A 115,343-nucleotide genomic window follows, 5' to 3' on the forward strand; every position below is an offset into this window, starting at 1 on the left:
TGTTTTTATTGTTAGTTATTGAATTGGTTTATTTTTAGATTATTTGTTTGTGACGCTATTTTTAAATTTTTTTAGAATAGTTTGTTTTTTTATTTGGCTATGGTTTTTTATTTTTATATGTTAGTTTAGTTATTTTATTTTAGATGTTTTTGTTTTTATTTGTTTTATGGGTTCTATTTTTAAATTTTATGGTTTTTTTAATTTATTCTTTATTTAGTTATTTAGTCAGCTTGGTTGTTAACTGTAGGTGATTTTTTAATTTCTAGTTTTTGGTTGTTTGTTTGTGAAAATTTTTAATTAATTCGTGTTGATTAGATAGGGTATTTATTGTTATTTTTTATTATTTTATAAAATTTTAGTTTTATATGTTGTTTAGTTATTTATTGGCTTAATCCTTAGATTAGTTTGTTTTTTTATTTTTTATTGGTTTTATTTTTAAATTTTTATGGTTTTTTATGGTTAGATAGAATATTTATCAAGAATGAAATATTTGGTTTTTTAGCTGTTTATTATGGCTTTCTGTGTTGTTGGTTATTGAATTGTTTTAATGGTTTATTTGATGGGTTGAGTTTGGAGATTTAGTCGTTTTAGCTTTAAAATGTTTATGGTGAGTTTGATAAATTTGGGTTTTAGTTTTTGGTTGTTATGTACGAGTTTAATTTATAATAAAATTTATGATGACATACGGGTTTAAAAATATAGCTTTCTTAGAAGAAATTATCTTCTAAGAAAGAGAATGTTTATTCAGCGCCTTTTGGAGCTGTAAATGCTGTTATTTCAGGTGGTATTCCTTTGTATTTTTCTATATTTACCAAGCTTGTATGAGAAATATTTCCGTTTGCTAATTCAGAAGTTGGCATATCAATAGTTAAGACATTTACGTTTCCGTATTTGCACATTCCTTCATGATTTGGGTCATACCATCCACCTTCGCATAATCTTACAGCATTTGGCATAATATCTTTAGTTACTACAGCACCCGCGAGAACTTGACCTCTTTTATTGAAAACTCTTACAATATCGCCATTTCTGATTCCAAGTTTTTTAGCATCAATAGGATTGATTAAGATAGGCTCTCTATCATTTACCGCATACTTTTCATGCAGTGAAGTATGGCACATTTGTGAGTGGAGTCTATTTGTTGGGTGATTGGTTAGTAGATGAAAAGGTGTTTCCTTAGTAGCATTTCCTAGCCATTCTATTGGCTCCATCCACATTGGATGTGCTTTGCAGTCTTTATAGTTATATTTTTCAATAGTTTTTGAGTAAATTTCTATCAAACCTGATTCAGTGCCTAGAGCATTTAAGATAGGATCTTCGATAAATTCAGAAAATCTAACCCATTCCATACTTTCTATAGTTGGAGAAAAAGTTATAGGCTCGTTTTTCGCCCAAAATTCTTCAAAACTTGGCATTTTTGGTTCAAATACATCCCCATAAGCTTGAGTTTGTTTTAAAGCGCTATTGTAGTATTCTTTGATAAAATCTTTTGCATTTTTACCATTTTCAGTATAAGCATTAAATACATCATCTCCATACACTTTACAAATATCAGCAAAAATTTCATAGTCATCTTTGCTCTCGCCTATTGGTAATACCGCTTGCTTCATTGGAACTATATTCATATTAGAATAATCACCACTCATGGTAATATCATCTCGTTCATAAGAACTTGTGGTAGGCATTACAATATCTGCCATTTTGGCAGTTGGAGTCCAATAAATTTCATTTACAACTATAGTTCTTGGTTTTTGCCATGCTTTTACATTATTGTTTGTATCTTGATGATGAACTATAGGATTTCCACCCGCCCAATAAATAAAGTCAATATCAGGATAGGTTATCTTAGAACCATTATTGTCTATAACTTTTCCAGGATTTAACAAAGCATCAGCTATTCTAGCTACTGGAAAAGAATAACTAGCAGCATTTTGTAGCCATTCGGCACCACCTTGACTAACTCCTGCTTTTGGTAGCCCCTTAAATTTTCCATTTTCCCAAATTCCCACAGTTCCTGCTGTAATACCTCCTATAACACCACCTTTGCATGATGGAACCCCACCATTGCTATAGTGATAGCTTAAGCCAAAGCCACCTCCTTTAGTACCAATTTGTCCGATCATTGAAGCTAGGGTTATTAACATCCAATGAGGTTGTTCACCATGATGAGCTCTTTGCATACCCCAACCACTCATGAGCATAGTAGGGTTATCATAAAAGCTTTCAGCTAGTGTTTTAATGGTTTTTTCATCAATCCCGCAAATTTTGCTTGCCCATTTTACATCTTTTTTAATACCATCATTCTTGCCATCTAAATAAGCTTTAAATTTATCAAAACCACTTGTATAATTTTCTAAAAATTCATAATTGACTTTATTTTTTTCGATCAGATGACTAGCCATACCTATCATCATAGCAACATCTGTATTTGGTCTTGGGGAGATCCATTGTGCATTTAAAAATTTAGCAGTTTCAGTTTTTATAGGATCTATACAAATAACCTTGATCTTGCTATTTTTTAATTTTTCAAAATACTGCAAACCTCTTTGGTCGTTTGAAGTCCAAGCTATTCTTAAAGTGGCGATAGGATTAGCACCCCAAATAACTACTATTTTAGAATGTTCTAAAATATTTTCCCATGAAGTTTGCTGTTCATATACTTCAATGGAGCCTACAACATAAGGCATGATCACTTGAGAAGCTCCGGTTGAGTAATCTCCAGTAGTCCCTACAAACCCACCTGTGACATTTAAAAATCTATGAAGTAATATTCTACAATTTTGCATATTTCCGCTAGATTTCCACCCATAACTTCCACCAAATATAGCTTGGGTTCCTTTTTGCTCTCTTGTTTTTTTAAGTTCTTTTGCTATAAGTTTTATAGCCTCATCATAACTTACACGCACAAATTCATCTTTTCCTCTAAGCTCAGGCTTTGGATTGTCAGGATTTTCAAGATAACTTTTTCTTACATAAGGATATTTCACACGTGATTTATAGATCATATCTGCTGTATAGTGTTGTAAGGGATTGTCAATTTGTGTTACTTTTTCCCATGGCTCACTTTTGATCACAATGCCATCTTTAATGGTAAGCTTTAAAATTCCCCAATGTGCTGCTGTTATCACGCTTCCATTTTTTACTAAACCTGAATTTATAGTTGAAGCTTCAACGCTTTTTCCCATAACCAAACTAGGAACCAGAGGTAATACACTTAAACCAGCACCAATTTTTAAAAATTTTCTTCTATCAAGCCCCATTTTATTTTACCTCCTTAAAATCTTTTGCATTTTTTTGTAAATACTGTATCACTAACCAATGATCTTTTTTATCAATTCCTGTTCTATTTACCATTGATCTAAAAGTAGCAGGCCAACCATTAGCGCTAAATTCGCTTTCTTTATGAATACTATGACAAATTCCGCAGTTGTTCATATAAAGTTCTTTTGCTTTTATAAACATTTCTTTATTGCTTTTTGTAAAATCTTTCTTATCAGTCCAAACTTCTATGGTAGTTTTATCCCATTTGCCATTTTTGCTTTTTGTGTAAGTTTTAAAATCAAGTTTTGTATTTTTAGAAAATGCAGCAACTATGATTCTTTGACTATCGTTGTAATAAAGTACAGAAGGCGAAGCAGGATTAACATAGCCTGTGATCTTGACTAAAACTTTATCTCCATCAGTTTTTAATATTTCAAAAGGATTTGTAGGTAGCAATCTACCAACAGCTTTTGTGTCATTTTTGCTTAAGTAAAGTGAGCTTACTTCACTTGTAAAAAATTCATTTTTAGCACAAACAAAAGAAACAAGTGCTAAGCAGATAACCAAAATTTTTCCCATTTTGCCTCCTTGACATTTTTTTGATATAAACTTATTGTATATCAATAAAATTAAAAATTTCTTAGCACAAAAATCATAAAATTAAATATTATTTAATAATTTTTTATTAATTAGCAATTTATTTGTTTTTATATTTTCACAAAGTCTTTTCAATCCTTTAAAGTAAATTTTAGTAAAATACAAAATATTCTTTATAAAGGTTAAAAATGCACTTTACTTTGCTAAATGAAAAAGATTTTTTCAACCCTTACTACCGCAAAAAGCAAATCACACAAAATGAATTTGACACTTTTAGCAAGGCTTTAACGCAGTATCTAGAAAGGCTTGAAAGCTCACAAAGTGAAAATGAAGACTATCTTGTAGCTAATGCGCTTAGTCCATTTTTAACCATGTTAAATTTCAAAACCCACATCAAAACCAAACAAAAAGGCAAAAGCGAGATTGATTTAGCCATCGCTAAAGATGAGCTTAGCAAAGACTTAGAAGTTCTTATCGAAGCTAAAAAGCCTAACTCAAAAGAATTCATCACCCATACAAAGCCAAATTCCAAAGCCTTGCATGAAGCCATTTTGTATTATTTTAGAAACAGAGAGTATAGCTTTAGTTTGAAATTTATCATCATCACAGACTTTTATAAATTCTACATTTTCAAAGCTAGTGAGTTTGAAGAACTTTTTTATAAAAACACAAGCTTTAAAAAGCTTTTTGAAGAATTTCAAAGCCCAAATTCACTTTTTAAAGGCAATACTGATGAATTTTACAAAGAAGCAGGCAAGCTCATAGAAAATTCTAAAGAAAGCTTAAAAGGCTTTTTCATCGATTTAGCCTTTTTAAAAGACAAGCAAAAGTCAAATTTCAAAAACCTAGCAAGCATTTTCAAAACCTTCCACAAAGACTTTTTGCTCAATGAATTTAGCCCAAATGACGCAAACTCATTAAACAACGCATTCTATAAAGAGCTTTTATACATCCTAGGTTTAAGCGAGAGTAAGCAGCTTTCTAAATTCATCATCACGCAAAGTGAGCAAAGTAAACAAGCCCAAGGCACACTTTATCATCTCATAGCGAGCAAGCTTCCAAAGCATGATTTTGAAGAGGTGTTAAAATTCATCATACTTTGGTTAAATCGTATTTTATTTTTAAAGCTTATCGAGTCAAATTTAGTTAGATTTAATGATGATAAAACCCTTAAATTTCTAAACTATGAAAAAATTCCAAATTTTACTACCCTTTCACATCTTTTCTTTGATATCTTAGCTAAAGAAAAGCACACAAGGACGCAGAGTAAATTTAGCTATTTGCCTTATTTAAATTCATCACTTTTTGAAAAACAAGCCATCGAAAAAACCACACTAGAAATCGCTACTTTAGAAAATGACGCTTTGCTAGAGTATCACCCGCACACGCAGTTAAAAGATGACAAGGGAAAAAGTAAAAAAGACAAAGTAGGTTTGCTTGAGTATTTGTTTGAGTTTTTAGACAGCTTTGACTTTGGAGCAGATGAGCAAAGCGAAGAACTCATCAAGCAAAAAGAACTCATCAACTCAAGCGTTTTGGGAAATGTCTTTGAAAAGCTAAATGGCTATAAAGAAGGTAGTTTTTATACCCCAAGTTTTATCACTTCATATATGTGTAAAGCAAGCATAGAAAAAGTCGTGCTAGATAAGTTTAACCATACTTTTAAGCTAAATGCCACCAAGCTAAACGAGCTAAGAATCCAGCTACGTCAAGAAAAAATCCCTCAAGAACAAAAACTAGCCTTGCTAAGTTCCATACGCATTTGCGATCCTGCGGTGGGAAGTGGGCATTTTTTAGTTTCAGCTTTAAATGCCATGCTTATGGTGCATTATGAGCTTGGCTTGTTTGAAGAGGACTTTTACCTAAGCGTGCAAAATGATGAAATTTTAGTGCAAAATCACAAAGGCCAGTTTTTAGAGTATAAACGCCCTGATTTTGACAAAGACAAAACCCACCTTTGCCAAAAAGAACTTTTCGAGCGTAAAAAAGACATCATAGAAAACAACCTTTTTGGAGTAGATATCAACCCAAACTCATGTGAGATCACTAAACTAAGGCTTTGGATAGAGCTTTTAAAACACAGCTTTTATGAAAGCTTTGATGATACAAACTATCATGATCTTAAAACCCTACCAAACATCGATATCAACATAAAATGCGGGAATTCGCTTATAAGTTATTTTGAAATTCACAAAAGCCTTTCTCACTATCCCAACATCAAAGAACGCATGGATAAATACAAACGCATAGTCAAAGACTATAAAGAAGGCTTTTACACCGATAAAACTCTCATCGCAAAAGAGATCAAAAACCTCAAAGAATCTTTTAAAAATTTCTGTTTAAAAGACAAATTTGCCAAAGAGATCAAGCAACTTACCAACGGCGCTAATGAATACTCTAAAAAATACGGCGATTTTTTAGCACAAGATGAAAAAGATGAGAATTTTAGAGCATTTTTCTCTAAAAATATGTTTGAATTTGACTTTGATGAAAGTGCGGCTAAGAAAGAATTTAAAAAGCTTAAAAAGCTTTATGAGAGTATATTTGACTTAGAAAGTGCAAATCCTTTTGAATGGCGTTTTGAATTTAGCGAAGTGCTTGATGAGGGCGGGAATTTTAAAGGGTTTGATCTCATCATCGGTAACCCACCTTATATAAGAATACAAGGGTTAGATAAAAATTTATCGCAGTATTATAAAAAACATTTTAAAGTGGCAAGTAAAAATTATGATATATACATTTTGTTTGTAGAGCAATGTTTTAAGCTTATAAAAAATAAAGGAACAATTGCTTTTATAATGCCTCATAAATGGATTAATGCTGATTTTGGGTTAAATTTAAGAGAATTTGTAAAAGATAAGATTAGCAAGATTATATCTTTTGGGGAATTTCAGGTTTTTGATGCTTCAACATATACGGCTTTGCAATGGTTTGAGAATAATTCTTCGCATTTGAAATTTATTCAAACGGATAAAAATATCAACTCAAAAGAAGAAATGTCAAATTTTATTTTTAATTTACAAGAAGAAGATTTTAAAATTATAGACAATAAAAAACTATCTTCATCATTTTGGAGTTTTGAAGAAAATTTAAATCAAGAAATTTTCTCAAAAATTAATCAACATATAATGGTGAAAAATATTTTTTCTAAAATTTTTCAAGGTTTAGCTACAAGTAAAGATAGTGTTTATTTTTTAAAAGATTGCAAAGAAAATAAAAATCTAGTTAAAGGATATTCTAAAGAGCTTAATAAGGAAGTGGAGATAGAAAAAGAAATTTTAAAACCACTTTTAATGGGTGATAATTTTCATAGATATGAAAAACCTGTTTCAAATTCAATGGTTTTGTTTCCTTATTATAAACAAGATGATGTAAATACTAAAGCAAAAATGTCTCTTTATGATGAAAAGGAATTAAAAGCTAAATTTCCAAAAGCTTGGAGTTATTTAAAAGAGTGTGAAAATGTTTTAAGAGCAAGAGAAAACGGAAGATTATCTAATGATGATTTATGGTGGAGATATATTTATCCAAAAAATCAAACATTATTCGATAAAGAAAAATTACTTTGTCCAGATATTTGTAATAATACTCATTTTGCTTTTGATGATCTTGGAAAATTTTATTTCACTACAACTATTTATGGTTATGTTAAAAATGAAGAATATAAAAATTTAGATTATAAGTATTTAATAGCTATTTTAAATTCATCATTAACTTGGTGGTTTTTGCAAAAAACTAGCGTTGTGATGAGAGGTGGATTTTATAGGATTAAACCTGCTTATATAGAAAAATTTTGTATACCAAAAATAAATTCTAAAAATGAAAAACTAGCAAACAAGCTTATAAGCTTAGTCGATGAGATTTTAAAAGCTAAAGAACAAGACAAAAAAGCAGACACCAAAACCCAAGAAGATAAAATAAACTCTATCGTTTATAAACTTTACAACCTAAACGAAGAAGAAATAAAAATAATCGAAGGCAAGTGATGGGAGAAATATTAGAAGTAAAAGTAGGTAAATTGATTTCTATTCAAGAAGAAATAGGACTAGAAAGAGTTGCATTAAAAATTATATGTAATTATAAAAATAAATCATGTAAAAAATATTTATATGCAGATAAATATAATCATTTTTCAACACATTTTATATATGAAACAATAAAAAATCATGAATATTTAAAAGAAATAATATGTAAGCACATAATTAATAATATTATATTTTATAAAGTTTTAGTTCCTATAAAAATCTTAGGAAGTAATGAATATTTAACTCCTGATGATTTTAATGAATTTGAAAAACAATACAATACTAAAATAAATGATTTAAACAAAATTATGACAAATAAAAAATTTGTAGGTGTTGAGAAAAAATTCTACACACATGGCACTGCAGATAATAATTTAAAGTTTAAAACTATTTTTATGAACAATTTTTCAATTTTTGGATTTTTTGATGGTGAAATTGATATTAGTGAAAGTGTTTTTTGTAAATCATGTTCTTATGATGGATTTTTAGAAAGTAATAGTAGTTTTATTGCTGAAAATTGTACTTTTATAGATAATGCAGATTTTAGAATTTTATTAAAAAACAAGCATTTAAATAATGTTTCATTTAAAAATTCTATTTTTACAAAGAAATTATTTTTTTCAAAAATAAAATTTTTAGAAAATACAAATTTTTCTAATTGTCATTTTAAAGATTATGCCGATTTTCATGAGTGCGAATTTGAAAAGACAGCTAGTTTTTATGGAGCTACATTTGATAAAGCTCCGAATTTTTCTCAAGCGATTTTTAAAGGAAGTTTAAATGCTGTCAATACAAATTTAAATTTTACTTTTGATAATTTGCAAGAAAAAATCAAACAAGAATATGAGGATTTTAATAAAAATGAGAGAGATAAAAAACCTTTAGATAAATTTGCAAATGATTTTAGAGATTCTTTTAGGGTTTTTAAAAATGCATTGATAAAAGATAATAATCTTTTAGACGCTTCAAATTTTCATAAATACGAGCTTTATTGTAAAGAGTTAGAACTAAAAAATAAAAAAGATAAAACCTTTAAAGATGTGGTGGATAAATATCAGCTTTTCTTTTATCGCAAACTTTGTGATCATCATACAGACTTGCTAAAGGTGTTTCATAATCTACTTATAATCATCATGCTTTTTAGCGTTTTTTCTTTTGCACTTGATAAATTTAAACAACCTAGCATAGAAAATAATGCAAAATATCATATCGTTCAAGTAGATACTAACGAAAGTTATATCTTTAAAGAATACAATAAAACGACTTATAATATCTTTGGTTTAAATATAAACAAAGAAAGTGGCAAGCTAGATGAATTTATAAAAAGCAATTTTGTTTATGTATTGATTTTATTATTTATAGTTTTACCGATACTTTCTTTCAATATTTTTACTAATTTATATATTTTTGTTAGCTTTTTTTATGTGATTTTTAATTTTTTAGATTTTGTAGCTTTGTATACACATATTGCTATTATAAGTCTTTTTGTATTTTTTGTATTGAAATTTATTTTACTTGATGATAAGCAAGAAATTATAAGAAAAATCATCATTGGTATTTCTTATATAGTTTGTATTTTTGCACTACTTGCAAAACCTAGTTTAATGCTTCCTGTGTTTGGAAGCTTTTTAGAAAAAGACAGCAACGCTACTTATCCTTTACTGCTTAGTTTATCGGTAGTGTATTTTATACTTGTAGCTTTAGTGATATTCTCACTCCAAAAAACCGCACGCAAAAACTCCATAGTGCCAAGCTAAAGCTTGGCTTTTTTTATTTTGTGTTATTGTAAAAATTTAGCTTAAAAGATATATAATTAAAATCAAAGAATAAATCTAGCATTAAATCAATTTTTCTTAGGAATTTAAATGATTAAAACTATAAAAATTACAAATTTTAGAGGTTTGAAAGATTTAGAAATCAAAGATTTTAAGCGTTTTAATATTTTTGTCGGAGAAAATAGTTGTGGTAAAACGAGTATCTTAGAAGCTATTTTTATGTGTTATAGTCAAGAAGAAGCAAATTCTTTGATAAGAATTCAAAATTTTCGTCGCACTATGGTAATACCTGCTAATCTTTCTAGTATTTTTTATAATTTTGATTTTTTAACACCAGTTAAAATACACTCAAACTATGATGAAAAAAACATCCAAGTTCAAATTCAACCAAAAACTGAAAGTGAAAGCATTTCTCAAGAAAAATTTAAACAAAGTTCTATGCTAGAGCAAAATATCAATGGTTTAAATTTCACAAGAATACACGAAAAAAAAGAATTTAACTCTCATTTTAGTGTTCAATTTAATGGCGATATACAAGATTCCACCAAAAGCGACGAGCAACTTCCACTTTTAGCTTTATACCTTCCAAGTGATATAGAGCAGTGGGGTTTGAAGTATTTTATTGATATTGTAAGAAAAGAGAAAAAAAGAGATGAGCTTTTGGGGTATTTAAGACTTTTTGATGAGAGAATTATCGATATAGAAACACAAGCAAATAGTGTTTTGGTTAATCTTAAAAACATAGAAAAGTTGATTGATATTAATTTTTTAGGTGAAGGGTTTAAAAAATACACTTGCATACTTGCTTTAATGCTAGCAGCAAATCAATGGCATACGCGTTTTTGCGTTTGTATAGATGAGATTGAAAATGGTTTGCATTTTTCTAGCACGCAAAAACTTTTAAAAAGTATTTTAAAATTATCAAAAAAATTAGATTTTCAATTCTTTTTTACTACTCATAGTCTTGAATTTTTAGATATAGCAAGAAAAATTTTAAATGATGAGAGTAAAATATTTAAAGTAGCTTTAACAGAAAAAGGCATTAAGACTTATTCGTATTCTCAAAATGGCGAAGCTTATTTCACTCTTGATAGGATAGATCCTAGAGGAGAAAATAATGAAAATTAATATTTTTGTAGAAGGAAAGCATGATAAAGAATTTTTAGAACAATATTTAAATTTTTTAAAACTTCCAAATGCAAATATAATACCATGTGGAAAAAATCATCTTGATGAAGATGCTATATCTAAAATGGAAGAAGCAAAAGATAATAATGAAAAAATTTTACTTATTTTTGATACAGATAAAAATTTTAACTCAACATTAGAAAGGATTAAAAAAGAAAGTAAAGATTTATTACAAGATGAAAATATCTTTCTTTTTCCAAATAATTTTGAAAATGGAGAACTAGAAACCCTTTTATTTGCCATAGCCAAAGAAGCACAAATTTGTCAGTGCTTTGAAAATTATAAAAAATGCATAGAAAAGCTTAATCCACAATATAGTAAAAATATCCATAAAAAATCAGCTAGATTTGCTTATTTTGAAGCATTAGGTTTTTCTCCATCAAATGATGAAAAAGCTAAAAAAGCAAGAAAAAATTCTTATGCTGAAATTTTTGATTTTAATCACATAGCACTTAAGTCTCTGAAAGATTTTCTCATAAAGCATTATAATAGTTATTGTAAATAGGTTTTTTGCTCGTTTTTAGCTTATGGTATAATGAAAATTATCCAAAAAAGGAGTACCATGCTAAAGACAAGTTTTAAAAAATCAGTTTTTATCCCAAGCATTAGCATTATAATCATCTTAAGTCTTAGTTGTATTTTCTTGCCTAAACTTACAAATGATTTTATCAATCATATCAAAAGTGGGATTTTTGCAAATTTTTCATGGTTTTATATACTAAGCGTGAGTTTTTTTTTGTGTTTTATGCTAGCACTTGCTCTTTCAAAATTTGGTGATATCAAGCTCGGCGATGATGATGAAAAACCTCATTTTAAATTCACTTCATGGCTTGCTATGCTTTTTGCTACGGGTATGGGTGTGGGGCTTATGTATTTTGGTGTGGCTGAACCTCTTATACATAAAAAAGCCTTACAAACAAGCGATGAAGAAGCTATGCTACATACTATCTTCCACTGGGGAATTCACCCATGGGCTATTTATGGGGTATGTGCTTTGGCTATGGCGTATTTTGGTTTTAGATATAAAATGCCTCTTAGTTTGCGTAGCGCTTTTTATCCTTTGCTTAAAGATAAAATTTATGGCTTTTGGGGAAATTTAGTCGATATGCTAGCTTTAATTGTTACGGTTTTTGGAATTAGCACTACGCTTGGTTATAGTGCTTCTCAGCTTAATGCTGGCTTTTTAAATTTAGGTATTTTAAACGAACAAAGCTTTTTAGAACAAAGCGTGATTATAATCATCATTATTTCTTTAGCTACGCTTTCATCGATTAGTGGTTTGACAAAGGGCTTAAAAATTTTAAGCGAGGCAAACTTGGTTTTTGCAGTGTGTTTAATGCTTTTTGTGCTTTTTTCAACCAACACCATTCAAATTCTTTCACAATTTAGCTCTAATATTGGAAATTATTTGCAAAATTTAATTTCTTTGAGTTTTAAGACTTATTATTATGAAAAAGAGCATATAGAGTGGTTTAATAACTGGACTATTTATTATTGGGCTTGGTGGCTTAGTTGGGCGCCTTTTGTGGGCTTTTTCATTGCTAAGATTTCTCGCGGTAGAACTATAAGGGAATTTATCTTTGGTGTGCTTGTAGTGCCTACTAGTTTTAATATACTTTGGTTTAGCATTTTTGGCAATAGTGCTTTACATTTCAATGATATCTTAAGTCCTTTTACTTCAGCACCTGAAAGCTTGCTTTTTTATTTTTTACAAAATTTTTCTTTTTCTTATTTTAGTTCTTTGCTTGCGCTTTTGGTTTTAGCTTTGTTTTTTATCACTTCAGCAGATAGTGGGATATTTGTGTTAAATTCTTTAAGCAGTGGTGGGGCTCATGAGCCATACAAATGGCAAAATGTCCTTTGGGGTTTTGTGCTTGCACTTTTGGCTACTTCTTTGCTGTATTCAGGTGGTTTGGGAGCGATTTTAAGTATCACCATGATAGTGGCTTTACCTTTTGCCTTTTTGCTTTGTTTGATGTGTTTTTCACTGCTTAAAGGTTTAATCGTAGATGTAAATTACTCTTTAACTAAGCTTAGTCAAAGTAGTGTGTATTTTTCAGGGGAATTTTGGCAAGAAAGACTAGCTAGAATTTTAAAACAAAGCAAAGAACAAGACATACAAAATTTTTTAAACACCAAAGTCAAAAATGCTATGGAATCACTCAGCCAAAGTCTAAAAAATTACGGCTTAAAAACACAAATTGTTCAAGAAAAATCAAGTATAAGTTTGATTATAAAAAAAGAATTTGCAAAAGATTTTATCTATGGAGTGCAAGTAGTAAAAAAACAAGCAAGCCAAAGCATAATCGATGATAAATTTATGCCAACTTATTCTAAAGAATTTATCTTTGAGCCACAAACTTTCTTTGCTGATTCGCGTAATGGTTATAATATAGAGTATTTAAACGAGCAAGAAATCATCGTAGATATACTAAAGCAATATGAGAGGTATTTGCAACTTTTATTTGATGATAAAAATGAAATTTTTACCAAAGCTTATGATTAAAAAGCGTTATAATTTCACTTTATTTTATAAGAAAGGCCTTTTATGTTGAGATTTTTTATCATGCTTTTTTGTGCTTTAAATCTTTTTGCTGCTACGCCAAAAGATACGATTGTTATAGCAGTGGAAAATGAGCCAGAGCGTATAAATCCACTTTTTAGTGAAGATCATGATGTGGCAATTGCTCTTGTGTTTTCAGGGCTTACACGCTTTGATGAGAATATGAAATTAGCGCCTGATCTTGCTAGTTCTTGGAAAGTTAGCAAGGATGGGCTTGTTTATGAATTTACTTTAAGAGATGATGTGTTATGGCATGATGGGGCTAAATTTAGCGCTAAAGATGTGGAATTTAGTATAAATGCTTTAAAAGATGAGAAGCTAAATTCACCTTCAAAAGTAAATTTTGATGCAGTTAAAGAAGTAAAAATCATCGATGATTATCGTTTGTCCATCACACTCTCAAAGCCTTTTCCTGCATTTTTAGACGCTTTGAGTGTAGGGATTTTACCAAAACACTTACTTGAAAAAGAAAATTTAAATACCACTAAATTTAATCAAATGCCTATAGGAACAGGACCATATAAGCTAAAGCAATGGAAACAAGGTCAATACATGATCTTAGAGGCAAATGAAAATTATCATTTAGCTAAGGTAAAAACACCAAAACTCATACTAAAACACATTAAAGATCCAAGTATAAGTGCTATTGAGCTTAAAAATGGTTCTATTGATGTGGCTTTGGTTGATTTTGCTTTAGCTTCAAATTTTGCAAATGATAAAAACTTTAAAATGCTTATAGAGCCTTCGGCTGATTACCGTGCTTTGATGTTTAATCTTAATCATGAGTTTTTAAAAGATCAAAATGTGCGTTTAGCGCTAAATTATGCCATTGATAAACAAGCCATTATAAATTCACTTTTGCATTCTTTTGGAAAGGTAGCAAATCATCCTTTAGAAAAATCATGGGCAAATCCTAAAGAATTTGCAAGCTATACCTATGATGTAAAAAAAGCAAATGAGCTTTTAGTAAAAGCAGGTTTTGTAAAAAACAAGAATGGAATTTTAGAAAAAAATGGCAAAGAATTTAGTTTTGAAATGTATGCTATGAGTGAAGATCCGCTAAGAGTAGCTTTGGTAAATATCTTACAAAGTGAGTTTTTAAAGCTTGGCATAAAAGCAAAAGCAGTAGCTAAGCCAAGCGGAAGTTTTGATTATACGAAAATTGATAGCTTTTTGGTGGGTTGGGGTAGTCCTTATGATCCTGATTTTCACACTTTTAGAGTTTTTGCAAGCTCTCAAGATAGTGCTTTAAACTCTAGTGGATGGAATTTTGGCCATTATCAAAATGCTAAAGTTGATGAGGCTTTAACAAAGGCTAGAAATTCACTTGATGTAAATGAAAGAAAAAAACACTATAAAGAATTTATTGATGCTTTATATAAAGATCCTGCGTTTTTATTTATAGCTTATATTGATTATCCTTTAGTTTTTGCTAAAAATATCCAAGGTATAAGACCTCATATTTTGGGTCATCATGGGGTAGGTTTTACTTGGAATGCTTATGAGTGGAGCAAAAATTAGTGCTAAAACTCATTTTTAAACGCCTTTTATGGGCGTTTTTCTTGATGATTTTTGCGAGTTTTTTATGTTTTGTGATGATTTATCATGCTAAAGGAAGCGTGGTTTTTGCTAGTGTACCTCAAGGAACTAGCCTTAAAATAAAAGAAGAAATCGAGCATAATTTAAATTTAGACAAGCCCTTGTTAGAGCAGTATGAAAATTGGCTTTTTAATGCCATGAAAGGCGACTTTTCCTACTCTTTAATTAGCGGAGAAAAGGTTAGTGAAATTTTAAAAGAAAAACTTCCCTATACCATCATACTAGGGAGTTTAGCTTTTTTTATACTTTTTGTATTATCTTTGGTTTTAGCACTTTTTTGTGTTCTTTATAAAGATAGTTTTTTGGATAAAATTATTACCTTTTTAACGATGAGTTTTTTTGCATTGCCTGCTTTTTCTTTATCACTAATGCTTATTTTGGTTTTTGCTGTATTTTTTAAGCTTTTTCCAAGTTCTGCTATTGCAGATATTGGCTTTGAAGATGATGTGTTTAATCGTTTGTGGCATTTGTTTTTACCAGTATGTGCTTTAGTGCTTTCACATTTAGCTGTTTTTGTGCGTTTTATAAGGACAAGTTTGATTGATAGTTTAAATCAAAGCTTTATAGAAAGTGCTTTTGCAAGAGGACTTAGCAAAACAAGAATTTATTTGCACTTTGTGTTAAAAGATGCTTTTGGTTCTATACTTGCGTATTTTGGTGCTTCTTTTGTGAGTTTTTTAATGGGAACTTATATAGTAGAAAGTGTGTTTTCTTATGAGGGCGTGGGAAATTTGGTAATTAAAAGCATATTGTTTAAAGACTATCCTGTTGTGCTAGCTGTGGTGATTTTTAGCATTTTAGTGGTGGTGCTTGTAAATTTGATCGTAGAAATAATTTGCAAGATGATTAATCCAAGGTTTGCTAATGCGTAAGTTTTGCGTGATGATGATTTTGTTAAGTTTTGTTTTAGCACTTTTTGCACCTTTAATAAGTTCTTATGATCCTAATTTAGTGGATTTAAGCAAGGCTAAAATAGCCCCAAATTTAAGTCATATTTTTGGCACAGATTTGCTTGGTAGAGATGTTTTTACGCGTATTTTATATGCCTTGCGTGTTTCTTTATTTGTAGGAGTAATGGCAGCATTTTTTAGTGTGCTTTTTGCTTGTGTTTATGTGTTTTTAACAAGATTTTTTGCTTATGCTTTTTTTGCTAGAGTGCTTGATATGCTTTTGGCACTACCTTCTTTGCTTGTGATTATGTTTTTTCAAAGCTTTTTGGCAGGATCTTTGTGGAGTATGATTTTTATTATCGCTTTGGGGCATTTTGCTTTTGTGGCAAAAGTGCTTGATACCCAACTGAATAAATTTCAAAAACTTGAGTTTTATCAAAATGCTATTATTTTAGGTTCTAGCAAGATGAAAGCTTTATTTAGTGAGCTTTTGCCTGCTTGTTGGAATTTGCTTTTTGTGCTTTTTGTTTTAAATATTGCTCATGCTATTACAAGTGAAGCCACTTTGAGTTTTTTTGGCTTGGGTGTAGAGCTTTGGACTCCAAGTTTAGGAAATATGCTAAATGAAGCAAGTAAGGCCGTGTTTTTAGGGTTTTGGTGGATGATAGTTTTTCCAGTAGCCTTTATACTTATGCTTATCTTGCCTTTGCTTGCTTTGGGTAATGATTTACAAGAAGAGATTAAAGCATGATAGAAATTTCAAATCTTAACCTTAGTTTTAAAGATAAAATCTTACTAAAGGATGTAAATCTTAATTTAGAAGATGGCAAAGCTTTGGCTATCATGGGTAAAAGTGGAGCAGGAAAAAGCTTGCTTTTAAAAAGCATGATTAAGCTTTTTGATAAACACTATAAGCTTAATGCACAAAAATTTCAGATAGATCAAAAAGATATTTTAAATTTAAAAGCAAATGAGCTAAATGCCTTAAGAGCTAAGGTAAATTTACTTTTTCAAGATGTTTATGGGAGTTTTTATCCTCTTGTTGATATAGGGAGTTATTTTAATATAGTTTTAAAAACTCATACTAATTTAAGCACAAAAGAGATTAAAGAAAGGGCATTTTATTATTTTGAGTGCTTGGGACTTAAAAATCATGATCTTTTGTGGCATTCTTTTATATATCAGCTAAGTGGTGGTATGGCAAGACGTGTTCAAATAGCTCTAGCTTTATTAAGTGAGGCTAAGTATTTATTGTGTGATGAGATTACAAGCTCACTTGATAGGGCTAATGAAGAAAAAATCATCGCTATTTTAAAAGAGTTAAAAGCACAATTTAAAAATCTTATTTTCATCACGCATGATATAAATTTAGCCAAAGAACTTTGCGATGAGGTAGCTATCATAGAAGATAAAACTTTGCTTTATCAAATGTCTATGAAAGAGTTTTTAAGCAATCCAAAAGGTGTTTTTGCTAAAGAATTGTTGAATTATTTTGAGAATGAAAATGTTTTTAGAAGTTAAAAATTTAAGTAAATCTTATAAAATTAAAAAACACTGGTATTTAAAAGAAGAAGAAATTTTTGTTTTTAAAGATGTGAGTTTTGCTTTAAATCAAAATGAGAATTTATTGCTTTGCGGGGAAAGTGGTAGTGGCAAAAGCACTCTAGCTAAAATTCTTTGTATGCTTGAACGCGCAAATACTGGAGAAGTTTTGTTTGAAAATGAAAATATATTAAATTTAGATTTTAATACTCAAAGAAAATTACGCCAAAAAATTCAATATGTTTTCCAAGATCAAAAGCTAGCCTTAAATCCTTACAAAAGCACTAAAAGACTTTTACTTGATGTATATGAAAATTTTAAACTTAAGCCCGATTTTGAAGAGCTTTTTAAACTTTTTGATGTTTTTGAGCTTGAAAAAGATATTTTAAATTTAAAACCCTCTAAGCTAAGTGGTGGTCAAAGTCAAAGATTAGGTTTGATTAGAGCTTTGCTTTTAAGGCCAAAATTGCTTATTTTAGATGAAATCACAGCAGCGCTTGATGTGGTGACCGCTTATAAAATTTTAAACTACTTGCACGCTTTTCAAAAAACACACGATATTACTTATATATTTATTTCTCATCAAGAAAAAATATTGCAAGATATATGCCATAAAAAAGTGTTTTTATAATAAAGATAAAAATTGTTTCATTTTGAAATATCATAAAATTTATTTTTTTGATAATAAGTTTTTATATAGCTAAGTTAAAGTAAAATAAATTTTAATTATGCTTGAATAAAAGGTTTATTATGACGCACGCAACTATAGAGCATCAATACTTTGGCATCTTTGCAATGCTTGTTATTGCAAGTGTTATATTTTTTACTTTGGTGTATATTTCTTCTAAAATAGGTTCTAAGCTAGCCTCTCATAATAGAAAAAAACTAGGACTAGGAATTTATGAGTGTGGGCCTATGGCTTCTAAGCAAGCAAATAAAATCAATTCTCAATTTTTTGTTTTTGCTTTGATTTTTATTTTGCTTGATATTGAAGTGGTGTTTTTGTTTCCTTGGGCGGTGATTTTTAAAGATTTAACCGCAGAGCTCTCAAAATATGGCTTATCTTTATTTGCCTTAGTGGAAGTATTTGTTTTTATTTTATTGCTTGCAATAGGTTTTTTATACGCTTATAAAAAAGGAGCATTCGCATGGCAGAGTATCAAAAAATGAGCAATGCGCCAGTTGTTTTAACTACGGTTGATAAGTTAGTGCAATGGGGTAGGAGTAATTCTTTATGGGCGCTATCTTATGGGCTTGCCTGTTGTGCTATTGAAATGATGGCAGCAGGTGGTGCAAGATATGATTTTGATAGATTTGGAACGATTTTTAGAGCAAGTCCAAGACAATCTGAAGTAATGATTATAGCGGGTACTTTAAGCAAAAAACATGCTGAATTTACAAGAAGACTTTATGATCAAATGCCTGATCCTAAATGGGTTATTTCTATGGGTTCTTGTGCAAATACCGGCGGTATGTTTAATACCTATTCTACTGTTCAAGGGGTAGATAGAATTATTCCTGTTGATATTTATGTGCCAGGTTGTGCCCCGCGCCCTGAAACTTTTCAATTTGCTTTGATGATTTTGCAAAAAAGAATTCGTAAAGAAAAAGCAAGTAGAAAAATAGCTCCAAAAAGGCTTATATGATGAGAAAATATAGCGATAAGAAAAATGCTCAGCTAAAAAATTATTATGAAGATAGATTTTACCATGCACCTGCAACTAAAAAACTAAGCACAGAGAGTAGTGTTTTTGAAAGTGATCATCAAATTTTAAGCCAAGAATTTGAGTTAAAAAATTCTTTTATAGAGCTTGATTTTTGGGTGATTGAAATAAATAAAGATGATAATGTTGCTATTCTTAGCAAGCTTAAAAATTTAGGTTATAGTTGTTTTACTGACGCAAGTGCGATTGATTTTGTCGCTCAAAAACAAGGTTTTGAAGTATATTATCAACTTTTAAATATGGAGAAAAATTTAAGAGTGAGAATAAAAACTTTCGTTGGTTTAAAAGAAAAACTTCAAAGTGTTATGAGTGTTTTTAAGGGTGCTAATTGGTGTGAGAGAGAAATATATGATATGTTTGGAATTTTCATTATCAATCATCCGAATTTAAAAAGACTTTTAATGCCTGATGATTGGTATGGACATCCTTTTTTAAAAAGCTATCCTTTGCATGGTGATGAATTTGCTAAATGGTATGAGATAGATAAAATTTTTGGAAAAGAATACCGCGAGGTTGTAGGTGAGGAAAATAGAGATCCAGGTTTTGTAGATGAAAAAGACACGCTAAACTTTAGCAGAATTTATCATGAGGTTGGTAAAGGCGAAGCCCCAAGAGAAGATAAATATCTACAAGAATATCAAGAAGAAGGTGGTGTGCCTTTTGTGAAAAAAGCCAAAAGAACGCAAGTAAAAATTTTAGATAAGAGAAGATAAAATGCAAATTTCTACTAAATTAAAACCTTATTATGAAAATATAAGCTTTGAGCGTGAAGATGGTACTATGATAGTAAATCTTGGTCCCCAACATCCAAGTGCTCATGGAAATTTACGCCTTATTTTAGAACTTGATGGAGAAGAAATCACCAAGGCTGCTCCTTGTATAGGCTATATGCATCGTGGTATGGAAAAAATGGCTGAAAATATGATCTATCAAGAGTTTATCCCGACTACTGATAGAATGGATTATATCGCAGCTAGTGCAAATAATTATGCCTATGTAGCTGCTGTAGAAAAACTTTGTGGTTTGGAAATTCCACGCAGAGCAAGTGTGATAAGGATGATTTTGCTTGAGTTAAACCGCATTGCTTCGCATTTGTTATGGCTTGCTACACATGCTCTTGATATTGGTGCGATGACAGTATTTTTATACTGCTTTAGAGAGCGTGAATATGTGCTTGATCTAATAGAAAAATATTGTGGGGCAAGACTTACACATTCATCTATGAGAATAGGTGGGGTAATGCTTGATTTACCCGAAGGTTTTTTAGATGAACTTTTAGCATTTTGCAATAAATTTCCAAATGATATAAAAGATTATGAAGCCTTGCTTGATGATAATAGAATTTGGCGTGCAAGAACTGAAAATGTAGGAGTGGTAAGTAAAGAACAAGCGCTAAGTTGGGGTTGTAGCGGGGTTATGCTAAGAGGAAGTGGGATTGCTTATGATGTTAGAAAAGAAGAGCCTTATTTGCTTTATGATGAGGTAGATTTTGGCGTACCTGTGGCCAAAATGGGTGATTCTTATGCAAGATATAAGGTTTATATGCAAGAATTTAGAGAAAGTTTGAAAATTTTAGTTCAATGTGCTAAGCTTTATCAAGACACTCCGCCTGAAATTTTATGCAATCATCCTGAGTATGTAAGCGCTTCAAAAGAGCAAATCATGACACAAAATTATTCACTTATGCAACATTTTGTCCTAGTAACCCAAGGCTTAAAGCCACCAAAAGGCGAGGTGTATGTGCCAACTGAAAGTCCAAAAGGCGAACTTGGGTTTTTTATTCACTCAGATGGTAGCGGTAGGCCATATAGATTAAGAGCTAGAACCCCAAGTTTTTTTCACTGTGCGTTTTTAGAAGAAATGCTTGTTGGATCATATTTGGCTGATGCGGTGGCGATTTTAGGAAGTATTAATATAGTTTTAGGTGAGATAGACCGATGAGACGCGTGGATTTAAGAAAAAGTCAAGATTTGTTTAAGGATTTAGAGCAAATCATTCAAAATGGCTATATGGGTGAAGTTTTAGTGGTTTTGTTTGAAATAGGAGATTTTTCTAATGTAGAAAAAAGTTTTGCTTTCATAAAAGAGCAAAATTGTGAACTTTTAAATTCTTTAAAATTTAATCAAGTAGATTGGACTATAGTTTTTAAAAAGGTAGGACAATGAAATTAGCAAGATATCAAGAAGGCTTAAATGCTTTGTGTTTTGTGGATTTGCTTTCTTTAAAAAATCCTTCGCTTTGTGCTAAGCTCAACAAAAGTAAAAATTACAATATTTCCTGTTTAGAAGATAAAAATTTAAAAGCAAGCTTTTATAAATGTGAGATTGCAAGTGTACCTTTCGTGCTTGCATTACTTTGTAAGATGAGTTTAGAAGCTGAATTTAACGAGCTTGATGAGGGTTATTTAAGTGCTGAATCTTGCTTTGGCGAAGAAGAGGCTTTAGAGATTTTGGAGTTTTTAAAAGAAGCAAAGTGTATTATTTTTGATGAAAATTTATACCAACATAAAGACTTTGAAAATATTAAGTATTTTTTAGAAAAACTTTGTCATAAATTTAATCTTTTGCTAATTTGCTCTAATGAAAACGAAGAAAATTTATCAATACAAAATTCTTTTAGTGAACTTTTAGAACTTGATAATTTTGATGGAACTATCATCATGCAAGCACCTTTAAGGGATAAAAATTTGCATTGTTCTTCATCTTTTGCTTTGATTGCTAAGGTTAAAGATGAGGATAAAATTAATTTAAAAATAAACACTCAAGAATTTACAACTATAGTAAAAATCAATCATGATTTAAAAGGCACGGTGGCTTTGTTTGATTATGAAAGCGCTGATTTTGCTTTTTCAAAAGCTCAAGTTAAGGTTATAAAATGAAAGTTATCATTAATGGTATAGAATGTGAGGCAAATGAGGGTGAGTATATCTTAAATGTCGCAAGAAAAAATGATATTTTCATTCCTGCAATTTGTTATTTAAATGGTTGTTCTCCAACACTTGCATGTCGTATGTGTATGGTAGAAGCTGATGGTAAAAAGGTTTATTCTTGCAATACTAAAGTTAAAGAAGGTATGGTAGTAGAGAGTGATTTGCCAAATTTATGGGATGAGCGCAATGCTATCATGCAAGCATATTGTATCAACCACCCTTTACAATGTGGGGTATGTGATAAATCTGGCGAATGTGAGCTTCAAAACTTTACACACAAGGCAAGAGTAAATGTGCAAAATTATTGGATTAAAGATACCCATAAAGAGCATAAAAAATGGGGCGAGATTAATTATGATCCAGCTTTATGTATAGTGTGCGAAAGATGTATCACAGTTTGTAAAGATAAAATAGGAGAAAGTGCTTTAAAAACTACTCCAAGAGGAGCAAATGCACCTGATGCAAGTTTTAAAGAAAGTATGAGTAAAGATGCGCTAGCGATTTGGACTAAATTTCAAAAGAGTTTAATTGCGCCAAGTAGCGGTAATATGCTTGATTGTTCTTTTTGTGGAGAATGTACAAGTGTATGCCCAACGGGAGCCTTGGTGGGTTCGGCTTTTCAATATACATCTAATGCTTGGGAATTAAAGAAAATTCCAGCTAGTAATCCCCATTCTAGTGATTGTGAGTTGATGTATTATGATATTAAACAAACTAGTATTAATAATCAAAAAGAAAAAATTTATAGAGTGAGCAATGACTTTGCTTTTGCTACGCTAAATAAAGCTGCAAGATATGGTTTTAATACCCAAAATGAAGTTCAGGGTAAAGACGAAAAAGCTTTTGAAAAATTAGTAAATATGATAAAAAATAATGAAATAAAAAATATTTTATTTAATAGTTTTATTACTAATGAAGAAGCCTTAATCTTGCAAAATTTAAGTAAAAAATTTAATCTTAATCTTATAAACCATGAAGCTAAAAAATTCCAAGATTTCCTAGCTTGTTTTTATCAAAATGCAAATGCAATGTATAACGCAAATACAGATGATATCACTCAAAGTGATTTTTTAATCATCGTAGGTTCATTTTTACGCTATGATGCGCCAACGCTAGGATATAAAGTTAATAACGCTTTAGTGATGAATAAAGGTGCAGGGCTATATTTTCACCCTATAAAAGATAAAGGTGTGGATAAATATTCTAAAAATTTCTTGCAGATTAATCATGATATTAAAGATAATGAAAATATTTTATTATTTATCTTGCAAAAATTTGCCAAAGAGCTTCCACAAGATTTTAAAAATACATTAGAAAGTGCGTATTATCAAGCCACTAAAGAAATAGAAGAAACTATTAATGAAGAAGTTGTTGAAAAGATAGAAAAGCAAAATGAAAATGGTGACACTATTATAGAAGAAGTTAAAAAACTTGTGCCTAAAAAAATTAAAAAAAGCATAGAAGTGCAAAGATCAAATTATGCGAAAAATCTTGGTATAGATGAGGATATTTTAGAAACTTTATTAACTAAAAAGCAAAAATTTACACTTATTATAGGAAGTGATTTTTACTATGATGAGCAAAGCGTAAAGCTAGCAAAACTTTGTGCTTTGGTGCAAAAATATACTGATTTTAAAGTCTTTTTAAATCCAACTTGCACCAATACTTTAGGCGTGAGTTTAATTTGTGATTTAAGTCAAGATTTTCAAGCGGGAAAAACACTAGGTTATAACGAAAAAGGTGATTTTACTTTTTCTTATGATGGGTATTTTGATCTTGCAAGTTCTAGTTTAAATCAACAAGAAGGTAGCTTTGTCAATTATGACAAAAGATTAGTTCCTACAAATGCAGCTTTAGAATTTAAAGGTTATTTTTTAAATGATTTAGCAAATGCTTTAGATTTTGATGAGGAATTTACGATCAACTATACTAAATTTTTACCACAAAATAAAGGCTTTAAGGCAATTGATTTTGATGAGTTAGAAAATCATTATGATAATGGTGGGGTAAATCATAGAGGTTATGAGCTTGATTTTTCCCATTTTGAGTTTGAAAAAACATTAAGCGTTCAAGAAGTTAAAGAACAAAATGAAGGAAATTTGACTTTATATCATGCAAATAGCATTCATCAGTTTTCAAAGCTTAGTAATAGAGCTTTTAATGAGGTTGGAGCTTTATTTTTATCGTCTGATTTAATGCAAAAATTTGATTTAAACCAAGATGATAGTGTTATTTTAAAAAATGAAAAAACTCAAATTGCTATAAGTGTAAAATGCGATGAATCTTTAGAAAATGGCGCGTATTTGGGGGATTATGATAGTAAGATTGATTATAAATCTTTATTTAATAATACTCGATATGCAAAAGTTTGGCTTGAAAAAGCAGGAGCTAAAATATGAGTGATATTACTTTTTTTATTATAGAAACAATTATCAAATGCGTGCTTGTTATAGCTATTTTTGCTACTTTAGCAGGCTTGGCAACTTATCTTGAAAGAAAGGCTTTGGCTTTATTTCATCGTCGTTTAGGGCCTGATATGGTAGGTCCTTTTGGATTGCTTCAAGTAGTTGCTGATATGATTAAGCTTTTTACTAAAGAAGATATAGTGCCAACTTATGCTCAAAAAGTGGTGTTTTTAATCGCTCCATTGATTGCAGCAATTTGTGCTTTTGTAGCAATTGCAGCTATTCCTATTTTTCCTGAATTTACTTTATTTGGTAGAGTGATTCGTCCTATTATCGCTGATATTAATGTGGCCTTGTTATTTGTTATAGGTATGGGTGGGGTTAGTTTTTATGCGATTTTTTTAGGAGGCTTGGCTAGTAATAATAAATGGTCATTACTAGGTGGGGCAAGAGGGCTTGTTTCTATTATCTCTTATGAGAGTGTTGCAGGACTTTCTTTGGTGTGTGTTGTAATGCTTGTTGGCTCTTTATCTTTAGTAGATATTAATAACTATCAAAGCGAAGGCATACTTTCTTGGCTTATTTTTAAACAGCCTTTAGCTTTTATTTTATTTGTAATAGCCATTTTTATAGAAACTAATAGAACTCCACTTTGTTTAAGCGAAAACGAAACTGAACTTGTTTCAGGTTATGGCACTGAATATAGTGGGCTTAGATGGGGTATGTTTTTTATTGGTGAATATACAGCCATGATTACCGGAGCGATTATGATATCGCTTTTATTTTTGGGTGGATTTAATGATTTTTGGATTATACCAGGGGCTATTATGATGCTTTTGAAAGTGTCTTTTGTGTTCTTTTGGTATTTTTGGGCTAGAGGGGCTTTTCCGCAACTGCGTCCTGATCAAGTAATGAGAATGTGTTATTTGATTTTAATTCCTTTAGCGGTTTTAAATTTATTAATTAGTGCTTTAGTACTTGTGATATAGGAAAAACAATGAAAAAAGGTTATTTTAAAGTAGATTTTGAGCGTAAAAATCCTCAAAATGCTTATGAAAAATTCATACAAGTAATCAAGCGTTCTTTAAATACAGAACTTTTTGTAGGTTTATTTGTTGTATTAAGAGAAATGTTTAAAAAGAACAATAGTGCAACGATTAAATATCCTATGGAAAAAGTTGCTTTAGATAATCGCTACCGTGCAGTTCATCGCTTAATGCGTTTTATTGAAAGTGAAAGTGAATGTTGTATTGGTTGTGGCTTGTGCGAAAAAATTTGTATTAGTAATTGCATAAGAATGGAAACAAGTTTAAGCGAAGATGGTCGTAAAAAGGTTGAAAATTATAGTATTAATTTAGGGCGTTGTATTTATTGTGGCTTTTGTGCTGATGTTTGTCCTGAACTTGCCATTGTACATGGTAAAGAGTATGAAAATGCAGCAGAACAAAGATCTTATTTTGGTCAAAAGCAAGATTTTTTAACTCCTATTGATGAGCTTAAAAATCAAGTGGTATTTGAAGGAAGTGGTAGTTTAAGAAAAGATGCTGATGATTTAGTAAAGAAAACTCCAAATTATTATGAGATAGATTTGCAAAGACAGCAAGATACCCCAAAGGAAGAAAATGTTTGAAACGATAGCTTTTTGTCTGTTAAGTGTTTTGGTATTGGGATTTTTTCTAATTAGTGTTTTAAGTACTAGTGTGCTTTATGCTATTAGTTCTTTGGCTGCGGCTATGGTTTTTTTAAGCGGATTTTATTTTTTACTGAATGCTGAATTTATTGGAGCGATTCAAATTATCGTTTATAGTGGGGCTATTTTAGGTCTTTATAGTTTTGCTATGATGTTTTTTGATGCTTCGATAAAAGTAAAGGAAAGTCTAAAAGGTAAAAGAGTATTTATTTTTGCTGTGATTTTTAGCGCGATTTTGTTAATTAGTATTATTATGGGTTATAGTTTTGGTTTAAATGAAGCTAATGAAGTTTATGGTCTTGATTCAACCCAGCAAATAGGTTTTGCCCTATTTACAAAATACATGCTTGCTTTTGAATTTATGGCAATTTTACTTTTAATAGCTTTAATTTGTGCAATAGCACTTACTCAAAAAAATATAAAAAAGGATGAGCAATGATGTTAGAAAAATACTACATTGTGGCTATTTTGATGTTTATCATTGGTCTAATAGGTATTATAAAACGCCAAAATTTAATTATGCTTTTTATTTCAAGTGAAATTTTATTAAATGCTGCTAATTTGGCCTTAGTTACAGCAGGGGCTTCCCATAAAGATATAGAAGGACAAATTTTTGCTTTATTTGTAATGGGGGTTGCAGCTTGTGAAGTAGCTGTTGGGATAGCACTTTGTGTTTTATGGTATAGAAAAACAGGAACATTAGAGCTTGGCTCTTTAGCTGAAAAAGGAGAGTTAAAATGCAAAATTTAGCCTTAATTGCGCTTTTTTCTCCTTTAGTTTCAGCTATTGTTTTAGGTATTTTTGCTTTTAGTGCTAAGAAAATTATTTTAGGTTATTTAGCTTCTTTATTTATAGCTTTTTCAGCACTTGCTTCAATTATTTTATTAAGCAATGGGGTGCATTTTAATTTTGAACTTGGTACTTGGATATCTTTAATAGATGTTAGTTTTGGTTTTAAAATAGACTCCATTACTTTAATTATGATGAATGTAGTAAGTATAGTTGCTACTTTTGTGCATTTATATAGTATATTTTATATGGAGCATGATGAAGGGTTTAATCGCTATTTTAGTTATTTAGGACTTTTTGTTTTTTCTATGATGTTTTTGATTATGAGTGATAATTTCTTAGGACTTTTCATAGGTTGGGAAGGTGTTGGACTTTGCTCATGGCTTTTGATAGGTTTTTGGTATCATAATGAAAAATATACCTTTGCTGCTAATGAAGCATTTATCATGAATAGAATTGCAGATTTGGCTTTGCTTTTAGGAATTTTCTTAATTTATATAGAGTTCAATTCTTTAAAATACGATGAGTTTTTTACCCTTTTATCTTTAGGGCATGAAAATGATATGATTTTGATTTTAATAGCGCTTTTACTTTTTGTGGGTGCTATGGGTAAATCAGCGCAATTTCCTTTCCATACTTGGCTTGCTGATGCTATGGCAGGACCTACACCAGTTTCAGCACTAATCCATGCTGCGACTATGGTTACTGCGGGAGTTTATTTAGTAATTCGCGCAGGAGAGCTTTATTTGCAAGTTCCTGAAGTAGGGTATTTTATCGCTATACTTGGAGCTTTTGTAGCGCTTTTTGCTGCTTCTATGGCTATGGTGGCTAAAGATTTAAAAAGAATTATTGCTTATTCAACACTTTCTCAACTTGGGTATATGTTTGTAGCAGCAGGTCTTGGGGCTTATGCTATAGCTTTATTTCATCTAGCAACCCATGCATTTTTTAAATCTTTATTGTTCTTAGGTGCAGGTAATGTAATGCATGCGATGAATGATAAGCTTGATATTAGTAAGATGGGTGGACTTTATAAAAGTATGCGTTTTAGTGCTATTTTAATGCTTATAGGCTCTTTGGCTTTGGCAGGAATTTATCCTTTTGCAGGATTTTTCTCTAAAGATTTAATTTTAGGATTTTCTTTTATAAGTCATCATCATGGAATTTTCTTGGTGCTTTTAATAGCAGCTTTTATGACGGCTTTTTATAGTTTTAGACTTTTAATGCTTGTATTTTTTACTCCAAAAAGATATGAAGAGCATCCTCATGAAGCTAGTAAAATAGCCTTGCTTGCGATGAGTCCTTTGGCTTTACTTGCTATTATTGCAGGGTTTTTTGAGCATAGTTTTATGGAGTTTGTAAGTCAAAACTTAGCTTTTATTGATGGACAAAATTCTTTAGTTATGGTGCTTGCAAGTGCTGCTGCAGTGCTTGGAGTGCTTTTAGCTATCATAGCTTATTGGAAAAATTGGTTTAAGCCATCACTTTCTAAAACAAGCATTTATAAGCTTTTGTTTAATGAATACTATATACCAAGGTTTTATCATCAATTTATTGTTAGCAAATATGCTTTATTTTGTGAATTTTTAAGAAAAGCTGATAAAGAAATTTTAGATACTTTGGTAGATAGTGTTGCATTTTTCCTTAAAACTTTTGCTAGAACTCTTAGCATAGGTAAGGATTATTCTTTGGTTTTAAGAATTACAGTGTTGGCTTTTGTATGTTTATTTTGTTTAGCGTTGGCGGTGTAGAATGCTTGGTTTATTAATGTTATTTCCATTTTTTGCAGCTTTTATAGCTTTGTTTTTGCAAAAAGAAGATAGCAAGTCTTTTGCTGTTTTAGTTAGCTTTTTGATTTTAGTTTTAAATGTTTTTTTATTATTTAATTATCATGGTGGTATAGCTTATGAGTTTAGTTTAAATTCTTTAATAGTTAATTTTCATATCGGTGTAGATGCTATAGCACTTTATTTGATGTTGCTTTGTTCTATTATGATTTTTTTATCTTTTATATGTTTGGATATTCAAGATAAAAGTGTTGTGGTAAGTATATTTTTATTGCAATTTTGTATTATAGGGCTTTTTGCTTCATTAGATGCTTTATTATTTTATGTATTTTGGGAGTTTTCTCTTATACCGCTTATTTATTTAATAGGCAGATATTCAGATAATTATAAAGCAGGGATTAAATTTTTCATTTATGCATTTTGTGGTTCTATGCTCATGCTTTTAGCGATTATTTATGTAGGGTTTTTGTATTATCAAAGTTTTGGGTATTGGAGTTTTGATTTACTTGCTTGGTATCAGAGTGAATTTTTCATACCTGAAAGTGTGCAAAATTTAATCTTTATAGGATTTTTTATCGCTTTTGCGATTAAAAGTCCTTTATTTCCTTTCCACACTTGGGCACCAAAAGTTTATGCAAAAAGTCCGACTTTAGTATCTGTAATGCTTGTTAGTTTTAAAATGGCTCCTTTTGGATTTTTAAGATTTATCTTGCCTTTAACACCTGATACTTTAAATCATTATTATTCTTTACTTGCTATTTTATGTATAGTTGGAATTTTATATGCAGCTTTAATTGCCTTTAAAACCAAGGATTTAAAAGAATTAATCGCTTATAGTTCAATTTCGCATTTGGGTGTGGTGATTTTAGGTATTGTGACTTTTACTTATAATGGGGTAAGTGGTTCTGTATTTTACATGTTTGCACATGGTATAGTAACAGGTGGTTTGTTTTTGGCTGCTTATATGCTTTATAAAAGATATCATACTTTCGATTTAGACTTTTATAAAAATTTAGCTAAAACAACTCCATTATTTAGCTTTTTCTTTGCAGTGTTATTATTTTCATCTATTTCACTACCTTTGACCATTTCTTTTGTAGGTGAGTTTTTAATTTTACAAGGCATAGCAAGCGTGAATTTATGGTATGCATTGTTTGCAGGTGGTGTGATTATTTTAGGAGCTATTTATATGCTAAATATTTATAGAAATATGTTTTTTGCCACTAACGCAGAAAAAATGGAGAAATTAGTATTAAAAAAAGGCGAAATTTTTGTGTTGAGTATTTTAAGTGCTTTGGTAATTTATTTAGGGATAGCTCCAAGTGCTATGCTTGATCAAATTGCTTTGAATGTAAATAGCATTCTTGAAGTTATGCAAACAAGAAATATTGCAATAGAAAATCAAAAAATCATAGACGATATAAGAGGTTTTTAATGAGTGGCTTTAGTTTAGAAAAATTGAATTTTGTATTATTATTTCCTGTGTTGTCATTGCTTTTTTGGGCTATTGCTTTACTTTTATTGGGTGCATTTAAAAAACTTTCTAGAAATTTTTATATAGGAGCAAGTGTTATAGCTTTGCTTAGCACCTTATGTTTTTTATTGCTTTATAATGGCTTTGTTTTAGATAATTCTCATGCTTTTTTTGGTTTATTTGTAAGCGATAATTATGCAATTTTTGCTCAATTAGTTATTTTAGTTTTTTCTATGCTTTATTTATTGATGGATAAAGATGAGCAAAAGCCAGAGTTTTTTTCTTTATTTTTATTTATGGTTGCATCTTTGATATTAATGGTATCAAGCACTAATTTAATCGTAATTTTCCTAGCATTAGAAGGTTCTTCTTTAGCTCTTTATACTCTTATTGCTTTAAGAGGAACTCATAATGCTATTAGCTCTAGTATAAAGTATTTTACTTTAGCTGCGGTGGGAGCTGGGTTCTTTGTCTTTGCTTGTGCTTTTGTGTATTTAAAAACTAAGTCTTTGGATTTAGATAATTTATTGCATTCTGAATACATTTCAGATCCTATCTTGCTTTGTGCTGGAGTAATGTTTTTAGTTATTGTTGGGGTAAAGCTTTCTATCGCACCTTTTCACTTTTGGTTAAAAGATGTGTATTATGGTGTACATACAAATTTTATAGCATTTATATCTATAGTACCAAAAATAGCTATGATAATAGTAGTTTTAAGAATTTTTTCTGCTTTGGGTGGTGGGGTAAAATTTGAATATATAGTAGCATTGCTAGCGATTTTTTCTATGCTTGCTGTAAGTATAGTAGCTTTAATCCAAAAAGATGTAAAAAAAATGCTTGCATATAGTTCTATTACTCATTCTTCTTTTATATTAGCAGTTATTGTTTCTAGCATGAGTGTAAGTTCTCAAGGAGATGGGACTTCTTATTTGCTTTCAATTTTTGCTTTGTTTGTGTATTGGATTTCTTTTGCTTTCGCAAATTATGGAATTTTTTTGATATTGAGTTTATTTCAAAAAAGTTCATTTGAGAGTTTTTCGGGTTTGTTTGATCAAAGACCGGTATTGTCTATAATGTTAGCTATATTTATTTTATGTATAGCAGGTATTCCACCTTTTGGGATTTTTTGGGGCAAAATTTTAATTTTAGCTTCTATTTTAAACTCAGGCTATTATGTGCTTGTATTTGCCATAGCTTTAAGTTCTATGATTATGCTTTATGCTTATTTGAAAATTTTAATTTATGTTTTTTTCAAAAAAGCTCAAATCATAGAAAGTGCAAACTTAGATATAAAACAAAAGATTATTTTGTGCTTGTGTTTGATTGGAAGTGTTTCTTGCGTGTTTTTGCTTTTGTAAAATAATATTGCTATAATCACGCTTATGATAAGGGTTTTATTTTTATTTTTATTAAGTATAACTTATACATTTTCTTTTGAAATTATTGTTAATAAAGGGGAAGAACACAAGCGCCCCTTTACACTTTTGCATTTAAAAGATAATAAAGATTTTACCTGTAAAAATGTTTTTGAATTTGAAAAGACCCATTTTGAATGTAATGTTTTGGGTGTTAGCAATATGCAATTTCAAAATAAAGAGTTTGATGATTTTACAATTTATTTTGAAAAGCACCAAACCTTTTTGACAATCAAAATCTATCCTAAAATTTTAGCTAAGATGTTTAATTATTCCCAAGATATTTTTAATGCAAAAGAAATTCAAAGTCAAAGTGGAGATACTTCTAAGCATTTTGTATTTATTTTTACTAAAGATTTAAGATATTACAAACCTAGCGATGGGCTCGATTTTGATATTTATTTTGATGATGGATTAATGCCCTTTATTGGAGCTTTAGATTTAAATTCTAACCCTATGGAAACTTCTAAAAGCGCAGATTTTAACGCTTATTTTAGTATAAAACAAGAATATGAAGCAAAAAAATATGATCAAGTATTAAGAGATACTGTTAATGCTATTAAGCGTTATCAAGGTAGTGTATTTATGAATGAATTTGAGCTTTATAAATTAAGAGCGCAAAATAAACTTTATACTTATGAACTTGATAAAGACCAAGTAATTTTAGAGCAAATGTTAGATGATGCTAAAAGATGGGTGAGAACTTATATTAACGATAAAGATTATACAGAAGTGATGTATATTATGATGAGGGTTTATATGGGTTTATCACAAAGATCAAATGTTGAATATATTATAGATACTTTAAATACTGAGCATAAAGGCGATAAATACACTATAATGGCTTTGCTTGATTATGCAGATTATTTATATCATTTGGGTAAAAAAAATACCGCAAATAATATTTATCAAGATGTGTATTATTCTACTCCAAATGCAGATTTAGCCAGTAGGGCAGCTTTATTTTTATCAAAAAATTATTTAGAAACTCAAAATACAAAAGAAGCCAAAGAATTAGCAAATAAAATTTTAGAATCAAATCCTGAATTTTTCATGAGTGATTTGGAAAATTCCTTATTATTAGCTAAAGCTTTTGCTAATAATAGGGTTTATGATTTAAGTTCTAAAATTTATGAGTATATTTTTACGCATTTAACTAAGGTTGATAAAGAATATGAAAAAGTGCTAAAAGATCTTGCTTTGGCTTTATTAAATGCAAATGAGCATACCAAGGCTCAAAAATATTTAGATCTTTATGCAGAAGATTTTCCTTTGGGTGAATATGTAAGTTTAATCAAAGAAGCGCAAGATAAAAACTTTTTATATTTAAAAGATGCTAATGCAAGTTTTTTACATCAAAGATATGAAGAAATTATGAAAAAATACGCTGGAGAGATTTCTAGTAAGGCATTGTTTGATAATGTAAAATTGTATTTTCAAGAAAAAAATTATGAAAAAGTTGTAAGTTATCAAAAAGATATTGAAAAATACTCTAATAAAGAAGTTAAAAATCTTTTAGAGCAAGCTGCTATTTTAGTTTTAGAACAAAAATTAAAAAATGATGAATGTTTAGCTGCTGTGAAAATATATGATGATTTTAAAGCTTATAATGTAGGGGGTAAAATACAAAACAAAAAACAAATGCTTGAGTGTTTTAAACGCACAACGCGCATTGAAGAAGCTAAAAAATACATAGTGGACAATGAAAACGATGATATTATCTTTTATAAGCTTCAAAGTGCTGATTTAGCTCTTAAAGATAAGCGTTATGGCTTTGTTATAAAAACAATTAACGATATTTTAAACACAAGAACGATTATTAGTGATAATGAAAAATTTGAAGCAAATTATATTAAATTTTTTGCTGAGCTTAGATTACAAGATTATAATGCTATGATAAGAACTTTACAAAAATTAGAGCAATTTCCTATGAATTATCGTATGGTGGAATTATATTATGAGTTTTTGCGTTATTGTGAAAAAAATAATTTTCTAACCAGCATTTTAACTTATGCTCCAAAGGCTATTGATTATCAAAATTTAAAAGGGGTGAATCTTTTTAGTCCTGATTTAGAATTTATCTATATTAAAGCTTTAAAACAAAACAATCAAGCCCAACAAGCTTTAACTTTATTTAAAGATTTACTTGCTAATCCCTTAAAAGATGATGAGCGCGCAAGAGCTTTTTATATGCAAAGTAATGTATATGAAGATTTAAAAGATGTGCAAAATCAAAAGCAAAGTTTGCAAAATTGTATAGACATTAACGCAACGAGCAATTGGCAAAATTTATGTAAAGATAAATTAAATGTCTTAAACACTCAGCCTTGATATTTTTTTAAAATATAAGCTTTTAAATTTTCATAAGCGTTTTGAAAATCTAAAATTTCTTTATTGAATTTTTTATTAAAAGTTCTTTGTCTTTTGGCAAGTTGTCTTGTGTGGATGATGATGAGCTCTTCAAGCTCATTTAAATTTATTTTTTTATCTAAAAACTCTTTGCATTCTTTCAAACCTATGGAATTTAGTGCTTTTAAATTATGATCATAATTATCAAATAACATTTTAGCTTCATCTACTAAACCCTCATTTAGCATATTTTTAGTGCGCTTAATAATGCGTTTTTCTAAAAGATCTTTTTGCCAAGAAATTTCAAAAATATCAAGTTTTTTAATCAAAGCTTCTTGTTTGGTTTCTTTTAAAACTTTACTTGGAATTTTATTAGTTTGCTCATAAATTCCAAGCCATTTTTTCAAACGATAAGTATCGTTTTTTTCTATTTTTGCTTGTGGATCAATTTTTATCATTAAATGATAAATTTCATCATTACTTAGTGTACTTTGACTTTCTTTAAAATTTTCACTCAAACCATCCATTAAAGCTTTTAAATAAAAGCTAGTTCCACCTGTGATAATAAGTATTTGATTATTTTTTTGGGCAAAAGCCTTTGCTTTTTTGTATTCTTCAAAAAACAAAGCGATGTTAAAATGCTCATTGACATTTAATAAATTTATGCCAAAATAATCAAGCTCATCTAAGGTTTTTTGCTCTGTTTTGGCTGAAGCGATGTTGATTTGTTTATATACACAAAGACTATCAAGGCTTAAAATACTTGCGTTAAATTCATAAGCTAGTTTATTAGCAAGTTCTGTTTTGCCACTTGCGGTAGTTCCAATGAGTGCAAATTCAAAAAACATCGTAAAAATATCCTAAATTTAAAATTATTTTAGTAAAATCATAACAAAAATATATTATAAAGAGAAAAAATGCCTATATTAAAAGAAAAATTAAAAGATATTTTAGATTTGATTGTTTTTAAGCATTCTATTTTTGCCCTACCCTTTTTATTCACTTCAATGATTGTAGCTTCTGTTATTTTAAATGATAGCACTTGGTTTGGCTTTAAGGCTTTATTTTTGGGTATTATTTGTGCAGTGAGTGCAAGAAATTTTGCAATGGCGATTAATCGTTTGATGGATGAGGATATTGACAAAAATAACCCAAGATGTGCAAATAGACCTAATATCGATGGACGTATAGGTAAAACTAGTATTTTACTTTTTATTATTTTAAATGCTATTATTTTTGTTTTGGCAAGCTATTTTATTAATAAATTAGCCTTTGCTCTTTCTTTGCCGGTATTGTTTATTTTAGCTATTTATTCAGCTTTTAAAAGATTTTCATCCTTAGCGCATTTAGTATTAGGATTTTGCTTAGGACTTGCTCCTATTGCAGGTAGCATTGTAGTTTTGGGAAGTATTGAAATTTATAGTGTGATTTTGTGTTTGGGTGTTACTTTTTGGACAGCTGGATTTGATTTGCTTTATGCTTTGCAAGATATGGAATATGATAAAAAAACAGGCTTACACTCTATACCTGCTAAATTTGGACTTGAAGCAACCTTATTTATCTCAGCATTTTGTCATGTTTTAGCAGTGCTTTTTTGGCTTTTATTTGTTTGGGTGGCTCCAACGGGAAATATTGCTTTTTTAGGTGTGATAATTAGTGCGATTATTTTATTTTTTGAGCACCGCATTGTTAGAAAGAATTTTGCAAAAATTGATAAAGCATTTTTTACTTTAAATGGGTATTTAAGTATAGTGTTTTTTATATTTATTTGGGTTGATCTTTTATGGAGATAAAATTTTTTAAAAGCTCGTTAGAGCTTGAGTTTGAAGAGAGTAAAGAAAGATATGAAGAGTTTTTGCAAGAATATCTTTCAAGTAATAATTATGTCAATTTAAGCAAATGGAAAAAACTTGCTTCAAGAGTGGAATTTAGCGAAGGCGAGCAAATTATTTTTGATTTACTTATGGATATAAAACAAGAATTGTATTTGATAAAAAATGATATCAATAAAACAAAATTATTTACAGATTTAAAATATAAAGCCTTTGTGGTAGGTGTAAATTTTGCACACATTCAATTTAAAGATAAGTGTTTGACTCAAGATGAGGAATATTATGCAAGATTTGAGTTAAATGGTCAAAAAATTAGTATTTTTTTTAAAGCCTTAAATGAAAATGAGGCAAAAATCACACAAATAAAAGCAGAAGATGAGCTTGTGTATGATAATTTTGTAGCAAATATGCAAAGAGCGATGATTAAGATTTTAAAGGAGCAAGAAAATGGGTAGTGATTTATTATTGTGGCTTGTGGTAGCTTTATTAATTTTTGCTATGTTTGCTTATATGATGATAAAAGAAAAAGAAAATATTGCTAAGATTAATGAGCTTGGTAAGATGATAGAAGATTTAAACAAGCAATATCATTATTTAAAAAAAGAAAGTTTAGAGGAACAAGAACAAGAAAAAGAAGAAATAGACACTGAAGCTATTAAAGAAGAGTTAAAAGAAGAACTTTTGCAGGTATTAGAACAAAAAATCAATCAAAATATCATTCCTATTTTAAGCGCTTTAAAAGAAGTAGAAGAGGTGATTGAAGAATTTCAAAGTGAGCAAAAAAATCGCTTGTTGAATTTAGAACAAAAAACCCAAAGTATTACAAAATTAAGCCCAAGTTATGATAATGAAGAGCAAAAGGTAATAGAGCTTTTTAATCAAAAAAAATCTATTGAGCAAATTGCCAAAGATTTGCGTATAGGTATGGGTAGGGTTGAGCTTATTTTAAAATTTAATAAATTATTATAAAGGCCTTTGATGTTAGTAGATAGCTATGGAAGAGTGATTGATTATTTAAGAATTTCAGTAACACAAAGATGTAATTTTCGTTGCCTTTATTGTATGCCAAAAACTCCATTTGAATGGAGTGCTAAGGAAAATCTTTTGTCATTTGAAGAACTTTTTATGTTTGTTAAGGTTTGTATTGATGAAGGAGTTAAAAAAATTCGTATTACAGGTGGTGAGCCTTTAGTAAGAAAAGATTTGCATAAATTTATTGCTATGATTAGTGAGTATAAGCAAGATATAGACTTAGCGCTTACTACTAATGCTTCTTTATTAAAACAACAAGCAAAAGACTTAAAACAAGCAGGCTTAAAAAGAATTAATATTTCTTTAGATACCTTAAAAGAAGAAGTAGCTTTTAAATTAGCCCAAAAAAATATACTTAAAGATGTGTTAAATGGTATTAATGAGGCTTTAGAATTAGGCTTTAATATTAAATTTAACACCGTAGCTCTTAAAGGGATTAATGATAGTGAATTTATTGATCTTTTGGAATTTGCCAAAGCACGTAAAAGTCAAATTCGTTTTATAGAATTTATGGAAAATTACCATGCTTACGGAGATTTAAAAGGCTTAAAATCAGCAGAAATTTTAAATATTATTGCTCAAAAGTATTCTTTTAAGCAAGGACAAAAAAGTCCAAATGCGCCTGCGACTATTTATGAGCTTGAAGATGGATATGAGTTTGGCATTATTGATCCACATAGCCATGATTTTTGCGATAGTTGTAACCGTATAAGGCTTTCAGCCGAAGGGCTTTTAATACCTTGTTTGTATTATGATGAGGCTTTAAGCATTAAAAAGGCTATACGCAATAAAGACATAGTAGGAGCATGTGAAGTTTTAAAAACCGTGATAAAAAACAAATCAGAAAAAAATAGATGGGCAGAAAATGAAGCCAATCAAAGTTCTACAAGAGCCTTTTATCAAACAGGTGGATAATGGAAGTTGTTGAAACTTTTTTAAGCTTGCAAGGTGAGGGAAAATATAGTGGAAATTTAGCTATATTTGTAAGGTTTGCTGGGTGTAATTTTAACTGCGTAGGCTTTGGGGTAAAAAAAGAAAAAGATTCTAAAATACTTTTGGGCTGTGATACTATAAGAGCTGTTTTTACCAAAGAATTTAAAATTTGTTATAAAACATATACTTCAACAAAGCTTTTTGATGAGGTTTTAAAACTAGCAAATTCACATAAAGCTATAGTTGTCATTACCGGCGGTGAGCCTTTATTAAATTATCAAAATAAAGATTTTTTGTGTTTTGTTAATTTACTTTTAGAAAATGGTTTTAAGGTGCATTTTGAAACAAATGCAAGTATTGAAATTGACTTTGAAAAATACCCTTTGTATAAAAAATGCTATTTTGCTTTAGGGGTGAAGCTTAGTAATAGTGGGGTTAAAAAAGAAAAAAGGATTAATGAAAAAGCTTTGAAAGCTTTTAAATGCTATGCTAAGGATAGCTTTTATAAATTTGTTTTAGATAAGGATTTTTTACAAGAAAATAAAGCCTTAGGCGAAATCAATGAAATTTTACAAGTTTGTGAAAATGAGGTGTTTTGTATGCCTATGGGGTCAAATGAAGAAGAAATTTCTAAAAATGCCTTAAGTGTTGCTGAATTTTGTATAAAAAATGGATATAATTACTCTGATAGATTGCATATTAGAATTTGGGGAGATAAAGAAGGCGTATGATTATTAGAAAAATGTTTGAATTTGAAAATGCTCATATTGTTAGATTTTGTAGCTCCAAGCGATGTAAAACAAGCATACATGGCCATTCTTATAAGGTAGAAATTTTACTTGAGAGTAAATACCTTGACAATGCTGGAATGGTGTATGATTTTGGCTTGTTAAAAGATGAGATAAAACAAATTATTGATAGTTTTGATCATGCTATTACGCTTTTTAAAGATGATGATAAAGTTTATTTAGAAGATATGAAAAAACATTCACAAAGATGGGTAAGTTTGCCTGTGAATGTAAGTGCGGAAAATTTTGTACGTATATTTTTTGTACTGATAGATACCTTGCTTTTAAAGACTAAGATGGTCAATGGTGAGCAAGGTGTAAGTTTAAAAAGTATTATTGTGCATGAAACAAGAACAGGTTATGCGCAAGGTTTTAGAGAAGATGCTTATAGTGAGTTTTTACCAAAGATTAATCTAGCAGATATTGAATTTTCACAAGCTATAAGTGACGAATGGAAAGATAAAGATTTTTTTAAAAAACTTCAAGATTCAAATTTTGTTTTTGTCAATCAAAAGGAGGTATGATGAAAAAGGTTTTGTTGATTGTGCCATTATTGCTTTTTATAGCTTGTTCAAGCCAAGAAAATACAACCACAAAAAAAGAAGTACAAACTGAGCAAGTTCAAATTGAGCAAAGTGATTCTAATGTTATTATAGATGATGAAACGCTTCCTATACCCGTAGATGATGATATCAAAGATGAAAATAGTACACAAGGACAGTGATGGATCAAAGTTATGAGTTTTTTTTAGCATTACATGTGTATAGCCTATATGCAAATGGCTTTTTAATGTTGTTTTATTTGTATTTAACTCAAAGTAGTTTTTCGCAAGAGTTTATTTTTATAAAAAGAATTCGCCTATTTTTGCCAATTTATTATTTATTTTTAGCAATTACACTTTTTACAGGAAGTTTGCTTTGGGCTTTAAAGCATTTTGAGCTAAATCTCTATATACTTTCTATGTGGTTTTGTTGGATTTTGATTTTTGCTTTGGCTATTTATCAATTTGTTTTATTTAAAAAAGCAAGATTGTTTAAACGTTATGCTAAATTTAGATTTTTAAGCTTTTTTATTTTGTGTTTGGGAATATTTTTGCTTTTTGTGCCTTATTTGCTTCAAAGGTTTTATTTTTAATGCGATTTTTATATCACCCACAAAGTGGTGTTTTAAATTTAGAGTTAGAAAATGAAGCTTTTTTACACTTAAAAGCTAGAAGAATTAAAGTAGGTGATAAAATCATATTAAAAAATTTAAAAGATTTTTTTGCTTATACTTATGAATGTATAGAGTTTTCTAGACGCTCTTGCGTATTAAATTTACTTGATAAAAAAGAAGAAAAACAAGAATTAAAAACGCATTTGCATTTAGCTTTAGCGGTGATTGATCCAAAGATTATAGAAAAAACCTTGCCTTTTTTAAACGAGCTTGGAGTGGCAAAGCTTTCTTTTGTGTATATGGATTATTCACAAAAAAATTTTAAGTTAGATTTTAAAAGAATGGAAAAAATTCTTATAGAATCATCCCAACAATGCGGTCGTGCTTCTTTAATGGAGCTTGAAAGCTTTGATGATTTTAAAAAATTTCAGCAAGTTTATGAAAATATTGTTTTAATAGACTTTGAAGGTGAAGATTTGACGAGTTTTGAACCTAGTGAGCATGTGTTTTTAATAGGCGCTGAAGGTGGATTTTCGCAAAAAGAAAGAGAAGAGAATGTAAAAAAAGCAAAATTACAAGCTAATTTCATACTCAAAGCGCAAACAGCTTTAATAGGGGTTGCTTCAAAATTCATAATTTAAAAACACGCTTAAATTTAGCTATTTTTTATATAAAAATCTATATAATTACGCCTTAATGTTTTGAAAAAGGATAAACAATGAAAAAAGAAATTCACCCAGAATATGTAGAATGCAAAGTTAGTTGTGCTTGTGGAAATTCTTTTACTACTAAGTCAAATAAACCAGAAATTAAAGTTGATATTTGCTCAAGTTGTCATCCGTTTTTTACAGGTAGTGAAAAAATCGTAGATGCTGCGGGTCGTGTAGAGAAATTTAAGAAAAAATACGCAATGCAATAATGTTATATTTTATTCCTACACCCATAGGAAATTTAAACGATATTTCTTTTCATTCTTTAGAAATTTTACAAAAATGCAAACTCTTTTTATGTGAAGATACGAGAGTTTGCAAATCTTTAGTCCATCTTCTTAATGAAAAATTTAATTTAGAAATAAAACCTGATAAATATCTAGCCTTGCATACTCATAACGAAAAAGATTTTTTAGCAAAAATAGATGGCGATTTTTTTGAACAAGATATTGCATATTTAAGTGATGCGGGTATGCCAGGTATTAGCGATCCGGGGCAGTTTTTAATTGAATATGCCATTAAAAACAATATTGATTATGAAGTCTTGGCAGGGTCAAATGCTGCTTTACTTGCATTAGTTTCAAGCGCGTTTTGTAAAAAAGAATTTATTTTTATGGGTTTTTTGACTAATAAAAATCCCCAAAGACAAAAAGATATTGAAAATTTAATGCTTAATCCTTATCCTAGTATAGTTTATGAAGCACCCACTAGAATACTTAATTTAGTAGAAGAAATTAGTAAAATTGATCCTTTAAGAGAAATTTTTATCATAAAAGAAGCAACAAAGAAATTTGAAACTAAATTTAGAGCAGGAGCCTTAGAGGTTTTAGAAAAATTAAAAACAATGGATTTGCGCGGTGAATGGTGTGTAGTCATAAGTGCTAAAGAAAAGCAATTTCACCAAAATACCTTGTGTGAGCAAGATATTTATGAACTTGATTTGCCTTTAAAAACAAAGGCAAAGCTTCTTTCAAAAATCAATGCAAAATCTCCAAAAGAAAATTATCAAAAACTGCTTTTAAGTTGAATTTGGCTATTATTTAAAAATGATAGTTTATGGTAAGCAAGTGTTTTTTTATATCTTAGAAAAGCACAAAGAAAAAATTAAAGAAATTTATTTGGCAAAAGAATGTGAAAAAGCTGATTTTTCAAAAATAGCAAAAGCTTCAAAAAAAATTAAAAAGCTTGATTTTAAAACCGCACAAAGCTTAGCAAGAGGTGGAAATCATCAAGGTTTTTTAATGGAAATTGATGAGTTTGAATTTAGCTCTTTTGAAAGTTTAAAAGAAAAAGATTTTATAGTTATTTTATATAATATTAGCGATGTTGGAAATATCGGAGCTATCCTGCGTAGTGCTTATGCTTTGGGTGCTGATGGGGTTATTTTGGTAGCTAAAAGTGTAGCTATAGATGGAGTAATCCGTGCAAGTAGTGGGGCAGCTTTAGATATGAAAATAGTTTTAAATGATGATATTTTAAGCATGATAAATGAATTAAAACAAAAAGGTTTTTATATCTATGCTAGTGCAAGCGGAGGTAGTGATATACATACTATCAAGGCCAAAGATAAAAAAGTTTTGATTATGGGAAGTGAAGGTTTTGGTATAGCGCCAAAGGTGCTTAAAAAATGTGATGAGTGCGTAGGTATAAAAATGCATAATGATTTTGATAGTTTAAATGTAAGTGCAGCATTTGCAATACTTTGCGATAGGATGAAAAATGGATAGTTGGAAAAAATTAGAAGATTTAAATTTATTAGAAGTTCAAAAAAGAACACAAATAGAAATAGCTTGTCTTGAATATATCATTAAAAAAGATTTTAAGTCTTTATCTCGCTTTAATGTAAATGGCTTTATTAAAATTTTACAAAGAGAGTATGAGCTTGATTTTTCTAATTTTTTAGAAGAATATCATGCCTATTTAGAGGAAAATGGTATTGAGAAAAAAAATCATGTACATATTTCACCTAGAATGAACTCATATACCAAAGAAAGTTCGAGTGTATGGTATATTGTGATTATAGTAGTAGTGCTTTTGATAGTGGCTTTAGCTTGGGGTGTTTCAAGATTTTTCCAAAGTTCCACACTAGATGAGAATACTACTAACGTATTAAATCAAGAGCAGGTTGTTTTAGAAGAAAAAGTTGATGAAAATGAAACTCCGGTTGTTAATTTTTTTGCTGATGATGTTATAGAAAATAATGAAACAAATACAACTATTTTAGAGCCAACAGATGAGAGTAATAATACTATAGAAGAAACATTAGAGGATAATGCTAGTTTAAATATGCCTGAAGAAAATATGGTTTTGCTTAAAGAAAGTATTATAAAACCAAGTGCAGAGCTTTGGCTTGGTATGGTGGATTTAAAAACTTTTAGAAAAAGTTCTTTAACTATTAAAAACGATTATGTTTTATCTTTGGATAAAGATATGCTTATTACCACAGGTCATGCTGCTTTTAGTTTGAATGATGAAAATAACAATACTTTAGAGTTTAAAAATGGTGTGTCTAAATTTTTAATGATTAAAGATGGTAAAATCAAACAAATTACAAAAGCTGAGTTTATAAAAGAAAATAGAGGAAAATTATGGTAAGAATTTTTATATTTTCCATTTTTTTTACCCTTAATGCTTTTGCGCTAAGTGCTTTAGAAGTTGCTAAGCATATTGTTAATGATAATTCTAAAGATGCAAAATTAGAGCTTTTATTTGCAAGAAATGATTATAAAGATGAGCGTGGAAATGTAGATATTTACACCATTTCTCAAATTTTAAAAACCAATTCTTTAGCAAATTTTATATTAAATGAGCCAAAAACTTTAACTTTTAGTTTTAAAGCCCAAGCTGATTCTGTTTTATTTTTTAAAACGATTAATGATACTTTAAACGAGCTAGGCTATGTGTATTTTATACCAACTGAGTTAATTTTAAGAGAAAATTATATCACTTATAAATTAGCTGTAGATTCTCAATACATGCTTGATCCGGGAGTTTTTTATAAGGCTTTATTAGGAAGCTCTGTTTTTATTAAAGACATTTCCAAAATTTCAGAGCTAAATTATGAATATGAGCTAGATTTTTCAAAAGCAAAACCTAAAGTTAATACTCAAATTCCATTAAATACTATTACTCAATTAAATAAACCTTTAAGAGAATATATTATTGACTTGCAAGGTGCAAAAAGTATGGAGCTTAGTGCACACAATCTTGATTCTTGGTTTTGTAAAATTCAGTTTTTAGATAAAAATTTAAATTTTATTCAAGGTGTAGAAAATACACACAAACAAAATGAAGTAAATGTAAATATACCATTGGGTGCAAAATATGCTATTATAGGGGATATGTTTAGCCTTGATAATATAAAAAGGGGTTTAAAAATTTACTTAAGACGCTAAAAGGATGTACGATGTTTGAAGAAATTCATTTTAATACCATAGAAAGACTTCCAAATTATGTTTTTGCTGAAGTTAATGCGATTAAAATGGCAGCAAGAAGAGCAGGGGAGGATATAATAGATTTTTCTATGGGAAATCCTGATGGCAAAACTCCTCAACATATCATAGACAAGCTTTGCGAAAGTGCAAATAAAGACAAAACTTCAGGGTATTCTGCTTCGAGTGGAATTTATAAACTAAGACTTGCAATTTGTAATTGGTATAAAAGAAAATACGATGTTGATTTAGATCCTGAAAGTGAAGTAGTTGCAACGATGGGTTCTAAAGAAGGCTTTGTAAATTTAGCAAGAGCTGTTATTAATCCAGGAGATGTAGCTATTGTGCCTACACCTGCTTATCCTATACATACTCAAGCTTTTATCATAGCAGGTGGTAATGTAGCAACTATGAATTTTGATTTTAATGAAAATTATGAATTAAACGAAAATACTTTTTTTGAAAATTTACAAAAAACACTACATGAAAGTATTCCGCGTCCAAAATATGTAGTAGTAAATTTTCCGCATAATCCTACAACGGTTACAGTGGAAAAAAGTTTTTATGAGAGATTAGTTGCTATGGCAAAAAAAGAAAGATTTTATATTATTTCTGATATTGCTTATGCAGATTTGACTTTCGGTTCTTATAAAACTCCTTCTATTTTTGAAGTTGAAGGTGCTAAAGATGTAGCAGTGGAAACTTATACACTTTCAAAGTCTTACAACATGGCAGGTTGGCGTGTGGGTTTTGTGGTGGGCAATAAACGCTTAATTGCTGCTTTGAAAAAGATAAAATCTTGGTTTGATTATGGTATGTATACTCCTATACAAGTTGCTGCTACTATAGCTTTAGATGGAGATCAAACTTGTGTTGAAGAGATTAAAGCAACTTACGCAAGAAGATTAGAAGTCTTGCTTGATTCGTTTTTTCAAGCAGGATGGGAGCTAAAAAAACCTAATGCAAGTATGTTTGTTTGGGCAAAACTCCCTCAAAGTAAGGCTCATCTTGGTAGTATGGAATTTTCTAAACAGCTTTTGCAAAAAGCAAATGTAGCAGTAAGCCCTGGAGTTGGCTTTGGTGAAGCGGGCAATGAGTATGTTAGAATAGCTTTAATAGAAAATGAAAACCGTATTCGTCAAGCAGCAAGAAATATAAAAAAATATTTAAGAGAATAAAATGAAAATAGCAATTTTAGGCTATGGCACGGTAGGAAGTGCCGTTGTAGAAACTTTGTTAAAAAATCAAGATTTAATCAAAGCAAGATGTGATGAAGAAATTATTCCAGTGGTTGCTTTAGCAAGAAATCCAAAACCAAATGCATTAATTCCTGTGGTTAATGATATTGATGAAGTTTTAGAGCGTGAAGATATTGATGTATTTGTGGAGTTAATGGGTGGTATTGATTTGCCTTTTGAGATAATTTCAAAGATTTTAAAAAGAAAAAAATCAGTAGTAACTGCTAATAAAGCTTTGCTTGCTTATCATCGTTATGAGCTTGAAAAATTAGCACAAGATACGGCTTTTGGTTATGAAGCAAGTGTGGCAGGTGGAATTCCTATTATTAAAATTTTAAAAGAGGGCTTGAGTGCTAATAATATTGTTTCTATTAAAGGCATTTTAAATGGCACAAGCAATTATATTTTAAGTAAAATGACTGAAGATAATGCTAAATTTCAAGAAGTATTAAAAAAAGCTCAAGATTTAGGATATGCCGAAGCTGATCCTACTTTTGATATAGAAGGATTTGATGCTGCACATAAGCTTTTAATTTTAGCAAATATTGCCTATGGATTAAGAGTAAAACCTGAAGATATCTTGATTGAGGGTGTTAGTAAGGTAAGCGATGAAGATATTTATTTTGCAAAGGAATTTGAATACACCATAAAGCATTTGGGTATTGCTAAAATAAAAGATGAAAAAATAGAACTAAGGGTTCATCCTGCTATGCTTAGTAAAGATAAAATACTAGCAAAGGTTGATGGAGTGATGAATGCTATTAGTGTTGATGGAGATATTTTGGGTGAAAGTTTATATTATGGCCCAGGAGCAGGTGGCAAGGCAACCGCAAGTGCTGTTATAGCTGATTTAATCGATATAGCAAGAAAAGAAAAAAATAGTGCTATTTTTGGATATTTAAATGATACTTCTTATAAGCTTTTAAATAAAGATGAAATTTATACAAGATATTATTTAAGATTAAAAGTATTAGATAAAATAGGGGTATTATCAAAAATCACACAATTAATGAGCGAACATCAAATTTCAATCGATACTTTCTTGCAAAAGCCAAAAAAAGAAAAGCAAGATTATAGTACTTTATTTTTTATCACTCATCAAACTTATGAAAAAAATATACAAATTTTAATTCAAAAACTTAGAGAACAAGAATTTGTAAAAGATGATGTTTTTATGATGAGAATAGAAGATTAATGGCTTTATCGCAGTATCTTTTTGGTAAAAAAGGAGAGGATTTAGCATGCGAGTATTTAAAAACTCAAGGTTTTGAAATTTTAAAAAGGAATTTTCATTCTAAATTTGGAGAAATTGATATCATTGCTATAAAAGATAAAATTATACATTTTGTTGAGGTTAAAAGTACGCAAGGAGATTATGAAGTAGCATATAGATTAGATAATAAAAAATACAATAAAATCATCAAAGCTATAGAGTATTACTTTATGAAACACAAAAGTGATGAGAATTACCAAATAGATTTACTTTGTGTATATAAAGATGATATAAAACTTTTAGAGAACATTGGTTATTAAGAGAATGTTTATTCTATTTTAATAGAATTTGAAAAAATAAAGGAGAAAAAATGGGAAAATATATTGATTTAACTACAGAAAATTTTGCACAAGCAAAAGAAGGTGTAGCTTTAGTGGATTTTTGGGCTCCATGGTGTGGACCTTGTAGAATGCTAGCTCCAGTTATTGATGAGCTTGCAAATGATTTTGATGGTAAGGCTAAAATTTGTAAAGTAAATACAGATGAGCAAGGCGATTTAGCTGCACAATTTGGTGTAAGATCTATTCCAACTATCATTTTCTTTAAAGATGGTGAAGTGGTGGATCAACTAGTTGGCGCTCAATCAAAACAAGCTTTAGCAGACAAACTAAACTCACTTTTATAATCTTAAGCCACTTTTTGTGGCTTTTCTTCATATTTTTTACTATTTAATAATTTTTATTATTTATAATTAAAGAAAAAATTTGTATAATACCTATAAATAAAACTGCAAGGAAAATATTATGTTAGATTTAGCTATTATAGGTGGTGGACCCGCAGGTTTAAGCGCTGGCTTATATGCTACTAGAGGTGGATTAAAAAATGTTGTCATGTTTGAAAAGGGTATGCCTGGTGGGCAGATTACTTCGAGTTCAGAGATAGAAAATTACCCTGGAGTTGCTCAAGTTTTAGATGGAATTTCTTTTATGGCTCCTTGGAATGAACAATGTATGCGTTTTGGTTTAAAACATGAAATGGTAGGTGTTGAGCAAATTAGTAAAAATTCTGATGGAAGTTTTAATATAAAATTAGAAGGTGGTAAAAACGAGCAAGCAAAAGCTGTAATTGTATGCACAGGCTCTACACCGCGTCGTGCTGGTTTTAAAGGTGAAGATGAATTTTTTGGTAAAGGTGTAAGTACTTGTGCAACTTGTGATGGATTTTTTTATAAAAATAAAGAAGTAGCTGTTTTAGGTGGAGGAGATACTGCTTTAGAAGAGGCGTTGTATCTAGCTAATATTTGCTCAAAAGTATATTTAATCCACAGAAGAGATGAGTTTAGAGCAGCGCCTTCAACAGTAGAAAAAGTAAAAAATAATGACAAAATAGAATTAATCACAAATGCAGTGATTGATGAGGTTTGTGGCGATAATATGGGTGTTAATAAAATTAAAATAGCATTTAATGACGGCTCTAAAAGAGAACTTGATGTACCTGGAATATTTACCTTTGTTGGATTAAATGTAAGAAATGAAATCTTAAAACAAGATAATGGTGAGTTTTTATGTGCTATGGAAGAAGGTGGTCAAGTGAGTGTGGATCTTAAAATGCAAACTAATATAGCAGGGTTGTTTGCAGCAGGTGACTTAAGAAAAGATGCACCAAAACAAGTAATATGTGCAGCAGGTGATGGAGCGGTTGCAGCACTTAGTGCTTTAGCTTATATTGAAAGTTTGCATTAATCTTCACATAAATTTCACAAAAACTAATTAAGATTCTCCTATAAAAATTAAGGAGAATCTAAAATGAAAAAAATACTAATTCTAAGCACAACTTTGGTACTAATGGCTAGTGCAAATATTACACAGCAAAATACTAATTCATATCAACAAAATATGCCTCAGCATAATCCTTATACTCAAAATTATTACGGACTTTCTAAACCTATTATGGATAAAATTCAAAGTTCTTTTCCTGGAGCTTTTATTGTGGATGTAGACTGGGAAGAATTTGGATATGAAATTAAACTAAGCAATAATATGGAAATGTTTTTTGATAGAAATGGAAATTTTTTAGGGCAAAAATGGGATGATTAATTAAAAGCGTTATTTGCTTTTAAATAAATAAACGCTACAATTTTCCAAATTCTAAAAAGGCAGATTTTAAAATGATTAATATTGGAATTCATGGAAGTAATGGGCGTATGGGTACTCAAATAAGACTTTGCTTAGAAGATGATGAGCAGGCAAAGGCTAGTGCGTTTTTTGATCAAGGATCAAATTATGAAGATTTTTTTAATAAATGTGATGTGATTATTGATTTTTCTACTCCAAAGGGTTGTGAGGATTTGCTTTTATACGCAAGAAGTAATCCCAAGCCTTTGGTGATAGGTACTACAGGTTTAGATGCTAAGCAAAATGAATTGATGCAAAGTGCGAGCATTACCATGCCTATTCTTTATGCAACTAATATGTCTTTGGGTGTGGCGATTTTAAAAAAACTTTCTTATTTAGCTAGTGAAGCTTTGAGAGATTTTGATATAGAAATACTTGAAATGCACCATAATAAGAAAAAAGATGCTCCAAGTGGTACTGCGATGACTTTAGCACAAAATGTTGCTAAGGCTAGAAATTTAGACTTAGAAAAGGTTAGAGTAAGCGGTAGAGATGGGATTATTGGGCAAAGAAGCAAAGATGAAATTGCAGTGATGAGTTTAAGAGGTGGTGATATAGTAGGTTCTCATAGAGTTGGTTTTTATAATGAAGGTGAATTTATAGAATTAAATCATACCGCAACATCACGAGCTACTTTTGCAAAAGGTGCGATAAAATGTGCAAAATGGCTAGTTTCTCAAGAAAATGGCTTATACGATATAGATGATTGTTTAGGAATTTAAATGTGTGCAGTAGTTGGAGTAATTAATTCAAAAAATGCAAGTACGGTGGCTTATTATGCTTTGTTTGCAATGCAGCACCGTGGACAAGAAGCAAGTGGGATTAGCGTAAGCGATGGTTTAAATATAAAAACCCATAAAGCTAAAGGCGAAGTAGGACAAATTTTTAATACACAAATTCTAGCAGGATTAAAAGGCGAGATAGCTATAGGACATAATCGTTATTCTACCGCAGGAAATTCTTCTTTGCATGATGCACAGCCTGTTGCAGCTACTTGTTCTTTGGGTGATATTTCTTTAGTGCATAATGGAAATTTGATTAATAAAGAAGAAGTTAGAAAAGAGCTAATTGATAATGGTGCTATTTTTCACTCAAATATGGATACAGAAAATGTGGTACATTTAATAGCAAAAAGTAAAAAAGAAACTTTAAAAGATAGATTTATAGAAAGTTTAACTCAAAGCAAGGGAGCGTATTGCTTTATGCTTGCTAGCAAAAATCAACTTTTTGTAGTAAGAGATCCTTATGGGGTTAGACCTTTATCTTTGGGTAGATTAAAAGATGGTGGATATATTGTAGCAAGTGAAACTTGTGCTTTTGATTTGATAGAGGCTGAATTTATCCGCGATGTAAAACCCGGTGAAATGCTAGTTTTTACTCAAGGTAGTGATGAGTTTGAAAGTATTCAAGTTTTTGATAAGATAGATCCAAGAATTTGTGCATTTGAATATATTTATTTTGCTAGACCTGATAGTATTATAGAAGGTAAAAGTGTATATGAAGTGCGTAAAAAAATGGGCGAAGCCTTGGCTAAAAAATTTAAAGAAAAAGTAGATTTTGTAGTGCCAGTTCCAGATAGTGGCGTGAGTGCTGCTATAGGTTTTGCACAGTATTTAAAAATTCCACTTGAAATGGCAATAGTGAGAAATCATTATGTTGGAAGAACTTTTATAGAACCAACTCAAGAAATGAGAAATTTGAAAGTAAAATTAAAACTCAATCCTATGAAAAAAGTTTTAGAAGGCAAAGATATAGTGGTGATTGATGATAGTGTGGTAAGAGGAACAACTTCTAAAAAAATCATCGCGCTTTTAAAACAAGCAGGTGCAAGAAAAATCCATTTGGCTATAGCATGCCCAGAAATTAAATTCCCTGACATTTATGGTATAGATACGCCTACTTTTGAAGAGCTAATCTCAGCTAATAAAAGTGTTGAAGAGGTTAGAGAATATACAGGTGCAGATAGCTTGACTTTTTTGGATATTAATGAATTAGTTTCAAGTATAGGCGATGAAAGAAAATATTCTTTGATTAGTTTTGATGGGGATTATTTTATTAAATAATCCCTATTTGCATTTTAATTGTTTAAATATTTTATAGCTTTGAAAATGAGGTGGCAATCCCACTTCAAATGAAAAATCTTTATAAGTATGCCCTGGCAGGTTTTTTGCGATATTTATATTATATGAAGCATCTCTTTGTTGTTGGTTTGCTCTTTTGATACTATCAAAATTTTGTTGATTAAAAATTTCACCACTAACTTCATGTTTTTTATTATCATCAATTATTCTAAGCTCTAAAAAGCATTCTGAAAGTTTAAAATTAGTATCGTTGGTAATTCTACCTTTTATAATAATGCTTTCTGTTGCCAAACGTCTATAGGTTGAAAAATTACTCAAACTTGCTTTTTTAGTGTATTGATCTATGGTTAATAGTAATGATATGGTTAAAATCAAGGCAAGTATAAAACTTACTATGCAAAAAATAATCATATATTTTTTATTTTGAACTTTTAAGTAAAGTAAAACCCAAGTTAAACTTGTAGAAGCTAGCATAATGAAAATGATTAGAATATGAAAAAAAGTAAAATATCCCATTTAAAAACACTTTGAATGAATTTCGATGTCAAATTTTTGACCTTCTTTAAAATCGGAAAATTTAGTTTTTAAATTAATAGTTTGGTTGGGGTTTATTGTTTTTTCTATAATGGTAGATTTGCTTCTTAGAGGTTTTATAGTGTGTAATAAATTTTTAAAAGTGCTATTATCATCACTTTTCTTAAAGACTTCTACTTTTAATTTGCAGTATCTAAAGCTTTTTTTAGAAGTGTTTGTTAAGCTATAATCAACGCTGAGTGAGCTGTCATATACAAAAAATTGAGCATTATCTAAACTAGCTATTCTTGATCTAACTTTGGTGTCAATTAAAAAATATCCCAAATACGCAATACTAGCTGAACATAAAATTCCTAAAAAAATAACCGTAAAAGCAAAAGCAGGTTTATTTCTAATAATTAAAGCAATAAATAAAGTGATAATGAAAAAAAATATAACCAAAGCCATTAGTAAAAAATCAATCAAGTGCAAATGAGTAGTATAAAAAATCATTTGCTCTCGAATGTGCTGGGCGTTCATTATCACTCTTTAATTTTAGTTTGCTACCGAGCTTGTTCTTTTGCTATCTTTACTATCAACCCAAATATTTGGCACAGCTCCACCAGGTGTTAAGAAAATTTTGGCATCTTTGTTAACCTTAAGTGCTTCGTTAAACTGTTTTTGAGTTTCAATTTGTTTTAAATCAAGCAAAGGATTATTTAAACTTTTTGCTATTTCTCTATTTGAATATGCTTGCGCATCAGCTTCTATTTTAACTGCACTTGCTCTACCTTTAGCACTAATGATGGTTGCATTTGCTTCCCCTTCAGCTAAAGCCGCTTTTTTAAGTGCTTCTTGGTTAGCTCTTTCTACTTCATATTTAGTTCTTTCAGCTTCTTGTTTAGCAATTTGTACTCTTTCAATTTGCTCTTTTACTTTTATAGGCAAGATAATCTCTCTAAGTTGAACTGCTTGAAGCTCAGCAGGCTCATTTGGCTGGCTTTCTATAGTTTTTCTAATACCTTGATCAATTTGCACTGCTATGGTGTTACGATTTGTTGGAAGCTCTTCTGCAGTATATTGACCTACCACATTTCTTACTACATCTCTTACAACCGGATCAATGATTTTATTTTCCCAATTAAGTCCCCATGTTGCGATAGTTTGAGGAACTTGTAAGGGATTTAATCTATATTGAACGGTTACATCAATAGACACAGGCAAACCTCTTGAATCAAGAACAGAGATACTATTTTTATTTACAACTCCTGAACCTATTTGTAAATTTTCATTTACACCTTCAATAGAAGCATAATTAATTTGTCTTACTCTAGTATCTACTATAGTGATTTTTTGTAATACTGGCATAAAAAAATGAAGTCCTGGTTCAAGTGGAGTAGGGCTGTATTTACCCGTGGTAGACTTGATCCCCATTTCTCCTGAATTAACTATTGCAAAAGGTTTAAAAAGTGCAAAAACTAAAATAATTGCAATCGCGCTATAAATTAATGGAGAAAATTTTCCAAAACCTTTGAAGTTAAATTCAGGAGCTTTGAAATTTAAATTTTGCTTATTGTTGTTTTGATTGTTTTTTTTGTTAAAATAATCATTCAAATCAGCTGGCATTTAGTTCCTTTGTTAAATATAAGTTAGCATAGAAGCGTATTTTTCATTGCGTCCATAAACTATATCAAAATACGCATTTTGGAGCTTTGTTGTTAGCTCACCTCTTTTTCCATTTCCTATAATTCTTGCGTCAATATTATTTATCGGAGTTATTTCTGCTGCAGTTCCTGTGAAAAATGCTTCATCGGCCACATAAACTTCATCTCTTGAAATTCTTTGGCGCACTACGCTTATGCCCAAATCATGTGCAATTTTTAAAACAGTATCTTGAGTGATACTTTTTAATGAAAAATCATTTGGTGGTGTGATTAATTTTCCATCTTTAACCATAAAAAAGCACTCGCCTGTTCCTTCTGCTACAAAACCTTCTTCATCAAGCATTAAAGCTTCTTCATATCCTGCTTCTATAGCTTCATATTTAGCCATTTGAGAATTTAAATAATTTGCACTTGCTTTGGCTTTACCTAGGCTAGATTTTACGCTATTTCTAGCAAAAGAAGAAATTTTAACCTTAATACCTTTTTCTAAGCCTTCTTCGCCCAAATAAGCACCCCATTCCCAAGCAGCAATAGCTACTCTAACAGGAGCTTTAGCATGATAAACTCCCATAGTTCCATCGCCCAAAAAGATCAATGGGCGCAAATAAGTGTTATTTTGAAAATCATTTGCTCTTAAAAGTTCAACTTGTGCATTTTCAAGTTCTTCTTGAGAAAAAGGTGAGTTGATTAAAGTGATTTTTGCAGACTCTAAAAGTCTTTTGGTATGTTCTTTTAATCTAAAAATTGCTAAACCATTTTGTGTTTTATAAGCTCTTGTTCCTTCAAAAACTGCATTTGCATAATGTAATGAATGTGTTAAAACATGAATTTTTGCATCATCAAAATCAATGATTTTTCCATCCATCCAAATTTTTTTTGCCCTAATCATGAGTAAGCCTTTATTGAAAATAAAACTAATTTTATCAAAAATATACTAATAATTGCTAGAATATAGTAAAATTCTTTATTTAAAGCAAGGAAAAACAATGCCTATTATTAATATTAAACTTGCTAAACCAGAATTTAGCAAAGCACAAAAAGAAGAGTTAATAGCAGATATTACAGAACTTTTACATACAAAATATAATAAACCAAAGCAAAATATAGTCATAATGTTAGAAGATATTGAACCGTATAATATTGCTTTTGGTGGTGAAAGTGTAGAAAAATTAAGATTGAAAGGTAAAAAATGAAAGAATTACAAATTGGTGATAAAGCCCCGGTTTTTGAACTTTTAAATCAAGATGGAGTTAAAATTTCTCTAAGTGATTTTTTGGGTAAAAAAATTATTTTGTATTTTTATCCAAAAGATAATACTCCAGGTTGCACTACACAAGCTTGTGAATTTAGTCAAAGTTATGATGATTTTTTAGGAAAAAATGCTGTGATTATAGGTATTAGCCCAGATAGTGTGAAATCACATGAAAATTTTATAAAAAAATATGATTTAAAACACACTTTATTAAGTGATAGTGAAAAAGAAATTTGCAAACTTTATGGCGCTTGGGGTTTAAAGAAAAATTATGGAAAAGAGTATGAAGGACTTATAAGATCTACTTTTGTAATTAATGAGGAAGGAAATATCACAAAAATTTATAAAAATGTAAAAGCAAAAGATCATGCTTTTAAGGTGTTAAAAGAATTATGTTAGTTCATATTTGTTGTAGCGTGGATAGTCATTATTTTATACAAGAATTAAGCAAAACCTATCCCAAAGAGAAAATCATTGGGTATTTTTATGATCCAAATATTCATCCATATAGTGAGCATGAACTTAGATTTTTAGATGTTAAACGCAGTTGTGATAAATTAGGCATTAAACTTTATAAGGGTGAATATGAGTATGAAAAATGGCTTGAGAGCGTAAAGGGCTATGAAGATGAGCCTGAAAAAGGTGCAAGATGTCAAATTTGTTTTGATTTTAGAATGCATAAAAGTGTTGAATTTGCCCAAAAAATAGGAGAAAAAAAACTTACAACAACTCTTTTAACATCTCCTAAAAAAGATTTAGAGCAACTAAAATTAGCATTACAAAAAGAATGTGATAAATTTGGCATAGAGTTTTTAGCACCTGATTTTAGAAAAAATGGAGGCACGCAAAGACAATTTGCCCTAGCAAAGCAAGATATGCTTTATCATCAAAATTATTGCGGATGTATTTATGCACTTTCTAAACAAAAGGGTCAAAAAGCTTTTATAGATGAGCTTATGAGTCCTATTAATAAACAAATATTGCCTTCAAGTATAGAAGAAAAAATCAAATTTTATAATCAAGTAAAAAATTTAGAAAAAAAGGGTATTAAATTTGAAATTCAAAGGGAGAAATTTTTAAACTATCGCTTATTAAGAGCTTTGATAAAACAAAACAAACAAGCTATAAAAACTCATGTTTTATTTTACTCACATTTTAAAAATTCTTACACCAAATTTAGTATTTTAGATGAGGGTTTAAAGCATTATAAAAGTGCAAAGGATGAGATTAATTTATGGAGTTTTGATTATTTTAATAGCTTATGTAAAATGCGATTTAAAAATTACGAAGATTTTTTACAAAATCCTTTGAAAATAGAGCAAGAAATCAAAATAAGACAAAAACATTTTGGTGCTTATGATCTTTCACCAGTAATTATTGTTGAAAATATCGTTAAAGGTGCTTATGAATTTATGGCAAAAAGTGAAATTTATTTTGATAGTAAAGAAAAGATTGTGAAGTTATAAAACTTAATTAATTTATTAATATTTTTTTTGTAAAATCTGAATTTTGAATATATTTTAAGGCTAAATTTATGATAGATGTAATGCAAATTCAAAAAATTTTACCGCATAGGTATCCATTTTTACTTGTAGATAAAATCGTAGAATTAAAAAACAAAGAAGTTGTTAGAGGTTATAAAAATATTAGTATAAGCGATCATGTTTTTATGGGGCATTTTCCAGATCATCCAATTTACCCAGGTGTGTTAATTTTAGAAGGTATGGCGCAAACTGGAGGGGTTTTGGCATTTGAAAGTATGGATGATAAAGTAGATCCAAGCACTAAGGTAGTATATTTTACGGGTATTGATAATGCTAAATTTAGAAATCCAGTGCGTCCTGGTGATAGACTTGATTATGAAATGAGTGTAGTGAAAAATCGTGGAAATATGTGGATTTTCCAAGGAAAAGCTTTTGTAGATGGACAATTAGTTGCAGAAGCTGAACTTAAAGCTATGATAGTAGATAAATGATGAGCAAAATTCATCCAAGTGCAGTTATAGAAGATGGAGCTATCATAGCAGATGATGTTGTAGTAGAAGCTTATGCTTATGTTGGTAAAAATGCTAACATAGGCGCAAATACCATCATCAAACAAGGTGCAAGAATTTTACCTAATGTAACTATAGGTGAGAATTCAAAAGTGTTTTCTTATGCTATAGTTGGAGATATCCCGCAAGATATATCTTATAAAGATGAGATAAGCTCAGGTGTTATTATAGGAAAAAACGCGGTTATTAGAGAATTTGTTACTATTAATTCAGGTACAGCTAAAGGCGATGGCTTTACAAGGATAGGTGATAATGCTTTTATCATGGCTTATTCTCATATTGCGCATGATTGTACTTTAGGAGATCACATCATCTTAGCAAATAATGCTACTTTAGCAGGCCATGTAGAACTTGGAGATTATACCGTAGTAGGTGGGCTTACTCCAATACATCAGTTTGTTAGAGTGGGCGAGGGGTGTATGATAGCAGGTGCTAGCGCACTTTCTCAAGATGTGGTGCCATTTTGCTTGGCTGAGGGAAATCGAGCAAGCATTAGAAGTTTAAATTTAGTAGGCATTAGAAGACGCTTTGATAAAGAAGAAGTTGATGTTTTAAGCAAGGCTTTTAAATTTTTATTCAGACAAGGAAATTTAAAAGATAATGCTTTGAATTTATTAGAAAGTACTTCTAGTGAAAATGTTAAAAAAATGTGTAATTTTATCTTAGAAACAAAAAGAGGAATTCCTATATATAAGGAAAAAAACCATGGTTAAAAGATGTAGTTTTTGCAATGAAATAGAAACAAGCGAAAGAAGAATTTTAGTAAATGATTATAACAATGCCTTTATATGTGAGTATTGTGCTGAAAGTGCTTGCAATATTTTCTTTGGAGAGGAAAAAGAGCTAAAAAATAAAGAAGTTGATAAAGAAAATTTTAAAGATATAACCCCTAAAGAATTAAAAGCATATTTAGATAAATATGTCATCGGACAAGATAGAGCTAAAAAAATCTTTAGTGTAGGGGTGTATAATCACTACAAAAGACTTTTTAGATCTGACTTAGAAGATGATGATACAGAATTAGCAAAATCAAATATTTTATTAGTAGGTCCAACAGGAAGTGGAAAAACTTTGTTAGCGCAAACTTTAGCTAGATTTTTAGATGTGCCTATTGCAATTTGTGATGCGACTTCTTTAACTGAGGCAGGTTATGTAGGAGAAGATGTTGAAAATATCCTTACTCGTCTTTTACAAGCTGCTGATGGAGATGTGCAAAGAGCTCAAAAAGGGATTATATTTATTGATGAGATCGATAAAATCGCAAGAATGGGTGAAAATCGCTCCATTACAAGAGATGTAAGTGGTGAGGGTGTGCAACAAGCTTTACTTAAAATCATTGAAGGATCTTTAGTAAATATTCCGCCAAAAGGTGGTAGAAAACACCCAAATCAAGATTTTATACAAATAGATACGACTAATATTTTATTTGTGTGTGGTGGGGCTTTTGATGGTATTAGTGATATCATTAAAAGAAAACTAGGCGATAATGTCATGGGCTTTTTTACTGATGATAAAAAAGATGAAAAAGAAGCCTTGCTTCAAAGATTAGAGCCTGATGATTTAGTGCATTTTGGGCTTATCCCTGAACTTATAGGAAGACTGCATGTGCTTGCTTCTTTAGATGAGCTTGATGAAGAAAGTATGGTGCGTATTTTAACTGAGCCAAAAAATGCTATTATTAAACAATATCAAAAACTTTTTGCTATTGATAATGTGGAATTAAAATTTGAAGATGAGGCACTAAGAGAGATTGCTAAGCTTTCATTAGAGCGTAAAACGGGAGCTAGGGGTTTAAGAAGTATTATTGAAGAGATGATGGTAGATTTGATGTTTGATTTGCCAGAGTATAATGGATATAGCATAGTAATTACTAAAGAAGTGATCAAAGAAGGTGCAAAACCTTTATTTATAAAAAATAAAAAAGTTAAAGGCTGAGAATGATTTTAGATCAAATAATTGGATTTTTTTCAAGTGATATGGGGATTGACTTAGGTACTGCAAATACTTTAGTTTTGGTAAAAGATAAAGGTATAGTGATTGATGAACCTTCGGTTGTTGCAGTAGAGCGTGAAAGATATGGTAGGGTTAAAATTTTAGCTGTTGGAAAAGAAGCTAAGGAAATGGTAGGAAAAACCCCAGGTAATATCGAAGCAATCCGTCCTATGAAAGATGGTGTGATTGCTGATTTTGATATGACTGAAAAAATGATCCGTTATTTTATAGAAAAAACTCATAGAAGAAAATCTTTTTTAAGACCTAGAATTATCATTTCAGTACCTTATGGTTTAACTCAAGTTGAAAGAAAAGCAGTTAGAGAAAGTGCTTTAAGTGCAGGTGCTAGAGAGGTATTTTTGATAGAAGAACCTATGGCAGCAGCTATTGGTGCAAATTTACCTATTAGAGAGCCTCAAGGGAGCTTGGTGGTAGATATTGGTGGTGGTACAACTGAAATTGGTGTTACTTCTTTAGGTGGACTTGTGATTTCAAAATCAATTCGCACAGCCGGCGATAAACTTGATACTAGTATAGTAAATTATGTAAAAGAAAAATACAACCTTGTCATAGGTGAAAGAACGGGTGAGGAGATTAAAATCGCAATAGGCTCAGCAGTTCAGCTTCCAAAAGAGCTTTCTATGGTAGTTAAAGGGCGTGATCAAGTAACAGGCTTGTTAAATAGAATCGAACTAACAAGTGAAGATGTAAGAGAAGCTATGCGCGAACATTTAAAAGAAATCGCTGATGCTTTAAAAATCGTTCTTGAAATGATGCCGCCTGATCTTGCAGCTGATATTGTTGAAAATGGTGTTGTTTTAACAGGAGGCGGAGCTTTAATACGCGGGCTTGATAAATATTTATCTGAAATTGTAAAACTTCCAGTATATGTAGCTGATGAGCCACTTTTAGCAGTTGCAAAAGGTACAGGTAAAGCTTTAGAAGAAATTTCATTATTACACCAGCTAACGAATGAAGAGTAAAATTCTTAGCGTTTTAATATTATCTTTTTTAGTATTTATTTCGTTTTATTATGGAGATGTAATAAAACGAAATGTTTTAGATTTAAATATTGCTATTGTTAATCAATTTTCTCAAAGTATTGATCTTTTAAAAAACAAATTCAACGAACATTTTAATCAAGCTGAAGAAATTAGAACTTTAAGAGAAAGAAATGCCGAGCTTGAAAAAAATAATATCTACATGAAAAACTTTGCTAATGAGCTAAATAATATTTTAAGCGATAAAAACTCAAGTTTTTATTATCCTAATGTGAGTTTAGTTAAGGCAACTTCTTATGCGCAAATTAGTGATTATCATAAGGTTTGGCTTGATGTTGATTATAAAGGAAAAATCAAAGGTTTAATTTATAATGGTTACACAGCAGGCATAGTCATAGAAAAAAATGGTAGAGCTTTGGGGCTTTTGCAAGGTGATGAGGAATGTATTTTTTCTGTTTACATAGGCAAAGAACAAGCACCAGGTATAGCCCATGGAAGAAATGATTATGTTTTAGTTAAGTATATCCCTAAATGGCTTGAGCTTAAAATGGGCGATAAGGTTTATACAAGTGGTTTAGATGAGATTTTCTTTTCAGGAATTCCGGTGGGAGAAATTTTTAAAATAGAAGAAGAGGGTGCTTATCAAAATGCTTATGTTAAACCTTATGCTAAGATGAAAGTACCAAGCTATTTTTATATGGTAGAAAATTTATAGTAAAAAATTATTTATTTTAACTAATATAAATTATTATTTAGAATTAAATATTACAATAGCTTCTAAGTTTAAAACTAGGAGCTTTAATGAAAAAATATATCAGCAGTTGTTTGGCTATTTGTTGTTTAAGTAGTGCTATTTATGCGAATGAAGTAGAATATGATGCACAAAAAATAGCAGATATTTTTTATCAACTTAACGCAGATCCTAAAAATCCAAAAGCAAAAGTTAATCATGCAAAGGGTTTTTGTGCTATGGGAACTTTTGAGCCAGCTTTGTCTATCAATAAAGAAGTTGATGTGCCTTTGTTAACACAAAAAAGCTTACCAATCCAAGTAAGATATTCATTGGGTGGTGCTTTTAAAGATGATAAAAGCAAAACAAGGGGTATGGCTATTAGAATTACTGATCCTAAAGATTCTGCCTCTTGGACTATGGTTATGCTAAATACAGAAATAAATTTTGCAAAAAATCCTAAAGAGTTTGGTCAGTTTTTTGAAATGAGACTTCCTGTAAATGGTAAAGTCGATCAAGAAAAAATAAGCAAGATGATGAAAGAGGTTGATTCTTATAGAAATTTTGCTGCATATACGGATAAAATTGGTATCAGTAAAAGCGTAGCAAATACTCCATTTTTTAGTATCCATACTTTTTATTTTAAACAAGCAAATGGAGAAAATTATCTACCAGCAAGATGGAAATTAGTTCCAAGCGAAGATGTGGCGTATTTAAATGAGGCACAAATGAAAAGTGCAAGTAGTGATTTTTTAAAAGAAGATTTTCAAAATCGTATAAAGACTAATAAGCCAGTTGAGTATAAAATGTATTTAGTATATGCAAATAAAAATGATATTACCAATGATACAACGGCTTTGTGGAGTGGTAAACACAAAGAAAGTTTAGTTGGGACTTTTAAAGTTAATGCTTTGAGCAAGGAAGATTGTAATTTTGATGTGTATTTTCCTTCAGATGTACCTCAAGGGGTTAATCCACCACAAGATCCTTTATTTGATGTAAGAAATGAAGCTTATGCTATAACTTTTGGTAAGCGTCAATAAAATTTAGCTCTTTAAGAGCTAAATTCTTTATTAATTTCAACTTCTAAAAAACTTATATTTGTTATAATTTGACTAAAAATTCAGCTTAGGAAAATACATGCCAAAAAGAACAGATATAAAAAATATATTATTAATAGGCAGTGGGCCTATCGTTATAGGTCAAGCTTGTGAGTTTGATTACTCAGGAACTCAAGCAGCAAAAACCTTAAAAGAGTTAGGTTATAGGGTAGTTTTGATCAATTCTAATCCAGCTACGATTATGACAGATCCTGAATTTGCTGATGCAACTTATATAGAACCAATTACCAAAGAAAGTATTCTAAGTATTATCAAAAAAGAAAAAATCGATGCGATTTTACCTACTATGGGTGGCCAAGTTGCTTTAAATGTTGCTATGGAAGTTTATGAAAGTGGCGAGCTTGCAGATGTAAAATTTTTAGGTGCAAATCCTGAGGCGATAAAAAAAGGTGAAGATAGGCAAGTTTTTAAAGAATGTATGAAAAAAATTGGCATGGATTTACCAAAATCTATGTATGCGTATAATTATGAAGAAGCTTTAAAAGCTGTTGATGAGATTGGTTTTCCTTTGATGATTAGAGCTTCTTTTACCTTAGGTGGTGCAGGAAGTGGCGTGGTGTACAATATGGATGAGTTTGCAGAACTTGCAAATACTGCTTTAGCGCTAAGCCCTATCCATGAAATTTTAATCGAAGAAAGCTTACTTGGTTGGAAAGAATACGAAATGGAAGTCATTAGAGATAAAAATGATAATTGTATTATCGTTTGCTCTATTGAAAATGTTGATCCTATGGGGGTTCATACGGGCGATTCTATCACTATAGCTCCTGCTTTAACTTTGACTGATAAAGAATATCAAGCAATGCGTAATGCTTCTTTTGCTATTTTAAGAGAAATTGGAGTAGATACAGGCGGATCAAATGTGCAATTTGCTATCAATCCAACTAATGGTAGAATGATAGTCATTGAAATGAATCCTAGGGTTTCAAGATCTTCAGCCTTAGCTAGTAAAGCAACGGGTTATCCTATAGCTAAGGTAGCTACGCTTTTAGCAGTTGGATTTAGTTTAGATGAGATTAAAAACGACATCACAGGCACTCCTGCTTCATTTGAACCGGTAATTGATTATATTGTAACTAAAATTCCTCGTTTTACTTTTGAAAAATTCCCAAATGCAAGCACAGAGCTTGGCACTGCTATGAAAAGTGTGGGTGAGGTTATGGCTATAGGGAGAACTTTTAAAGAAAGCATTCAAAAAGCACTTTGCTCACTTGAGAGAAATTTAAGTGGGTTTGATACTATAGAATGTGATAAAAATGAGCTTTTAGCAAAAATTCGCCAAGCTAATGAAAAACGCTTGCTTTATATAGCACAAGCTTTTAGAGAAGGTTTTAGCACACAAGAGCTTTTTGAGCTTTGCAAAATAGATCCTTGGTTTTTAAATCAAATCAAAGAAATAGTGGAATTTGAAAATCAAATTGATATGGATATTTTAAGCAACAAACAACTATTAAGAAAAGCTAAAACCTTAGGTTTTTCAGATAAAAAAATTGCTAGCTTGATTAATCAAAAAGATAATCTTGAGTTAAGCCAAAATGATATTTATTATGCAAGAATTAAACATAAAATCATCGCTCAATATAGTGAAGTAGATACTTGCGCAGGCGAATTTGAAGCATTAACTCCGTATTTATACTCAAGTATCAATGCAAATGAAGCTACACAAGTAAAAGAAAGTAAAGATAAAAAAGATAAAAAAGTGATGATTATAGGTGGTGGGCCAAACCGCATAGGACAAGGCATTGAGTTTGATTATGCTTGTGTGCATGCTTCTTTTGCTCTAAAAGATATGGGCGTAAAAACTATAATGTATAATTGTAATCCAGAAACGGTTTCGACAGATTATGATACAAGTGATATTTTATATTTTGAGCCGATTGATTTTGAGCATTTAAGAGCAGTTATTGATAGAGAAAGACCAGATGGGGTGATAGTGCATTTTGGTGGTCAAACTCCACTTAAATTTGCAAAACGCCTTAGTGCTTTTGGAGCAAAGATCATAGGAACAAGTGCAAGGGTGATAGATTTAGCTGAAGATAGAAAGAAATTTGCTAAATTTATCGAAGATTTAGGCATAAATCAACCTAAAAATGGCACAGCTATAAGCGTTGAAGAAGCGATTATAAAAGCAAATGAGATAGGTTATCCTGTGCTTGTTAGACCAAGCTATGTTTTGGGTGGTCGTGCAATGCGTGTGGTGCATGATGAGAGCGAGCTTAGACTTTATATGCAAGAAGCCGTAGATGTGAGTGATAAATCTCCGGTATTAATCGATCAATTTTTAGACAATGCAACCGAACTTGATGTAGATGCGATAAGTGATGGAAAAGAAGTTTATGTAGCAGGTATTATGGAGCATATTGAAGAAGCAGGAATTCACTCAGGCGATAGTGCTTGCTCTTTACCTGCTGTAAATATTGATGAAGTTATGCTTGAAATGATTGAGCAAAAAACAAAAGATATTGCTTTAAATTTAGGTGTAGTAGGGCTTTTAAATATACAATTTGCTATCCATGATAATAAACTTTATATGATAGAAGTAAACCCAAGAGCTAGTAGAACTGTGCCTTTTGTAAGTAAGGCTACAGGAATTCCTTTAGCTAAGGTTGCAACACGCGTGATGTGGCAAGGAAATTTAAGAGAAAGCTTGAAATTTTATGATACCTTTAAAGTGGTAGAGGAAAAAAATGGAATTTTAAGAGCTAAAAAACCAAAACACATTAGCGTAAAATCAGTGGTATTTCCTTTTGCTAAACTTAGTGGAAGTGACCTTGAACTTGGGCCTGAAATGCGCTCAACCGGCGAGGTTATGGGTGTAAGTAAAGACTTTGAAAACTCTTATGCAAAAAGCCAACTTGCCTCTTCAAATTTCTTACCAGAAAGTGGCAATGTATTTTTATCACTAAGAGAACAAGATAAAAAATACGCAGTAGATTTAGCTAATGAATACATTAAGCTAGGATTTAAAATCATTGCTACAAGTGGAACTTATAAAATTTTACAAGAAGCAGGTTTAGAGTGTGAGTTTGTGCATAAAATTTCTGAAGGACGCCCAAATGTAGAGGATAAGTTAAAAAATTCTCAAATTCAACTTGCTATTAATACAAGCGATGAGCATAGTTTTAAAGGTGATACTAAAAAAATTAGAGCAAATATTTTACGCTTTAAAACCCCATATTTTACCAACCTAAGAGCAGCGTATGCAGGTGCCAAAGCGATTAAAGCTATACAAAATAAATCATGTCTTGAAGTAAAGAGCTTACAAGAATACTTAAAAGCATGATTTATCTTGCTCAAACTGATACAACAGCAGGGTTTTTAAGCAAGGACTTAAAAGCCCTTAATACTTTAAAAAAAAGGCCTTTAAGCCAAGATTGTTTGATTACCACAGCTAAATTTAGCGAGCTTAAAAAACTTACAAGAGTACCAAATCATTTTAAAAATACTATTAGAAAATCCAAAAAAACTACTTTTTTATATTCTAATTCTAAAGCAATACGCGTTGTGAAAGATTGTGCTCATGAGAATTTTTTAAAAGAGTTTGATTGGCTTTATTCTACTTCTGCAAATCTTCATGGAAAAAAATTTGATCTAAATTGGGCTATGCAAAATGCTGATAAAATAGTAGATGAAAAGTTTTTTGAAAGTGGAGCCTCAAAGATTTTTAAACTTCGAGGCGTTAAAAAAGTTAAGTTGCGCTAATTATTTTCCAAGCGGCCAAAATACTTTTGGTTCTTCGCCGATTTTTGCTTGTCCATGATACATTCCAAGTTTATCTTTAGTCCAAGCATAGCCAACTTTTCCGTTTTTATCTATCGATATGATTCCACCAGTACCACCAAGTTTAGCTACTTGTTTGATAGTTTCTTCAGCTGCTTTTTGTACTGAAAGTTTTTTATATTTATATAAAGACGCAACTTCATGAGCTGCAGCTATTCTTATGTAAATATCACCCGTTCCTGTACAAGAAATCGCTACCGAGTCATTATTTGCGTAATTTCCTGCTCCTATGATAGGAGAATCCCCGATGCGTCCTGTCATTTTATTTGTAGTGCCACCTGTGCTTGTACCTGCTGCAAGATTGCCATTTTTATCTAAAGCTATTGCACCTACTGTGCCTAAATATGGCTCAGTACTTACACCAAGATGAGCTTTTGCTTTATCACTATCTAGCAATACTTCTTTGCTTTTTTTAGCTTCTTGAAGTTGTTTATATCTGTGTTCTGTAAAAAAATATTTTTGGCCTACTATTTCTAAACCATGTTTTTTGGCTAATTTATCTGCACCCTCGCCCGCTATTAAAGTGTGGGGTGTTTTTTCCATAACAAGTCTTGCTGCTTCTATAGGATTTTTAATCGTCCTAGCCATAGCAACTGCACCTGCTTTTAAATTTTTTCCATCCATTAATGATGCATCAAGTTCGTTAAATCCATCAGAAGTAAAAACAGCGCCTTTTCCAGCATTAAATTCAGGACTATCTTCCATTACTTTAATGGCAGCTATAACCGCATCAACCGAGCTTCCACCTTTTTCAAGTATGCTTTGACCTGCTTTTAAGGATTCTTTCATTACTTTTTCTCTTTTAGCAAATTCGTCCTTAGTAAGCCCTAAGCCACTTGTGCCACCGTGTATAACGATAATTGGCTCAAAATCTTTTGCAAAAGCATTATTGCTTGTTAAAAATGCTAAACTAGCTAATACTAATAAAGCCTTTTTACTACCTGCTAAAAATTTCATATATTCTCCTTTTTTGTAAGCTGAAAATTTTATAATAATAAAAATTAAATATAAATTAATATTAGAGAAATATTTAAAAATATTTATAAAATACAATAGCTTTTTTATTAAAATTATTTTTTGCTTAAATTTTTATTTTGTAATTTTAGTTATAATTTGCGCTTTTGAAAAAAGGTAGATTATGATAGAAAGAACAAAAATAAGCTCTAATTTTGGTTGGTTTATGGTGATTTTGGGTGGTTTGGTTGAGTGTTTTTGGGTGAGTGGTTTAAAATACTCTACTGAAATTTGGCATTATGCTTTAACAGCTATTGGCGTAAGCATATCTTTTACATGTTTTTTAAAAGCTTGCGAGAGACTTGAAGTAAGTATTGCTTATAGTGTTTTTGTAGGTATTGGCACGGTTGGTGTGGTGCTTAATGAGATGTTTATTTTCAATGAGCCAACTTCCATTACTAAGCTTGCTTTAATAGCCATTTTACTTTTAAGTATCATAGGTCTTAAAATCATTAGCAAGGAAGCTAAATAATGGAATGGTTTTTTTTATTTTTAGCGACTGCTTTTGAAATTTTTGGTGTGATTATCATGAAGCAGCTTGTAAGCACTAAAAATAAGCTTTATCTTTTAGCTTTGATAGTATGTTTTGCTTTTTCATTTGGATTTTTAAGCCTTAGTATGCAAAGCATTGCTATGAGTGTGGCTTATTCTATATGGACAGGAGCTGGAACTGCAGGTGGGGTTATCATAGGGGTGCTTTTTTATAAAGAAAGCAAAAGCTTTTTAAAGCTTTTTTTGATTGCTCTTATCATTGCTTGCACCGTGGGTTTAAAAATACTTTCATAGGTTTAAAATGAAAATATACATTAGTGGTATAGACACAGATGTTGGTAAAACTTATCTAAGTGCTAGACTTTGTAAAGAATTGGGTTTTGATTATTTTAAGCTTATCCAAGCAGGCATGCCAAAAGATAGTGGGGTAGTAGCTGAGTTTAGCCCAAAAACTAAGATTTTTAAAGAAGGTGTGTTTTTAAAAACCCCTGCTTCACCACACAAAGGCAGGATTTTAGAGAATTTAAATTATAAAGCTTTTGATATACAAATTCCACAAAGTGATAAACTCATCATCGAGCTAGCTGGTGGGCTTTTTTCGCCCCTTGATGATGAAAAAACAATGATTGATTATATGAGTGCGTTTAAGCACCCTACGATTTTAGTCGCAAAAGACTATCTAGGAAGTATCAATCACACGCTTTTAAGTATAGAAGCACTAAAACAAAGAGATATTAAAATCCTTGCTTTGATCTTAAAAACCCAAGATACTTTTAGCAAGGATTTTATAAACAATTACGCTAAAATTCCCATCATAGAATTTGATGATAAAGTGTGTGAAAAACTTTCAAAAATCCTTGAAAATCTCTCTTAAAGACTCCACTACATAAGCAATCTCATCTTCATTTATAACATATGGTGGCATGAAATAAATTGTATTTCCAAGTGGTCTTAAAAGCAAGCCTTTTTCTAAGGCTCTTTGAAAGACTTCAAGTCCTGCTCTTTGGTATTTGCTTTTTTGTATGTCAAATGTACTTACCATGCCTAAATTTCTAAAATTTCCTAAAAAGTCAAATTCTTTTAAACTCTCCCATTGAGTTTTTATAAAAGCACTTTTGATTTTATTTTTTGCGATGATATTTTCTTTTTCAAAAATATCCAAAGTCGCATTAGCCGCTGCACAAGCTAAGGCATTACCTGTGTAAGAATGAGAGTGCAAAAAGGCCTTTTGGCTCTCATAACTATCATAAAATTTCTCATAAATTTCATCTTTAGTAAGCACCACCGAAAGTGGTAAATACCCACCCGTGATAGCTTTAGAAAGACATATATAATCAATGCTTTGTGAGCAATAATCAAGCGCAAACATCTCCCCTGTGCGTCCAAAACCTGTGGCTATCTCATCAAATATCACTTGCACATCATAATCTTTAGCAAGTTTAACCGCCTCATCTAAATACCCAAGCTCATACATATGCATATTGCCCGCACATTGAAGCAAAGGCTCAAGTATAAAAGCACAAATTTCATGATGATGATTTTTTAAAATGCTTTCTAAAATTTCAAGTTCTTTTGTATAGTCTTTGCTTGTTGGCACAGGCGTTGTGATACTTTTTAAAAGTAAAGGCTCATAGGTTTTTTTATAAAGTGCTACATCGCCAACGCTTAATGCACCTAGGGTTTCTCCATGATAAGAATTGCTAAGCGATAAAAATTTATCCTTTTTAGAGCCATTGTTTAAGTGGTATTGAAAACTCATTTTTAAAGCCACTTCTATGGCTGAACTACCATTGTCTGCAAAAAAGCATTTATCAAAAGGCAAAAGCTCACAAAGTCTTTGCGAAAGCTTTATGATAGGCTCATGTGAAAAACCAGCAAGTATAACATGCTCTAAATTTTGAAGCTGATCTTTGATTTTTTCATTGATATATTCATTGCAATGGCCAAAGATATTTACCCACCAAGAGCTAATGCAGTCTATGTAGGATTTTTCATCAAAATCATACAAATACACCCCCTTAGCCTTTTTTATAGGTATTAAAGGTAAAAACTCATGATCGCTCATTTGCGTGCAAGGGTGCCAAATGTGTTTTAAGTCTAGTTCTTTTAAATTCATTTTTACTTCTTTGATTTTTATTACTAATGATACTACAATTTTTACTCAAATTTATGCTTTAAAATGAAAAAGGATTATTTAGAAAATATTTATATAATTAGCTTTTTATCTTAAACTTAAAGGTAAAGTATGAAAAAAGTATTGATTATCTTAACGATTTTATTTTTAAATTTTGCATACTCGCAAGAGGATATACTCGAAAAAGGAATTAAAGCCTATGATAGAGGCGATTACCCAACAGCTTTAAAATACTTAAAAAAATCTTGTGATTTAAATAGTGGAAATGGCTGTTCTAATCTTGGAATTATATATGAAAATGGATTCGGCGTAAAAAAGGATAGTTTTAAAGCAGCTGAATTATTTAGAAAAGCTTGTGATTTGAATAGTAGTTTGGGTTGTTTTAATCTTGGAGTTACGTATGAAAATGGATTTGGTGTAAAAAAGGATAATTTTAAAGCGGTAGAATTGTATCAAAAATCATGTAATTTAAATGAAGGCTTGGGTTGCTCTAATCTTGGCTCTATGTATAGAAATGGTTATGGTATAAGAAAGGATAATTTTAAAGCGGTAGAATTGTATCAAAAGGCTTGTGATTTAAATATAGGCATAGGCTGTACCAATCTTGGTGCTATGTATGTAAGTGGAGAAGGTGTAAGAATAGATAATTTTAAAGCAGTCAAATTATATCAAAAAGCTTGTATTTTAAATGATGGATTAGGCTGTATTCGCCTTGGATTTATGTATGGATTTGGAAATGGTGTTAAAAAAAATATTTCCAAAGCTTTAGAGTATTTTGGCAAAGCTTGTGACTTAAAAAATGAAGATGGGTGTATGCTTTATGCAAATTTTAAAGAACAATTTTAGGTTCAAATATGCAAATTACACAAATTTTAGATGCATTAAAACAACAAGATAATTTTAGAATTCTACGCTCATTAAAACATGAGGGAAAATATGTCGTTTATAATGGGCAAAAATTGCTAAATTTAGCGAGCAATGATTATCTAAATTTAAGCAATGAAAAAGCATTAAAGAAAGATTTTTTAACACATTTAAAAGAATTTGAATTTTCTAGTTCAAGTTCAAGAAGCTTGAGTGGAAATTATGCGATTTTTGATGAATTTGAAAGCTTTTTAGAAGCTAAGTTAGGCAGAAAAATCTTGCACTTTAACAATGGTTATGCCTTAAATGTTAGCTGTTTGCAAGCTTTAGCAAGCATTAAAAATACTTTATTTTTAGCAGATAAGCAAGTGCATGCAAGTATCATCGATGGTTTAAGGCTTGGCGGGGCTAAATTTATAAGATTTAAGCACAATGATATAAAGCATTTACAAAGCTTAGTGCAAAAGCATTATAAAGAATTTGAAAATATCATCATCGTAAGTGAAGCGCTATTTAGTATGGATGGGGATTTTGCACCTATAAAAGAATTCATAAATTTAAAAAAAGAGTTTAAAAATATCAAAATTTACATCGATGAAGCCCATAGCATAGGGTGTTTTAATGATGATGGTTTGGGTTATGTGAAATTTTTGGGTTTAGAAAAGGAAGTGGATTTTTTAGTTTTTACCTTTGGTAAGGCTATAGCTTCTATGGGAGCTTGCATGATAAGTGATGAGAAAGATTTTTTTATCAACAAAGCAAGAGCTTTTATATACTCAACTGCTATTGCACCTATCAATGTAGCTTGGACTTTGCATGTTTTTAAGCATTTACATGAATTTAACGCTCAAAGAAAAGAGCTTTTAGAGTTAAGTGCTTGGTTTAAAAATGCTTTAGCAAGTAAGGGTGCAGTTTTAGGCGAGGCTTATGTGATATCTTTTATTTTAGGGCAAAATGCACTAGCTAGTGAAATTTCACAAAAGCTTTTAGAAAATGGTATTTTTGCACCTGCTATTAAAGAGCCAACCGTAGCTAAAAATACAGCTAGAATTCGCTTTTCTTTGCGTGCTGGTTTAGTAAAAAAAGACTTAGAAAAGGTTTTGGAGGTACTTTGAAAACTCATTTTTTACATGAAAATGCAAATTCATCTGAGTTGATTTTATTTTTTTCAGGGTTTTGCTCACATTTTAGCCATTTTGCGCATTTAAAAAGTGATGTAAATGTTTTAATGGTGTATGATTATACGAGTTTTGATTGGGAATTTGATCTTCATAAATTTGAAAAAATCACTCTTATTGGCTTTTCCATGGGAGTTTGTGTAGCGAGTAAAATTTTAAAAGATATAAAATTTGATAAAAAAATAGCCATAAATGGCACAAATTTACCTATAAATGATGAATTTGGGATCAAAAAAGCCATTTTTAAACTTACGATGAAAAGGTTTGCTTTAGAGGATTTTAAAGCAAATTTGCTTGAAAAAAGAATGAATTTAAGTGATGGATTTTATTTTGAAAAAAACGAGTATTTAAAAGCAGAACTTTTAAGCTTATATGAGTTTTGCACTAAAGATTTAAACGAAAATTTCACTTGGAATAAAGCTATAATCAGTAAAGATGATAAAATTTTTCCGCCAAAGCATGTTTTAAATTTTTTCAAAGAAAAGGCAATGTTTATTGATGAGCCACATTTTGCATTTTTTAAATACCACACTTGGGAAGAGCTTTGCAAACTTTCATAAGAGCAAAAGACACTTATAGCGCAAATACACCTGTGCAAAAAGACATGGCTAAAGAACTTTGCAAAATGCTTAGCGAGAGTGATTTTAGCGATTTTGAAGCGGTATTTGAGTTTGGTTGTGGGGTAGGGGTTTTTAGCAAGGCTTTGCAAGAGCGTATTAAATTTAAGCATTATTTTTTAAATGATATTTATGCTTTTGAAAATCCTTGTAAATTTGATGAATTTGGTGTTTTTGATATGAATGAACTTAAAAATCATCATTTTTATACGAAAAAATTTGATCTTATAGCTTCAAATGCTTGTATGCAGTGGCTAAAGATAGATGAGCTTTTAGAAAATTTTGCAAGCATGCTAAATAAAAATGGGATTTTGCTTTTTTCTACTTTTGGAGAAAAAAATTTCACTCAAATAAAGCAAAGCACTAATTTATCACTTGAATATTTAACTTTAGAGCAAATTGCACAAAAGCTTTCTAAAAAATTTAAGATTATCAAGGCAAAAGAAGAGTTAAAAGAGCTAAAATTTGATGATACTTTAGAGCTTTTTAGACATTTGAAATTAAGCGGGGTTAATGCTTTGAGTGAAAAATTTTTCATAAGCAAGGCATTTTTAAAAAACTATGAAAAAGAATTTCAAAATACCTTGACTTACCATCCTTTATTTTTTATGTGTCAAGTTTATTAAATTTGATAGATATTTTTTTGCTAATTCTTCTCTTAGATAAAGCTTGTTAAAATCACTCATATCCATACATAAAGCAAAAGCATAAATTTGATAAGTTTTTTTATCTTTTATAAAACCTACGATTTGTCCGTATTTTTCTTTACCCCAGCCTGTTTTTGCAAAAAACTCATAATGGTTATTTTCGCTAAGTTTTATTATATTTATAATTTCTTTTTGTATGTTTTTAGGATAATCTAGTGCTAAGTTTGCAAGTTTAAAAAGTAAAGTAGATTGTTCTTTAGGACTAATTTGCAAAGAATCATCAAGCCAAAATTCATCGATTTTACTTATTTTTTGGTTGCCATAATTAAGTTTATTTAAGTTTTTTTGCATTTTTTCTAAGCCGATTTTTCTAGCTAGTTCTTTATAAGCAGGTAGTTGTGATCTTTGCATAGCTAGGGCTAAGTTTGCGTCATTTTTCCAAGAGGGTAAAAATACTCTTTCGCCTTTGTAATGATAAAAAATCTCATTAGTATCTTTTACAACGCCTTCATTAAGTGCGATTAGGGCATTGAAAATTTTAAAAGTAGAGGCAGGTAAAATGCGCTTGTTTGCTTTTTTAAAATCATTACTATAATAATTTTTGCCATCATAAGCTATAAAAGCCCCACTTTTGTTGTAATCTTTAAAAAGATCTTTTAAATTTTCATTTGCCAAAGCAAAAGAGCAAAAAAGACTAAAAAGTAAAAGTAATTTTTTCAATTTATTTCCTTTTTCATTAAAAAATTTTTCAATTCTTGTTGATCTCTTATAACAATGTTTTCTTTGATGATTTTAAATCCTGCTTTTAAAAAGAAACTTTTAGCACTAAGACTAGCAAAAGTATAAATTTCACTATAAGGGTAGTTTTTAAGAGCAAATTCTAATAAAGCTTTGCCATAACCTTGATGAGCATAGCTTGCATGAGTAAAGCAAAGATCGAGCGTTTTTTCTTCTAAATTTATACTTATAAAAGATATGATTTGGCCTTTTTCTTCATAAACAAAACCTAGTTGATTTTGAAATTTTTCTTCCCAAGCTTTTTGGTCTATATTAATCCATGCATGAATTTGTTCTTTTGTGTAATCATTTTTACAAAGAGTGGATACGCTTTGCTTAAAAAGCTTGATACAAGGAACTAAGTCTTTTATATCAAGCTTTCTTATCAAGCACTTTCCTTAGAGCTAAAGAAGCTAAAGCAAGTCCAAAAGAGGCTGTCACTCCCATAAATGAGCCAAGATCTTTACAATGAGCTTCTTCATCTGAAAATACCACATCAAAATTCCCTTTAAAGCCTGATTTTCTAAGCTCATAGCGGAATTTTTTAGCTAGGGCATCGCCATGTGTTTTAAATATGCTTGTCGTTTTAATACGCGTTGGATCAAGCTTTCTAGCTCCACCGGTTGATGAGATAAAAATTTGCTTTTTTAAATCAACCAAGTTAGCCAAAGCAACCTTAGCAGGTATATCATCAATCGCATCAATGATTAAATCAAACTCGCTCAAATCAAAACTTTTCAAAAACTCATCGTCGATTTTACTAACTATACCTTTGGCATTGTAAATGCGTTCAAAAACCTTAGCTTTTTCTGCACCTATATTTTCACTATGAAGTTGGCGGTTTTGATTAGTAGTTTCAAATTTATCCGCATCAATTAATGTTAGATTGTTAAAGCCACTTCTAAAAAGTGCATCAACACAAATTCCACCAACTCCACCTAAACCACAAACTAAAACTTTAGTATTTTGAAATTTAATAAAATTTTCTTCATTAACAAGCCATTTTATACGCGTGTATCTATCCATTTTTCATCCATTTTTTGAGATTTTTCATTTGTTTATACGCTGTTAGATCAAGCATTATAGGGGTTATTGTGGCATAGCCTTGTTTTAAAAGTGCTATGTCTGAGTCTTTTTCATTTTCATGATCAAGATTAGCAGCAGCTAGCCAGTAGTATTCTACACCTCTTGGATTTGTATTTGAGTGTGCTTCATAACTATAAATTCTTTTACCTGCTTTGCAAATTTTTAAGCCCTGAAAGGCTGTTTTGCTAGAAGGAAAGTTGATATTTAAAAATTCTTTTTTATCTAAAGGAAAGCCCTTTTCAAAGATATTTTTGACTATTTTTTTAGTAAGCTTTAAAGCAAGTTTATAATCAAGCTCTTTTTGACTATCTTTATAAAATTGTGATAAAGCAATGGCAGGAATTCCATGAAGCACTGCTTCCATAGCACCTGCGCAAGTTCCTGAGTAGGTTATATCCTCGCCTACATTAGCACCTTTGTTAATCCCACTTATGACAAGATCAGGCAAACGCTTTTTATATAAAGCATGTAAAGCAAGATAAACACAATCTGCAGGCGTGCCATCATCAAGCTTGTAAAATCTTTTACCAACCTTGTGAAATCTCAAAGGTTTGGTTAGCGTTATGGAGTGTGAGCATGCTGATTTTTCACTAGCAGGAGCTACTATGGTAATTTTAGCTTTAAAATGCTTTCTTAGCATTTTAATAAGTTTTTTTAAGCCTTCACTTTCATAGCCATCATCGTTTGTTATTAAAATTTCTTTCATACTTTTTCCTTTTTTTAAATTTTAACACAAGTAATACAATATTTTTTTATTACTAAATTGTTTTTTCATTTTTTAAATATTAAAATTACAGTTTTGATTAATTTTTTTAAAGGAAAGAATGATGTCAAAACTTTTACTTTTTAGTGCTTCTGGTTATAAAGATAGTGCGTATTTAAGTCATACTAGAGAATTTATAGATGATTTTTTAAAAGAAAATTCTATGGTAGATGAAGAAATTCTTTTTATACCTTATGCGGGAGTTAGAAGGACTTATGATGCTTATGAGGCTAGGGTAAAAGAAGGTTTGAAAAAAGATAATATCAAATCATTGCACCATTTTGAAAATTTAAAAGAAGCGATTTTAAATGCAAAAGTTTTTTTAGTAGGTGGAGGCAATAGCTTTATGCTTTTGCATAAATTATATGAAAATGATTTGCTTGAAGTTTTAAAAGAGCGTATTGAAAAAGGGGCTTGTTATATAGGTTGGAGTGCGGGCTCAAACATAGCAGGTCTTAGCATAAAAACAACTAATGATATGCCTATTGTTATGCCAAAAAGTTTTGATAGTTTAGGGGTTTTTCCTTATCAAATCAATCCACATTTTATTAGTGGGAAAATTCCTGGGCATAATGGAGAAAGTAGAGAGGAGCGCTTGGAGGAATTTTTGATAACTAATCCAAAAGACATTGTTTATGCTATACCGGAGGGTTCTGCATTAAAAGTGCAAGATGATAACTTAAAAATCATAGGTCATCATGATGTGTTAAAGCTAAGTTATCCTTTTAATGTGGAATATTTAAAAGTTAATCATACAACTAAAATCTAAAGGAGAAAAATGCAAACTTTTTATCTTTTAGCTGCGATTTTTGGTATTGTGGCTGTGGTTTATTTGCTTATTAAAAAAGTAGAAACAAAAACAGCTTTAATTAGTGTTGGTTTTATTTTGTGTTTGATTTCACTTAAGCCCATTGAAGCTTTGAGTGCTTTTACACATGCTATGGTGCAACCTGCCTTGATTAAGGCAATTTGTGCGAGTATGGGTTTTGCTTTTGTGATGAAAGTGACTAAATGTGATAAACATTTGGTTAGATTACTTACAACACCTTTGAAAAATGTAGGATTTTTCTTAATCCCACTTGCTTTTATGGTAACTTTTTTCATCGCTATAGCTATACCTTCAGCAGCAGGATGTTCAGCTGCAGTTGGTGCGACTTTGATACCGCTTTTAATGGCTTCAGGTATAAAACCTGCCATGGCAGCAGCAACAGTGCTTTGTGGAACTATAGGAGGAATTTTAAGTCCGGGTGTTTCCCATACTGCTTTGATTTCTGAAATTTCAGGGAAAAATATACAAGAAATTGTTTTAACTCAAACTCCAAATGCATTAACAGCAGGGGTGATAGTGATGATTTCTTTGATGATTATGGCAGTGGTTTTTAAAGACTATCAAAAAGGACAAGTTTTTGAAGTGGCAAATCAAAATAAGACTGAAGATAATATTGAAAAAGTAAATGTATTTTATGCGCTTATGCCTTTAGTACCTTTAATTGTGCTAATTATAGGTGCAAGTCCTTTAAATGATTATGAGTTTTTAACATGGACAAAACAAGTTGGAGTTGCTGAAGCTATGCTTTTAGGGGCGATTATAGCTTTAGTAGTAACTATGAGTAAGCCTGATAGTATTTTTAAAGAGTTTTTTAATGGTATGGGAAAATCTTATGCAGAGATTATAGGGATTATCATAGCTGCTAGTGTTTTTGTTGCGGGTTTAAAAGCATGCGGAGTGATCGATATCATCATAGAATGGCTTAAAAATGAACAACATTATGTGCGTTTTGGTGGAACTTTTATACCATTTTTAATGGCTATGGTTACAGGTAGTGGTGACGCTGCTGCTATGGCATTTAACAAAGCTGTAACTATTCATGCTCAAGATCTTGGTTTTGATCAAGTTAAACTTGGTACTGCAGTGGCAATGTCAGCAGTGCTTGGAAGATACCTTTCGCCTATTTTGGGAGCTTGCATTATCGTTTCAGCTATAGCAGGGGTTAGTCCTTTAGAAATTGTTAAAAGAACTGCTTTAGGTTGTGTTGTTTCGGTGGTTGTAATTGCTTTTGTGTTATTATAAATTTAAGCCTTTTAAGGCTTAAATTTATTTTGCAGCTAGGATGATGATTTCTTGTATAACTTTGCTTGCTGCTTTTAAAGATTTAACAGGTAAATACTCATAAATAGAATGAAAATTATGTGCTCCGGTAAAGATATTTGGACAAGGCAAGCCTTTTTCTGAAAGCACCGCTCCATCATATCCTCCACGCATAGGAATGATTTTAGTTTTGATATTTAAATTTTCATAAGCTTGTAAAGCAAGTTTAATAGGCAAAGATTCGGTTGTTTTTAGACTATTAAAGACATTTTTATAACGATCATTGAGCTTAATATTAATTCTTTCTTCTCCGTATAGCTTTTTAAAACTATCGCTTAAATCTTGCAAAAATTGCATTCTTTGTTTGTATTTTTCATCATCAAATTCTCTAACATCTATTTTTAAAGTAGTTTTAGCGCTATTTCCTTGGAGCTCTTTAACCCAAAAATATCCTTCTTTGTTTTCTGTATATTCAGGTGCTTCTCCATTTGGAAGCATAGAAATAAATTTGTGTGCTAAAAGTAAAGAATTAACTAATTTTCCTTTAGCGCTCATAGGATGAGCAGATTTTCCTATAAATTCTACTTCACAATCTCCTGCATTCCAATTTTCATAAATAAACTCTCCTATCTCACAACAGTCTAAACAATACCCAAAATCAGCATTAATTTCTTTTATATCAAAAGCTTTTGCTCCTCTTAAACCTTGCTCTTCATCAGGTAAAAAGCAAGCATAAATATCACCATGTTTAATATCAGGATTTTTAACAAAAAATTCAAGCATATCCATAATCGCTGCAATGGCTGCTTTATCATCAGCTCCAAGTAAGCTTGTGCCATCGGTGTGGATGATATCATCCCCTATGTAGTTTTTAAGTTCTTTAAATTCACTTTCTTTTAGATAAAGATCTAAGTTTTTATTTAAACATATATCCCCACCTTGATACTTAGTGATTTGTGCTTTGGTATCGTTAGTTTGCTCCATACTTGTATCTAAATGTGCAAAAAAGGCTATTTTAGGAGCATTTGGAGTGTTTGCTGGTAAAAGAGCTGTGGTGATGGTGTTTTCTCTTCTTTTGATGTTTTTTAAACCTAATTCTTGTAATTCTTTTTCAAGTAATTTTGCAAGCTCCATTTGATTAGGGCTTGATGGCATAATGCCTTTAGCACCATTTTCTCTACTTGTGGTGGTGTTGATTTTAGTGTAATTTATAAATCTTTGAACAATATCCATAATTTTTCCTTTTAGATTAAAATTAATAAATTATAACAATTCATTTTTTAAATATTTGATAAAACTAAGAAAAAATTATTAAATGATATTTTCTATCAAAATTTGTTTAAAATTATGATAATATATTTAAATTTATATTTTTTAAGGAGAAGAAATGCAAAAACTTAAATTTATAATGATATTGAGTGCATTTATAACTTTTTTTATTGGATGTTCTTCTAAAGAGCAAATTAATCCTTTAGGACGCTCTTTGGGTAAAATGAATGATAGCGATCCTTTAAAAATAGGCAAAAATCCAACTCCACCTGCTAAGCAAAAAGAGCCAGTTTTGGTAGAAGGCAAGAAATTTCCAGCTATACCACTTGAGCCACCACTTATGAAAATCAATACTTTTAAAGGGGATAATCCTATCAAAGGCCCACTTCCAAGGCTTACTTCAAATAATGAATTAGCTCAAAATGCTTTATATGAAAATATAGGATTTGTAAGTGACTTTGTAACTATTATGAGTCCAAATGGAGCTGCATTAACGGTTTGGGCTTTAAATCCGGGTAATTGGATATGGGGCTATAATTTATTTGATAGCAAATCTTTTGGTGATGCAAGAGTATGGCAGCTTATTGAATTTCCAAACAATACTGTAATGATCAAAAATGCAAAAACTTTTACTTGTTTAACTGCTTATGGTAATGGTATAGTGCATTATCCTTGCGATCAAACAAATTTTGCACAATTTTGGAGATTTTTTCCTATGAGTAATGGTGCTTATCAAATTCAAAATTATGCTACACAACAATGCATACAAACAACGGTTGCAAATGTAATGGAGGAATTTAACTTTGATTATTACAGTATATATTTAACCTCTTGTTTGAAATCAAAAGAAAAAAATCTAGATAGACAATGGAGCATTGGTGCACCAGCTTTTGAAACAATATCACCTTATGCTTATACAGGAGAGCAATGATGAGAAAAATTGTATTTTTAATTTTTAGTTTTAATTTATTGTTTGCTGCTTTAGAAAATTATAATAGTGGCACTTGGAATTTACAAGGTGCGTCTGCATCGACAGAAAGTAAGTGGAATATTAGCATAAGACAACTTGTAACCGGTGCTAATCCTATGGATATTTTAGCTGTTCAAGAAGCAGGAGTTTTACCAAGTACTGCGATGATGACACCAAGGCAAGTTCAACCTGTGGGAGTTGGAATTCCTATACATGAATATGAGTGGAATCTGGGCTCATCAAGTCGTCCAAATTCTGTTTATATATATTACTCAAGAGTAGATGTTGGAGCAAACCGTGTGAATATGGCTATTGTAAGTAGAATGAGAGCAGATGAAGTTTATGTTTTACCACCTCCAACCGTTGCTTCAAGACCTATTATAGGCATTCGTATAGGAAATGACGCGTTTTTTAGTGTGCATGCTTTATCAAGAGGGGGTAATGATGCAGGAGCTATTGTAAGTGCTGTGGATATGCATTTTAGAAATATGCCACATATTAATTGGATGATTATGGGGGATTTTAATAGACCTCCTGGTACTATTGTAAACTTAATTGATCCGGATTTAAGATCGCGTATTAATATAGTTTCACCACCTTCTTTTACACAAACTGCCGGAAATACGATTGATTATGCGATTACAGGAAATTCAAATACAGGAACTTTATATAATCCGCCTGCAATTCTTGCAATATTAGCTGTAGCAGGGCTTAGAACCTTTTTGGCTTCAGATCATTTTCCTGTAAATTTTAGAAGACCTTAGGAGAAGATGATGAGAAAAATTTGTATTTTATTTTTTGCTATTTTGGGGTTTTTAAGAGCTGAGGTTTTGTTTGATGATTTGGAAGATTTTACTCCTATGTTTGCTATAAGATCTTTAGAAACAGGAATTTCACTAAGTCCTTTTAGATATAGCTCTGAAAAATTAGAAGAACAAAATTGGTTTTTAAAAGAAATAATGCTCAGTGAGGAATTAAAAGAAAAAGATAGATATGCCGTGCAACGCCCTTTTGGTTATGTGCAATTTATAAACCCTAGAGGTGCTGATGTGTGTTTGGCTGTTTTAGATGAAAGAACTTTTGGAACAAAATCTTGTAAACAAGATTTACAAGATGGACAAATGCAAACGGTTTTTTCTGTTATGCCTACGACAAGTTCAGCTGTGCAAATTAGATCTTTAACGCATGGCGGGGTAAAATGCATGAGTACTTTTTATGATGCATATATACCTATAGAAAATCGCTTTGGTTTGGATGATTGTACTGTAAATCCTTCTGTACCTATAGCATTAAAAGAATTATTTTTCTTTACTCCTGCTATCGTTGAAGCAACTCCGATTTATTAAACTAAACCCGCTTTTGCGGGTTTAAACTCTAAGTTAAAATTTGTTAGAATGTCTTTTTAAATTGGTATAGCAAGGTAAGTGAATGAAAATCTTTTTAGTTTGTGCCTTAGAGCCTTCAGCAAATTTGCATTTAAAAGAAGTTTTAAAAGCTTATAAAAATGAGTATAAAGAATTTGATTTAGTAGGAATTTATGATGAGAATTTATGTAAAGAATTTAGTCTAAATTCCAAGCCACTTTATAGCTCACATGAGTTTAGTGCTATGGGTTTTATAGAGGTTTTGCCACTCATTTTAAAAGCTAAAAAAGCTATAAAAGAGCTAGTAAATTTAAGTCTTACTCAAAAGGTTGATGCGATTTTATGTATAGATTCACCTGCTTTTAACATACCTTTTGCAAAAGCTTTAAAAAAAGCAAATTCCAAAGCAAAAAAAATTTATTATATCTTGCCTCAAGTTTGGGCGTGGAAAAAAGGTCGCATACCTATCATAGAAAGTCATTTTGATGTGCTAGCTTCTATCTTGCCTTTTGATAGTGAGTTTTTTAGTAAAAGCACTTATGTAGGTCATCCGCTTTTAGATGAGATAAAAGAATTTAAAAATCAAGAAGATATAAATTCTATACTTTCAAAAAATGATGATGAGAAAGCAATCGCTTTCTTGCCAGGCTCAAGAAAAAGTGAAATAAAGCGTTTAATGCCTATTTTTAGAGAATTAAGCATTAAATTTAAAGGTAAAAAAATCCTTTGTGTGCCTGAGTTTAATTTAAAAAGATTAGATCTTTATGGGGATATAAACGGTTTTGAAATTCAAAGCAATACCCCAAAAGTGCTTAAAAATGTTGATTTTGCTTTTATTTGTAGTGGCACAGCTACACTTGAAGCAGCTTTGGTCGGCACGCCTTTTGTACTTGCTTATAAGGCTAAAGCTATTGATGTATTTATCGCAAGATGTTTTGTAAAACTCAAACACATAGGCCTTGCAAATATCTTTTTGGATTTTGCAGGAAAAAGCGAGCTTAATCCTGAATTTTTACAAGAGCAAGTGAATGTGGAAAATTTATATCAAGCTTATCTTAAATACGATTATAAGGCATTTTTTGATAAAGTAGATTTTTTAAAAGAATATTTGCAATTTGCAAGTGCAAAAAATTTAGCTAAAATACTTTATGAAATCAAATAAGGATAAATCATGCAAAAAGAACCTATGAGTAAATATGGCTATGAGAAATTAGAAAAAGAATTAGAACATTTAAAAAAAGTTGAACGCCCAAAAGTAGTAGAAGAAATAGACATAGCAAGAAGCCATGGAGATTTAAAAGAAAATGCAGAATATCACGCAGCTAGAGAAAAACAAGCTTTTATAGAAGGTAAAATAGCTGAACTTGGAGATTTGATCTCAAGAGCACAAATCATCGATCCATCTTCTTACGAGCATGATAGTGTGAAATTTGGTTCAACTGTTGTTGTAGAGGATTTAGAAAGTGAAAAACAAAGCACTTATACTTTGGTAGGGGTAAATGAGGGAAATTTAGAAAAAGGTTATATTTCCATTAGCTCGCCTATTGCTAAAGCAATGCTTGGTAAAAAAGAAGGCGATGATTTTAAAGTGCGTTTGCCAAAAGGCGAGAGTGAATTTGAAATCATTTCTATAGAATACAAAGCTTTGGAATTTTAATTTTTGCAAAAAATAACTATAAAAGAAAATGCTATTTTCATCGCTGATGCGCATGAAAATGAGAATAGGCGTGGTTTTTGGGATTTTTTGCAAGCCTTAAAAGATAAAAAAATTCAAACTCCACAGCTTTTTTTAATGGGTGATATTTTTGATCTTTTGATTTATGAAGTAAAAGTTACTCATGGCTTTGCAAAAGCTTATATAGATTTACTTGAAGAGCTTGCTGATGAGATTGAAATCATTTATTTAGAAGGTAACCATGATTTTAATTTAGCTAAATTTTTTAAAAAAGTGAAGGTTTTTAGCATAAAACAGCAACCTTTACTTTGTAAATTCCAAGATAAAACCTTAGTAAAATTAGCCCATGGAGATATTTTTTTAAAACCTTTTTTGCAATTTTGCTTAAAAAGTTTAAGAAATCATTATTTGCTATTTTTTTTAAATTTTTTGAATGTTATTAGCAAAGAAAAAATTACTCAAAAAATTCTAAAAAATCAAAACAAAAAACAACTTATTAGAAAAATTCCTCACTTTGCTACTTTAGTAAAAGAGCGTTTAAAACACTATAATATAGGTTTTATAATAGAAGGTCATTATCATCAAGATGTGTTTTTAGAATACGAAAATATAAAATATTTAAATTTAGCTACTTTTGCATACAAGGAAAGTTTTTTTGTAGTAAAATATGAACCAGAAATCAGATTTCACAAAATAGAACTTAAGGAGGCATAATGTTTGATGAGAATGTCGTTAAAACAGGTTCAAATGAAATGGAACTTGTTGATTTTCGCATCTTTAAGCAAGGCCACGATAAAGTCTATGAAGGAATTTATGGTGTAAATGTTTCTAAGGTTAGAGAGATCATTAAAATTCCTTTTTTGACTGAAATTCCAGGGGTACCTGACTATGTGGAAGGTATTTTCGATCTTCGTGGTGTGGTGATTCCTGTAATCAACCTAGCAAAATGGATGCAAATTCAAGAACCAGAAATGACAAATATAAAACCTAGGGTAATCATTACTGAATTTAGTAATGTTTTAATTGGTTTTATTGTGCATGAGGCAAAAAGAATTCGTAGAATAAATTGGAAAAATATAGAACCAGCTACTTTTGCAACAAGTGCAGGAAGTTTGGATAAGGGTAAAATTACCGGTGTGACTAAAATCGAAGGAGATGAGGTTTTACTTATCCTAGATTTAGAAAGCATAGTGCAAGAGCTTGGAATTTATACTCCACAAACTGATATTGAAGATGATAAAATCCAAAAAATCGAAGGTATGGCTTTAGCGCTTGATGATAGCTCTACTGCAAGAAAACTTGTAAAAGATATTCTGAATAAAATCGGATTAAAAGTTGTTGAAGCAAAAGACGGTGTTGAAGGTTTACAAAAACTAGAAGAGCTTTACAATGCTTATGGTGCTGATTTAAGAAAGCATCTAAAAATCATCGTAAGCGATGTTGAAATGCCACAAATGGATGGTTTCCACTTTGCAGCTAAAGTAAGAGATGATGAGAGATTTAAAAATATTCCTATCGTGTTTAACTCTTCTTTATCAAATGAATTTATGAGTGATAAAGGTGTTAAAGAAGCAGGTGGCGATGGATATTTAGTTAAATTTAACGCAAGTGATTTCTTTGCTGAAATTTCTCGTGTTATTAAAAAACATGAAAAAGGTGAGGAGTAAAAATGGAAGATATTCAAGAAATACTTGAGGATTTTTTAGTTGAAGCCTTTGAATTAGTCGAGCAAATTGACCATGATTTGGTTGAATTAGAAGCAAATCCTGAAGACTTAGAACTATTAAATAGAATTTTCCGTGTTGCGCACACTGTTAAAGGTTCATCAAGCTTTTTGAATTTTGATGTTTTAACAAAACTTACTCATCACATGGAAGATGTTTTAAATAAAGCAAGACATAATGAACTTAAAATTACTCCTGAAGTAATGGATGTGGTTTTAGAGTCTATTGATATGATGAAAACCTTGTTAAATTCTATTAGAGATAATGGAAATGATACAGCAATAGGACTTGACATAGCTCCAATTTGCGCAAGATTAACTGCTATTTCAGAGGGTGAAAGCTTAGAGTCTGTTGCACCAGCTAAAGCTGAAGAGCCAAAAGAAGAAGTAAAAGAAGAACCAAAAGCTGAAGAACCTGAAGTTGATGTTAATAAGCTTAGTGATGATGAGGTTGAAGCTGAAATTGAAAGACTTTTAAAAGTAAGAAAAGCTGAAGATCAAGCAAGACGTGCTGAAAAGAAAAAAACACAAGAAGCAAACCCAGCTCCAAGTAAACCAGCTGCTCAAGCACAAAATGCAACTGCTGAGAAAAAAGTTCCTGCAGCAGGTGGTGGAAGTAGTGGTGCAAATATGGATCAAACCATTAGGGTTGAAGTTAAAAGACTTGACCATTTGATGAACTTAATCGGTGAGCTTGTTCTTGGTAAAAACCGCTTATTGAAAATTTATGATGATGTTGAAGAAAGATATGATGGAGAAAAATTCTTAGAAGAATTAAATCAAGTTGTTTCTCAACTTAGTATTGTCACTACAGATATTCAACTTGCTGTTATGAAAACAAGAATGCAACCTATTGCAAAAGTATTTAATAAATTCCCAAGGGTTGTACGTGATTTGGGTCGTGAGCTTGGTAAGCAAATGGAGCTTGAAATTTCAGGGGAAGAAACTGAGCTTGATAAGTCTATTGTAGAAGAAATCGGCGATCCTATTATGCATATGATTAGAAACTCATGTGATCATGGTATAGAAGATCCAGCAACGCGTGTGGCTAATGGTAAACCAGAAAAAGGAACGGTTAATCTTAAAGCATACAATGAAGGAAACCACATTGTAGTAGAGATTGCTGATGATGGTAAAGGGCTTGATGCTGATGTATTAAAAGCAAAAGCTATGGAGAAAAATCTAATTACAGAACGTGAAGCTGATCAAATGAGTGATAAAGAAGCATTTGCGTTGATTTTCAAACCAGGTTTTTCAACTGCGAAAAAAATTACTAATGTTTCAGGTCGTGGCGTTGGAATGGACGTTGTTAAAACCAATATTGAAAAACTAAATGGTGTGATTGAAATCGACAGTGAACTTGGAAAAGGTACTGTGATGAAACTTAAAATCCCACTTACCTTGGCGATTATTCAATCATTGCTTGTAGGTACACAAGAAGAGTTTTATGCTATTCCTCTTGCAAGTGTTCTTGAGACAGTTAGAGTGCCAATTGATGATATTTATACTATTGAAGGTAAAAATGTACTACGCTTAAGAGATGAGGTTTTATCTTTAGTAAGACTTTCAGATGTATTTGGTGTAAAACAAGTGCTTGAAAATACTGATCAAACTTATGTAGTTGTTATTGGTGTAGCAGAAAGTAAGCTTGGTATTATAGTAGATACTTTAGTAGGTCAAGAAGAGATTGTTATTAAGTCTATGGGTGAATATTTACAAAACATTCAAGGTATAGCAGGAGCGACGATTCGTGGTGATGGTAGAGTTACTTTGATTATTGATGTTGCTGCTATGATGGATATAGCTAAAGAAATCAAAGTAGATATTAAAGCACAAATCGAATCACAATCTAAAAAAACTGCTAAAGAAAAACCAAGTGATTATACAGTGCTTATAGTGGATGATTCTAAAATGGATAGAAATATCATGCAAAAATCACTAGAGCCATTAGGTGTGAGCATTATAGAAGCAACTAATGGTGTGGAAGCTTTAAATATGATAAAATCAGGTGAGCATGATATTGATGCAGTGCTGATTGATATTGAAATGCCAAGAATGGATGGTTATACCTTAGCAGGTGAAATCAGAAAGTATTCTAAGTATAAAAACCTTCCGCTTGTTGCAGTAACTTCAAGAACTAGTAAATCAGACCGCTTAAGAGGTGTGGAAGTAGGAATGACTGAGTATATTACTAAGCCTTACTCTCCAGAGTACTTAGAAAATGTAGTTAGAAAAAATTTAAAACTAGGATAAGAAGATGAATGATAAATTAAGCCAGGTTTTGCAAAAACAACAAGCACAAATTGCAGAACCTGATGTAGATAAAGAAGAGGATATTATTCAGCTTGTTGGTTTTGTGGTTGGAGATGAGGAATATGCTATTCCTATTCTTAATATCCAAGAAATTATTAAACCTATAGAATATACTAGGGTTCCAAGTGTGCCTGATTATGTTTTAGGTGTGTTTAATATGAGGGGTAATGTTATGCCTTTGATTGATCTTGCAAAAAGATTTAATCAAGGTAGTTCTAAAATGACACCTCAAACTAGATATATTGTTTTAAAAGGTATGGCAAATGGTAATCAAACTCCTGCAGGCAATGCGGGTTTTGTAATAGATAGATTAACAGAGGCTATCAAAATTCACAGAAGCAGGATTGATCCACCACCTGAAACTTTACTAAAAGAAAAAGGTATGATTTTTGGTATAGGTAAAAGAGAAGAAAATATCTTGACTATATTAAAAGCTGAAGCTTTATTAAAGCGTGAGTTTTAATGATAAAGCTTTGTGCCTTTGACTTTGACTCTACGCTAATGGATGGAGAAACCATTGATATTTTAGCACAAGAGTATAATGTTGGTGATGCTGTAAAAGCAATCACCAACAAAGCAATGAATGGTGAGCTTGATTTTTTTGAAAGCTTAAGTGCTAGAGTAGCCTTGCTTGAGGGAATGCCAGTTGATCAAGTAAGAAAGTGCTGTGAAAATTTACCTTTGATGAATGGCGCTAAAGAATTATGTGAGTATTTAAAAAATAAAAACATAAAAATTATTGTTTTTAGCGGTGGATTTCATGAAGGAATTGACTTAATACAAAATAAACTTCATTTTGATTTTGGTTTTGCTAACTTTTTGCATAGTAAAAATGGTGTTTTAACGGGAAAAGTTGGTGGAGAAATTATGTTTAACAACTCAAAAGGTATTATACTACAAAGACTTAAGAAATTTTTAAATTTAAAAACAGAAGAGATTATGTGTGTGGGCGATGGAGCTAATGATATTTCTATGTTTAAAGAATGTGGATTAAAAATAGCTTTTTGTGCCAAAGAAATTTTAAGATCCCATGCAGATATTTGTATAGATAAAAAAGATTTAAAAGAAATAATAAAGGTAATACAATGAAGAAATTTTCACTATGGTGTGATTTTATAGAAAATGAATTTTTAGATCATGAATTTTTAGATTTAATATACTCAAGAACAATCAACGGTGCTACTTCAAATCCTGCTATTTTTAAAAATGCGATTTTAAATTCAGCTATTTATAAAGAAAAAATCAAAAAATCAAATCTTAAAGATAAAAAAGCTTTATATGAGTATCTTGCGATAGAAGATATAGCTAAGGCTGCGGATAAATTAGCTATTAATTATTATGAAAAAAATGATGGTTTTATTAGTATTGAAATTGACCCAAGATTAAAAGATAATACTAGCTCATCTTTGGCTGAGGCAAAAAGATTATACACGCAAATTGCAAAAGAAAATGTGATGATGAAAATTCCTGCTACAGAAGCTTCTTATGAAGTAATGCAAGAATTAATGAAAAATGGTATTAGTGTCAATGCTACTTTGATTTTTGATTTTGAGCAAACTAAAAAATGCTTTGAAGCTTTAAATTTAGGTTTAAAAGAATTTAGAAAAAATAATACCGCAGCCAAAAAAGAGCCTCAAGCGGTTATTAGTATTTTTGTAAGCCGTTTTGATAGATTATTAAATAATCAAGTTTTAGATAAAAATTATATAGGAATTCTTACTGCAACAAAGGCTTATAATTATATCATTAAACAAAATGAAGCAAATATTAGAGCCTTGTTTGCAAGCACGGGTGTTAAGGGTGATGATTTAGAAAAAGATTATTATATTAAAGAATTACTCTATGATAAAGCTATCAATACTGCACCACTAGATGCTATTAAGGCTTTTAAAGGTAAGCAAATTGTATTTAAAGAGCCTTTAAAAGATGAATGTATAGAGAAAAAATTGAATGCAAATATTTCAAAAGATGCTTTAAGTAAAGCTTGTAAAGATTTGCTTGATGATGGTTTAGAGCAATTTTGCATAGCTTATGAAGATATTTTAAAATCTTTATAAACTTATTTAGCTATAATTAGCGTTTATTTTTTTAGAAAGGAAACAGATGTTAGAAGGTATCGTTAGAGAGAGTATCGGTAGAAAAGCTGCTAAAGCTTTAAAAAGAGATGGTTATCTAATCGCAAACATCTACGGAAAAGGATTAGAAAACATCAATGCTGCTTTTAAAGTAAATGAATTTATTAAAGAAGTACGCAAAAAAACTACTTTAGCTTTTGATGTAAAAGTAGCAGATAAAGTATTAAATGTTGTGGTAGTTGATTATCAAAAAGATCCTGTAACTGCAGAATTAAAACACGTAGATTTAAAAGTAGCACAAAAAGGTGTTATTTCTAAATATATGGTTCCTGTAAAGATCGTAGGAACAGCTATGGGTCTTAAAAATAAAGGTGTTTTAATCCAATCAAAAAGAAGATTGAAAGTAAAATGTGCAGCTGAAAACTTACCAAATTATTTTGAGTTAGATGTAACTAAACTTGATGTTGGTGATGCACTTTTAATCCGCGATGTTGTTGTACCTGAGGGTGTAACTATGGTTGATGCTGATAGAGTAGCTGTAGTTGGCGTAGAAAAAGCAAGATAAAATGACCTTAGTCGTAGGACTTGGTAATATAGGAGAACAATACGCCCAAACCCGTCATAATGTAGGGTTTATGCTAATTGACTTAATTTTGAAAGATTTGCAAACAACAAAGCTTTCAAATGCTAAATTTAAAGGAGAGCTTTTTAAAGGCTCTTCTACTCTTTTTTTAAAACCTTCCACTTATATGAATTTATCCGGAGAAAGCGTAAAAGCTGTTAGTGAATATTATAAATGCAATAGAATTATTGTAATTCATGATGATATAGATTTAAATTTAGGTGCTTTGAAATTTAAAATAGGTGGATCAAGTGGTGGGCATAATGGACTTAAAAGTATAGATCATCTTTGTGGTAATGCTTATGAGAGAGTACGCATAGGAGTAGGAAAAGGACAAGATGTAATTTCTCATGTTTTGGGGAAATTTAAACAAGAAGAGCAAGAAAGTTTAACTAAGGTTTTAGAACATAGTAAAAAAGCCTTACTTGAGCTTTTAAATTCTGATATAGAAAAAATCGCTTCAAAATATTCTTTAAAAAGTTAAACGATGAGTATATTTTTTCGCTATATTTCATCTTTATATTTAAAATCATTTTTTATTTTATTTTTTTCTTTGACTTTTTTCTTTGTAGCGATTGATTTTTTGCTCAATTTCAATAGACTGCCAAAAAGTGCAAATTTAGAGCTTTTATATATATTTTTCTTAACATGCTCAGCAGCTTCTTATATACTGCCTTTAGCTATAGTCCTTGCTTTGGTTTTATGTATTTTTAATATGATACGCTCGAATGAATTTGTTAGCTTGTATGCTTTGGGTTTAAGTAAAAATCAAGTGATTTTTTATCCTTTTTTATGGGCTATGTTTTTTTGTTGTGTTTATGTAGGACTTAATTTTAGTTCTTTTGCTTATGCAGATGAATATAAAAGTAATATTCTTAAGCGTGGCGTTGTAGATAGAGAGGGTGGGGAAGTTTTGATTAAATATAATGATAAATTTATTTATATACAAAAAACAAATTCTCAAACCTTATATAATGTAAAAATCTTTGATGTAAAAAATTTAGACATTCAAAACATAATCCATGCAAAAACTGCTAAATTTAATGGAAATTCTTGGGATTTAAATGATGCTAAAGCTACTAATGTACCACAAAATTTGATTGTTTCAAAAGAGGGTTTGAGTATAGAAGAATTTAAAAATATTAAAGGTTTAGAAGACTTTTCTCCAAAAATTTTAGAAAGAATTTCTTTGGTAGAGAGCAATCCTTCTTATTCTATTTTAGACGCGCTAGAAAGTATGGTAATTTTTGCAAAACAAAATATTTCTACTAATACACTTAGAACAAGTTTATATTCTTTAGTTCTTACACCGTTTTTTGCGCCATTTTTAATGCTTATTGTGTATTATTATTTTCCTTTAACAGCAAGATTTTTTAATCTCGCACTTTTAGCTTTTGTGTTTTTTGTGTGCATACTTTTAGTTTGGGGCTTGTTGTTTTTATTAACAAGATTGAGTGAAAATGAAATTTTACTTCCAGAGCTTGGTATAATGCTGCCAGTATTTATTTTAATGAGTATAGGAAGTTTTTATTATTTTAAACACAAATAACTACAAGTGAGGTTTTTATGGATTATTTAAAACTAGCAAAAGAATATAACACACCATTTTATATTTATGATTTTGATAAAATCAAAGAGCGTTTTACAATGTTAAAAGATGCTTTTAAAGCAAGAAAGTCACAAATTTTTTATGCAGTTAAAGCAAATTCTAATTTAAGTGTTTTAAAACTTTTAGCTTCTTTAGATAGCGGGTTTGATTGTGTTAGCGCGGGTGAGATTTATAGAGCTTTAAAAGCAGGAGCTAAAAATTATAAAATTATTTTTAGTGGGGTAGGTAAAAGTGCTGATGAGCTAAAATATGCTTTAGAGCAAAACATACTTTATGTAAATTTAGAAAGCTATGAAGAAATGCTTCTTTTAGAACAAATTGCTAAAGAAAGTCAAAAGATAGCTCGTATAAGCATAAGAGTAAATCCAAATGTAGATGCTAAAACACATCCTTATATTTCTACAGGTTTGCATGAAAATAAATTTGGCGTAGATATAGAAAGTGCTAAAAAAATGTATCTTTATGCTAAAAACTCACAATTTTTAGAGCCAGTTGGTGTGCATTTTCACATAGGCTCGCAAATTCTTGATATAAGTAGTATTCATGAAGCTTCTGTGATTGTTGCAAAATTAGTAAAAGAGCTTTTGGCTTTAAAAATTAATATTAAATTCTTTGATATAGGTGGAGGCTTAGGGGTTTGTTATAAAGATGAACAAGAGCCAAATTTATATGATTATGCTCAAGGAATTTTAGCAAGTTTACAAGGTCTTGATGTGTGCATAGGTATGGAACCTGGTAGATTTCTAGTGGCAAATGCAGGTGAGTTTGTTACTAAAGTATTATATGAAAAATTTAATGATAAAAAGCGTTTTGTGATTGTTGATGGGGCGATGAATGATTTATTGCGTCCAAGTTTATATAGTGCTTATCATGAAATCAAGCTTTTGAGCGAAAATAAAGAAGAAAGCCTTTGTGATATTGTTGGTGGGATTTGTGAGAGTGGAGATTTTTTAGCTAAAGATAGAAAATTAGCTAAAACAAAAGCAGGAGATTTGATCATAGTTAAAAGTGCAGGTGCATATGGTTTTAGCATGAGTAGTAATTATAATACTCGTAATAGAGTATGCGAGCTAGCTTGTGAAAATGGCACGGTAAGAATGATTAGAAAAAGAGAAAGTTATGAGGATCAAATTGCTTTAGAGTTTGATTTTTTAAAGGATTGAAATGTTGTTTTTAGATGTGCAAGGAACTTTGATTTCAGATTATGATAAAAGTCCTATAAATGGTGCTTTAGAACTCATTCAATCTTTAAATAAAGAAAAAATTCCTTATGTGATTATTACTAATAATACCAAAAAATTAGATTTTTTAAATTATTTGCAAAATTTGGGTTTTGAAATTAATGAAAAAGCTTATATTGATCCTTTTTGTGTTTTAAAAGATCATTTAAAGCCTTGTAAAATAGCAGCTTTTGGAGCAAAAGAATTTTTAGATTCACTTCAAGAGTTAGGCTATGAGCTTGATTATAAAAACCCAAAAGCATTTTTACTAGCAAGTTATGATAATTTTAAATTTCAAGATTTTGCTAGTATGATAGAGTATCTTAAAAATGGTGTGCAAGCTATAGCAATGCATGAAAGTAGTATTTATAAGAAAAATTCAAGGCTTTATCCAGGCGTTGGAAGTATTATGTCTATGCTTAAAAATGCATGCGAGTTTGATTATAAAGTGATAGGAAAACCTAGTAAGGCTTTTTATGAAAGTGCTTTAAATTTATTAAAACAACAAGATTGTAATGTGAGTTTTGAAAAGACTTTGATTATTAGTGATGATTTTAAAGGTGATTTGCTTGGTGCTTATGAGCTTGGCATGCAAACAGCCTTGGTTTTAAGCGGTAAAATTTCTAACACTCAAGGTCTTGATACAACTAAACTTAATTTTGTATATGATAGTATTAAGGATTACTACATATCGAGGTTTAAATGAAAGAGATAGAAAAATTACGCAATAAAATCGATACTATCGATGATAAAATTTTGGCTTTACTTAATGAAAGAATGCTTCATGTTAAAGATATAGGAGTTATTAAGCAAAATTTAGGTGGGAGTATTTATAGACCTGAGCGCGAAAGAGCTATTATAAATAGACTTAAAAATTATAATCATGGTTTATTAGATCAAAATGCAATCGAAGCAATTTATCAAGAAATTTTTGCTGTATCAAGAAATTTAGAAATGCCTCAAAGCATAGCTTATTTAGGACCTGAGGGAAGCTATACGCATCAAGTAGCAAGAACGCGTTTTGGTGCTATGAGTCGTTATACTCCACTTGCAAATATAGAAGATGTTTTTAAAGAATTAGCTCACAAAGAAGCAAAATATGGAGTAGTGCCTATAGAAAATAATACAGCAGGTGCAGTGGGTGTGACGCTTGATTGTCTTGGAAAATATGAAGATGTAAAGATTTTTGCTGAAATTTATATGGATATTCATCATTCTTTTGTAAGTATGAGTGAAAATTTAAAAGATATTAAACGCATATATTCTCATCCACAAGGCTATAATCAATGTAGAAATTTTTTAGAAAGTCATGATTTAAGTGAAGTTGAATTTGTAGCAAGCAAATCCACAGCTCATGCGGCTTACTTAGCTTCGCAAGATGTTACTTCAGCCGCGATTTGCTCTAAGATTGCAGCAAAACTTTATAATGTACCTATATTATTTGAAACGATTGAGGATAATTTGGCAAATCGCACTAGATTTTTGATTTTAAGTGATATAAAAATACCTCAAATGCCTCATTGTAAAACTTCTATTTTAGCGCTTGCTGCACATAAACCAGGTGGGCTTAGTGATTTATTATATGAGTTTAAAAAAGAGGGGATAAATTTAACAAAACTTGAATCACGCCCTATAAAAACAAGAGAATTTGTACATAGTTTTTATATAGATTTTGAAGGACATATTGATGATGAAAATGTCCAAAGAGTATTAAAAAAAGCTGAGCATATAAAATGGCTTGGATCGTATTTATCAGGAGAAAGCAATGAAATTTAATCCTTTTTTAGAAGCTATTAAAACTTATGAAAGTGGCAAGGATATGGATTTAATTGCTAAAGAATATGGTTTAAAAGAAGTTATTAAGCTAGCAAGTAATGAAAATCCTTATGGCACAAGCAAAAAAGCCAAAGAAGCCATTATAAATAATGCACATTTAGCTCATTTATATCCTGATGATACTATGAGTGAATTAAAACAAGCTTTAGCACAAAAATATGATATTTTAAAAGAAAATCTCATCATAGGTAGCGGGAGTGATCAAATTATAGAATATATAGTGCATGCAAAACTTGATCATTCTAAGGCTTATTTACAATGTGGGGTTAGTTTTGCTATGTATGAAATTTATGCAAAACAACTAGGAGTTAAGATTTATAAAACTCCAAGTCTAACCCATGATTTAAATGAGTTATATGAGTTATATCAAAAGCATAAAAATGAAATCAAAGTAATCTTTTTATGCTTGCCTAATAATCCTTTAGGTGAGTGTTTAGACGCAAGTGCGGTTTTTGAGTTTTTAGAAAAAATTGATGAGGATTGTTTAGTAGCCATTGATGGAGCTTATAATGAATTTGCTTCATTTAAAGATAGTAAAAAGCATATTAATCCTAAAGAATTAATCCATAAATTTCAAAATGTAGTATATCTAGGAACCTTTTCTAAGCTTTATGGTTTGGGTGGTATGAGAGTAGGTTATGGTATAGCTTGCAAGGAAATTATCAATGCGTTTTATAAATTAAGAGCACCTTTTAATGTGACTAATTTGAGTTTAAAAGCTGCTGTTGCTGCATTAGATGATGATGAGTTTGTGCAAAAAACTTTGGAAAATAATTTTTCACAAATGAAACTTTATGAAGATTTTGCTAAAAATTATAAAATTCGATACATTCCAAGCTATACAAATTTTATTACTTATTTTTTCGATGAAAAAAATAGCACAGATTTATCTGAAAAACTGCTTAAAAACGGTATAATAATAAGAAATTTACAAAGTTATGGTTTAAATGCTGTGCGTATAAGTATAGGTACAGAGTATGAAAATTCAAGGTTTTTTGAAGAGTTTTCTAAAAATTTTTAGTTTGTAGGAAATAAATGGATTATAAAACTATACTGCACCAAGTAGGTCAGCTTTATCAAAATTTAAGTTTAAGACAGCGTATTATCATTGCTGCTTCTATTGTTGTTGTAGTTGGATTTTTAGTATTTTTAACCCTTTTTAGAAGTGGCTCTACAGTGGCTAGCGAGGCTGGATATTCAGTATTATTTGAAAATGCTAATACTAGTGATTCGGCGATGATAGTAACTCAACTTGAAAAAAGTGGAGTTCCTTATATTTTGCGCAATGAAGGAACTATTTTAGTTCCTAATGAACAAGTATATAAACAGCGTTTAGCTATTGCTTCTGCAGGATTATTGCCAAAGGATAATAAAGTAGGTTTTGAGCTTTTTGATAAACAAGAATTTGGTGCAACAGAAGCTGAACAAAAGGTAAAATACCAAAGAGCATTAGAAGGTGAGCTTGCTAGAACGATTGAAAGTTTAGAGCCTATTCATAGTGCTACGGTGCATATTGCTTTTGCTAAAGATACACTTTTTACCCAACAACAAGTTCCACCAACTGCTTCAGTAGCTTTGACTATAAAAGAAGGTTTAAAGCTTAATAAAAAGCAAATTATGGGGATTAAAAATTTAATTGCTTCCTCAGTGACAAAACTTACTCCTGAAAATGTAAAAATTATGGATCAAAAAGGTATTCCTTTAGATGATGAGGGTGCTTTTGAAAGTGATTTAATCGCTGCTCAAATTAAATATAAAAGAGATCAAGAATATGAATTAGAGCAAAAAATTGTTGCTTCTATTGCTCCATTTGCAGGTGGTTATGATAGGGTAGTAGCAAAGGTTAGTATTGATTATGATTTTTCTAAAGAAGAATCACAAAGTGAAGTATATGATCCAAATACCGTTGTGCGTAGTGAGCAAACCTTGGAAGAGCATAGAGAAGGCTATAAAGATAAAGAAATTCAAGGTGTACCAGGTGCTGTTTCAAACATCGGTCCTGTAGAAGGTTTAGATGATAAAGGCGCGCGTGAGGTTTATACTAAAAATCAAACCACAACTAACAATGAAATTTCTAAAAAAATCACCAATACTACTAAGCAATTTGCAACTGTTAAGAGAATTTCTGCAGCTGTTGTGGTAGATGGAAAGTATAAAGTAATTACTGATGATCAAGGAAATGTTACTAATGAATATATTCCTTTGAGTGATAAAGAAATTAAAGCGATTGAGAATTTAACTAAAGGCGCTATAGGTTTTAATCTTGCTAGAGGTGATGCGGTTGAAGTAAATAATTTGGAATTTCATAGAACAGCTAAAGTTGAAAATAAGGTTCAAACTTTTTATTCAAGATTTGTTGAGCCATTTATCCCACCTGTTAAGTATGTCTTTGCTGCGATTTTACTTTTCATCTTTTATAAAAAGGTTATTGTGCCATTTTCTCAAAAAATGCTTGCAGATATCAAGCTTGAAGAAGAAATGGAAGGTAAAGATGGACAAGTTATTGATGAAGCTGAAGACGCTATTGAAAAATTCAATGCAGCACGCAAGAAAGTTGAAGAGCAACTTGGCTTTGGGGATAATTTTGATGAAGATGCGCTTCAATATGATGTTTTACTTGAAAAATTAAGAGCAGTGGCTAATGAAAAAGGTGAAGAAGTGGCATTATTGTTACAAAAACTTGTTGAAAATGAAGCTGAATTTGGTGAGAAGGATATCTGATGATAAAGCTTAGTGAAGAACAAAAAATGGTCTATGATGACCTTTCTATGCCAGAAAAGGTCGCAATTTTTTTAATTCAACTTGGAGAAGATGTAACAACAGTTTTATTTTCTCATATGGATATTAATGTTATTACTGAAATTTCTCGCTATATTGCTTTAGCAAAAAATGTTGACAAACCAGTTGCTACTGCAGTGCTTGAGGAATTTTATACTTTATTGCAATCAAACCAGTATCTAAAAAGTGGTGGTTTGGAATATGCAAAAGAAATTTTATTTAGAACTTTTGGTCCTGAAATTGCCAATAAAATTTTGGAAAAACTTACCAAAAGTATGGAAAATAACCAAAATTTTGCTTATCTTTCTCAAATCAAACCACAACAGCTTGCTGACTTTATCATTAAAGAACACCCTCAAACCATAGCTTTGATTTTAGCTCATATGGATACTACTCAAGCTGCTGAAACTTTGGAGTATTTTAGTGATGAATTAAGAGCTGAAGTTGTAATAAGAATGGCAAATCTTGGGGATATTTCACCTTCAATCATCAAAAGAGTATCTGCTGTGCTTGAAAGTAAGCTCGAAAGCCTTACTTCTTATAAGGTTGAAGTGGGTGGTCCAAGAGCAGTTGCTGAAGTGCTTAATCGCTTGGGTCAAAAAGCATCCAAAACAACACTTTCTTATATTGAGCAAAGTGATGAAAAACTTGCTACAACCATTAAAGATTTAATGTTTACCTTTGATGATATTTCTCAGCTTAGCACTAATGCGATTAGAGAAGTTTTAAAAGCTGCTGATAAGCGTGATTTGATGATAGGTTTAAAAGGTGCAAGCGAGGATTTAAAACAAAAATTCATGTCCAATATGTCTACGCGTGCTGCTGAAGCTTTTGTAGAAGAAATGGGCTTTTTGGGTGCTGTGCGTGTAAAAGATGTTGAAGAAGCACAAAGAAAAGTTGTAGAAGTGGTGCAAAAACTTGCAGAACAAGGTCTTATCCAAGTGGGTGAGGCTGATGAGATGATAGAGTAAGATTATGGCAAAATTAACTAATGTAATTTCACCCGAAAACATTTCTGCTCATGTAGTTGAGGGTTATCATTTTAAAGTTATGAGTGAAATGCCCTCTAATGAAGAACAAAAACAAGAAGAAATTCAAACTATAAATCAAGTCTCTCCTGTCCAAAATACAACTCAGCAAGCAGTAGAAAACCAAACGGTAGAAACCACACCACAAGCCCCACAACCACAAATCCAACCTGATTTTGTAGAAGATTTGCTTAAAAAAACTGATGAGATGTCAGGAAATATTATTAAGTTACAAATGCAAATAGAAAGCCAAGAAGCTGAATTTAACAATCGCTTAAATACAGAATTAGAACATGCAAAAGAAAAATTTACCAAAGAAGGTTATGAACAAGCTCAAAAAAATTTTGAAAGTGAATTAGAAGCTTTAAAAGAAAAATACTTAAAAAGTGTAGAAAAGCTTGAAAATACAGTGCAAAATTTAAATAACTTTTTATCTAAAAATGAAAAAGAATTGGCCGATACAGCTGTAATTATCGCAAAAGAGGTAATTGCAAAAGAACTTGAGAAAAATTCTTCACTTATAGCCTTAAATTTGGCAAAAGAACTTATGAATGAGCTTAAAAATGCTACTAAGATAGAATTAAAACTTAGCCCTGATGATTTTGAGTATGTAAAAACACATTTGCAAGAGCAAAGTAATATCAAATTTAGCCTTGATGATGCGATTAACAAAGGAAGTATTTTAATATTAAGTGATGCAGGCAATATAGAATCAAATCTTAACAATCGTTTGCAAAAAATCAAAAATATGGTTAATGAATGATAGATTTAAATAACTTAAATATTAAAAATATGCAAATTAAAGAGCTAGAAAATTTAGCTAATAATTTGCGTGAAGTTATTATAGATACAGTGAGTAAAAATGGTGGACATTTAAGTTCAAATTTAGGTGTAGTTGAGCTTAGCATAGGTATGCATTATGTTTTTGATGTGCGAAAAGATCCTTTTATTTTTGATGTTTCACACCAATCTTATCCGCATAAGCTTTTAAGTGGTAAAATAAATAATTTTCACACTCTAAGACAGTTTAATGGTTTAAGTGGCTATACCAAGCCTGATGAGGGGGATTATTTTGTAGCAGGACATTCAAGCACTTCTATATCTTTAGCAGTTGGAGCTTGTAAGGCTATAAGATTAAAAAATGAAGATCGCTTGCCAGTTGTATTAATAGGCGATGGAGCGCTAAGTGCGGGTATGGCATATGAAGCCTTAAATGAGCTTGGTGATAGAGAATATCCTTGTGTAATTATTTTAAATGATAATGAAATGAGTATTTCAAGGCCAATTGGGGCTATTTCAAAATACCTTTCTCAAGCAATGGCAACGCAGTTTTATCAAAAGTTTAAAAAACGCATAGAAAATCTTTTAGAATACTTTCCTCAAGGTGCTTCTTATATGGCAAAGCGTTTTGAAGAGGGTTTAAGACTTATTACACCCGGACTTTTGTTTGAAGAATTAGGACTTGAATATATTGGACCTATTGATGGGCATAATTTAAATGAGGTTATTAATGCGCTCAATCAAGCAAAAGCTATGAATAAACCTTGCGTTGTACATGCGCAAACTATCAAAGGCAAAGGTTATGCATTAGCTGAGGGAAAAAATGCTAAATGGCATGGGGTAGGTGCTTTTGATAGAAGTAGCGGGGAGAGTTTAAAGGCAAATGTAAGTAAAAAAAGTGCTACAGAAATTTTTTCAAATACGCTTTTAAATTTAGCTCAAAAATATGAAAACATAGTAGGCGTAACTGCTGCTATGCCAAGTGGTACTGGAATAGATAAGCTAATGGAAAAATATCCTGAACGTTTTTGGGATGTTGCAATTGCAGAACAACATGCAGTTACTTCTATGGCGGCTATGGCAAAAGAAGGTTTTAAACCTTTTATAGCAATTTATAGCACTTTTATGCAAAGAGCTTATGATCAAGTTATTCATGATTGTGCTATTATGAATTTAAATGTAGTTATAGCTATGGATAGAGCAGGAATTGTAGGAGAAGATGGAGAAACGCATCAAGGTGTTTTTGATGTTAGTTTTTTAAGTGCTATTCCAAACATTACTCTAGCAGCTCCAAGAGATGAGGCTATGATGGAAAAAATCATGGAATATGCTTATTTTCATCAAGGTGTTTTTGCTTTTCGTTACCCTAGGGGTAATTTTTTATTAAATAATGATTTTAATCCATGTGAGATAAAACTTGCCAAAGCTCAAATTTTATCTAAAACACAAAGCGATAAAGTATTTTTAGGTTTTGGTCAAGGTGTAGCCAAGGCAAAACTAGCTTTGGATAAACTTGGTTTAGATTATGCGAGTTTGATAGATTTGATTTTTGTAAAACCTTTAGATGAAGAGCTTTTAAAAGAATTAGCAAAAGATACAAAAACTTGGTTTGTTTTTTCAGATAGTGCTAAAATAGGTGGAGTGGGAAGTTTAATTACAAATTTTTTACAAAAAGAAAATCTTTATCACATAAAGCTAGTAAGCTTTGAATTTGAAGATTGCTTTATCACGCATGGTAAGACAAATGAGGTTGAGCAGTTTTTAAAACTTGATGTTGATTCTTTATGCGAAAAGATTAAAATTTATTAAAAGATAAAAAATATCCTTTAATATAATTATTTTTTTATAAAAAAAGCGTTATACTATAGAAAAAATATTGGAGAATTTATTATGGAACTTATTCAAATGCTTAAAAACTGTGATTTAAAAGCTACTCCACAAAGACTTTGTATTTTAAAAATTTTAAAACGCCATGAACATCCTAATATAGAATCATTATACGAAAGCATCAAGGAAGAATATCCTTCTATTTCTTTAGCTACAGTGTATAAAAATTTAAATACTTTAAAAGAACAAGGTTTGGTTGTAGAAATCAATACGCCAAATCAAAAAACTTGTTATGATATTTATGAATATCCTCATATTCATGTAATTTGTAGCAAATGCAATCATATAGAAGATGTATGTTATGAAGATAGTGGGATAAATAAATACCAAGAAGATCTTGAGAAAAAAATTGGCAATATTATTGATTATCTTGGTGTATTTGCCTATGTAAATGGCTGTAAAGCTTGTAAAAAATAAAATGGTTTGTGAAGTTCAAAGACGCTTTTTACTCGAAAATGATGATTTTATAAAAATTTTAAAAGAAGAAAAAATTGCTTATTCTAAGGATAAGATACGCGTTTTTTTTACGCGTATAAGTCCTTTTTGTGATGTTAAATATAAAAAAATCAATCAAGATTATTATCAATTTTCACTTTATAAACTGCACGATATTATAGATAAAAAAACTCATAAACTCTCTAAAAAAGAATTTAAGCGCCAAAGTAAAAATGCCATAGGGGATATCATTAAAAAAACTAGAATTAGCTTCGAGATTAATGGCATTTGGTTTTTTCTTTATAAATTTAAAAATAATTTGCAAGATTTAATTATTTTGAAAGTTATTTTTTCTACTTTTGAGCAAGCAAAATGCTTTAATTTACCTCATTTTTTGCAAAACTATAAAGAAATCACAGATAATGAAAATTTTTATAGTAAAAATTTAGCATTATATGGAGATTTTTCTAAAATTTTTGATAGCACAAAATGTATTAAAATTTTAGACAAGCAAGAAGATATTAGTTTATATTTCCCAAGTCAAATTCAAAGTTTTGAAGCGGGTAAAATCTTACTTTTTGTGCTTTTAAAAAGATTAAAAAATGATAGATTAAATTTTTTACAAAAATTGACTTTTGAAAGCTTAGAGCAATTTTTTATAAGCCTTAGGCAAATTTGTATTTTCTTTGAGTTTTTTAGCACTCTTTTTGAAAAAAGTATTCAAAATAAACTTCAAAATTATATTTTAAATTTAGAAAAACAAGTATGTAGTGATAAAAATTATAAATTTGAATTAGAAAAATATATTTTTATTTTAAGTGATGAAAAAATCAATGATATTTTTCTTGATATGGAATTTATTTTAAAGAATGATTGTGATTTTTATCAAGGAGAAAAAAATCAAATTTTAAAGTCCTTGGTAGCTTTTAAACTAAGAAAAGGATTAGTTTTTTTAAAGAAAAAAATTGTAAAATCTCAAAGAAATCTTGAAGAAGAAATAGAAAGAATAAAATTTTTATTATGCTATTTTGCAACTATGTTTGAAGAAAAAAGTATTGAAAAACTAAAAAATTATTTTGAATATAATCATTTAGAGCAAATTTCATATGATGCAAATATAATAAAACAAATTGAAAAAAGCATTAAAAAATTAAAAATATATAGTTAGGAAAAACATGCAAAAACAAGAAAAAATAGTTAAAATGTTTGATGATATAGCACCAACTTATGATAAGGCTAATAGAATTTTAAGTTTTGGAAGTGATGTGAGTTGGAGAAAAAAAGCTTGTTTGGATGTTTTTAAATTTTCTAATAATGAACTTGATATTATCGATGTAGCTTGTGGTACGGGCGATATGATTATAGAATGGCAAAATCAAGCCTTAAAAGCAAATAAAAACATTACGAGTATAAAAGGGGTTGATCCAAGTGCGGGTATGCTTGAAGTAGCTAAGAAAAAAATTCCTGAAGCGACTTTTGTACAAGCAAAAGCACAAGAGCTTCCACTTGAAAATGAAAGTGCAGACATCATAAGTATAAGTTATGGTATACGCAATGTGGTAGATAGAAAAGAAGCTATAAAAGAATTTGCAAGAGTGTTAAAAAAGGATGGGATTTTACTTGTACTTGAATTTACCAAAAGAGAGCAGGGTGGTTTTATAGCTGCTTGTAGAGATTTTTACTTAAAAAATATTTTGCCAAAAGTAGGTGGATTTATCAGTAAAAATTATAGTGCTTATGAGTATTTACCAAATTCTATAGAAGATTTTTTAAGCAAAGAAGAATTTATCAAAGAATTGAGTGAGCATTTTGAAATGTTAGAGTATAAAAGCTTTAGTTTTGGTGTTTGCTCTATGTTTATTGCAAGAAAAAAATGAAAGTTTCAGAACTTAATCTAAAAGCTAAAAGTTTATTAGAATTTCATCTTGATGATATAGAGCTTAGTGGGGAAATTTCTAAAATTACTATTCATAGTTCAGGACATTGGTATTTTGACTTAAAAGATGAAAAATCAAGCATAGCTTGTGTGATGTTTAAAGGTTTTAATCAATTTGTCCAAGCTAAACCTAAGGTTGGCGATATGCTTGATCTTAGAGGTTATGTGAGTTTGTATGAAGCAAGTGGTAGGTATCAATTTATCGCTAAAAGTATGCAAAAAACAAGCCTTGGGGATTTAGAAGTTAAATTTTTAGCCTTAAAAGAAAAGCTTGAAAAAGAAGGTTTGTTTGATATAAATGCCAAAAAAAGCATTGTTAAATTTCCTAAAAAAATAGGCATAATCACTTCTTTTACTTCAGCTGCCTTGCAAGATATGTTAAAACTAATTTCACAAAAGGAATACAATCTTTGTAAAATAACTATTTTTAATGCGCTTACTCAAGGACAAAGTGCTCCAAATTCTTTGATAAATGCTTTAAAAAAAGCTGATGAGTTTAATTTAGATGCAATTATTTTAGCAAGAGGCGGTGGAAGTAGAGAGGATTTGTTTTGTTTTAATGATGAAGAACTTGCAAGATGTATTTTTTCTTTAAAAACGCCTATTGTTTCTGCTATTGGACATGAGATTGATTATGTTATTAGTGATTTTGTAGCAGATTTAAGAGCACCAACTCCAAGTGCGGCTATTGACATGATTTTTCCAAATAAACTCAGCTTAGAACAAGGACTTGATGAGCTTGCTATGCGTTTTAAAAACCAAATGTTAAATCATCTTAAGTTTTATCAAAATAAAATCGATCATTTACAAAATTTAGCCAAAGCGAAATCTTTAGAAAATGCTTTTTTTCTTAGAAAACAAAAGCTTGATTTTTTACAAAGTCAATTAAAGAGCGTTTTAAATTTAAAATTATTAAACTATGAAAACAAACTTAATAATTTTGAAGAGCTTTTAACTCAGCATAAAAATTTCTTTGATAAAAGTAAAAATTTGATAAATTTACAAAAAGATGGCAAAAATATCTCTCTTGAAAAACTAAAAAAAGGAGATATTATAAAACTTTGCTCAATAAATGAGAGTAAAGAAGCCCAAATACTATAAAAAGGAGACAAAATGAGAGTAATGAATTTTAGTGCAGGTCCTTCAAATCTGCCTGATGAGGTTTTAAAAGAAGCACAGGAGCATTTGTTTGATTATCATGGCAAAGGCTTTTCTATTATGGAAGTTTCTCATCGTGGAAAGGTTTTTGAAGAAGTGCATTTTGAAGCTATTAAAATGGCAAAAGAGCTTTATGGTGTAAATGATGATTATGAAGTGCTTTTAATGCAAGGTGGGGCTAGTTTGCAATTTGCTATGATACCTATGAATTTATATATGGGTGGAGTTTGTGAATTTGCTAATACGGGAGTTTGGACTAAAAAGGCTATTAAAGAGGCTGAAATTTTAGGAGTAAATACAAAAATAGTAGCAAGCACTCAAGAAAGTGAGTTTGATCATATCCCACAATTTGAATTTAGCGATAATGCAGATTATGCTTATATATGCTCTAATAATACCATTTATGGAACTCAGTATAAAAGCTATCCAAAAACTAAAAGTCCTTTGATAATTGATGCTTCTAGTGATTTTTTCTCTAAAAAGATAGATTTTTCTAATGTTGCTATGCTTTTTGGTGGAGTGCAAAAAAATGCAGGAATTTCAGGACTTGCTTGTGCATTTATCCGCAAAGATATGATAGAGCGTAGTAAAAACAAAAATATACCTAGTATGTTAAAATACAGTGTTTATGCTGAAAATAATTCTTTATTTAATACACCTGCAACCTTTGCTATATATATGTTTAATCTTGAAATGAAATGGCTTTTAAATCAAGGTGGCTTAGATAAAATCAATGAGCAAAACATACAAAAGGCTAAAATTTTATACGATGTGATTGATGAGAGTAATGGTTTTTATAAAGGTCATGCTAAAAAAGAAGATAGATCGCTAATGAATGTCAGTTTTAATATAAATCGTGCTAAAAACTTAGAGCCAGTTTTTGTAAAAGAAGCTGAAGAAAATGGTATGATAGGTCTTAAAGGACATAAAATTTTAGGTGGAATTCGCGCTAGTATTTATAATTCTATCAGCATTGAAAAGGTGCAAAACTTAAGTGAATTTATGAAAGATTTTGCTAAAAAACATGCTTGATTAGGTAAAAAGAGGATTTTTATGAATAATGACAAAATAAGTATCATTGGTGCTAAGGAAAATAATCTTAAAAATATCAACCTAGAAATTCCTAAAAATAAACTCATAGTTTTTACAGGACTTAGTGGAAGTGGTAAATCAACTTTAGCTTTTGGTACGCTTTATGCAGAAGGACAACGTCGCTATATTGAGAGTTTAAGTGCTTATGCAAGGCAGTTTTTAGATAAAGTGGGTAAGCCAAATGTTGATAAAATAGAAGGTTTAACTCCTGCTATTGCTATTGATCAAAAAACAACTTCTAAAAATCCTAGATCAACCGTTGGGACTATTACTGAAATTTATGATTATTTAAGACTTTTATATGCAAGGATTGGCTCACAACATTGTCATCAATGTGGTCAAAAAATCTCATCTATGAGTGCAGCAGATATTGTAGGTGAAATCTTAAAGCTTCCAAAAGGAGCTAAAATCATCATTTATGCGCCTTTGATCAAAGAAAAAAAAGGAACTTTTGCAGATCTTTTGGAAAATTTAGTCGCAAAAGGCTATGTTAGAGCGCAAATTGATGGGGTTTTAACGCGTCTTGATGAGGATATTGAGCTTGCTAAAACCAAAAAACATACAATAAAACTTGTAATAGATAGGCTTGAAGTGCAAGATGATATGCTAGCAAGACTTGCAAGCGATATAGAAAAAGGACTTAGCGAGAGTTTTGGTGAAGTGGAAATTGAAGTTTTAAATAATGAAGAATTAAATATAGCAAAACATTTTCATTATAGTGAGCATAATGCTTGTTTTGATTGTAAAATTTCTTTTCCTTTGCTTGAGCCTTTGAGTTTTTCTTTTAATTCTCCAAAAGGCGCTTGTCCAAGTTGTGATGGTCTTGGTATAAGATATACGCTAGATATGAAAAAACTTATCAATGAAGAATTAAGCTTAGAAGCAGGAGCTATAAAGCTTTTATACGGGTTTAATAAAAGTTATTATTATAAGTTTTTAATGGCCTTTTGTGAACAAAATGATATCAGGGTAAAAATTCCATATAATGAGCTAAGTGAAGAAGAAAAGCGTCTAGTGCTTTATGGTAATGCCAAGGAAATTAACTTTTTATGGAAAAGACATCGCTTAAGTCGAAAATTTGAAGGTGCGGTTAAATATGCCTATGAAATGCTAAAAGATGAAAAAGATTTAAGCGAGTATATGAGCGAAAAAACTTGCAAAGATTGCAATGGTCATCGTTTAAGAGCAGAAAGTTTAGCCGTAAAAGTAGCTGAGAAAAATTTGGGTGAAATTTTAGATATGAGTATAGAAAATACCGCTGCATTTTTTTCAAAAGAAGCTAATTTTGCGTATTTAAGTGAGCAAGAAAGATTGATAGCTAAGCCTATTTTTAAAGAAATTAATGAAAGATTGTTTTTTCTTTATGATGTAGGACTTGGGTATTTATCTTTAGGGCGTGATGCAAGAACCATTAGCGGGGGTGAGGCTCAAAGAATTCGTATAGCATCTCAAATTGGTAGTGGTTTAAGTGGAGTGATGTATGTTTTAGACGAGCCTAGTATTGGTTTACATGAGCGAGATACGGCAAAACTCATTAAAACTTTAAGAAATCTTCAGCAAAAGGGTAATACTTTAATCGTGGTTGAGCATGATAAAATGACTATAGAAGAAGCAGATTTTATCGTAGATATTGGTCCAAATGCTGGTAAATTTGGCGGTGAGGTTGTATTTAGTGGAACTTATAAAGAATTATTAAAAAGCAAAAGTCAAACTGCTCTTTATATGAGTGGTAAAAAGCAAATTGCCCATCAAAAAAATAGAGAACAAAAAGATTTTATTAGTTTAAAAGATGTGAGTATTAATAATATTCAAAATTTAAGTGTAGATTTCCCACTACGCAATCTTGTAGCAATTACAGGCGTTTCAGGAAGTGGTAAGAGTTCATTAATTTTACAAACTTTGCTTCCATTTGCAAAAGAAGAGCTTAACCGTGCTAAAAAAGTTAAAAAACTAAGTGGGGCTAAAATAGAAGGTTTAGAAAAACTTGATAAGGTAATTTATCTTGATCAAAGTCCTATAGGAAGGACTCCTCGTTCAAATCCTGCTACTTATACAGGTGCTATGGATGAAATTCGTAATCTTTTTGCAGCTACCAAAGAAGCTAAAATGCGAGGTTATAAAGCAGGGCGTTTTTCTTTTAATGTTAAAGGTGGAAGATGTGAAAAGTGTAGTGGAGATGGTGAAATTAAAATAGAAATGCACTTTTTGCCTGATGTGATGGTAACTTGTGATGTTTGTAATGGTAAAAGATATAATGATGCAACACTTGAGATCAAATATAAAGGTAAAAGCATAGCCGATGTTTTGAATATGAGTATTATCGAAGCAAGTGAGTTTTTTACTTCTGTACCAAAAATAAAACAAAAGCTTGATACTTTGGTAAAAGTTGGGCTTGATTATCTTACCTTAGGACAAAATGCAACTACTTTAAGTGGTGGAGAGGCTCAGCGTATTAAGCTAGCCAAAGAATTAAGCAGAAGTGATACAGGAAAAACTCTTTATATTTTAGATGAACCTACAACAGGACTTCATTTTGAAGATGTTAATAAGCTTATTTTAGTTTTGCAACATTTAGTCGATCTTGGAAATAGTGTGTTTGTGATAGAGCATAATTTAGATGTGATTAAAAATGCTGATTATATCATCGATATGGGACCTGAAGGTGGGGTTAAAGGTGGTAAGGTTATAGCTAAAGGTAGCGTTGAAGAGCTTGCTAAAAATCATGAAAAAAGTGGTTCTTATACAGGGTATTATCTAAATTTAGAGTTAAAAAGCATAAAAAAATAAATTGGTTGAAGTTATTCTTCAACCATAAATTTCACCTTTTTTATACTCATAAATACTTTGCATATCTTTATCGCCTCTTCCTGAAAGATTTACAACTATCACACTTTTTTTCTTTAAAGTTGGACAAAGTTTTTCTAAATAAGCTAATGCATGTGAGCTTTCAATAGCGGGTATAATACCTTCTTCTTTACATAATAATTTTAAAGCATTAATGCACTCATCATCACTAATAGCATGATAACTTGCTCTTTTGCTTTCTTGTAAATATGCGTGCAAAGGTCCTATGCCAGGGTAATCAAGCCCAGCAGAGATGCTAAAAGTATGAGCAATGTTTCCTTTATCATCTTGTAAAACTTTAGTTTTCATACCATGGATAATACCTTCTTTACCTTTAGTAAGTGTGGCTGCATGGTAAGGTGTATCTTTTCCTAAACCTGCTGCTTCAACGCCTATGAGTTTAACTTTTTCATCTTTTAAAAATGCATGAAAAATTCCAGCAGCATTGCTACCACCTCCAGCTGCTGCTATGATGTAATCTACTTTTTTATTTAATTTTCTAAGTTGCATTTTGCATTCTTTACCTATAATACTTTGAAAATGCGTAACAATTTGCGGATAAGGATAAGGCCCCACTGCACTTCCTACTACATAAAATACTTCTTTAGTATTTTTAACCCAAAAATTTAAAGCCTCATCTACCGCATCACTTAAAGTTTTACTTCCACTTTCTACTGCGTGAACTTTTGCTCCTAAAAGCTCCATTTTATAGACATTTAAGGCTTGCCTTTTTACATCAATAGCTCCCATAAATATCTCACATTCAAGCCCCAAAAGTGCTGCTGCAGTAGCGGTTGCAAGCCCGTGTTGTCCTGCTCCAGTTTCTGCAATAATTTTTTTCTTATTCATTTTCTTTGCCATTAAGGCTTGAGCTATGGCATTGTTGATCTTATGAGCTCCTGTGTGAGTTAGATCTTCTCTTTTTAAATAAATTTCGTGATTATAAAGCTTGCTTAAATTTTTAGCATAGTATAAAGGCGTAGGTCTTCCTACATAATTAACTAAGAGTTCTTTTAATTCTGTGTTAAAATCTTTATCTTTTTTGAGTTTTAAAAAAGCTTTTTCTACTTCATCTAATGCTATTTTTACTTCATTTGGCACAAATTGCCCACCAAATTTTCCATAATATTTTTTCATAGTATTTCCTTAAAATGATTAATAATATAAAATCAAAAATGATCAACTAAAACTAAAAATGTAAAATAAAAAATGATTAAAAATGTAGTAGTAGGCTTAACGCCAAGAAAAAGAAGCTTTGTTAAATGAGTATTTTAAATTTAGTTTAGAAAATTTTTTCCTTTCCATAGTTTTTCCTTTTAAAAAATTGCCAAATGACTTTACATTCTAAGATAATTATTATTAAAAATTCTTTAAAATGATAGTTTGGAAAATAAATACTAAGAAAATTTGTAATGTTTGATTTTTTATATAATGACATAAGCTATATAGGGCTTTTTATAGTATGTTTTCTCTCTAGCACGCTTTTGCCTATGGCAAGTGAAGCTTTTGTGCTTGCTTTTGTAAAATTAGATTTTAATGCTTATATGGTTTTATTTATAGCAAGTTTGGGAAATACTTTGGGTAGTTTAAGTACTTATGCGTTAGCTTATTTTGGAGAGAGTCAAATTTTAGAAAAATATTTTAAAAACTCTTTGCGTAAATTAGAAAAAATCAATGCAAATTTTAAAAAATTTGGCTCTTTGTATGCTTTTTTTACTTTTTTACCCATAGTGGGAGATCTTTTTGCATTAGGGCTTGGATTTGCTAAGTATTCTTTTTTAAAAGCAAGTATTTTTATAGCCTTGGGTAAATTAAGCCGTTATGCTTTTGTAATTTTCATAGCAAATTCCATTTAAAAGTCTTGATTTTAAAAGATTTAAAAGTCTAGTATTATCAATATCTTTTAAAACTTTTATGGTGTTTTTTAATTCATGATTTTTCATAGGCATTTTTGCATCTTTAAAACACCTTATAGTGCTTCCTCTAGCAAAAGTACTATCACAAATAACATCTACTAAATACTCATCAAAATTTGCTAAATTGGGATCAAGCATATAAGCAATAGTTAATGCATCATGTATCCATGTGCCATTTGTGCCTCTTGTTTTGCTTGCATAATCAATCCAAACTCTTAAAGTTTGCACTAAAAAATCACAAAGAGGATTTTGATTTTCTAAAGCATTTAAATCTTCATGTGTGAGCATAGTTTGCATTGTTGCATTATAAGGAACAAGTGTGATTTTAGCTCTTGAGTTTAAAACTATGCTAGCAGCTTCAGGATCAAAGCCAAAATTTGTATCTTTGATATGATAAGGCATATCAAAACTTCCACCCATGATAAAAATTTCTTTTACATTTTTATCAAAATCTTTAAAAAGTTTCATCGCTATAGCTATATTTGTTAAAGGTCCTATAGCGCAAATTGAAATTTCACCTGGGTTTTGCATAATAAGCTCACCCATTTTCATACAAGCATTTGGATTTATGTTTTCTAAGATTTTTATAGGTTTTATATGATCCCAAAGATGAGTAAGCTTAAACTCTTCTACGCTTTTATCTAATCTTTGTCTCCAAAAATGACTATCTTCACATAAAGCTTCATGGGCACCTAAATACAAAGGTATGTCTAGATTAAGCTTATTTAATAAATCTTTAGCAACGCTATAAGCGGTTAAAGCTTGTACATTACCACTTAAAGTGCTAATCATTTCAAGTTTGATTTCTTTAGAGGCTAAAATAAGCCCAAGGGCTAAACCATCATCGGTATTAGCCCCTGCTATTCCATTGCCTATATCAGTATCTAAAATAAGGCGTATCATATCGCATCTTCTATTAAATTTAAATCTCTGCCTCTAGTTTCTGGTGCAAAGAAGGTTGTGATAAAACCAATTCCTGCGGTGATAACAAAATACAAGGCTATTGGCCACCAAGTGCCATAATAAGCAAGCAAAGCTGAAGCTATCATAGGAGCAGTACCCCCTGAAAGTATAGAGCCAAATTCTTTTGCTAGCGCCATTTTAGTATAACGATTTTTTGCTCCAAAAAGTTCTACACCCCACGCAGCTTGCACACCAAAAATCCCTAAAGATGCCAAAGACATACCTACGATGATAGTTAAAATTACAATAATTTCATTTTTACTATCAAGTAGCATAAAAGCAGGGAAAGCATAAAGCATTAAAAGCAAGCAAAAGGCTCTATAAGTAATACGCCTTCCAAATTTATCACTTAAATATCCTGCTAAAGGTATAACTAAAAATCCCACTAAAGAAGCGATAACAACAGCAGTTGTGGCTACTGATTTATCAAGAAGTAAAATTTTAGTTACATAGCCTACTATAAAGCCTTGTGCAAGATAAGATGGCCCATTTTCTCCTATCCTTATACCCACCATAGTCCAAAATGCGCGACTTTTTTGCCAAAAAGTTCTTTCATCTTTTTTCATATGTGCTTCATTCTCATGACGAATTTTTAGCATTAATTCTTTTTGTTTTTCAAAAACAGGAGTTTCTTTTACATTTAAACGCATATAAACAGCAAAAAGTGCTATAAAAATACTTCCTATAAAAGGAATTCTCCATCCCCATTCTTTAAAACTAGCATCATCCATACTTGTAACTAAAAGCCATACAAAAGCTGCAAGTAAGGTTCCACTATTTGATCCAAGTGCTATAACAGAAGAGATTAAACCTCTATGTTTGCTAGGAGCGTATTCTCCAAGCATGACAGTCCCACCTGAAAGCTCAGCACCTGCGCCAAAGCCTTGCATAAAACGCAAAATAACCAAACATATAGGAGCCCAAATTCCAATTACTGCATAACTTGGTATAAAACCAATTAAAGTAGTTGAAATACCCATTAATGCAATGGTGCTCATCAATACATTTTTTCTTCCGTATTTATCTCCTAAATATCCAAAAAACAAAGCTCCAATAGGTCTAGCAATAAAACCTATACCATAAGTAACAAAACTAAGCAATAATGCTATAACAGGAGTTTGCTCAGGAAAGAAAACTTCTGAAAAAACAGTAGCTGCAGCTAAACCATAAAGTGCAAAATCTGCATATTCCATAGCAGTTCCTAGCCAACACGAAAACACAGCCTTTTTAAAAGCCTTTTTTCCTTGTGGAGTTTGAAAATTTTCATCCGCGATTGATTTTGTTTGCAAGATTAAACCTTTATTTGAAATTTCAAAATGATAATTTTATCTAAAATGCTTAAAATGGAAATTTAATACTTTTTACCGACTTTTAAATAATTTTGGGCGATAATTATTATTATTTTTTAATATAGGAAACAAATGAAAACTTTAACCATAATTGATACTTTTGGCTTTTTCTTTAGACTTTTTTATGCTTTAAAGGGTTTGAAAAATTCAAAAGGCGAACCTAGTAATATGATTAGCGGTTTTGCTAATTTTATTTATAGTTTGAAAAATGAACATCCTAGTGATATGATTATTTTTGCTCTTGATAGCAAAGGAAAAACTTTTAGAAGTGAAATTGATCCAAATTATAAAATCAACCGCACCCCACCTCCACCTGATTTATTAGCTCAAATTCCAATTTGCATTCAAATGATAGAAAAAATGGGTTTTTCAAGTTTTTCTTGCGAAGGATATGAGGCTGATGATATCATCGCATCTTTGGTTAAAGAGTGTGAGAATAAGGATATTTTTATAAGAATTATCACTCAAGATAAAGATTTGTATCAACTTATAAAAGATGATAAAGTTAGTATTTATAGTCCTATTTCAAAAAATGATTATGATGAAGCAGGATGTTTGGAAAAATATGGGGTAAAACCTAGCCAAATAAGAGATTTTTTAGCTCTATGTGGAGATAGCTCAGATAATATCCCAGGGGTAAAAGGAATTGGTGCTAAGGGTGCTAAGAATTTACTTGATGAGTTTGAAAGTATTGAGGGAATTTATGAAAACTTAACACTAGTGCGTAATGAAAGAAGTCGTAATTTGTTGCTTGAGGGCAAAGAAAATGCCTTTTTGAGTAAAAAACTTGCTTCTTTGTATGAAGATTTAGATGTGAAAAATATGCTTTTAAATTGTGAGTATCCAAAAGATGAACCTTTGCTTAAGATTATGGATATTTTAGAGCAGTATGAATTAAATGCTTTATTAAAAAAACTACGTACTAATCCTATTAATAAAGATAAAAATTTAGGATTTAATGCAAGATTAATCTTAGATGAGAAAGAATTATTTGACATTTTAGAAAAAATTGATGATCAAAGCATTGTTGCTTTTGACACTGAAACTACGGGCTTAGATACCAAAGAAGCAAAGATAGTAGGATTTAGTTTTTGTTTTCATGAAAGCGAAGCCTTTTATGTACCACTTGCGCATGATTATTTAGGAGTTTGCAAGCAAATTTCTATGCAAGTGGCTAAAAAAGGTATAGAAAAAATCTATCAAAGTATGGTTATAGGACATAATCTTAAATATGATTTTGAGATTATAAAAAATAATTTTAATTTACTTCCTCCAAAAAATTATGCTGATACTATGATACTTGCATGGCTTAAAGAACCAAGTTTACGTGTAAATATGGATGATTTAGCAAAAAGATTATTTGATTATGAGACTTTGCATTTTGAAGATTTAGTAAAAAAAGGAGAAAGCTTTGCAGGAGTGGATGTAGAAAAAGCTTGCAAATATGCAGCTGAGGATGCTTATATCACTTTAAGATTTTATTTGTATTTTTTAAAAAATTTAGAAAAGCCTTTATTTGAGCTTGCACAAAAAAGTGAGTTTGAATTTATCAAAGTGCTTATTATGATGGAAAATAATGGCATTAAGCTTGATACTCAAAAGCTTGAAAGCCTAATGCAAAGTTTTAATCAAGATATCAAAATATTAAGTGAAAAAATATATGATTTAGCGGGTGAAAAATTTAATATCAACTCTCCAAAACAAGTAGGGGATATTTTATTTGAAAAATTAAAACTACCAAGTGGTAAAAAAAGTAAAACAGGTTATTCTACTGATGAAAAGGTTTTAAATGCTATTTTAGATAACCATCTGATTGTGAAAGAAATTTTAGCTTACAGAGAGCTTGCAAAATTAGTTTCTACTTATTGTGAACCTTTGTTAAAATTAGCTAAAAAAGATGAAAACTCAAGAATTTATTCAAGCTTTTTGCAAACTGGTACTGCTACTGGACGCCTTTCATCAAAAGATCCAAATTTGCAAAATATCCCTGCGCATGGTCAATATGCTAAAGATTATAAATCCTGTTTTGTAGCAAAAGAAGGATTTAGCTTTATCTCGCTTGATTATTCACAAATTGAGCTTAGAATGCTAGCGCATTTTAGTGAAGATGAGAAATTACTAGAAGCGTTTTCAAACGATGAGGATATTCATGCAAAAACTGCTATTATGATTTTTAATCGTAGTGATTATGAGACAAGAAGTATTGCTAAAAGTATAAATTTTGGTCTTATTTATGGCATGGGTTATAAGACTTTGAGTCAAAATTTAAAAATAGAAGCAAAATTAGCTAAAGAATATATTGAAAAATATTTTGAGAATTTTACTAGCATTAAAACCTATTTTGAAAAGGTAAAAAATGAAGCTAAGCAAAATGGTTTTATAAAGACTTTACTAGGTCGTAAGCGTTATTTTGACTTTGAAAATGCAAAGCCTATGCATGTGGCAATGTATGAAAGAGAGAGTATTAACTCTACACTTCAAGGCTCTGCTGCCGATATAATAAAACTTGCAATGATAGAAATTGCAAAAGACTTAGATGAAAATAAACGCTTGATTTTACAAATTCATGATGAGCTTATTTTTGAAGTAAAAGATGAACTTTGCGAGGAATTTGCAAAAAATGCTAGTGATATTATGGAAAATATTGTAAAATTAAAAGTTAAATTAAAAACTTCATCAAGTATTGCCAAAAATTGGGGCGCATTAAAATAAGGAGAATAACTAATGGATCTTTCAACCATACTTGGGATGGTATTAGCTGTTGTTAGTATTTCTGTAGGGGATATTTTAGAGGGTGGTAACCCTTTGCATGTTTTGCACTTAAGTTCATTTTTGATCGTGGTTCCAACTGCAGCATTTTGTGCGATGACAGCAACTCATAAAAAATTTGTTAAAGCAGCTTATAAAGAATTAAAACTTGCCTTTAAAGGTGCAGGGGTAAATTTAAGTCAAAGGATAGCTGAGCTTGTAGAATACTCTATCATAGCAAGAAGAGACGGGCTTTTGGCTTTAGAATCAAAAACTAATGAAATTGATAATGAGTTTTTAAAAGAAACCATGATGATGATGGTTGATGGTAAGAGCGTAGAAGAGATTAAAGAAAGCATGGAAATCCAAATAGAAGAAATGGAAGAATATTACAAAGAAACGGCAGAATACTGGATCCGTTTTGGTGAAACTTGTCCTACTATGGGACTTGTTGGTGCGGTTATGGGGCTTATGCTTGCTTTGCAACTTTTAGATGATCCTCAAGCTATGGCAGCAGGTATTGCAGGAGCATTTACCGCAACGGTAACGGGGATTTTTGGTGCTTATGCTTTATTTGGTCCTTGGGGACATAAAATCAAAGCTAATGCTCATGAGCTCATTAAAGAAAGGATAGTGATCTCGCATGCTATAGTAAGTATTGCAGAGGGAGCTAATCCTAGGGATTTAGAGGCTAAATTGTTTAATTATCTTGGACAAGGCGAGCCTAGAATTTCTCAATTTGATAAGTAAGAGTTAAAAAATGGGAAAAAAACATAAATGTCCAGAATGTCCAGCAGGTGAAAAGTGGGCTGTGCCTTATGCAGACTTTTTAAGTTTGCTTTTGGCGCTTTTCATTGCTCTTTGGGCGATTTCTGAAAGTAATCCTGCTAAAACTGAAGCCTTAAAAACTGAATTTGTTAAAATTTTTGAATTTACTGCTTCAAATCCTTTAGAAAAAGAAAGTGAAGTGCATAATAAATACAGTGCTCCATCTAATGCAAATGTTGAAGAGCTTGAAAAGCTTAAAAAATTAAGTATCACTCAACAAGAAAATATAGAAAAATTAAAAGCGGCATTAGATCAAAGAGAAAATAATATCGTTTTAAATTTGCCTGCAAGGGTTGAATTTGCTAGAGGTAGTACACAAATTGATTCAGCTGATGTACAAGATTTTCTAAAGCGCATTAGTGAAGTTTTAAAAAGAATGCCTGCGCAAGCTCAAATAGAACTTAGAGGCTATACTGACGCAAGCGATAAAGACCCTAAAAGAAATTTTGATTTAGCAAGTAAAAGAGCTCAAGTTGTGGCTGATTATTTGATTGCTAGAGGGATTAACCCAGCTCAACTTATAGTGGTTAGTTTTGGTGAAAATTATCCTTTGAGTACAAACAAAGAAG

Annotated in this window: 116 protein-coding genes (1 of these 116 running past the window's edge); 99 read left to right on the top strand and 17 right to left on the bottom strand. The window is 30.6% G+C overall.

Translation table 11 applies throughout. The features are described from left to right. Positions 1-740: 740 nt before the first annotated feature. On the bottom strand, positions 741-3,260 hold the full coding sequence (locus L8V82_RS05290; protein WP_263724254.1) for a molybdopterin guanine dinucleotide-containing S/N-oxide reductase: 2,520 nt from the start codon (positions 3,258-3,260) through the stop codon (positions 741-743). A gap of 1 nt (position 3,261) precedes the next feature. Continuing rightward, positions 3,262-3,840: a cytochrome C gene (locus L8V82_RS05295; RefSeq protein ID WP_263724255.1), complete on the bottom strand. Its 579-nt coding sequence runs from the start codon at positions 3,838-3,840 to the stop codon at positions 3,262-3,264. A 206-nt stretch (positions 3,841-4,046) separates the two neighbouring features. Here L8V82_RS05295 and L8V82_RS05300 point away from each other — a divergent pair, with 206 nt between their 5' ends. From L8V82_RS05300 to L8V82_RS05420, 25 genes are all read left to right on the top strand, one after another. Next, positions 4,047-7,844: an Eco57I restriction-modification methylase domain-containing protein gene (locus L8V82_RS05300; RefSeq protein WP_263724256.1), complete on the top strand. Its 3,798-nt coding sequence runs from the start codon at positions 4,047-4,049 to the stop codon at positions 7,842-7,844. After that, positions 7,844-9,640 carry a pentapeptide repeat-containing protein gene (locus L8V82_RS05305; protein ID WP_263724257.1) on the top strand — a complete coding sequence of 599 codons (1,797 nt, stop codon included), beginning with the start codon at positions 7,844-7,846 and terminating at the stop codon, positions 9,638-9,640. Before L8V82_RS05300 ends, L8V82_RS05305 begins: the two co-directional genes overlap by 1 nt. A 108-nt stretch (positions 9,641-9,748) precedes the next feature. Next, a complete protein-coding gene (locus L8V82_RS05310; protein ID WP_114640696.1) occupies positions 9,749-10,786 on the top strand; it encodes an AAA family ATPase in 1,038 nt (345 codons plus the stop codon). Next, positions 10,776-11,351, top strand: coding sequence for a DUF3226 domain-containing protein (locus L8V82_RS05315; RefSeq protein ID WP_263674924.1), 576 nt, complete (start codon positions 10,776-10,778; stop codon positions 11,349-11,351). The genes L8V82_RS05310 and L8V82_RS05315 overlap by 11 nt, the downstream gene beginning before the upstream one ends. Positions 11,352-11,408: 57 nt before the next feature. Continuing rightward, positions 11,409-13,352: a BCCT family transporter gene (locus L8V82_RS05320; RefSeq protein ID WP_263724258.1), complete on the top strand. Its 1,944-nt coding sequence runs from the start codon at positions 11,409-11,411 to the stop codon at positions 13,350-13,352. Between the two features lie 42 nt (positions 13,353-13,394). Further along, positions 13,395-14,930, top strand: a complete 1,536-nt coding sequence (locus L8V82_RS05325) for an ABC transporter substrate-binding protein (RefSeq protein WP_263724259.1) — start codon at positions 13,395-13,397, stop codon at positions 14,928-14,930. Between the two features lie 11 nt (positions 14,931-14,941). Further along, entirely contained in the window at positions 14,942-15,880 is a 939-nt protein-coding gene (locus L8V82_RS05330; RefSeq protein WP_318529673.1) for an ABC transporter permease, read from the top strand. Then, positions 15,873-16,649 (top strand): ABC transporter permease, encoded by a 777-nt coding sequence (locus tag L8V82_RS05335; protein WP_263724261.1) that lies wholly within the window; start codon positions 15,873-15,875, stop codon positions 16,647-16,649. Before L8V82_RS05330 ends, L8V82_RS05335 begins: the two co-directional genes overlap by 8 nt. Next, positions 16,646-17,419, top strand: a complete 774-nt coding sequence (locus L8V82_RS05340) for an ATP-binding cassette domain-containing protein (protein ID WP_263724262.1) — start codon at positions 16,646-16,648, stop codon at positions 17,417-17,419. Before L8V82_RS05335 ends, L8V82_RS05340 begins: the two co-directional genes overlap by 4 nt. Further along, positions 17,403-18,071 (top strand): ATP-binding cassette domain-containing protein, encoded by a 669-nt coding sequence (locus tag L8V82_RS05345; protein WP_263724263.1) that lies wholly within the window; start codon positions 17,403-17,405, stop codon positions 18,069-18,071. Before L8V82_RS05340 ends, L8V82_RS05345 begins: the two co-directional genes overlap by 17 nt. Positions 18,072-18,190: 119 nt before the next feature. Next, on the top strand, positions 18,191-18,610 hold the full coding sequence (locus L8V82_RS05350) for an NAD(P)H-quinone oxidoreductase subunit 3 (RefSeq protein WP_039629108.1): 420 nt from the start codon (positions 18,191-18,193) through the stop codon (positions 18,608-18,610). After that, positions 18,589-19,086, top strand: coding sequence for a NuoB/complex I 20 kDa subunit family protein (locus tag L8V82_RS05355; protein ID WP_039619352.1), 498 nt, complete (start codon positions 18,589-18,591; stop codon positions 19,084-19,086). The genes L8V82_RS05350 and L8V82_RS05355 overlap by 22 nt, the downstream gene beginning before the upstream one ends. Continuing rightward, a complete protein-coding gene (locus tag L8V82_RS05360) occupies positions 19,086-19,877 on the top strand; it encodes an NADH-quinone oxidoreductase subunit C (protein WP_263724264.1) in 792 nt (263 codons plus the stop codon). The genes L8V82_RS05355 and L8V82_RS05360 overlap by 1 nt, the downstream gene beginning before the upstream one ends. A gap of 1 nt (position 19,878) precedes the next feature. Continuing rightward, positions 19,879-21,105 (top strand): NADH dehydrogenase (quinone) subunit D, encoded by a 1,227-nt coding sequence (nuoD, locus tag L8V82_RS05365; protein WP_039619347.1) that lies wholly within the window; start codon positions 19,879-19,881, stop codon positions 21,103-21,105. Beyond that, positions 21,102-21,329 (top strand): NADH-ubiquinone oxidoreductase subunit E family protein, encoded by a 228-nt coding sequence (locus tag L8V82_RS05370; protein ID WP_263724265.1) that lies wholly within the window; start codon positions 21,102-21,104, stop codon positions 21,327-21,329. The genes nuoD and L8V82_RS05370 overlap by 4 nt, the downstream gene beginning before the upstream one ends. Beyond that, entirely contained in the window at positions 21,326-22,042 is a 717-nt protein-coding gene (locus L8V82_RS05375) for a hypothetical protein (RefSeq protein WP_263724266.1), read from the top strand. The genes L8V82_RS05370 and L8V82_RS05375 overlap by 4 nt, the downstream gene beginning before the upstream one ends. Continuing rightward, positions 22,039-24,492, top strand: coding sequence for an NADH-quinone oxidoreductase subunit G (locus L8V82_RS05380; protein ID WP_263724267.1), 2,454 nt, complete (start codon positions 22,039-22,041; stop codon positions 24,490-24,492). The genes L8V82_RS05375 and L8V82_RS05380 overlap by 4 nt, the downstream gene beginning before the upstream one ends. Beyond that, positions 24,489-25,487 (top strand): NADH-quinone oxidoreductase subunit NuoH, encoded by a 999-nt coding sequence (gene nuoH, locus L8V82_RS05385; protein WP_039619340.1) that lies wholly within the window; start codon positions 24,489-24,491, stop codon positions 25,485-25,487. The genes L8V82_RS05380 and nuoH overlap by 4 nt, the downstream gene beginning before the upstream one ends. Positions 25,488-25,495: 8 nt before the next feature. After that, complete coding sequence (nuoI, locus tag L8V82_RS05390) at positions 25,496-26,128, top strand: NADH-quinone oxidoreductase subunit NuoI (protein WP_263724268.1); 633 nt, start codon at positions 25,496-25,498, stop codon at positions 26,126-26,128. After that, entirely contained in the window at positions 26,121-26,627 is a 507-nt protein-coding gene (locus L8V82_RS05395) for an NADH-quinone oxidoreductase subunit J (protein ID WP_263724269.1), read from the top strand. The genes nuoI and L8V82_RS05395 overlap by 8 nt, the downstream gene beginning before the upstream one ends. Further along, positions 26,627-26,938 carry an NADH-quinone oxidoreductase subunit NuoK gene (gene nuoK, locus L8V82_RS05400; RefSeq protein WP_263724334.1) on the top strand — a complete coding sequence of 104 codons (312 nt, stop codon included), beginning with the start codon at positions 26,627-26,629 and terminating at the stop codon, positions 26,936-26,938. Before L8V82_RS05395 ends, nuoK begins: the two co-directional genes overlap by 1 nt. Next, on the top strand, positions 26,926-28,728 hold the full coding sequence (nuoL, locus tag L8V82_RS05405; RefSeq protein WP_263724270.1) for an NADH-quinone oxidoreductase subunit L: 1,803 nt from the start codon (positions 26,926-26,928) through the stop codon (positions 28,726-28,728). Before nuoK ends, nuoL begins: the two co-directional genes overlap by 13 nt. A gap of 1 nt (position 28,729) precedes the next feature. After that, the gene (locus L8V82_RS05410) at positions 28,730-30,199 is read left to right on the top strand and encodes a complex I subunit 4 family protein (RefSeq protein WP_263724271.1); all 1,470 of its coding nucleotides are present in this window, start codon (positions 28,730-28,732) and stop codon (positions 30,197-30,199) included. Beyond that, the gene (locus tag L8V82_RS05415) at positions 30,199-31,596 is read left to right on the top strand and encodes an NADH-quinone oxidoreductase subunit N (protein WP_263724272.1); all 1,398 of its coding nucleotides are present in this window, start codon (positions 30,199-30,201) and stop codon (positions 31,594-31,596) included. Before L8V82_RS05410 ends, L8V82_RS05415 begins: the two co-directional genes overlap by 1 nt. A gap of 24 nt (positions 31,597-31,620) precedes the next feature. Further along, positions 31,621-33,984: a tetratricopeptide repeat protein gene (locus L8V82_RS05420; RefSeq protein ID WP_263724273.1), complete on the top strand. Its 2,364-nt coding sequence runs from the start codon at positions 31,621-31,623 to the stop codon at positions 33,982-33,984. Here L8V82_RS05420 and miaA read toward each other — a convergent pair. Further along, positions 33,975-34,850: a tRNA (adenosine(37)-N6)-dimethylallyltransferase MiaA gene (gene miaA / locus L8V82_RS05425; protein ID WP_263724274.1), complete on the bottom strand. Its 876-nt coding sequence runs from the start codon at positions 34,848-34,850 to the stop codon at positions 33,975-33,977. The two genes, L8V82_RS05420 and miaA, sit on opposite strands and share 10 nt — an antisense overlap. 69 nt (positions 34,851-34,919) lie before the next feature. Between miaA and mqnP the strand changes: the two genes are divergently transcribed. From mqnP to purF, 22 genes are all read left to right on the top strand, one after another. Further along, entirely contained in the window at positions 34,920-35,795 is an 876-nt protein-coding gene (mqnP, locus tag L8V82_RS05430; RefSeq protein WP_039619329.1) for a menaquinone biosynthesis prenyltransferase MqnP, read from the top strand. Then, positions 35,786-36,289, top strand: coding sequence for a hypothetical protein (locus L8V82_RS05435; RefSeq protein ID WP_263667312.1), 504 nt, complete (start codon positions 35,786-35,788; stop codon positions 36,287-36,289). The genes mqnP and L8V82_RS05435 overlap by 10 nt, the downstream gene beginning before the upstream one ends. Then, entirely contained in the window at positions 36,282-36,803 is a 522-nt protein-coding gene (locus L8V82_RS05440) for a hypothetical protein (protein WP_263724275.1), read from the top strand. The genes L8V82_RS05435 and L8V82_RS05440 overlap by 8 nt, the downstream gene beginning before the upstream one ends. 9 nt (positions 36,804-36,812) lie before the next feature. Beyond that, positions 36,813-37,781, top strand: coding sequence for a GTP 3',8-cyclase MoaA (gene moaA, locus L8V82_RS05445; RefSeq protein ID WP_263674945.1), 969 nt, complete (start codon positions 36,813-36,815; stop codon positions 37,779-37,781). Next, complete coding sequence (locus L8V82_RS05450) at positions 37,781-38,530, top strand: 7-carboxy-7-deazaguanine synthase QueE (protein ID WP_263724276.1); 750 nt, start codon at positions 37,781-37,783, stop codon at positions 38,528-38,530. The genes moaA and L8V82_RS05450 overlap by 1 nt, the downstream gene beginning before the upstream one ends. Next, a complete protein-coding gene (locus L8V82_RS05455) occupies positions 38,527-39,111 on the top strand; it encodes a 6-pyruvoyl trahydropterin synthase family protein (protein WP_263674947.1) in 585 nt (194 codons plus the stop codon). The genes L8V82_RS05450 and L8V82_RS05455 overlap by 4 nt, the downstream gene beginning before the upstream one ends. Next, entirely contained in the window at positions 39,111-39,311 is a 201-nt protein-coding gene (locus tag L8V82_RS05460; RefSeq protein WP_263674948.1) for a hypothetical protein, read from the top strand. Before L8V82_RS05455 ends, L8V82_RS05460 begins: the two co-directional genes overlap by 1 nt. Next, complete coding sequence (locus tag L8V82_RS05465; RefSeq protein WP_214099233.1) at positions 39,311-39,721, top strand: hypothetical protein; 411 nt, start codon at positions 39,311-39,313, stop codon at positions 39,719-39,721. The genes L8V82_RS05460 and L8V82_RS05465 overlap by 1 nt, the downstream gene beginning before the upstream one ends. Next, the gene (locus tag L8V82_RS05470) at positions 39,721-40,383 is read left to right on the top strand and encodes a 16S rRNA (uracil(1498)-N(3))-methyltransferase (protein WP_263724277.1); all 663 of its coding nucleotides are present in this window, start codon (positions 39,721-39,723) and stop codon (positions 40,381-40,383) included. Before L8V82_RS05465 ends, L8V82_RS05470 begins: the two co-directional genes overlap by 1 nt. Before the next feature lie 77 nt (positions 40,384-40,460). Next, positions 40,461-40,661 carry a 50S ribosomal protein L31 gene (gene rpmE / locus L8V82_RS05475; RefSeq protein WP_012662118.1) on the top strand — a complete coding sequence of 67 codons (201 nt, stop codon included), beginning with the start codon at positions 40,461-40,463 and terminating at the stop codon, positions 40,659-40,661. Beyond that, the gene (rsmI, locus tag L8V82_RS05480; protein ID WP_263724278.1) at positions 40,661-41,479 is read left to right on the top strand and encodes a 16S rRNA (cytidine(1402)-2'-O)-methyltransferase; all 819 of its coding nucleotides are present in this window, start codon (positions 40,661-40,663) and stop codon (positions 41,477-41,479) included. Before rpmE ends, rsmI begins: the two co-directional genes overlap by 1 nt. A 19-nt stretch (positions 41,480-41,498) precedes the next feature. After that, the gene (rlmB, locus tag L8V82_RS05485; RefSeq protein ID WP_263724279.1) at positions 41,499-42,179 is read left to right on the top strand and encodes a 23S rRNA (guanosine(2251)-2'-O)-methyltransferase RlmB; all 681 of its coding nucleotides are present in this window, start codon (positions 41,499-41,501) and stop codon (positions 42,177-42,179) included. After that, the gene (locus L8V82_RS05490; RefSeq protein WP_263724280.1) at positions 42,172-43,047 is read left to right on the top strand and encodes a hypothetical protein; all 876 of its coding nucleotides are present in this window, start codon (positions 42,172-42,174) and stop codon (positions 43,045-43,047) included. The genes rlmB and L8V82_RS05490 overlap by 8 nt, the downstream gene beginning before the upstream one ends. Next, positions 43,041-43,847, top strand: a complete 807-nt coding sequence (locus L8V82_RS05495) for a hypothetical protein (RefSeq protein WP_263724281.1) — start codon at positions 43,041-43,043, stop codon at positions 43,845-43,847. The genes L8V82_RS05490 and L8V82_RS05495 overlap by 7 nt, the downstream gene beginning before the upstream one ends. Positions 43,848-43,858: 11 nt before the next feature. After that, positions 43,859-45,061 (top strand): LL-diaminopimelate aminotransferase, encoded by a 1,203-nt coding sequence (locus L8V82_RS05500; protein ID WP_263724282.1) that lies wholly within the window; start codon positions 43,859-43,861, stop codon positions 45,059-45,061. Position 45,062: 1 nt separating this feature from the next. Next, positions 45,063-46,316, top strand: a complete 1,254-nt coding sequence (locus L8V82_RS05505) for a homoserine dehydrogenase (RefSeq protein ID WP_263724283.1) — start codon at positions 45,063-45,065, stop codon at positions 46,314-46,316. Further along, entirely contained in the window at positions 46,316-46,654 is a 339-nt protein-coding gene (locus tag L8V82_RS05510) for a YraN family protein (protein WP_263724284.1), read from the top strand. Before L8V82_RS05505 ends, L8V82_RS05510 begins: the two co-directional genes overlap by 1 nt. A gap of 50 nt (positions 46,655-46,704) precedes the next feature. Next, entirely contained in the window at positions 46,705-47,019 is a 315-nt protein-coding gene (gene trxA, locus L8V82_RS05515) for a thioredoxin (RefSeq protein WP_039619298.1), read from the top strand. A gap of 118 nt (positions 47,020-47,137) precedes the next feature. Next, positions 47,138-48,076: a thioredoxin-disulfide reductase gene (trxB, locus tag L8V82_RS05520; RefSeq protein ID WP_263724285.1), complete on the top strand. Its 939-nt coding sequence runs from the start codon at positions 47,138-47,140 to the stop codon at positions 48,074-48,076. A gap of 63 nt (positions 48,077-48,139) precedes the next feature. After that, positions 48,140-48,430, top strand: a complete 291-nt coding sequence (locus tag L8V82_RS05525) for a PepSY-like domain-containing protein (RefSeq protein WP_263724286.1) — start codon at positions 48,140-48,142, stop codon at positions 48,428-48,430. A gap of 71 nt (positions 48,431-48,501) precedes the next feature. Then, a complete protein-coding gene (gene dapB, locus L8V82_RS05530) occupies positions 48,502-49,230 on the top strand; it encodes a 4-hydroxy-tetrahydrodipicolinate reductase (protein ID WP_257404173.1) in 729 nt (242 codons plus the stop codon). After that, the gene (gene purF, locus L8V82_RS05535; protein WP_263674960.1) at positions 49,231-50,571 is read left to right on the top strand and encodes an amidophosphoribosyltransferase; all 1,341 of its coding nucleotides are present in this window, start codon (positions 49,231-49,233) and stop codon (positions 50,569-50,571) included. A gap of 3 nt (positions 50,572-50,574) precedes the next feature. On the opposite strand, the gene L8V82_RS05540 is transcribed toward purF, so the two are convergent. The 4 genes from L8V82_RS05540 to ilvE are packed head-to-tail and all read right to left on the bottom strand — an operon-like array spanning position 50,575 to position 53,655. Next, a complete protein-coding gene (locus L8V82_RS05540; protein ID WP_263724287.1) occupies positions 50,575-51,105 on the bottom strand; it encodes a DUF2393 domain-containing protein in 531 nt (176 codons plus the stop codon). Then, positions 51,106-51,642, bottom strand: coding sequence for a DUF2393 domain-containing protein (locus tag L8V82_RS05545; RefSeq protein ID WP_263724288.1), 537 nt, complete (start codon positions 51,640-51,642; stop codon positions 51,106-51,108). It abuts the gene before it with no gap. Between the two features lie 15 nt (positions 51,643-51,657). After that, the gene (locus L8V82_RS05550) at positions 51,658-52,728 is read right to left on the bottom strand and encodes a prohibitin family protein (RefSeq protein WP_039619283.1); all 1,071 of its coding nucleotides are present in this window, start codon (positions 52,726-52,728) and stop codon (positions 51,658-51,660) included. Positions 52,729-52,740: 12 nt separating this feature from the next. Then, positions 52,741-53,655 (bottom strand): branched-chain-amino-acid transaminase, encoded by a 915-nt coding sequence (ilvE, locus tag L8V82_RS05555; RefSeq protein WP_012662102.1) that lies wholly within the window; start codon positions 53,653-53,655, stop codon positions 52,741-52,743. A 97-nt stretch (positions 53,656-53,752) separates the two neighbouring features. Between ilvE and L8V82_RS05560 the strand changes: the two genes are divergently transcribed. The 11 genes from L8V82_RS05560 to L8V82_RS05610 all read left to right on the top strand — a co-directional run bounded on the left by L8V82_RS05560 (position 53,753) and on the right by L8V82_RS05610 (position 64,617). Further along, positions 53,753-53,959 (top strand): tautomerase family protein, encoded by a 207-nt coding sequence (locus L8V82_RS05560; protein ID WP_039619281.1) that lies wholly within the window; start codon positions 53,753-53,755, stop codon positions 53,957-53,959. After that, positions 53,956-54,417 (top strand): thioredoxin-dependent thiol peroxidase, encoded by a 462-nt coding sequence (gene bcp / locus L8V82_RS05565; RefSeq protein WP_263724289.1) that lies wholly within the window; start codon positions 53,956-53,958, stop codon positions 54,415-54,417. The genes L8V82_RS05560 and bcp overlap by 4 nt, the downstream gene beginning before the upstream one ends. Then, a complete protein-coding gene (locus L8V82_RS05570) occupies positions 54,411-55,484 on the top strand; it encodes an epoxyqueuosine reductase QueH (RefSeq protein ID WP_263724290.1) in 1,074 nt (357 codons plus the stop codon). Before bcp ends, L8V82_RS05570 begins: the two co-directional genes overlap by 7 nt. Before the next feature lie 68 nt (positions 55,485-55,552). Next, on the top strand, positions 55,553-55,993 hold the full coding sequence (gene fabZ / locus L8V82_RS05575; protein WP_039619275.1) for a 3-hydroxyacyl-ACP dehydratase FabZ: 441 nt from the start codon (positions 55,553-55,555) through the stop codon (positions 55,991-55,993). Then, positions 55,993-56,784, top strand: coding sequence for an acyl-ACP--UDP-N-acetylglucosamine O-acyltransferase (gene lpxA, locus L8V82_RS05580; protein ID WP_263724335.1), 792 nt, complete (start codon positions 55,993-55,995; stop codon positions 56,782-56,784). The genes fabZ and lpxA overlap by 1 nt, the downstream gene beginning before the upstream one ends. Beyond that, entirely contained in the window at positions 56,777-58,006 is a 1,230-nt protein-coding gene (clpX, locus tag L8V82_RS05585) for an ATP-dependent Clp protease ATP-binding subunit ClpX (protein ID WP_263724291.1), read from the top strand. The genes lpxA and clpX overlap by 8 nt, the downstream gene beginning before the upstream one ends. A 2-nt stretch (positions 58,007-58,008) precedes the next feature. Next, a complete protein-coding gene (locus tag L8V82_RS05590; protein ID WP_012662095.1) occupies positions 58,009-59,046 on the top strand; it encodes a rod shape-determining protein in 1,038 nt (345 codons plus the stop codon). Continuing rightward, on the top strand, positions 59,036-59,779 hold the full coding sequence (gene mreC / locus L8V82_RS05595) for a rod shape-determining protein MreC (protein ID WP_214116643.1): 744 nt from the start codon (positions 59,036-59,038) through the stop codon (positions 59,777-59,779). Before L8V82_RS05590 ends, mreC begins: the two co-directional genes overlap by 11 nt. Positions 59,780-59,865: 86 nt before the next feature. Further along, positions 59,866-60,837 (top strand): catalase, encoded by a 972-nt coding sequence (locus tag L8V82_RS05600; protein WP_263724292.1) that lies wholly within the window; start codon positions 59,866-59,868, stop codon positions 60,835-60,837. Between the two features lie 97 nt (positions 60,838-60,934). After that, positions 60,935-64,198: a carbamoyl-phosphate synthase large subunit gene (carB, locus tag L8V82_RS05605; protein WP_263724293.1), complete on the top strand. Its 3,264-nt coding sequence runs from the start codon at positions 60,935-60,937 to the stop codon at positions 64,196-64,198. After that, the gene (locus L8V82_RS05610; RefSeq protein ID WP_263724294.1) at positions 64,195-64,617 is read left to right on the top strand and encodes a Sua5 YciO YrdC YwlC family protein; all 423 of its coding nucleotides are present in this window, start codon (positions 64,195-64,197) and stop codon (positions 64,615-64,617) included. The genes carB and L8V82_RS05610 overlap by 4 nt, the downstream gene beginning before the upstream one ends. Here the strand turns inward: L8V82_RS05610 and L8V82_RS05615 are convergent, their stop codons facing one another. Continuing rightward, entirely contained in the window at positions 64,618-65,652 is a 1,035-nt protein-coding gene (locus tag L8V82_RS05615) for an isoaspartyl peptidase/L-asparaginase family protein (RefSeq protein ID WP_263724295.1), read from the bottom strand. It abuts the gene before it with no gap. Positions 65,653-65,833: 181 nt separating this feature from the next. Here L8V82_RS05615 and L8V82_RS05620 point away from each other — a divergent pair, with 181 nt between their 5' ends. From L8V82_RS05620 to bioD, 3 genes are read left to right on the top strand one after another with little or no spacing between them, the layout of a single operon-like run. Further along, positions 65,834-66,181 carry a DMT family transporter gene (locus L8V82_RS05620; RefSeq protein ID WP_039619258.1) on the top strand — a complete coding sequence of 116 codons (348 nt, stop codon included), beginning with the start codon at positions 65,834-65,836 and terminating at the stop codon, positions 66,179-66,181. Next, on the top strand, positions 66,181-66,495 hold the full coding sequence (locus L8V82_RS05625) for a DMT family transporter (RefSeq protein ID WP_087699706.1): 315 nt from the start codon (positions 66,181-66,183) through the stop codon (positions 66,493-66,495). Before L8V82_RS05620 ends, L8V82_RS05625 begins: the two co-directional genes overlap by 1 nt. Before the next feature lie 7 nt (positions 66,496-66,502). Then, on the top strand, positions 66,503-67,075 hold the full coding sequence (gene bioD / locus L8V82_RS05630; RefSeq protein ID WP_263724296.1) for a dethiobiotin synthase: 573 nt from the start codon (positions 66,503-66,505) through the stop codon (positions 67,073-67,075). On the opposite strand, the gene L8V82_RS05635 is transcribed toward bioD, so the two are convergent. Continuing rightward, the gene (locus L8V82_RS05635; protein WP_263724297.1) at positions 67,049-68,317 is read right to left on the bottom strand and encodes an adenosylmethionine--8-amino-7-oxononanoate transaminase; all 1,269 of its coding nucleotides are present in this window, start codon (positions 68,315-68,317) and stop codon (positions 67,049-67,051) included. The two genes, bioD and L8V82_RS05635, sit on opposite strands and share 27 nt — an antisense overlap. Positions 68,318-68,446: 129 nt before the next feature. Between L8V82_RS05635 and L8V82_RS05640 the strand changes: the two genes are divergently transcribed. Genes L8V82_RS05640 through bioC form a run of 4 tightly spaced genes read left to right on the top strand, consistent with a single transcriptional unit; the run spans position 68,447 to position 71,620 of the window. Then, positions 68,447-69,181: a tetratricopeptide repeat protein gene (locus L8V82_RS05640; RefSeq protein WP_263724298.1), complete on the top strand. Its 735-nt coding sequence runs from the start codon at positions 68,447-68,449 to the stop codon at positions 69,179-69,181. Between the two features lie 8 nt (positions 69,182-69,189). Further along, the gene (locus tag L8V82_RS05645) at positions 69,190-70,314 is read left to right on the top strand and encodes an aminotransferase class I/II-fold pyridoxal phosphate-dependent enzyme (protein ID WP_263724299.1); all 1,125 of its coding nucleotides are present in this window, start codon (positions 69,190-69,192) and stop codon (positions 70,312-70,314) included. Further along, positions 70,311-70,937, top strand: a complete 627-nt coding sequence (locus tag L8V82_RS05650; RefSeq protein WP_263724300.1) for a pimeloyl-ACP methyl esterase BioG family protein — start codon at positions 70,311-70,313, stop codon at positions 70,935-70,937. The genes L8V82_RS05645 and L8V82_RS05650 overlap by 4 nt, the downstream gene beginning before the upstream one ends. Beyond that, a complete protein-coding gene (gene bioC / locus L8V82_RS05655) occupies positions 70,922-71,620 on the top strand; it encodes a malonyl-ACP O-methyltransferase BioC (protein WP_263724301.1) in 699 nt (232 codons plus the stop codon). The genes L8V82_RS05650 and bioC overlap by 16 nt, the downstream gene beginning before the upstream one ends. On the opposite strand, the gene blaOXA is transcribed toward bioC, so the two are convergent. Genes blaOXA through surE form a run of 4 tightly spaced genes read right to left on the bottom strand, consistent with a single transcriptional unit; the run spans position 71,594 to position 74,210 of the window. Then, positions 71,594-72,361: an OXA-493 family class D beta-lactamase gene (gene blaOXA, locus L8V82_RS05660; protein ID WP_263724302.1), complete on the bottom strand. Its 768-nt coding sequence runs from the start codon at positions 72,359-72,361 to the stop codon at positions 71,594-71,596. The genes bioC and blaOXA overlap by 27 nt on opposite strands. Then, positions 72,358-72,807, bottom strand: a complete 450-nt coding sequence (locus tag L8V82_RS05665) for a GNAT family N-acetyltransferase (protein WP_263724303.1) — start codon at positions 72,805-72,807, stop codon at positions 72,358-72,360. Before L8V82_RS05665 ends, blaOXA begins: the two co-directional genes overlap by 4 nt. Further along, positions 72,791-73,444, bottom strand: coding sequence for a ThiF family adenylyltransferase (locus L8V82_RS05670; RefSeq protein ID WP_263724304.1), 654 nt, complete (start codon positions 73,442-73,444; stop codon positions 72,791-72,793). Before L8V82_RS05670 ends, L8V82_RS05665 begins: the two co-directional genes overlap by 17 nt. Next, on the bottom strand, positions 73,437-74,210 hold the full coding sequence (gene surE / locus L8V82_RS05675) for a 5'/3'-nucleotidase SurE (RefSeq protein ID WP_039642308.1): 774 nt from the start codon (positions 74,208-74,210) through the stop codon (positions 73,437-73,439). Before surE ends, L8V82_RS05670 begins: the two co-directional genes overlap by 8 nt. Before the next feature lie 121 nt (positions 74,211-74,331). Here surE and pepE point away from each other — a divergent pair, with 121 nt between their 5' ends. Next, positions 74,332-75,036, top strand: a complete 705-nt coding sequence (gene pepE, locus L8V82_RS05680; RefSeq protein ID WP_263724305.1) for a dipeptidase PepE — start codon at positions 74,332-74,334, stop codon at positions 75,034-75,036. 9 nt (positions 75,037-75,045) lie between these two features. Then, entirely contained in the window at positions 75,046-76,338 is a 1,293-nt protein-coding gene (gene dcuC, locus L8V82_RS05685; RefSeq protein ID WP_263724306.1) for a C4-dicarboxylate transporter DcuC, read from the top strand. Positions 76,339-76,362: 24 nt separating this feature from the next. Here dcuC and pepT read toward each other — a convergent pair whose 3' ends face one another. After that, a complete protein-coding gene (gene pepT / locus L8V82_RS05690; RefSeq protein WP_263724307.1) occupies positions 76,363-77,589 on the bottom strand; it encodes a peptidase T in 1,227 nt (408 codons plus the stop codon). Positions 77,590-77,743: 154 nt separating this feature from the next. On the opposite strand from pepT, the gene L8V82_RS05695 reads away from it, so the two are divergent. The 28 genes from L8V82_RS05695 to uvrA all read left to right on the top strand — a co-directional run bounded on the left by L8V82_RS05695 (position 77,744) and on the right by uvrA (position 106,913). Beyond that, positions 77,744-78,556 (top strand): RICIN domain-containing protein, encoded by an 813-nt coding sequence (locus L8V82_RS05695; RefSeq protein WP_263724308.1) that lies wholly within the window; start codon positions 77,744-77,746, stop codon positions 78,554-78,556. After that, positions 78,556-79,359, top strand: coding sequence for a cytolethal distending toxin subunit B family protein (locus L8V82_RS05700; RefSeq protein WP_263724336.1), 804 nt, complete (start codon positions 78,556-78,558; stop codon positions 79,357-79,359). Before L8V82_RS05695 ends, L8V82_RS05700 begins: the two co-directional genes overlap by 1 nt. 9 nt (positions 79,360-79,368) lie before the next feature. Next, a complete protein-coding gene (locus tag L8V82_RS05705; protein WP_263724309.1) occupies positions 79,369-79,941 on the top strand; it encodes a cytolethal distending toxin subunit A in 573 nt (190 codons plus the stop codon). Positions 79,942-80,023: 82 nt separating this feature from the next. Then, positions 80,024-81,121 (top strand): lipid-A-disaccharide synthase, encoded by a 1,098-nt coding sequence (gene lpxB / locus L8V82_RS05710; protein ID WP_263724310.1) that lies wholly within the window; start codon positions 80,024-80,026, stop codon positions 81,119-81,121. 9 nt (positions 81,122-81,130) lie between these two features. Continuing rightward, positions 81,131-81,616 carry a transcription elongation factor GreA gene (gene greA / locus L8V82_RS05715; protein WP_039619215.1) on the top strand — a complete coding sequence of 162 codons (486 nt, stop codon included), beginning with the start codon at positions 81,131-81,133 and terminating at the stop codon, positions 81,614-81,616. A 3-nt stretch (positions 81,617-81,619) separates the two neighbouring features. After that, positions 81,620-82,348: a UDP-2,3-diacylglucosamine diphosphatase gene (locus L8V82_RS05720; protein ID WP_263724311.1), complete on the top strand. Its 729-nt coding sequence runs from the start codon at positions 81,620-81,622 to the stop codon at positions 82,346-82,348. Further along, on the top strand, positions 82,348-83,301 hold the full coding sequence (locus tag L8V82_RS05725; protein ID WP_039619212.1) for a chemotaxis protein: 954 nt from the start codon (positions 82,348-82,350) through the stop codon (positions 83,299-83,301). Before L8V82_RS05720 ends, L8V82_RS05725 begins: the two co-directional genes overlap by 1 nt. 2 nt (positions 83,302-83,303) lie before the next feature. Further along, positions 83,304-85,610: a chemotaxis protein CheW gene (locus L8V82_RS05730; RefSeq protein ID WP_263724312.1), complete on the top strand. Its 2,307-nt coding sequence runs from the start codon at positions 83,304-83,306 to the stop codon at positions 85,608-85,610. Between the two features lie 4 nt (positions 85,611-85,614). Next, positions 85,615-86,133 carry a chemotaxis protein CheW gene (locus tag L8V82_RS05735; protein ID WP_039619209.1) on the top strand — a complete coding sequence of 173 codons (519 nt, stop codon included), beginning with the start codon at positions 85,615-85,617 and terminating at the stop codon, positions 86,131-86,133. Further along, complete coding sequence (gene serB / locus L8V82_RS05740; protein WP_263724313.1) at positions 86,133-86,759, top strand: phosphoserine phosphatase SerB; 627 nt, start codon at positions 86,133-86,135, stop codon at positions 86,757-86,759. Before L8V82_RS05735 ends, serB begins: the two co-directional genes overlap by 1 nt. Continuing rightward, entirely contained in the window at positions 86,756-87,727 is a 972-nt protein-coding gene (locus L8V82_RS05745; RefSeq protein WP_263724314.1) for a transaldolase, read from the top strand. Before serB ends, L8V82_RS05745 begins: the two co-directional genes overlap by 4 nt. A 46-nt stretch (positions 87,728-87,773) precedes the next feature. Continuing rightward, positions 87,774-88,310 (top strand): 50S ribosomal protein L25/general stress protein Ctc, encoded by a 537-nt coding sequence (locus L8V82_RS05750; RefSeq protein WP_133319540.1) that lies wholly within the window; start codon positions 87,774-87,776, stop codon positions 88,308-88,310. A gap of 1 nt (position 88,311) precedes the next feature. Next, positions 88,312-88,851: an aminoacyl-tRNA hydrolase gene (pth, locus tag L8V82_RS05755; RefSeq protein ID WP_263724315.1), complete on the top strand. Its 540-nt coding sequence runs from the start codon at positions 88,312-88,314 to the stop codon at positions 88,849-88,851. Positions 88,852-88,854: 3 nt separating this feature from the next. After that, positions 88,855-89,916, top strand: a complete 1,062-nt coding sequence (locus L8V82_RS05760) for an LptF/LptG family permease (RefSeq protein WP_263724316.1) — start codon at positions 88,855-88,857, stop codon at positions 89,914-89,916. A gap of 17 nt (positions 89,917-89,933) precedes the next feature. After that, complete coding sequence (gene lysA / locus L8V82_RS05765; protein WP_263724317.1) at positions 89,934-91,139, top strand: diaminopimelate decarboxylase; 1,206 nt, start codon at positions 89,934-89,936, stop codon at positions 91,137-91,139. A gap of 1 nt (position 91,140) precedes the next feature. Further along, positions 91,141-91,902 carry an HAD-IIA family hydrolase gene (locus tag L8V82_RS05770; protein WP_263724318.1) on the top strand — a complete coding sequence of 254 codons (762 nt, stop codon included), beginning with the start codon at positions 91,141-91,143 and terminating at the stop codon, positions 91,900-91,902. Next, positions 91,899-92,972, top strand: a complete 1,074-nt coding sequence (gene pheA, locus L8V82_RS05775; RefSeq protein ID WP_070255253.1) for a prephenate dehydratase — start codon at positions 91,899-91,901, stop codon at positions 92,970-92,972. Before L8V82_RS05770 ends, pheA begins: the two co-directional genes overlap by 4 nt. Beyond that, complete coding sequence (gene hisC, locus L8V82_RS05780; RefSeq protein ID WP_263724319.1) at positions 92,962-94,053, top strand: histidinol-phosphate transaminase; 1,092 nt, start codon at positions 92,962-92,964, stop codon at positions 94,051-94,053. Before pheA ends, hisC begins: the two co-directional genes overlap by 11 nt. A 14-nt stretch (positions 94,054-94,067) precedes the next feature. Further along, complete coding sequence (gene fliF / locus L8V82_RS05785) at positions 94,068-95,753, top strand: flagellar basal-body MS-ring/collar protein FliF (RefSeq protein WP_263675421.1); 1,686 nt, start codon at positions 94,068-94,070, stop codon at positions 95,751-95,753. After that, positions 95,753-96,781 carry a flagellar motor switch protein FliG gene (gene fliG, locus L8V82_RS05790; protein ID WP_039619192.1) on the top strand — a complete coding sequence of 343 codons (1,029 nt, stop codon included), beginning with the start codon at positions 95,753-95,755 and terminating at the stop codon, positions 96,779-96,781. The genes fliF and fliG overlap by 1 nt, the downstream gene beginning before the upstream one ends. 4 nt (positions 96,782-96,785) lie before the next feature. After that, the gene (gene fliH, locus L8V82_RS05795; RefSeq protein ID WP_263724320.1) at positions 96,786-97,601 is read left to right on the top strand and encodes a flagellar assembly protein FliH; all 816 of its coding nucleotides are present in this window, start codon (positions 96,786-96,788) and stop codon (positions 97,599-97,601) included. Beyond that, positions 97,598-99,427, top strand: coding sequence for a 1-deoxy-D-xylulose-5-phosphate synthase (gene dxs, locus L8V82_RS05800; protein ID WP_263675423.1), 1,830 nt, complete (start codon positions 97,598-97,600; stop codon positions 99,425-99,427). The genes fliH and dxs overlap by 4 nt, the downstream gene beginning before the upstream one ends. 81 nt (positions 99,428-99,508) lie before the next feature. After that, on the top strand, positions 99,509-99,922 hold the full coding sequence (perR, locus tag L8V82_RS05805; RefSeq protein ID WP_087699633.1) for a peroxide-responsive transcriptional repressor PerR: 414 nt from the start codon (positions 99,509-99,511) through the stop codon (positions 99,920-99,922). Between the two features lies 1 nt (position 99,923). Beyond that, entirely contained in the window at positions 99,924-101,108 is a 1,185-nt protein-coding gene (locus tag L8V82_RS05810) for a hypothetical protein (RefSeq protein WP_263724321.1), read from the top strand. Between the two features lie 7 nt (positions 101,109-101,115). Further along, on the top strand, positions 101,116-101,817 hold the full coding sequence (gene ubiE / locus L8V82_RS05815) for a bifunctional demethylmenaquinone methyltransferase/2-methoxy-6-polyprenyl-1,4-benzoquinol methylase UbiE (protein ID WP_263724322.1): 702 nt from the start codon (positions 101,116-101,118) through the stop codon (positions 101,815-101,817). Then, positions 101,814-102,977, top strand: coding sequence for an exodeoxyribonuclease VII large subunit (gene xseA, locus L8V82_RS05820; RefSeq protein WP_263724323.1), 1,164 nt, complete (start codon positions 101,814-101,816; stop codon positions 102,975-102,977). Before ubiE ends, xseA begins: the two co-directional genes overlap by 4 nt. 12 nt (positions 102,978-102,989) lie before the next feature. Further along, positions 102,990-104,066, top strand: a complete 1,077-nt coding sequence (serC, locus tag L8V82_RS05825; protein WP_263724324.1) for a phosphoserine transaminase — start codon at positions 102,990-102,992, stop codon at positions 104,064-104,066. A gap of 21 nt (positions 104,067-104,087) precedes the next feature. Continuing rightward, positions 104,088-106,913, top strand: a complete 2,826-nt coding sequence (uvrA, locus tag L8V82_RS05830) for an excinuclease ABC subunit UvrA (RefSeq protein WP_263724325.1) — start codon at positions 104,088-104,090, stop codon at positions 106,911-106,913. An 18-nt stretch (positions 106,914-106,931) separates the two neighbouring features. On the opposite strand, the gene trpB is transcribed toward uvrA, so the two are convergent. Beyond that, positions 106,932-108,107, bottom strand: a complete 1,176-nt coding sequence (gene trpB, locus L8V82_RS05835) for a tryptophan synthase subunit beta (RefSeq protein WP_263724326.1) — start codon at positions 108,105-108,107, stop codon at positions 106,932-106,934. A 275-nt stretch (positions 108,108-108,382) separates the two neighbouring features. Here trpB and L8V82_RS05840 point away from each other — a divergent pair, with 275 nt between their 5' ends. After that, on the top strand, positions 108,383-108,826 hold the full coding sequence (locus L8V82_RS05840; protein ID WP_263724327.1) for a YqaA family protein: 444 nt from the start codon (positions 108,383-108,385) through the stop codon (positions 108,824-108,826). Here the strand turns inward: L8V82_RS05840 and L8V82_RS05845 are convergent. Together L8V82_RS05845 and L8V82_RS05850 are read right to left on the bottom strand one after the other, a co-directional pair. After that, a complete protein-coding gene (locus tag L8V82_RS05845; protein ID WP_263724337.1) occupies positions 108,782-109,786 on the bottom strand; it encodes a nucleoside hydrolase in 1,005 nt (334 codons plus the stop codon). The genes L8V82_RS05840 and L8V82_RS05845 overlap by 45 nt on opposite strands. Further along, positions 109,786-111,138: an MFS transporter gene (locus tag L8V82_RS05850; RefSeq protein ID WP_263724328.1), complete on the bottom strand. Its 1,353-nt coding sequence runs from the start codon at positions 111,136-111,138 to the stop codon at positions 109,786-109,788. Before L8V82_RS05850 ends, L8V82_RS05845 begins: the two co-directional genes overlap by 1 nt. Before the next feature lie 132 nt (positions 111,139-111,270). On the opposite strand from L8V82_RS05850, the gene polA reads away from it, so the two are divergent. The 3 genes in view from polA to motB are tightly spaced (at most 12 nt apart) and all read left to right on the top strand, a layout consistent with a single transcriptional unit that may run on beyond the window. Beyond that, positions 111,271-113,910, top strand: coding sequence for a DNA polymerase I (gene polA / locus L8V82_RS05855; protein WP_263724329.1), 2,640 nt, complete (start codon positions 111,271-111,273; stop codon positions 113,908-113,910). Positions 113,911-113,922: 12 nt separating this feature from the next. Then, positions 113,923-114,696 carry a flagellar motor stator protein MotA gene (motA, locus tag L8V82_RS05860; protein WP_039619177.1) on the top strand — a complete coding sequence of 258 codons (774 nt, stop codon included), beginning with the start codon at positions 113,923-113,925 and terminating at the stop codon, positions 114,694-114,696. Between the two features lie 10 nt (positions 114,697-114,706). Then, on the top strand, positions 114,707-115,343 hold the 5' portion of the coding sequence (gene motB, locus L8V82_RS05865; RefSeq protein WP_263675437.1) for a flagellar motor protein MotB. Its footprint extends 98 nt past the window's final position; only the first 637 of its 735 coding nucleotides appear in the window; it begins with the start codon at positions 114,707-114,709; its stop codon lies off the right edge, out of view.

It is taken from the genome of Campylobacter sp. IFREMER_LSEM_CL2151, from assembly GCF_025771725.1.
Taxonomy (GTDB): Bacteria; Campylobacterota; Campylobacteria; order Campylobacterales; family Campylobacteraceae; genus Campylobacter_D; species Campylobacter_D lari_C.

What these genes read in the sequence shown, in the direction of transcription:
- fliF (WP_263675421.1), top strand. Translation starts at nt 94,068, where the DNA reads ATGGATTATAAAACTATACTGCACCAAGTAGGTCAGCTTTATCAAAAT.
- greA (WP_039619215.1), top strand. Translation starts at nt 81,131, where the DNA reads ATGCAAAAAGAACCTATGAGTAAATATGGCTATGAGAAATTAGAAAAA.
- pth (WP_263724315.1), top strand. Translation starts at nt 88,312, where the DNA reads ATGACCTTAGTCGTAGGACTTGGTAATATAGGAGAACAATACGCCCAA.
- L8V82_RS05455 (WP_263674947.1), top strand. Translation starts at nt 38,527, where the DNA reads ATGATTATTAGAAAAATGTTTGAATTTGAAAATGCTCATATTGTTAGA.
- L8V82_RS05335 (WP_263724261.1), top strand. Translation starts at nt 15,873, where the DNA reads ATGCGTAAGTTTTGCGTGATGATGATTTTGTTAAGTTTTGTTTTAGCA.
- nuoK (WP_263724334.1), top strand. Translation starts at nt 26,627, where the DNA reads ATGTTAGAAAAATACTACATTGTGGCTATTTTGATGTTTATCATTGGT.
- dcuC (WP_263724306.1), top strand. Translation starts at nt 75,046, where the DNA reads ATGCAAACTTTTTATCTTTTAGCTGCGATTTTTGGTATTGTGGCTGTG.
- L8V82_RS05760 (WP_263724316.1), top strand. Translation starts at nt 88,855, where the DNA reads ATGAGTATATTTTTTCGCTATATTTCATCTTTATATTTAAAATCATTT.
- rlmB (WP_263724279.1), top strand. Translation starts at nt 41,499, where the DNA reads ATGATAGTTTATGGTAAGCAAGTGTTTTTTTATATCTTAGAAAAGCAC.
- L8V82_RS05395 (WP_263724269.1), top strand. Translation starts at nt 26,121, where the DNA reads ATGTTTGAAACGATAGCTTTTTGTCTGTTAAGTGTTTTGGTATTGGGA.
- rsmI (WP_263724278.1), top strand. Translation starts at nt 40,661, where the DNA reads ATGTTATATTTTATTCCTACACCCATAGGAAATTTAAACGATATTTCT.
- L8V82_RS05510 (WP_263724284.1), top strand. Translation starts at nt 46,316, where the DNA reads ATGGCTTTATCGCAGTATCTTTTTGGTAAAAAAGGAGAGGATTTAGCA.
- L8V82_RS05550 (WP_039619283.1), bottom strand. Translation starts at nt 52,728, where the DNA reads ATGCCAGCTGATTTGAATGATTATTTTAACAAAAAAAACAATCAAAAC.
- serB (WP_263724313.1), top strand. Translation starts at nt 86,133, where the DNA reads ATGATAAAGCTTTGTGCCTTTGACTTTGACTCTACGCTAATGGATGGA.
- L8V82_RS05640 (WP_263724298.1), top strand. Translation starts at nt 68,447, where the DNA reads ATGAAAAAAGTATTGATTATCTTAACGATTTTATTTTTAAATTTTGCA.
- fliG (WP_039619192.1), top strand. Translation starts at nt 95,753, where the DNA reads ATGATAAAGCTTAGTGAAGAACAAAAAATGGTCTATGATGACCTTTCT.
- bioD (WP_263724296.1), top strand. Translation starts at nt 66,503, where the DNA reads ATGAAAATATACATTAGTGGTATAGACACAGATGTTGGTAAAACTTAT.
- L8V82_RS05435 (WP_263667312.1), top strand. Translation starts at nt 35,786, where the DNA reads ATGGAGATAAAATTTTTTAAAAGCTCGTTAGAGCTTGAGTTTGAAGAG.
- mreC (WP_214116643.1), top strand. Translation starts at nt 59,036, where the DNA reads ATGAAGAGTAAAATTCTTAGCGTTTTAATATTATCTTTTTTAGTATTT.
- perR (WP_087699633.1), top strand. Translation starts at nt 99,509, where the DNA reads ATGGAACTTATTCAAATGCTTAAAAACTGTGATTTAAAAGCTACTCCA.
- fliH (WP_263724320.1), top strand. Translation starts at nt 96,786, where the DNA reads ATGGCAAAATTAACTAATGTAATTTCACCCGAAAACATTTCTGCTCAT.
- L8V82_RS05525 (WP_263724286.1), top strand. Translation starts at nt 48,140, where the DNA reads ATGAAAAAAATACTAATTCTAAGCACAACTTTGGTACTAATGGCTAGT.
- trpB (WP_263724326.1), bottom strand. Translation starts at nt 108,107, where the DNA reads ATGAAAAAATATTATGGAAAATTTGGTGGGCAATTTGTGCCAAATGAA.
- L8V82_RS05350 (WP_039629108.1), top strand. Translation starts at nt 18,191, where the DNA reads ATGACGCACGCAACTATAGAGCATCAATACTTTGGCATCTTTGCAATG.
- L8V82_RS05375 (WP_263724266.1), top strand. Translation starts at nt 21,326, where the DNA reads ATGAAATTAGCAAGATATCAAGAAGGCTTAAATGCTTTGTGTTTTGTG.
- L8V82_RS05315 (WP_263674924.1), top strand. Translation starts at nt 10,776, where the DNA reads ATGAAAATTAATATTTTTGTAGAAGGAAAGCATGATAAAGAATTTTTA.
- pepE (WP_263724305.1), top strand. Translation starts at nt 74,332, where the DNA reads ATGTCAAAACTTTTACTTTTTAGTGCTTCTGGTTATAAAGATAGTGCG.
- L8V82_RS05735 (WP_039619209.1), top strand. Translation starts at nt 85,615, where the DNA reads ATGAATGATAAATTAAGCCAGGTTTTGCAAAAACAACAAGCACAAATT.
- nuoH (WP_039619340.1), top strand. Translation starts at nt 24,489, where the DNA reads ATGAGTGATATTACTTTTTTTATTATAGAAACAATTATCAAATGCGTG.
- L8V82_RS05615 (WP_263724295.1), bottom strand. Translation starts at nt 65,652, where the DNA reads ATGAAATTTTTAGCAGGTAGTAAAAAGGCTTTATTAGTATTAGCTAGT.
- L8V82_RS05465 (WP_214099233.1), top strand. Translation starts at nt 39,311, where the DNA reads ATGGATCAAAGTTATGAGTTTTTTTTAGCATTACATGTGTATAGCCTA.
- clpX (WP_263724291.1), top strand. Translation starts at nt 56,777, where the DNA reads ATGGTTAAAAGATGTAGTTTTTGCAATGAAATAGAAACAAGCGAAAGA.
- nuoL (WP_263724270.1), top strand. Translation starts at nt 26,926, where the DNA reads ATGCAAAATTTAGCCTTAATTGCGCTTTTTTCTCCTTTAGTTTCAGCT.
- L8V82_RS05360 (WP_263724264.1), top strand. Translation starts at nt 19,086, where the DNA reads ATGAGAAAATATAGCGATAAGAAAAATGCTCAGCTAAAAAATTATTAT.
- nuoD (WP_039619347.1), top strand. Translation starts at nt 19,879, where the DNA reads ATGCAAATTTCTACTAAATTAAAACCTTATTATGAAAATATAAGCTTT.
- L8V82_RS05440 (WP_263724275.1), top strand. Translation starts at nt 36,282, where the DNA reads ATGGGTAGTGATTTATTATTGTGGCTTGTGGTAGCTTTATTAATTTTT.
- L8V82_RS05540 (WP_263724287.1), bottom strand. Translation starts at nt 51,105, where the DNA reads ATGGGATATTTTACTTTTTTTCATATTCTAATCATTTTCATTATGCTA.
- dapB (WP_257404173.1), top strand. Translation starts at nt 48,502, where the DNA reads ATGATTAATATTGGAATTCATGGAAGTAATGGGCGTATGGGTACTCAA.
- carB (WP_263724293.1), top strand. Translation starts at nt 60,935, where the DNA reads ATGCCAAAAAGAACAGATATAAAAAATATATTATTAATAGGCAGTGGG.
- serC (WP_263724324.1), top strand. Translation starts at nt 102,990, where the DNA reads ATGAGAGTAATGAATTTTAGTGCAGGTCCTTCAAATCTGCCTGATGAG.
- L8V82_RS05590 (WP_012662095.1), top strand. Translation starts at nt 58,009, where the DNA reads ATGATTTTAGATCAAATAATTGGATTTTTTTCAAGTGATATGGGGATT.
- L8V82_RS05600 (WP_263724292.1), top strand. Translation starts at nt 59,866, where the DNA reads ATGAAAAAATATATCAGCAGTTGTTTGGCTATTTGTTGTTTAAGTAGT.
- trxA (WP_039619298.1), top strand. Translation starts at nt 46,705, where the DNA reads ATGGGAAAATATATTGATTTAACTACAGAAAATTTTGCACAAGCAAAA.
- L8V82_RS05410 (WP_263724271.1), top strand. Translation starts at nt 28,730, where the DNA reads ATGCTTGGTTTATTAATGTTATTTCCATTTTTTGCAGCTTTTATAGCT.
- ilvE (WP_012662102.1), bottom strand. Translation starts at nt 53,655, where the DNA reads ATGATTAGGGCAAAAAAAATTTGGATGGATGGAAAAATCATTGATTTT.
- pheA (WP_070255253.1), top strand. Translation starts at nt 91,899, where the DNA reads ATGAAAGAGATAGAAAAATTACGCAATAAAATCGATACTATCGATGAT.
- L8V82_RS05380 (WP_263724267.1), top strand. Translation starts at nt 22,039, where the DNA reads ATGAAAGTTATCATTAATGGTATAGAATGTGAGGCAAATGAGGGTGAG.
- L8V82_RS05505 (WP_263724283.1), top strand. Translation starts at nt 45,063, where the DNA reads ATGAAAATAGCAATTTTAGGCTATGGCACGGTAGGAAGTGCCGTTGTA.
- lpxB (WP_263724310.1), top strand. Translation starts at nt 80,024, where the DNA reads ATGAAAATCTTTTTAGTTTGTGCCTTAGAGCCTTCAGCAAATTTGCAT.
- fabZ (WP_039619275.1), top strand. Translation starts at nt 55,553, where the DNA reads ATGATAGATGTAATGCAAATTCAAAAAATTTTACCGCATAGGTATCCA.
- L8V82_RS05840 (WP_263724327.1), top strand. Translation starts at nt 108,383, where the DNA reads ATGTTTGATTTTTTATATAATGACATAAGCTATATAGGGCTTTTTATA.
- L8V82_RS05345 (WP_263724263.1), top strand. Translation starts at nt 17,403, where the DNA reads ATGTTTTTAGAAGTTAAAAATTTAAGTAAATCTTATAAAATTAAAAAA.
- L8V82_RS05320 (WP_263724258.1), top strand. Translation starts at nt 11,409, where the DNA reads ATGCTAAAGACAAGTTTTAAAAAATCAGTTTTTATCCCAAGCATTAGC.
- L8V82_RS05570 (WP_263724290.1), top strand. Translation starts at nt 54,411, where the DNA reads ATGTTAGTTCATATTTGTTGTAGCGTGGATAGTCATTATTTTATACAA.
- L8V82_RS05745 (WP_263724314.1), top strand. Translation starts at nt 86,756, where the DNA reads ATGAAGAAATTTTCACTATGGTGTGATTTTATAGAAAATGAATTTTTA.
- L8V82_RS05495 (WP_263724281.1), top strand. Translation starts at nt 43,041, where the DNA reads ATGGTAAGAATTTTTATATTTTCCATTTTTTTTACCCTTAATGCTTTT.
- motA (WP_039619177.1), top strand. Translation starts at nt 113,923, where the DNA reads ATGGATCTTTCAACCATACTTGGGATGGTATTAGCTGTTGTTAGTATT.
- moaA (WP_263674945.1), top strand. Translation starts at nt 36,813, where the DNA reads ATGTTAGTAGATAGCTATGGAAGAGTGATTGATTATTTAAGAATTTCA.
- purF (WP_263674960.1), top strand. Translation starts at nt 49,231, where the DNA reads ATGTGTGCAGTAGTTGGAGTAATTAATTCAAAAAATGCAAGTACGGTG.
- trxB (WP_263724285.1), top strand. Translation starts at nt 47,138, where the DNA reads ATGTTAGATTTAGCTATTATAGGTGGTGGACCCGCAGGTTTAAGCGCT.
- xseA (WP_263724323.1), top strand. Translation starts at nt 101,814, where the DNA reads ATGAAAGTTTCAGAACTTAATCTAAAAGCTAAAAGTTTATTAGAATTT.
- L8V82_RS05325 (WP_263724259.1), top strand. Translation starts at nt 13,395, where the DNA reads ATGTTGAGATTTTTTATCATGCTTTTTTGTGCTTTAAATCTTTTTGCT.
- L8V82_RS05420 (WP_263724273.1), top strand. Translation starts at nt 31,621, where the DNA reads ATGATAAGGGTTTTATTTTTATTTTTATTAAGTATAACTTATACATTT.
- L8V82_RS05470 (WP_263724277.1), top strand. Translation starts at nt 39,721, where the DNA reads ATGCGATTTTTATATCACCCACAAAGTGGTGTTTTAAATTTAGAGTTA.
- bcp (WP_263724289.1), top strand. Translation starts at nt 53,956, where the DNA reads ATGAAAGAATTACAAATTGGTGATAAAGCCCCGGTTTTTGAACTTTTA.
- uvrA (WP_263724325.1), top strand. Translation starts at nt 104,088, where the DNA reads ATGAATAATGACAAAATAAGTATCATTGGTGCTAAGGAAAATAATCTT.
- L8V82_RS05645 (WP_263724299.1), top strand. Translation starts at nt 69,190, where the DNA reads ATGCAAATTACACAAATTTTAGATGCATTAAAACAACAAGATAATTTT.
- L8V82_RS05370 (WP_263724265.1), top strand. Translation starts at nt 21,102, where the DNA reads ATGAGACGCGTGGATTTAAGAAAAAGTCAAGATTTGTTTAAGGATTTA.
- lysA (WP_263724317.1), top strand. Translation starts at nt 89,934, where the DNA reads ATGGATTATTTAAAACTAGCAAAAGAATATAACACACCATTTTATATT.
- L8V82_RS05750 (WP_133319540.1), top strand. Translation starts at nt 87,774, where the DNA reads ATGTTAGAAGGTATCGTTAGAGAGAGTATCGGTAGAAAAGCTGCTAAA.
- L8V82_RS05700 (WP_263724336.1), top strand. Translation starts at nt 78,556, where the DNA reads ATGAGAAAAATTGTATTTTTAATTTTTAGTTTTAATTTATTGTTTGCT.
- L8V82_RS05610 (WP_263724294.1), top strand. Translation starts at nt 64,195, where the DNA reads ATGATTTATCTTGCTCAAACTGATACAACAGCAGGGTTTTTAAGCAAG.
- ubiE (WP_263724322.1), top strand. Translation starts at nt 101,116, where the DNA reads ATGCAAAAACAAGAAAAAATAGTTAAAATGTTTGATGATATAGCACCA.
- L8V82_RS05490 (WP_263724280.1), top strand. Translation starts at nt 42,172, where the DNA reads ATGGATAGTTGGAAAAAATTAGAAGATTTAAATTTATTAGAAGTTCAA.
- L8V82_RS05730 (WP_263724312.1), top strand. Translation starts at nt 83,304, where the DNA reads ATGGAAGATATTCAAGAAATACTTGAGGATTTTTTAGTTGAAGCCTTT.
- pepT (WP_263724307.1), bottom strand. Translation starts at nt 77,589, where the DNA reads ATGGATATTGTTCAAAGATTTATAAATTACACTAAAATCAACACCACC.
- L8V82_RS05635 (WP_263724297.1), bottom strand. Translation starts at nt 68,317, where the DNA reads ATGAATTTAAAAGAACTAGACTTAAAACACATTTGGCACCCTTGCACG.
- L8V82_RS05695 (WP_263724308.1), top strand. Translation starts at nt 77,744, where the DNA reads ATGCAAAAACTTAAATTTATAATGATATTGAGTGCATTTATAACTTTT.
- L8V82_RS05625 (WP_087699706.1), top strand. Translation starts at nt 66,181, where the DNA reads ATGGAATGGTTTTTTTTATTTTTAGCGACTGCTTTTGAAATTTTTGGT.
- L8V82_RS05620 (WP_039619258.1), top strand. Translation starts at nt 65,834, where the DNA reads ATGATAGAAAGAACAAAAATAAGCTCTAATTTTGGTTGGTTTATGGTG.
- L8V82_RS05725 (WP_039619212.1), top strand. Translation starts at nt 82,348, where the DNA reads ATGTTTGATGAGAATGTCGTTAAAACAGGTTCAAATGAAATGGAACTT.
- L8V82_RS05300 (WP_263724256.1), top strand. Translation starts at nt 4,047, where the DNA reads ATGCACTTTACTTTGCTAAATGAAAAAGATTTTTTCAACCCTTACTAC.
- L8V82_RS05415 (WP_263724272.1), top strand. Translation starts at nt 30,199, where the DNA reads ATGAGTGGCTTTAGTTTAGAAAAATTGAATTTTGTATTATTATTTCCT.
- L8V82_RS05705 (WP_263724309.1), top strand. Translation starts at nt 79,369, where the DNA reads ATGAGAAAAATTTGTATTTTATTTTTTGCTATTTTGGGGTTTTTAAGA.
- L8V82_RS05305 (WP_263724257.1), top strand. Translation starts at nt 7,844, where the DNA reads ATGGGAGAAATATTAGAAGTAAAAGTAGGTAAATTGATTTCTATTCAA.
- surE (WP_039642308.1), bottom strand. Translation starts at nt 74,210, where the DNA reads ATGAAAGAAATTTTAATAACAAACGATGATGGCTATGAAAGTGAAGGC.
- hisC (WP_263724319.1), top strand. Translation starts at nt 92,962, where the DNA reads ATGAAATTTAATCCTTTTTTAGAAGCTATTAAAACTTATGAAAGTGGC.
- rpmE (WP_012662118.1), top strand. Translation starts at nt 40,461, where the DNA reads ATGAAAAAAGAAATTCACCCAGAATATGTAGAATGCAAAGTTAGTTGT.
- L8V82_RS05290 (WP_263724254.1), bottom strand. Translation starts at nt 3,260, where the DNA reads ATGGGGCTTGATAGAAGAAAATTTTTAAAAATTGGTGCTGGTTTAAGT.
- L8V82_RS05560 (WP_039619281.1), top strand. Translation starts at nt 53,753, where the DNA reads ATGCCTATTATTAATATTAAACTTGCTAAACCAGAATTTAGCAAAGCA.
- L8V82_RS05670 (WP_263724304.1), bottom strand. Translation starts at nt 73,444, where the DNA reads ATGGATAGATACACGCGTATAAAATGGCTTGTTAATGAAGAAAATTTT.
- polA (WP_263724329.1), top strand. Translation starts at nt 111,271, where the DNA reads ATGAAAACTTTAACCATAATTGATACTTTTGGCTTTTTCTTTAGACTT.
- L8V82_RS05460 (WP_263674948.1), top strand. Translation starts at nt 39,111, where the DNA reads ATGAAAAAGGTTTTGTTGATTGTGCCATTATTGCTTTTTATAGCTTGT.
- L8V82_RS05500 (WP_263724282.1), top strand. Translation starts at nt 43,859, where the DNA reads ATGTTTGAAGAAATTCATTTTAATACCATAGAAAGACTTCCAAATTAT.
- L8V82_RS05770 (WP_263724318.1), top strand. Translation starts at nt 91,141, where the DNA reads ATGTTGTTTTTAGATGTGCAAGGAACTTTGATTTCAGATTATGATAAA.
- lpxA (WP_263724335.1), top strand. Translation starts at nt 55,993, where the DNA reads ATGAGCAAAATTCATCCAAGTGCAGTTATAGAAGATGGAGCTATCATA.
- L8V82_RS05310 (WP_114640696.1), top strand. Translation starts at nt 9,749, where the DNA reads ATGATTAAAACTATAAAAATTACAAATTTTAGAGGTTTGAAAGATTTA.
- miaA (WP_263724274.1), bottom strand. Translation starts at nt 34,850, where the DNA reads ATGTTTTTTGAATTTGCACTCATTGGAACTACCGCAAGTGGCAAAACA.
- L8V82_RS05450 (WP_263724276.1), top strand. Translation starts at nt 37,781, where the DNA reads ATGGAAGTTGTTGAAACTTTTTTAAGCTTGCAAGGTGAGGGAAAATAT.
- nuoI (WP_263724268.1), top strand. Translation starts at nt 25,496, where the DNA reads ATGAAAAAAGGTTATTTTAAAGTAGATTTTGAGCGTAAAAATCCTCAA.
- L8V82_RS05340 (WP_263724262.1), top strand. Translation starts at nt 16,646, where the DNA reads ATGATAGAAATTTCAAATCTTAACCTTAGTTTTAAAGATAAAATCTTA.
- dxs (WP_263675423.1), top strand. Translation starts at nt 97,598, where the DNA reads ATGATAGATTTAAATAACTTAAATATTAAAAATATGCAAATTAAAGAG.
- L8V82_RS05545 (WP_263724288.1), bottom strand. Translation starts at nt 51,642, where the DNA reads ATGAACGCCCAGCACATTCGAGAGCAAATGATTTTTTATACTACTCAT.
- L8V82_RS05295 (WP_263724255.1), bottom strand. Translation starts at nt 3,840, where the DNA reads ATGGGAAAAATTTTGGTTATCTGCTTAGCACTTGTTTCTTTTGTTTGT.
- mqnP (WP_039619329.1), top strand. Translation starts at nt 34,920, where the DNA reads ATGCCTATATTAAAAGAAAAATTAAAAGATATTTTAGATTTGATTGTT.
- L8V82_RS05810 (WP_263724321.1), top strand. Translation starts at nt 99,924, where the DNA reads ATGGTTTGTGAAGTTCAAAGACGCTTTTTACTCGAAAATGATGATTTT.
- L8V82_RS05355 (WP_039619352.1), top strand. Translation starts at nt 18,589, where the DNA reads ATGGCAGAGTATCAAAAAATGAGCAATGCGCCAGTTGTTTTAACTACG.